Raw genomic sequence first — 115,343 nt, forward strand, 5'->3', positions numbered from 1 at the left:
AATTCATAAAAATTTCCTAAAAAAAATAAAATATCAAAAATAAAAATTCATAAAAATTTCCTAAAAAAAATAAAATATCAAAAATAAAAGTGCTTTTTTATATGACATGTGTAATTTAAGTTCAATATAAATATGAAATATATTTTTATAATTGAAAGATTCATTGCGATTTTCTAAAAAAAACAATCGATTACACAGAAACTAATTACAATATTATTAAGTGTTTTTTCTACATTTATACAATGGTAAAAAAGAGTTTTTCATGCTTTTGAATTTCCTTATTTTGATAATGTAATGGCTTGAGAAGCTCAATTCGATACAGATCTACACTAATATTCCTACTAATAAAAAATCATGATGTAGTCATAAAGACCTTAAATAGAGAGAAAGATAAAATTTGGACATAAAAAAACCCTTAAACAAGTTTGTTTAAGGGTTAACTGCTATTTTAAAGTATTTCTATGTTTTATGCACGTTGCAATTGTAAATTGCTTTTATGTTTTTGCATTAAAATAAAAGTAATAATCATACCAATCACCGCCATTACAACACCTATAAGATTTGGCGAAGCATAACTATATCCTGCAACCAGAGGCAAACCTCCCAAAAATGCGCCTAAGGCATTCCCGATATTAAAACTTCCCTGAAGTGCTGCCGATGCTATCATCTCAGCATCTTTAGCAGTTCTGATCATTAACATTTGAATTGGGGCAATAACGGAAAAAGAAATAGCTCCCGTTAAAAAAGTCAGGAATAATGAAATGTATTGATTAGAAGAGAATAAATAAACGAAGATTAAATCAATAGACATTACAAATAATAATGCTAATACTGTAGGTGCCGGAGAATATTTATCAGCCAGTTTTCCGCCTAAAAAGTTTCCAACCACCATTCCTAATCCTGCAAGAATCAATATATAAGAAACATCTTCTGCAGAAAATTTAGATACATTTATCAATAAAGGTGCGATATAGCTAATCCAGGCAAACAATCCTCCAAACCCAATTGCCGTAATCCCAATTATTAACCAGGCTTCTGTTTTCTTAAAAAACTGTAATTGTGTTTTCATATTCACATTTCCGCTTTTCTCCAGATTTGGCATCCATAAAGAAATAAACAAAAAGGTAAGCAGTCCAACAACCGCAATTAATACAAAGGTATAACGCCATATAAAATTATGACCTATATAAGTACCAATTGGAACACCAATTAAATTAGCCAGCGTTAAACCAGAAAACATAATGGCAATCGCCTGAGCTTCTTTGCCTTTGTCTGCCAAACGGCTTGCAACTACAGCTCCAACTCCAAAGAAGGCTCCGTGTGGTAATCCCGAAAGAAATCTGGATGCGAATAAAAAGTTATACGTTGGTGCAATTATTGAAAGTGCATTAAAAACCGTTAACATTAAAGCTAATATTAAAAGCATTTTCTTTGGCGGAAAGTTTCTTCCTAAGATTACTAATAAAGGAGCTCCAATAACAACACCCAAAGCATAGGCAGAAATTAAATATCCCGCAACCGGAATCGAAACTTTCATATCTGAGGCAATATCTGGCAACAAACCCATCATAACAAACTCGGTAATACCAATTGTTAATCCTCCTAATGAGAGTGCAATAAGACTTTTTTTCATTTGTTTTACAAGAAAGGAATAGACTTTCTATGGTGCAAATTTAACACTGTTAACCTTAAATTAAGTTGTATATTTGCGATATAAACTTGTAATTTTATGTCATGCCTATTTTAAATCAATTCAAAACTCTGGTTATTGATGAATTTGAAGATGAGAAATTTCACCTTCCGCCGCACACGCATACTTATTATGAAATTATTTATATCAAAAAAGGAAGCGGAGTTCATCACTTGAATAACAACTTATTACCTTATAAAACGGGAGATCTGTTTGTGATTTCACCAGAAGACGAGCATTATTTTGATATTAAAAAAAGTACTCGTTTCTTTTATATTAAGTTTACGGACAATTATTTTAATTCGAAACAGAATCTTACTTGCGACGAATTCTTAATACATACTCCGGAAAGTTTCATGCGTGATAAAACGCTAAAAGAAACTGTTCTTAAACTCGACGATCCCTGCAAGACAATATTAAAGAATACAATCGAAAATATTGCCGCCTATAATTGTAAAACCGATGTGTCGACTTCGCCAATTGTATTTTATCAGATTCTTTCGATTTTCGGATTAATTAAAGAAACCATGCGTGGTCAAAACCTTGTTGTTAAAGGAAATTCTATCGATAACGAACAAATCACTTCTTATATTCATCAGAATATTTATCAGCCAAAATTAGTTCAGATTAAAGTAATCGCGAGTCATTTTAATATTGCCGAAACTTATTTTAGTGCCTATTTCAAACGAACTTTCTCGATTAGTTATCGCGATTATATTCATAATTTAAGAACAACTCTAATCGAAAAACGAATTCATAACAACCAATTACCGATTAAGCAAATTGCTTATGAATTTGGTTTTACCGATGAAAGTCACTTATCAAACTATTTTAAAAAGCGAAAAAACATGAAGCCAACAGATTTTAAGAAAACTTAAAATTGGAAATCTTAAATAAATAGCAACGCTTAAAAAAAATATCTAAATTTGTACTTCTAAAATAATTTCATTGGCAAAAAAGCTCCACATATTATTTCTTTTCATAACTCTTGGCTTCCTTTTGATGTCCAATTCTGGTTATGCTTGTGGAAAAGCTTCTGAAAAAATGTCTTGCGAGAAAAAGACAATTTCTAAAAAAGAAACTACCGATTCTTGCAAAAAAGATTGTTGCAAAGACAATCATAATTCTAAAAAAGAGCAAAATGGCTGCAACAGAAAATGTGATCATTCCGGTTGTACTACTTCTGGATTATCGTTTAGTTTAATAACAACAAACGAATTTGAATTTGATAATAATCTATTCAATTTCTCTACTGAAAAAACAACTCCTTATTATAAAAACATCAGTATTTCTGATGGTTTTACTTCTATTTGGCTTCCGCCAAAAATATAATATTTCTATTTCTGACAGCCATAATTGGGTTTAACCACAAAGGCTCTAAGATACTAAGGTTCTAAGCAAAAAAACAAACTCTTCATCCGATAGCTATCGGAATTGCGAGATTAAAACATCCTATAAAAAAATAAATTATTTAACTTAGAGGATAAATTCATTCTCTATTAAAATCTTATAAAATGAAAAATACAATATCAACTATAGCAGCAGTAATAATCGTATTATTTTCTGCAAATACAATTCAGGCAACTACAATCAAAACAGAAATAACTACAATTGAAGATGTAGATTCAAGTCAGTTACAAGCCGTTTATGATGCTTATTTTACTGTAAAAGATGCCTTGATTAAAAGTGATGCTAAATTAACTTCGGCGAAAGCCACAGATTTATTGACAGCAATTACCGCAGTAAAAATGGATAAACTTAAAAGCAACGAACATACTGTTTGGATGAAAGTCGTTAAGAAATTAACTGCTGATGCTAAAAGTATTTCGACAAGCTCAGATATTAAAAAACAACGTGAAACTTTTAAATCCTTAACTAAAAGCACTTACGACTTAGTGAAAGTTTCAAAATCTGGTGAAGTTGTCTACAAACAATATTGTCCAATGGCAGACGCTGATTGGTTAAGCAAAGAAAAAGCAGTTAAGAATCCGTATTACGGTTCTTCGATGCTGACTTGCGGAAACGTGGTAGAAACCATCAAATAAATATGACGCTTTACATCAAAAACATGGTGTGTGGTCGCTGTAAAATGGTTGTGAAGTCTGAGTTTGAAAAACTTGGACTTCATACTATTTCTGTTGAATTAGGCGAAATCGAACTGCAAGATGACATCACCGATTCTCAGAAAGAAATTCTGCTAACAAATCTTCAGGCTTTAGGTTTTGATTTTATTGATGACAAAAAAAGTAAAACGATCGAGAAAATAAAAAACCTCATCGTTGATTTAGTTCATCATAAAAACAATGATCTCAAAATCAATTTATCTGATTATTTAGTCGAAAACCTAAATCAGGATTACAGCACTTTGAGTAATCTTTTCTCAGAAATTGAAAATACTACTATCGAAAAATATTTTATCAGTCAGAAAATCGAGAAAGTAAAAGAACTCCTTATATATAATGAACATTCGTTAAGCGAAATTGCCGATATGCTAAATTATAGTAATGTCGCCCATTTGAGCAATCAGTTCAAGAAAATCACGGGCTTCACTCCTACTTATTTCAAACAATTGAAGGATAAAAAAAGAATTCAGATTGAGAATTTGTAATACTATTTAACCGCTAAGAGCGCTCTTATTTTTGTCATTTCGAGGAACGAGAAATCTTCACAAGAAACTCTGCAACGAAAATCCAAGCTTTGTAGAGCCACTTGCGAAGATTTCTCGTTCCTCGAAATGACAAACTAGATGGTGAATCACTCTCTTTTAACTAAAAATCTTTGCGCACTTTGCGGTTAAATCTCTTTTTCATAAATATTACAAATCATTCTCAAAATTATACAAACCGAAGTAAACGTTACTTCAGAAATTTGCATTGTAATACTTAAAAAGATAAAACAATGACGCATCAATATATAATTTCAGGAATGTCGTGCGATGGATGTCGTAAAAAAGTCGAGAAAACTTTGAATACGATTGAAGGAATTCAGGCCGAAGTAACTTTAAATCCTCCATTGGCAACTATAACAATGGAAAAACATGTTGCAACTGAAAAATTTCAGGAAGCTTTAACCGAAGCCGGAAAGTATACTATTGAGATGACTTCGTCTAAAAATACCTCAGAAGCTCCCATTAAATCGTGTTGTTCCAGTAATAAGAAAGAAAATCACGAAGGACATCATCACAAAAAAGAAACCACTTTAATTCACAATCATAATACAACCGGAGTTTTTTATTGTCCGATGCATTGCGAAGGTGATAAAACCTATAACAAACCCGGAGATTGTCCCGTTTGCGGGATGGATTTAGTTCCAGAAGTTGCTATAAACACAACTCAATTTACTTGTCCGATGCATCCGGAAGTTGTTTCGAATGAACCAGGCGATTGTCCAATTTGCGGAATGGATTTAGTGCCAATGCAAGTTTCTGAATCTGAGGAAAATAAAACTTATACTGACTTATTAAAGAAAATGAAGATTGCGATTTTGTTTACGCTCCCGATCTTTATTATATCAATGTCAGAAATGATTCCTGACAATCCTCTTTATAAAATAATGTCTATTGAAAGTTGGAATTGGGTTCAATTCTTATTTTCAATTCCCGTGCTTTTTTATGCGGGCTGGATGTTTTTTGTTCGCGCTTACAAATCGGTTATTACCTCGAATCTGAATATGTTTACGCTTATTGGGATTGGAACTGGCGTTGCTTTCTTGTTTAGTATTGCCGGAATGTTTTTTCCTGATATTTTTCCAGCTGAATTTAAATCACATCACGGAACTATTCATCTTTATTTTGAAGCCGCAACAGTTATTATAACTTTAGTTTTATTAGGACAATTATTAGAAGCCAAAGCTCACGGACAAACAAATGGAGCCATAAAAGCTTTATTGAAATTAGCTCCAACCGAAGCAACTTTAGTAGAAAACGGAAATGATAAAGTAATATCGATTCATACTATTAAAAAAGGAGATTTATTACGTGTAAAACCTGGAGAGAAAATTCCGGTTGACGGAAAAATTACCATCGGCGAAAGCAATATTGATGAAGCCATGATTACCGGAGAACCAATTCCGGTTGATAAAAAAGTGGGCGATACTGTAATTGCGGGAACAATAAACGGAACAAAATCGTTTGTTATGATTGCAGAAAAAGTAGGCTCAGAAACTTTGCTTTCTCAAATTATACAAATGGTAAATGATGCAAGTCGTTCGAGAGCGCCAATCCAGAAATTAGCCGACAGAGTTGCCAAATATTTTGTTCCAACCGTTGTTATTATTTCGATTATAACATTTTTCGTTTGGGCAAAATTTGGTCCTGAACCGGCTTACATCTACGGATTAATTAATGCAATTGCTGTTTTAATTATTGCTTGTCCTTGTGCTTTAGGATTAGCAACTCCAATGTCTGTAATGGTTGGAGTTGGCAAAGGGGCGCAATTCGGGATTCTGATAAAGAACGCCGAAGCTCTGGAAAACATGAGCAAAATCGATGTTTTGATCACGGATAAAACCGGAACTATTACGGAGGGAAAACCTTCTGTAGAAAAAATATACGCTGTTAATAATAATGAAGATGTTTTACTTCAAAATATTGCTTCACTAAACCAACATAGCGAGCATCCTTTGGCGCAAGCCGTAGTAAATTTTGCTAAAGCTAAAAACCAAACAATTCTTGACGTTCCGGATTTTGAAGCCGTTGCCGGAAAAGGAGTTATAGGAACTGTGAATAACTCAAAAGTAGCTTTAGGAAATAAAAAACTAATGCTTCAGGTTGGCGCTTCGATTTCTGAAGACATCGAAAACAAGATTATTACCGAACAAAATCTGGGCAAAACCGTTTCTTATATCGCCGTTGATAAAGTTGTTTTGGGTTATGTAACGATTACAGACGCCATTAAAGAAAATAGTGTAAAAGCGATAAAAGATTTAATCGATCAAGGTGTTGAAGTGATTATGATGACGGGAGATAATGGCAATACTGCCAAAGCGGTTGCAAATCAATTGCACTTAAGTTCGTTTAAAGCTGATTGTCTTCCTGAAGATAAACTCAAAGAAATTCAGCGTTTGCAAACCGAAGGTAAAATTGTTGCCATGGCGGGTGACGGAATCAACGATGCTCCGGCTTTGGCTCAAGCCAATATTGGAATCGCAATGGGAACCGGAACTGATGTTGCCATCGAAAGTGCCAAAATTACGCTTGTAAAAGGTGACTTAAACGGAATTGTAAAAGCTAAAAAACTAAGTTATTCGGTGATGAAAAATATCAAACAAAATTTATTCTTCGCCTTTATCTATAATATTTTGGGCGTTCCTATCGCCGCGGGAATTTTATATCCGGTATTCGGGATTTTGCTTTCGCCGATGTTGGCTGCACTTGCAATGAGTTTGAGTTCCGTTTCGGTAATTGTAAACGCATTAAGATTGCGAAATCTAAAACTTTAATAAATCAATATGAAACTACATACTATTCTAATTGTCTTTTTAATTGCTTTTAGCGCAAATGCTCAAAAAGTAGTTCGTTACGATTTATACGTTCGCGATACGATTGTCAATTTTTCGGGAAAAGAAAAACGCGCACTTACCGTGAATGGACAAATCCCAATGCCAACTTTGACTTTTACTGAAGGTGATATTGCGGAGATTTATGTTCATAACGAATTAAAAAACGAAGATACAGCGTTGCATTGGCATGGATTATTTCTTCCGAATAAAGAAGATGGAGTTCCGTATTTAACGCAAATGCCAATTAAACCCGGAACGACACATAAATATAGTTTCCCAATTATTCAAAACGGAACGTATTGGTATCACAGCCATTCTGGATTGCAGGAACAAATTGGTTTGTATGGTCTTTTCATTATCAATAAAAAGAAAGACGATGCAACTTTTAGAAAAGGGATTGATGATTTACCAACAATTCCTTTTATCCTAAGTGAATGGACGGATCTAAAACCTGAGAATGTTCAACGAATGCTGCATAATGCCAACGATTGGTTTGCTATAAAAAAAGGAACGACTCAAAGTTATGCCGAAGCCATCAAGAATGGGCAATTCTCGACAAAAATCACCAACGAATGGAAACGCATGAATGCCATGGATGTGAGTGATGTATATTATGAGAAGTTTTTAATTAACGGAAAAAATGAAGATCAGCTTTCGCAATTTAAAGCGGGTGATAAAGTCAGATTGCGAATTGCAAACGGAGGCGCTTCGAGTTATTTCTGGCTGACTTATGGCGGCGGAAAAATAACGGTTGTGGCCAGCGACGGAAACGATGTTGAACCTGTAGAAGTTGACCGATTGATTATTGCGGTTTCTGAAACTTATGATATTGTCGTGACAATTCCTGAAGATCATAAATCCTTTGCTTTTTTGGCTACAGCCGAAGACAGAACAGGATCTGCTTCTTTGTTTTTAGGCGAAGGAACGAAACAGCCTGTCAAACATCTTCCGAAATTGAAATATTTTGAAGGCATGAAAATGATGAATGACATGATGAAGATGAACGGCGAAATGAACGATATGGGTATGAAAATGTCTCTGAACAAAATGGACATGAATGCTGTAATGTATCCTGAAATTTCGGGCGAAGATGAATCAACAAAAACCGAAGATCATTCTATGCATAATATGCAAAACATGAAAATGGACGATATGAAAATGTCAAGCGATTCTACTGAAACTGCCGAAATTACGACTTTGAATTACGGAATGCTGAAATCTCCAACCGTTACAACTTTACCCAAAGACGCTCCGGTAAAAGAATTGCGTTTCGAATTATCCGGAAATATGAACCGTTATGTTTGGAGTTTGGACAACAAAGTGATTTCTGAAACGGATAAAATCTTAATTAAGAAAGGAGAAACCGTTCGTATTACCTTATATAATGGTTCGATGATGCGTCACCCAATGCATTTACACGGACATGATTTCAGGATTATTAACGAACATGGCGAATATTCTCCGCTTAAAAACGTGATCGATATTATGCCAATGGAAACTGATACAATCGAGTTTCAGGCAAATGCTGATGGCGATTGGTTTTTTCACTGTCATATATTATATCATATGATGGCGGGAATGGGACGTATTTTTACTTATGAAAATTCGGCTCCAAATCCGTTGATTCATCATCCTGAAATGGCATACAAAATGCTAAAAATGGATGATCGAATGTTTCATTTTATGGCGGAAAATGATTTTGCGTCAAACGGAAATGACGGTGAAGCAATGTTCAGTAACACGCGTTGGAGCATTGGCACGGAATGGAGATTGGGTTATAACAATGAACATGGTTATGAAACCGAAACGCATATTGGTCGATATATTGGAAAAATGCAATGGTTTATGCCTTTTATAGGTTTCGATTGGCGCTATAGAAAAATGGGAATGGATGAGCAGGAACAAAATATGTTCGGACAAAAGAATACCAAAGACAACCGTTCGGTTTTTAGTGCCGGTATGGAATATACTTTGCCAATGCTTGTAAAAGCTCAGGTTGAGGTTTACACCGATGGAAATGTAAGGGTTCAATTTGAGCGAAAAGATATTCCGCTTGCAAGACGTTTGCGAATGAACTTAATGTGGAATACGGATAAGGAATATATGGCGGGTTTAAAATATATCGTTGCCAGAAACTTTGGGATCACAACTCATTATGACAGTGATATGGGAGTTGGCTTTGGATTAAATCTTAATTATTAATTATCATATTCTCATCTAAGTTAAAAACGACTTTTATTATATTTGAAATTGATATTTAAGTAAAAACTATACTAAGTAAACCATCAAACTATGAATTTAGAAGATTTCAAAAAGAATTTTAACGGTCAGATCACGAACGAGCTAACTTTATTTTATGAGATAAACGAAGAACTGGGATACGAAAATTATTCTCAGGGTTTTGGATTATATAAAGATGATAAATCTGGAATTGCATCCTGGTCTGAAGATCCTGATTTTTTAGACAAATTAATGCCTTTTGCACAGGCAAACGGTTCGGGTTCTATGTACGTTTTATGGAATAACGACCAAAATAAATCCCTAAACGAATTGCCTGTAGTCGTTTTTGGTGATGAAGGAGGTTATCATATTGTCGCAAAAAACATCTTCGAATTTATGCAATTACTGACTTTTGATACTGAAATCTCTGTAGATCACGAACAAGCTTACTTTTATAAAGATGAAGATGATTATGAAGAAAGTGAAGGTTTGCCGGAATATAAAGAATGGCTTAAAGAAAATTTTAATCTGGATTCGATAGATGAAACTGAATCTATTTTAGAAAATGCGCAGGAAACATACAAGACTGATTTTGACAAATGGGTCTCTAAATTTTATAATGAAGATTAAATCTAAAGAAAAGTACTAACAATTAAATTATACAAAAAATGAAAAAATTATTTGCCGTATTAGCGATCGCTTTATTTACAATTGGTGCACAAGCACAAGACACAAAACCAGCAACAAAAAAAGAAACTAAAAAAGAATCTTGTTGCAAAAAGACAGATGACAAAAAGGACAAGAAATGTTGCGCTAAAAAATAATCGTAACGCTGTTAAAAGTAAAATGCCTCAAATATTTGAGGCATTTTTTTATGTTATTTTTTTGCCACGAATTCCACGAATTAGCACGAATTACTTTTCTACAAAATGCATTAAGCATTTTGAATTAGTGTCAATTCGTGGAATTCGTGGCAAAAAAACTATTTAATTCTTACGCTCCATTCAAAATCCATTTCAGAAACCTGAACGCCTTCTTCGTTTGTTCCTATAGATTTCATCCAGAAAGTTTGTCCCTCGCCTGTTTCGATTGTTCTTTTTATTGCATCTGCGATTAAGTGTCCGTCGTTACAAACAAAATTTATTCTTCCGGTTGCTTTTTTGGTAAAGTTCCCTTTATTATTGGCTACCAGCATTGAGATTTTTTTTCCGCTTTGCTGAATTTGTGAGATTACCAATGCTCCTGTTGTTAACTCTGCTGCCATTGCCTGAACCGCAAAATACATAGAATTAAAAGGATTCTGATTAATCCATCTGTGTTTTACACTTACCACACATCTATCTTCATCGATTGCCTTTACACGCACACCACAAAAGTAAGCAGATGGTAATTTGAATAACACAAATTTGTTGAGTTTAGAAACTGATATTGCCATGTGATTTATTTTTTTATGTAAAAATACAAAAAAACTATGCACGCACAATAAATTGCTTTTACTTTCATAAAGGGCTAATAAAATCAAGGCTTCCCGATGATTTTCAATGCATTATAAGGCAATTTTAAATTTTAACTTTGTTAAAATAATGTTAATATTTGGTACTATGTAAAACAAGATACTGTCTTTTAGACATATATTTGCATAAGAAAATACTATATACTTTTAATCATGCAAATAACAACACCACTCATCATGGAAACAACATCAGAAAAAAACATTGCAACGTTCACGCACTTAAGTACTTTAAGTCAATACATCATTCCGTTTGGGAATTATATTTTCCCGATATTAATCTGGACGAGTTACAAAGACAAATCAGAATTTGTAAATTATAGCGGAAAACAAACGTTAAATTTTCAATTAAGTCTTTTGCTTTACACCTTAATTCTGGCATTAATTGCAATTCCAATCTTTGCCTTTGTACTTCTAAAAAACCTGCCAATCAACACGGTTTTTAACGATGAAGATTTAATCATCAGAAATCTTAATATCGATGGAAATATTGGAATTTTAAGTATTGGAGCAACAGCAGTTTTACTTTTTGGATTATTAAAATTTGTAGAATTCTTTTTAGTGATTTACGCTTCAATAAAAACTTCAAACGGTGAATTCTATAAATATCCGTTAGCGATTCCTTTTATAAAGTAATCCAAATTATAAAGCACTTCGACTTCGCTCAGTGTAACATTAAAAATTAAAAGTATAGTCGAAACTTTACAAGCAATCAACAAGGATCGTTTCGGGATCAATCATCAATCAAAATCAATCATCAATCATCATCAATCAAAAAACGAATTGTTCAATCAAAAAAAAACAAAATGAAATTATGAACATTGAAAACACAAAAGCACAGATGCGCAAAGGTGTTCTTGAGTTTTGCATCTTATCCGTATTAAAAGAAAAAGACGCATACACATCAGAAATATTAGACACTTTAAAAAACGCAAAATTACTAGTTGTTGAGGGAACAGTTTATCCACTTTTGACTAGGCTGAAAAACGACGGTTTGCTTAATTATCGTTGGGAAGAATCGACTTCAGGACCACCTCGAAAATATTATGGATTAACCGAAATAGGACAAACATTTTTAAACGAACTTAGCGGTACCTGGACAGAATTGTCTGACGCCGTAAATCTAATCACCAATCAAAATCAATAAGTCATGAACAAAACAGTAAATATTAACTTAGGCGGTATGGTTTTTCACATAGATGAAGATGCATATTTAAAATTGACACGCTATTTTGACGCAATAAAACGATCACTAAATAACTCATCCGGTCAGGACGAAATCATTAAGGATATCGAAATGCGTGTATCTGAATTATTAATTGAGAAACAAAAAAGCGACAAGCATGTTGTAGGACTGAAAGATGTTGATGAAGTGATTGTGGTAATGGGACAACCGGAAGACTACATTCTGGAAGACGAAGAAAGATCTAATCAGTCTTTTAACGAATACGGATCAAGAAAGCATAAAAAATTATACCGTGATAAAGAAAAAGGTATGATTGGTGGTGTTGCAACCGGTTTAGGTCATTATTTTGGAATCGACGCTGTATGGATAAAAATTCTATTCTTAGTATTTGTATTTGCAGGTTTTGGAACTGGTATTTTAGCTTATTTCGTTCTTTGGATTGTAACTCCGGAAGCGGTTACAACATCAGAAAAACTTGAAATGACTGGTGAACCGGTAACTATTTCGAACATTGAGAAAAAAGTTCGTGAAGAAATTGAATCTCTATCTAACAAATTCAAAAATGCAGATTATGATGCAATGGGAAACCAGGTAAAGTCAGGAGCTGAGAGAATAAGTAGTTCATTTGGAGATTTTGTTATGACGGTTTTTAAAATCTTTGCTAAGTTTTTAGGCGTAATCTTAATCATGTCAGGAATTAGTGTTTTGATCATGTTATTGATTGGGGTATTTACTTTAGGAACGAATGTATTTGTTGATTTTCCTTGGCAAAATTTTGTAGAAGCAGGAAACTTTACTGATTATCCTATCTGGTCATTTGGTTTATTAATGTTCTTTGCCGTTGGGATTCCGTTTTTCTTTTTGACACTTTTAGGTTTCAAATTGTTATCTCCAAACTTAAAATCTATTGGTAATATTGTAAAATATACTTTATTGGCAATCTGGATTATTGCAGTTGCAATTGCCATTAGTATTGGAATTAAACAAGCTACAGAAATATCATACGACAATAAAACAGTAGAGAAAAAAGCGCTTAACATCACGACGAAAGATACATTATTTGTAAAATTCAGATACAATGATTATTACGCAAAAGACCTGAATCATTACAGAGAATTCGAATTCGTACAAGATTCAGCTAACAATCAATTATTATATTCAAACGATGTTCGTTTGCATGTTTTGCGCACTGATGAAACTTCTCCTTATATACAAATAGAAAAAAGCGCAAGAGGAAATTCGTTTATATCTGCAAAACAAAGAGCAGAAAAAATTAATTATAAGTTTGAGATTAAAGGAAATCATTTAATTTTGGATAATTATTTTCTTACAGACGTAAAAAACAAATTTAGAGGTCAGGAAGTCGACGTTTATTTATACCTACCTGAAGGACAATTGTTCAAACCGGATGCATCTGTTCAGGATTATGATGACTCAGAAAATGATTTTTTCAACTTACACTTTAGTGGTAATTACAACTATAAAGTTGAAGGTTCGAAAATTAAATGTCTGAATTGCCCATCTGAAGAAAATGATTATGAAGATGTAAACGAAGAAGAAACCCATATTGAAAATGATACTGTAAACGAAGTTTCGATTAAAATAAATGGAAAAGAAGTTTTAAACGGAAAAAAAACCAACGGAAGACTAACCACTGACAAAAACGGAGTTATAATCAAAATTAACTAAGCCATGATAAAAATAATCATTCATATTACAAAATTCATTATTGCGACTGTTACCGCATTATTGTTTGCCTCTTGTAATTTTAACGTGAACTCAATTGAAGGAAGCGGAAATGTTACTAAAGAAAAAAGAATCGTACAGGGAGATTTTCAAAAAATTTCTGTAAGCAATGCAATTGATCTGGTAATTATTCAATCTGATGCAACCGAAATTGTTGTTGAAGCTGATGATAATGTACAAAAAGAGATCTCTACAAAAGTTGAAAACGGAACACTAATTATTAAATGCAAACGCGGTTCTTTTAGAGATGTTACAAAAAAAGTGACGGTAAAAATGCCCAATATTGACAAACTTGAAGCATCAAGTGCTGCTAACGTAATGAGTCAGGGACTTTTGCAAGGCGAGCACATTGATATTGAAACTTCAAGCGCTGCAACACTGGATATTAATATAGAATATGACAACGTTTCTGCTGATTCTGGCAGCGGAAGTACAATTATCTTAAAAGGAAAAGCATTAACAGTTAAAACTTCAGCATCAAGCGGATCAAGTATAAATGCAAACAAATTACTGGCAAACGAAGTTGATGCAGATGTTTCAAGCGGAGCAAGTACAAATGTTCATGCAATCGTACGTTTAAAAGCAGAGGCCAGCAGCGGAGGAAGCATCAATTATGATGTTGCACCAAAAACAATCGAGAAAACTTCGAATTCAGGAGGAAGTATCAGCCAGGGGTAAACGATATTTATCTGTTAAATATAAAAAAATCATTCATCGAAAGTGGATGATTTTTTTATATTTGTGAAAATCAAATCTAGAATTAATGAAAAAAAATACAGCCATACTCCTATTATTATTGGTGACGACGTTAAGTTTTGGTCAGAGAAGAGAAAAAATTAAAGGATCTAAAATTGTAACCACTTCAATAAAAGAAGTAGGAGAATTTGACGGAATCGAAGCCGATGATAATTTAGAAGTATACCTTGAAAGAGGAGAAAAAAATGAAATAAAAATTGAAGCCGATGATAACTTACATGATATTATCGGGATGGATTTAAGAGAAAAAGTACTTCGTTTATATACCTCAAAAGAAAGTACTATTTTCAAAAAACTAGTCGTTCGCGTTACGTATACAAAATCATTAAAAACTGTAATTGCAAAAAATGAATCTGTAGTATATGCTATTCAGGAACTTCAGTTAGATGATATTACTTTTAATACTTTTGATTATGCTAAATTATTCCTGAATGTAAACTCAAAAAAATTCAGCTTATTTGCAGATGATAAATCAAGAATCGAACTGAATTTAAAATCAGAAGATGCAAACCTGCAATTGAGCAAAAACTCTGCTATAAAAACATTAGTATCTGCTATAAAATTCAGATGCGATTTGTACCAAAAAGCTGTTGCAGCAATTGAAGGTATTGCTGAAAAAGCAACAATTCGTCTGGATAACAATTCCGTTTTTACAGGAACAAAATTCACCTTAAAAGAAGCCAATCTTACTACAGAAGGTTCTGCAGCGGCAACTGTATTAGCCGAAAATTCGATCTCAATCGCAGCCGGAGACAAATCTGAAGTTTCTTTATTTGGAAACGCAAAAATTGACATTACTCGTTTTACCGAAGAAGCAAAACTTATTAAGAAACCAGGCGCAATCAAACTAAAAGAAAAAGCACCTTTATTAGAATAAATTTCCTCTAGATAATCTTAAACACTTTATATAAAAAAGTCCCATTCTTATCGAATGGGACTTTTTTATTATCTATTTTCATTTCAACATCCAAAACAAAATCTGAGATTAACTGAAAACTGAGACTGAGACTGAAAACTGAGACTAAGAATACTTACTCCTGCGCTGCCAAATATCTTTCAGCATCTAATGCAGCCATACATCCTGTTCCTGCAGCAGTAATTGCCTGACGGTAAACATGATCTGCAGCATCTCCGGCTACAAAAACACCTGGTACATTTGTATTAGATGTTCCCGGAGTATTTATGATATAACCAGTTTCATCAAGATTAATGTAATTTGCAAAAATATCAGTATTTGGTTTGTGACCAATTGCTACGAAAAATCCTGTTGCAGGAATTTCGATAACTTCACCAGTAGTTTTGTTAAGCGCTTTAATAGCGTGAACAACTTGGTTATCACCCAAAACTTCAACTGTATCATGGTTCATTAAAATTTCGATATTCTCGGTTTTACGAACACGTTCTTCCATAATTTTAGAAGCTCTGAATTTTTCGCTTCTTACCAGCATCGTTACTTTTTTGCAAAGTTTAGACAAGTAATGTGCTTCTTCGCAAGCAGAATCTCCTGCTCCAACAATTACAACTTCCTGATTACGGTAGAAAAATCCGTCGCAAACAGCACAAGCCGAAACTCCGCCACCCATTTGCAAATAATGCTGTTCTGATGGTAATCCTAAATATTTAGCAGATGCTCCTGTAGAAATAATAACAGTTTCACAGTGCAGCTCAATAGCATCGTTAATCCAAACTTTATGAATATCTCCTGAAAAATCAACTTTTGTAGCCCATCCGTCACGAATATCAGCTCCAAAACGTTTTGCTTGATCCTGTAACTGAACCATCATTTCTGGTCCTGTAACTCCATCAACATAACCCGGAAAATTTTCTACTTCGTTTGTTGTAGTCAATTGTCCGCCTGGTTGCATTCCCTGATATAAAACTGGATTCATATTAGCTCTGGCTGCATAAATAGCCGCAGTATAACCTGCCGGACCAGAACCTATAATTAGGCATTTAATTTTTTCGATTGTATCTGACATAATATCTATAGTTTTAAGTGATGCAAATGTAAACTTTATTATAAAAATTTACCATGAAATCAAATCCTAAATAACTATCTCAAAATAAGTTTTATTTATTTTGAGATTTTTCTTTTCTAAAACAAATTTATTACTATATTTGCATCCGCTTACGGGCAGTACAACAAATACATCTTCGGGGTGTAGCGTAGCCCGGTTATCGCGCCTGCTTTGGGAGCAGGAGGCCGCAGGTTCGAATCCTGCCACCCCGACAAAAAAGTCTTTTCAGAAATGAAAAGACTTTTTTTTTGCTTTATAATTAATCTTCAGCAGATTAAAATCTGCCGCTACAAAATAAATCATTCCTCCGTAATTTTATAAAGAGTGTCGCTTTTTTAAACAGAAAACTCACAAATCAAAATCAACAACATTATCAATTACTTTCAACATTAAAAGTGTATGAAAAATTGTATTTTTGTTTTATACACATGATTAAAGCAGTTTATTATTGCATTCCTTTTATTGGTATCGTAAAGTAATGAGTATGTATTTTACCATTTCCTTAATTTATTATTTCTAATTATTATCTTTGAGCTATGAGCACATTAACAAAACCAAGTCATATAGGACGCAAGATTAGCCGTATTCGTGAACTTAAAGACATGAAACAAGAAGCTTTGGCGCAAGCTCTCGGGATAAGCCAGCAAACAATATCTGCCATTGAAAACAGCGAAACAATAGATGACGAAAAACTCGCAGATGTTGCTAAAGCACTTGGTGTGACTGTAGAAGCTATAAAAAATTTCTCAGAAGAAAACATGATTAACTATTTTAATACTTTTACTGATAATGATTTCAGTAATAGTCAGGGCGCTAATTTTGGAAATCTTAATGCATGTACCTTTAATCCGTTTGATAAATTGGTAGAAGCTCACGAAGAAATCAAAACGCTTTACGAACGTTTATTGCAAGCCGAAAAAGATAAAAACGAATATCTGGAAAATTTATTAAAGACGAAATAATCTTTATAAAACATATAATTAAGACAAAGAGGTTCATAAGAGCCTCTTTTTTTTGGTTAAATGTTTAAAAATTATTCGATGATTTTAGAACTTGAATAAAATAAAAAATGTCTTTTTATACAATAAATATAACTTTTATGATCTGTCAATTTTCTTGTGATTAGCTCTCTTTGTGCAAAATTCAGAAAATTACAGAAATGAAAATCTTATTATTACACCTTTTTTTTGCTATCTCATTGACAACTATTGCACAAGAAAATTTATCCTTAAATCAAAACACTGAAACAGAGAAGTTAACATTGTATAAAGAAAAAGCGCACGCCTCTTATTATCACGATAAGTTTAACGGAAGAAAAACAGCAAGCGGCGCAAGGTTCGACAACTCAAAACTAACTGCTGCCCATAAAAAACTCCCTTTTGGCACACAGCTAAAAATTACAAACGAAGCAAACCAAAAATTTATAATTGTAAAAATCACAGACAGAGGTCCTTTTATAAACGGACGAGAAATCGATTTGTCTAAAAAAGCTTTTATGGATATTACTTCAAATAAAAAAAGCGGAGGAATTATTGTAAAAATTGAGATTATAGAAAAATAAAATCATTCTATTTAATTAATCATGAATACCGTTAATTCTTTTTACGTAAAAAAACTCACCATGTTAAAATGTTGTTATATTTACAAATCATAATATTACACTTATCTCTATGGAAAGTTTTCTTATAGTTGCATTATTTTGTTTCCTTATATATATTCTTAATACCATAAAAGGTCGTTTTGATCACCTTGAAAACGATATCCAGAAACTCAGCAAAAAACTAGATCTCCTTAAAACAGCCGAAAAAGTTGTCGAAAATAGTTCTGCTGTTCCAATTCCTGTCCTTAAAAAAGAAGAATTCAAGATCGAGCCTGAACAAGCTAATCAAAACACGTTTGAAGTTGTTAAGCCAGAAGTTACAGAACAAAAAATTACTGACGAGCAATTAGAAAAAATCGCATTATCTGCCAATATTGACAATTCGCCTAAACCTCTTGAACCTAACGTTCCTGAATCCAAACCAATCCCGAAACCAATAATTCCTGCTGAACCAGAAAAATCATTCTGGGAAAATTTCAAAGAGAAAAATCCGGATCTGGAAAAATTCATTGGCGAAAACCTTATCAATAAAATTGGTGTACTAATTCTGGTTTTAGGAATTAGTTATTTTGTAAAATATGCCATAGACAAAGACTGGATCAACGAACCTGCGCGTGTTGGAATTGGCGTTTTATGTGGCGTTCTGGTTATGGCAATTGCGCACAAATTACGTAAAAACTATGCCGCTTTCAGTTCTGTAATTGTAGCCGGAGCGATTGCCATTTTCTATTTCACGATTGGGATTGCATTTCATGATTATCACTTATTCAATCAAACCGTAGCTTTTAGTATAATGGTTATTATTACGGCATTTAGTGCTTTAATATCTTTATCATACGATCGCGTCGAGTTAGCGGTTCTCTCTTTAATTGGCGGATTTGCAGTGCCTTTTATGGTTAGCACCGGCGAAGGAAATTATGTGGTTCTTTTTACCTATATTATTATTTTGAACATTGGGATTTTAGCGATCGCCTATTACAAAAAATGGAATCTGGTTAACATTCTATCCTACATATTTACCATATTATTATACGCCGCTTGGTTATCCAGAGACTTAAGATCAGACCAACCTCATTATCTTGGAGCCTTGATCTTTGGTTTTATTTTCTATTTCATTTTTATATTAATGAATATTGTAAATAACATAAGATCTAAAGGAGATTTCTCTAAAACGCAGCTCACTATTTTAGCCAGCAATACGTTTTTATTCTATGGCGCCGGAATGGCAATTTTAACCCATTATCATCCGGAACTAAAAGGTTTATTTACTACGATTCTTGCCTTTTTAAATTTAATTTATGCTTGGTTTTTATATAAAAAATTCGACATAGACCAGAAAGCGGCTTATTTACTTATTGGGTTAACGCTGACTTTTATAACATTAGCAATTCCTATTCAGTTTGAGGGCAACTATATTACCTTGTTTTGGGCAGCCGAAGCCGTTTTATTATTATGGCTTTCTCAAAAATCCAAGATTAGCAGTTATAGAGTTGGCTCTGTAATCGTTCATATTTTAATGCTCTTTAGCTTGATGATGGACTGGAATAAATACTATAATGGCAATGAACCTTTGAATATTATCATTAATCCTATATTTATAACAGGAGTTTTTGCCGTAAGTTCTTTGTTTGCAATTTGGTATTTACTAAAAGACCAAATCGAAGATTCTACAGTTGTCGATTTTATTATTAACCCGGAAAAACACAAACGAATCGCTTTAGAAATTGGCGTCGTCCTAACCTATTTAACCGGCTTATTCGAGGTTATTTATCAGTCCAATCATTATATCGAAAATCTATACAGTTCTATAACGTTACCTATTTTATATCATTTATTATTCTCGGCTTTGTTTTCTTCGTATTTAATAAAACGAAAAACAGAAGCCGGATATCAGGGTGCTTTATTACTGGCGATTGCAAATATTGTATTGTTTGCATTCTGGTTCTCTAATTATCCTTTCCTGGAACACAAAGACATTATAAGTTCCGGAACCGGCAAATCAATTGCTTTTTACCTTCATTATATCTCCTTGATTATTACAATTTATTTTGGATATCAATTGTTTCAGATCTATAAAAAAGTTGATTTCTCTTTTTTCAAAAGCAAATATTTTATGTGGGTTGCAGCATTTTTTGTAATCTATATTGCCAGTTCAGAAGTTTTGCTTCATGGACTTGTGGCAATGAATTCTACAGTAACACTTCATGACGTGCAAACAAATGCGTTGTATGAAAGTTATAAATCTGATTTACCCTTTTTATATAAAAACACAGCAAGCGAAAGTATTAGTCTGGCAACAACCAAAATCATCAAAACCGGATTGCCAATTCTATGGGGAATTTTAGCTTTTGTGTTTTTGATAATCGGAATAAAAAAACAACTCAAATCATTACGAATAATTGCTTTATCCTTGCTTGGTTTAACGATTTTGAAATTATTTTTATACGACATCAGCAACATTTCTGAAACCGGAAAAATCATATCTTTTATCCTTTTAGGAATCTTAATTTTGATTATCTCTTTTGTATATCAAAAAATCAAAGTACTAGTTATTGACGAAAACAAGCCTGAAGAACCAAATGAAACTAAATAAATTTATAGCCTTACTTTTTATTACAAACCTTTCGTTTAGTCAATATCAAACGACCGGAAAAATAAAACCAGTTTCGCAAAACGGATTGCATGAAATTGTTTTATCGCCAGAAATCAGGTCTTACTCCAAACAAGATCTAAGCGATATTAGAATATTTGATGCTAAAGGAAATGAGATCCCGTATTTTATTCAAAGCAACAACACCGTTACTTCAGATACTTTTGAAGAATATACTATTGTTTCAAAAACGGTTTCTCCTAAAAAAAGTACCTCGGTTATTATTGCAATTCCGCCTAATAAACAAAATAATCAGCTTTCGCTTTTTATTGCAAATTCTGATGTAGAAAAAAAATATTCTGTTTCAGGAAGTGACGACCAGAAAGAATGGTTTGGCATATCAGATTCGCAAACCCTTTATAATCTAAATAGTGTATCAGAAACAAGTGTTGTAAAAACGATTTCTTATCCGTTAAGTACTTATCATTATCTAAAAATTGATTTTGATGATCGAAAAACACTTTCAGTTAATATCCTAAAAGTGGGAAATTTTAGTACCCAATCGCAAAAAAGCATTTTACAGGAAATTACGCCAAAGAAAACGGATATAAAAGAAAACGCATCACAAAAAGAAACTCAGATTCATGTTCTTTTTGATGCGCCGCAAGTTATTAATCAAATAACATTCGAAATTTCTAAACCTACTTATTATAAACGTACCGCAATTCTCTACAAGAAAATAACACGCGAAACAAGAAGAAAATCTCAGATTGTCGATGAAGAAATTTTTTCTTTTGAATTAAGTTCTGCTGCAAAAAACACCTTTACTTTTCCTGAAATATTCGAAAAGGAATTCTTTATAAAAATTGAAAATCACGACAATCAGCCTTTACAAATTTCGAAAATAAAATACGCGCAAAAACCAGTTTCTATCGTTGCTGATCTTAATACCGATGAAAACTATATTATAAAAACAGGAAATAAAAATTTGGCAGAACCAGAATACGACCTTTCGAATTTTAGAAGTAACATTGCTGCTAATTTGCCGCAAACATCTTTATACGATATTCAGCAAAAAACTACGGTAAAAAGTCAAACCGCAAGTAAATCTTTCTGGCAGCAATCCTGGTTTATGTGGATTTGTATCGCATTGGGCGGAATTACTATTTTATTTTTTACCACCAGTTTAGTAAAAGATTTAAAAAGAAAGAATTAAAATAAAAACCAGATTTAGGGTTTAAATACTTTTTTAAGATTCAAACTGCAGATTTGTTGTTTTTGCACTAAAAAGAAGAATAAATTAGAGGGAATTTTCGTCACTATTTTTGATTCCGGCAGAAATTAAATTCCTCAAAACACGCACCATACAACGATTAATCGAAGTTTCTTAAATGTTAACAAAATAGATTTTCAGAAACCATAAATAATTGTATTTTTACGGTTCAAAATTCAGAAAATAAATGGGCAAAATCATTGCGATTGCTAATCAAAAAGGAGGCGTTGGAAAGACTACTACATCTGTAAATCTTGCGGCCTCATTGGGTGTTTTAGAAAAAAAAGTATTATTGATTGATGCTGATCCTCAAGCAAATGCCACATCTGGCCTTGGGATCGATGTAGAATCTGTTGAGATTGGTACCTACCAAATACTTGAACACAGCCACACCCCTAAAGAAACCATTATTAAATGTTCAGCTGTAAATGTTGATGTGATTCCTGCGCACATTGATCTTGTTGCCATCGAAATCGAATTGGTTGATAAAGAAAACAGAGAATACATGCTTAAAAAAGCATTAGAAAGTGTAAAAGACGAGTATGATTATATCATTATCGACTGTGCACCTTCATTAGGTTTACTAACTCTGAATGCTTTAACAGCAGCTGATTCAGTAGTTATTCCTATTCAATGTGAATATTTTGCACTTGAAGGATTAGGAAAATTATTGAATACCATAAAAAGTATTCAAAAAATACACAACCCGGATCTTGATATCGAAGGATTGTTACTAACCATGTACGATTCGAGATTACGTTTATCAAATCAGGTTGTCGAAGAGGTTCAAAAACACTTTAACGATATGGTTTTTGATACCGTTATTCAGCGAAATGTAAAATTAAGCGAAGCTCCAAGTTTTGGTGAAAGCATCATTAATTATGACGCAACAAGCAAAGGAGCAGTTAATTACATTCATTTAGCTCAAGAAATTATAAAGAAAAACAGCAAATAGTTTTTATGACAAAAGCAATTAAAAAACAAGCCTTAGGAAGAGGATTATCAGCATTATTAAAAGATCCGGAAAACGACATTACATCAGTAGAAGACAAAAATGCTGACAAGGTTGTTGGAAACATTATTGAGCTTGAAATAAGTGCTATAGAAATAAATCCGTTTCAGCCTAGAAGCAATTTTAATGAAGAATCGTTACGCGAATTAGCCACTTCTATTAAAGAACTTGGTGTGATTCAACCTATTACTGTTCGAAAATTAGACTTCAATAAATACCAGTTAATTTCTGGAGAGCGTCGTTTACGTGCTTCCACTTTAGTTGGTCTTACACATGTTCCTGCATACATTCGTATTGCCAATGACAACGAATCATTGGTTATGGCTTTGGTAGAGAACATTCAGCGTCATGACTTAGACCCAATTGAGATCGCACTTTCGTACCAACGTTTAATTGATGAAATTCAATTGACTCAGGAACAAATGAGCGAGCGCGTTGGTAAAAAACGTTCTACGATTGCCAATTATTTACGTCTTTTAAAACTGGATCCAATTATTCAAACTGGTATTCGTGATGGTTTTATCAGCATGGGACATGGTAGAGCAATTATCAATATCGAAGATCTGGACATCCAGACTGATATTTATCAAAAAATTGTTAGCCAGAATTTATCTGTTCGTGAAACAGAAACTTTGGTTAAAAATTATCACGAAAGTTTAAAACCAAAAGTAGAAGGAAAACCAAAAACGGATTCCGGATTTGTAATTAGAGAAACACAAAAAAATACTTTCAATGATTACTTTGGTGCAAAAGTTGATGTAAAAGTCGCTGGCAACGGAAAAGGAAAAATCACAATTCCTTTTAATTCTGAAGCAGACTTTAATCGAATTATAAAATTAATAAACGATAGTGAATAAGATTGTCCCCATAACTCTATTGTTCTTTCTTACAGGAACCGTTTCTATTTTTGCCCAGGTAAAAAAAGACACGGTTTTGATTGTTAAAGACACTAGCCAGTTACAAGAAATAGACCCGCTTACTCCGGCAAAAGCAGCTTTTTACTCGGCAATTTTACCCGGTTTAGGTCAGGCATACAATAAAAAATACTGGAAAATACCTTTGGTTTACGGAGCAATTGGTACAAGTTTATATTTCTATATTGACAATAATAACAAATACCGCGATTATCGTAATGCCTACAAACGAAGACTTGAAGGCTACAATGACGATGATTATCAGTTTCTTGACGAAAGCAGACTTGTTGCCGGACAGAAATTTTACCAGCGAAACAGAGATTTATCAGCATTATTTGTTGTCGGTTTTTATGTTTTAAACATTATCGATGCCAATATTGATGCCGCTTTAATTCAGTTTAACGTAAGCGAAAGATTATCAATGCGTCCGGAAATTTATCCCAACGATGTAACTTTTAGACCAAACGTTGGACTAACTTTTAATTACCAATTTTAAATAGCTTAGGTTATTTGAATACAAAAAATAAATACAAAATGAAAATTGCGCTTTTAGGATACGGAAAAATGGGTAAAGTAATTGAACGAATTGCTTTAGAAAGAGGTCATGAAATTGTTTTAAAGAAAGACGAATTCAGTACATACGACGGACTTTCAACTGCTGATGTCGCGATTGATTTTAGCGTTCCGACTGCAGCAGTAAGTAACATTTCGAATTGTTTTAACAATAATGTACCAGTAGTTTCAGGAACAACAGGATGGCTAGAACATTTTGATGAAATGGTAGCACTTTGCAACGAAAAACAAGGTGGTTTTATATCAAGTTCAAACTTTAGTCTTGGTGTTAATATTTTCTTTGAATTAAATGAATACCTGGCAAAAATCATGTCACAATTTGATTCTTATAAAGTTACAATGGAAGAAATTCATCATACTCAAAAGTTAGATGCTCCAAGCGGAACTGCTATTTCTTTGGCAAAAGGTGTAATCGAAAATAGCAATTATGCAAATTGGACTTTAGAAGAAGCAAAAAATAATACTGAAATTCATATCGAAGCAAAAAGAATTGGTGATGTTCCAGGAACTCATACCGTAACTTACGATTCACTTGTAGACAGTATAGAATTAAAACATACTGCTCACAACCGCGAAGGTTTTGCTCTTGGAGCTGTAATTGCTGCTGAATGGCTTGCTGGTAAAACAGGAATTTACAGCATGAAAGATGTATTAAACTTAAAATAATCTAATTTAAAGTCTAAGGTTTTAACCGATTAACCTGAAACTTGAAACATAAAACAAAAAACTATGACACTATATCTTTGGTTCGTATTTTTCTTAGCAGTACAAGTAATTCACTTTCTGGGAACCTGGAAATTATATCAGGCTGCCGGAAGAAAAACCTGGGAAGCTGCAATTCCAGTTTACAATTCGATAGTTTTAATGAAAATTATTAGTCGACCAACATGGTGGACAATATTACTTTTTATCCCAATTATCAACTTGATTATGTTTCCGGTTGTATGGGTAGAAACTTTAAGAACGTTTGGTAAAAAATCTACTTTAGACACTTTACTAGGAATTTTTACTTTTGGTTTTTATATCTATTATGTAAACTATACTCAGAAATTAGAATATAATGCTACCAGAGAATTAAGACCGCAAAATAAAACTGCTGATACTATAAGTTCATTGCTTTTTGCAATTATCGTTGCAACTTTAGTACACACTTATGTGGTACAACCGTATACAATCCCAACTTCATCTTTAGAAAAATCATTATTAATTGGTGACTTTTTATTCGTGAGTAAAGTAAATTATGGTCCACGTGTACCTATGACAACGGTTGCATTACCAATGGTTCACGACACAATACCATTCTTAAAAAGAAAATCATACTTAAGCTGGCCACAATTGCCTTATTTTAGATTGCCTGCTTTAGAAAAAATACAAAGAGCAGACATTGTCGTTTTTAACTGGCCTGTAGATACGGTTCACTATTTTTATGAGCCAAAAGGAAGACCGGGAGTTATAAAACCAATCGATAAAAAATCGAATTACGTAAAAAGATGCGTTGGTATTCCTGGTGACAGTTTGTCTATTAGAGATGGATTTGTTTTCATCAACGGGAAAAAATTAGTTATGCCAGAAAGAGCTAAACCACAATATTCTTATTCAGTGGCTTTAGACGGAAAAACTTCTATTGATTTCGAATCTTTAATGAAAGAACTTGATATTACTGATGGTGCTTATATTAAAGATCAACAAAAAAGAGATACTATTTATTTCAGAGCTTTGACAGAAGCAAGTGCAGAACGTTTAAAAAATACTCCCGGAATTACTGCTGTAAAAAGAGAAATTGACAGAGGAAACGACAATGCTATCTTCCCTCATATCAAAAAATGGAGCCAGGATAATTTTGGACCAATTTACATTCCGGAAGCAGGAAAAACAGTTGCATTAACGAATGAGTCATTGCCATTTTACAAAGAAATTATTACCAAATACGAAGGCAATACGCTACAATTAGACGGTTCGCATTTCTTAATAAACGGAAAACAAGCTACTACATATACCTTTAAACAAAACTATTACTGGATGATGGGAGACAACCGTCATAACTCTGAAGATAGTCGTTATTGGGGTTATGTTCCTGCAGATCATATCGTAGGAAAACCTGTTTTTATCTGGATGAGCTGGGATACCAACGGAAAAGGAATCAACAAGATTCGCTGGAACAGGGTTTTCACGACTGTTAACGGAGAAGGACAACCACAATCTTACTTTAAGTATTTCTTAATTATTCTTGCAGCTTATTTTGTTGGAGAGTATTTCTGGAAAAAAAGAAAAGAAAATAAAGCATAAAAAAAAATAGTTATTTTTGTTTGCTCCGCCTGTTCGAGCAAGCTCTTGAGTCAGGTTTCAAGTTTCAAGTTCATAAAGAACCTGAGACTTGAAACCTGAAACTTTTAACGTAAAATCAGAAAAAATGAATTCCTTATTACTTCCTACCTATTTTCCGTCGATTAGTCACTTTGCAGTTATGGCTCAATCTGAAAATATTACTTTTGAAATGGAAGATAATTTTCAAAAACAAACCAATAGAAACCGTACTTATATTTATAGCCCAAACGGAATTCAGCTATTGAATATCCCGGTTAAACATTCAAAAACATTACATCAAAAAACCAAAGATGTTTTAATCGAAAATGAATTCGACTGGCAAAAACAGCATTTTAAATCACTGGAAGCCGGATACAGAAGTTCTCCTTTCTTTGAGTTTTTTGAAGACGACATTCGCCCGGTTTTCGAAAAGCAACATACTTTCCTGATGGATTTAAACATGGAAGTTTTAGATATTATAACCAAATGTCTAAGAATGAAGCTAGAGTTTACAAAAACTACTGAATACTTCACAGAAACAGAAAATATTACTGATTACAGAATTTTGGCAAACGGAAAAAAAGATCCTAATACATTCGAAAAATATACTCAGGTTTTTGATGACAAACACGGGTTCATCAATAATTTAAGTGTTTTGGATTTACTTTTTAATGAAGGAAAATTTGCAATGGATTATTTAAAAACCCAAAAACTACTTTAATCTTTTTGTGTTTAAAATTCTAAGTTTCAACAAAACAACCTAAAACTTCAAACTTTTTATTCGATTGAAAGTCTCGCCATTATTGGATAATGATCTGAATTTTCGAAATCAGAAAAGCTTTCAAATTGTTTCACTTTCATTTTACTGTCGGTAAAAATATAGTCAATTCTGGCTGGATAATAACGGAACTTATAAGTAGCTCCAAAACCTTCTCCTGCTTCTTCAAAAGCATCTTTTTGTTTTCCTTTTATACTTCGATATACATATGAAAACGGACTATTATTCATGTCTCCACAAATAATAAACGGGGTTGTACATTTTTTAATATTTTCCTTAAATATTTCGGCCTGTTCTTGCTGTTGCCTGAATCCCTTACTGATTCTGGTATAAATAAGCTGTGATTTTTCCTGATTTACATTATCGATATTATTCGAAATATCTGTTACATCCGGCGAAATCTTAATCGATTGCAAGTGCATATTATAAACCCTGATTACATCTTTACCACGCTTTATATCGGCATAAATTACGTTGTTATCAGAATTTGGAAAAATAATATTTCCTTCGAATATAATTGGAAACTTAGAAAAAATAGCTTGTCCTGTTTTAATCTGATTTCCATCAATAAAAATATAACGATGAGGATACACTTTTAAGTCGATATGAGCTGAATTGGAGTATTCCTGAATACAAAGAATATCAGGATCTTTTTCATCAATAAAAGTTTTTATATTAGACGGAATGTCTTCTCTGTCCAACCACTTAAAAACATTAAAGAGGCGCACGTTATAACTCATTATAGAGAAATCTTTTTCGTCTTTGACATATTCTTTAGCAGAGAACTTATAAAACTTGCTGATAAAGGTGATTCCGGTCAATAAAACCAAACCAGACAAAATAAGGCGCTTTTTAAACTGAATTGCCCAATAAACGAAGAACAATCCATTAAGCACAAAAAAGGCCGGCATAAACAAAGTAAGCACCGATAAAAGCGGAAAACTTTTAGGTGCTAAAAATGGTAAAATATAAATACTAAAAGTTACTACAGTCAGCACTATATTCAAAAAGAACATTATCTTATTAAACCACGAAAGGTTTTTCATATTTTTATGCTAAAAGGATTATTTTCCAGCTTTAAATAAAAACTCTTTTTCTTCTTTTGTCAGACAATCATAACCAGACTGGCTAATCTTGTCTAAAATTTCATCAATTTGTTGTTGCGTTTTATCTTTCGTAACAATTCTTGATGTAACTCTTTCAGTAGGTTTTTTGTAATTTTTATGAACTTTTGTGAATGGGGTCGTAGGGGATTTTTTGAACAGATTTGTAAAAAAATCTAATGTTCTGGAAATGATTTTACTTAAATCTACACCATTTTGAAGCAGTTTAATAAAAATAAATCCAAAAAGAGCTCCGGCTAAATGCGAAATGTGTCCACCGGTATTATCCAGGCGAAACTGCATTAAATCCAGAACTAAAATTACGGCTGTAATATGCCAGAGCTTTACATTGCCAATAAGCAACAAACGTACACTCATTAAAGGCTGATAGGTTGTTACAGCAACCAAAATTGCCATTATCGCAGCAGATGCTCCAACAATAGATCCTGCAATGTTTGAAAAGTAAAAACTCAAAGCAAAAGTAATACCGGAGAAAATTGCACCCAAAATATACAATCCTAAATATTGTTTTTGAGTAAAGAAAGTCAGGAATAAATTGCTTGCAAAATTCAAAACCATCATATTAAACAACAAATGCAGGAATGAGGCATGAAAAAATGCATAAGTCAAAAATGTCCAGGGCTTAAACAAAAACACACTTGGATCTGATGATAAAGCCAGCCAGTTTGGGTACGCAAAACCACCTCCTGAATATTGATAGAAGAATACTAAAGAGATTAGAAAACATGCGATATTCCAATAAATAACACGCATTGCGATACCGCCCAATCTATATTGTAGTTTTAAATCGTCAAGAATATTCATAAAAGCTTTTTTTGGTTTTTATTTGCGATATTAAAATTAAAAATTAATTCCAACGATTACTATTAAACTGATTCTTTTTCCAGTACCACATAATCAAAAATCCAAATAAAGCACCACCAATGTGTGCATAATGCGCTATTCCAGATTCAATTCCCATAAAAGAACTTCCAAAAATACCGAAGAAACCATCAAATAAAAGCATATAAACCGGAACAAAATACTTCGCTTTTATAGGAATTGGTATAAACATGATACCAAGTTCAGCATTTGGAAACATAAAGGTAAAGGCAACAAGCAATCCATAAACAGCGCCGGAAGCTCCAATTACAGTTCCCAAATAAGCTTCGGTAAAATGTTTAAATTCAGAAACAGTCAATATTTGCTGCCATCTTGTATCAATTTTTCCTTCATTTAAAAGCGCAAGAACATCACCTTTATTAAATCCATTTGCCAGTAAAATATTTAAACCATCCTGATAAAAATAATAATTAACAGCAAAATTAACCAAGGCCGCACCTAAGCCACATGAGATATAGAAAAATAGAAATTTCTTTCCTCCCCAAAAATGCTCTAATGTAGATCCAAACGAATAAAGCGCAAACATATTAAACGCAATATGAGCAAATCCTCCATGCATAAACATATGAGAAATAGGCTGCCAGAATTTAAAACCCGGATTTTCAGGAAAAAAAAGCGCCAGATATTCATACGAAACCGGTACTAATTGAGAACCGATAAAGAAAATAATATTAATTATCAATAATTGTTTTACTACGGGAGTTATTTTCATCATAAGGCAAACTTTTTATCTATATCTTCAACACGCATCGTGATGAAAGTAGGTTTTTGAAAAGGTGAAATATTAGGATCTTTGCAAGCAAACAAACCGTTTACTAAATTATCTTGCTCTTTTTCGGTTAAATAAGATCCTGTTTTAACCGCTAAACTTTTCGCCATCGACTTGGCAATTGTATCATTCTGACTGTAACTGCTTGCCGGGATTCCGTCTTGCAAATCACTTAATAATTGCTCTATAACCATCGAAACCTCACTTTCGGTAATATTTACCGGAATTCCAGAAATTACAATATGATCTGTTTGAGCTTCTTCAAAAACAAAACCTGTTGTTTCTAATGAAGGCTTTAATTCTTCGATTAATGTCATTTCATCAGAAGAATAAAACAAATTCAAAGGGAATAACAATTGCTGACTTGAAGCTTGATTTACGGTCATATTCAGCAAAAATTGCTCGTATAAAATACGTTGATGAGCGCGTTGCTGGTCAACAATAACCATTCCGGATTTTATTGGCGAAACAATGTATTTTTTATGAATTTGGTAAGTTCCCTGACTCGCTTGTTCGACCTCGTTATCATTAAACAATGATGAAGTTACTTCTTCATTTTCGAATGTAAAAGGAGAACTTTCTATAGTATCGGTTTCTAAACCTACGTATAAACTTTCCCAGGTTGCCGTGGGTTCTACTCTTTTATTATATCCGGAATATGAATTTGAACCAGATCCTGATCCGGAACTAAAACCGGAACCCGAGCCAGATCCTGAACTCGCTTTAGAATAATGCTGATTGGTTTTATCATCTGTAAACGGATTAAAAGTTCCATCAACCTGAATAGTAGGCGTTTCAGCCTCTAAATCTTTATAATGATATGGCGTATCTAAATTAGCATCGCGATCAAAATCAAGAACAGGCGCAACATTAAATTGCCCTAAACTATGTTTGATCGAAGCTCTTAAAATAGCGTATAGTGCTTGTTCATCGTCAAACTTAATTTCAGTTTTGGTTGGATGAATGTTGATATCAATTGTATTTGGCGGAACCTGCAGGTATAAAAAATAACTTGGTTGCGAACCATCTTTCAAAAGTCCGTCATAAGCCGCCATTACCGCATGATGCAGATAACCGCTTTTTATGAAACGATCGTTTACAAAAAAGAACTGTTCTCCCCTGTTTTTCTTCGCGAACTCAGGTTTACAAACAAATCCCTGAACATTGATAATCTCTGTATCTTCGTTAACGGGAACCAGTTTTTCATTTGTTTTACCGGACATAATCCCAACAATACGTTGGCGATATCCTGCGGCAGGCAAATTATACATTTCGCTGCCATTATGATAAAACGTAAAATGAATATTTGGATGTGCCAAAGCTACACGCTGAAACTCATCCATAACATGGCGAAATTCGACCGTATCAGATTTTAAGAAATTACGGCGTGCGGGAATATTAAAAAATAAATTTTTAACGGCAAATGAAGTTCCTTTAGGTAAAACGGCCACTTCCTGCGAAACAAATTTACTTCCTTCGATTATAATATGTGTTCCCAGTTCGTCCTGATCCTGCTTTGTTTTCATTTCCATATGAGCAATCGCCGCAATAGAAGCCAGTGCTTCACCGCGAAAACCTTTTGTACATAATGAAAATAAATCTTCTGCCTGACGGATCTTAGAAGTTGCGTGACGTTCAAAACACAAACGTGCATCTGTCACACTCATTCCTGCACCATTATCAATAACCTGAACCAATGATTTTCCGGCATCTTTAATAATCAACTTAATGTCAGTTGCTTTAGCATCAACAGCATTTTCTAACAGTTCTTTTACAACTGAAGCAGGTCTTTGAACTACCTCTCCAGCGGCAATTTGGTTAGCAACATGATCAGGAAGTAATTGAATTATACTCGACATTAAGAAAAAATAATTAAAAGGTTAAGGTTTAAATTTTAAAACCAAGAGGTACAAATTTAATGAATTTCTCTTGGCTTTTAGAATAAGTAGCGTCATAAAAAAAACAAAAAAACCTGTACTATCTTACACAGTACAGGTTTTAATATTTTTAAAACAAATGTGTTTTACTCTTTATCAATTTTTTTTGGAGTTTCTTCTATTTGGATTGCTCCAGAAGACAATAAAGGCTGATTAAATGGGTGCGACATCGAAGCTTGTTGGCGGATATATGCCATTTTGATTGCTGCAATTGCCGCTTCAGTTCCTTTGTTTCCGTGAATTCCTCCACTTCTGTCAATTGACTGTTGAATGTTATTATCTGTTAATACACAAAAAATAACCGGAACATCAGTTTGAACATTTAAATCTTTAATTCCCTGAGTTACGCCTTCGCATACAAAATCAAAATGCTTGGTTTGTCCCTGGATTACACATCCAATTACAATTACTGCATCTACATTTTGTGTTTGCAACATTTTCTTTGCACCATAAATCAACTCAAAACTCCCCGGAACATTCCAGCGAATAATTTGTTGAGCCGGAACATCACAATCTGTAAGCGCATCAAAAGCGCCATTGTAAAGTCCTTCAGTTATAGTTTCATTCCACTCAGAAACAACAATCCCAAATCGAAAATCTTTCGCATTTGGGATCGTGTTTTTATCGTATTCTGATAAGTTTTTATTTTCGGTAGCCATCTGTATATTTTAAATTTTTAAATTCTCAAATACAAATCTACAATCTTAAATCTAAAATCTAAAATTATTATTGCGCTAATCCAATCAATGCATCAACAGAAGCTGCTTCAGGAGTTGCATCGTAGTTTTCTTTAATATCTGTTAAATACTTCAAAGCGTCTTCTTTTTGACCTAAAGCCAAGGCAGCTTTACCAGCTTTTAATAAGAAACGAGGAGTTGTAAAATCATTTTTATTAGATTCTGCAGCTTTTACATAATAGTCTAAAGCTTCTTTTTGTTGGTTTTTTTGAGAATAAGCATCTCCAATACCACCAATTGCCAAAGCATTAACGATAGCTTCTTTAGATTTAAAGTTACCTAAGTATTTTATAGCTTCATCAAATTTACCTGTATTTAAATATGCCATACCAGCATAATAATTCGCTAAATTTCCTGCATCAGTTCCAGAATATTCATCAGCAATTTTTACGAATCCAAATTTACCTTCAGAACCGTTCAATGCTAATTTATATAATGAATCGCTAGCTACACCGTTAGTCGCTTTATCAAAATTTTGTTGAGCAACAAACATTTCACTTGCAGCTTCGTCTTGTTTAGGAGCTTCGATAAATTTTTGGTAAGCCAAATATCCAATAGTAGCAACCGCAATACCAGCAACTAAACCAATAATGATTTTTTGATTTTTAGCAACCCAATCCTCAGTTTTTGAAGCAGTTTCATCTAATTTAGAAAAAACGTCAGCTGTAGTACTGTTTTTTCCATCAAGAATTACTTGTTGTTCTTCATTGACAACTTCTTCTTTAACTTCCTTTTCCTTTGGTGCTTTATATCCTCTTTTATTGTAAGTAGCCATTTAAAATTAATTTAGTGAACGGCAAAAATAAAATTTTTATTGAAACTAAAGCAAAAAAAAGTAAATTTATATCCATTTTAAAAAAATAATTCACTAAACAGCATCTTCTTTACATTTAAAAGCGAAATAAATTGCCCTGAAATCCGCTAAAAGCCTAATTATTTGGATATTTTTGGTAATTTTGCATCCTCAAATTTTTGCTATCAAAAACATCCTTTTTCTTCTGCTTTTATTATAATTTTAGTCCTGGATTTTACAAATTATCACAGATTTTATAGCAATACGATTGCAACTATGTGATAAATGCTTTAAATCTTTTAATCTCTGACAGAAAAACTTAATAAATAAAAGAAACATTTATTTTCTAAAGCATTAAATTTGCCCTTACAGTCCCTTAAAAAATGTATTTAAACAAAATTTCCTTATTCAATTATAAAAATTTCTCAGAAGTCAGTTTTGACTTTGACCGCAAGATCAATTGTTTTGTTGGTAAAAACGGAATTGGAAAAACCAATGTACTTGATGCAATTTATCATTTAGCTTACGGAAAAAGTTATTTTAATCCGTTGGCGGTGCAAAACATCAAACACGGAGAAGAGTTTTTTGTAATTGATGCTGAACTGGAAAAAAACGACAGAACTGAACAAATCGTCTGCAGCTTAAAAAAAGGACAAAAGAAAATATTAAAAAGAAACGGAAAAGCTTATGACAAGTTCTCCGATCATATTGGGTTTATTCCGCTGGTTATTATTTCGCCTGCTGATCGTGATTTAATTGTTGAAGGAAGCGAAACACGCCGTAAATTTATAGATAGTGTAATTTCGCAATTAGACTCGACTTATTTGCATCAGCTTATTCAATATCAAAAAGTTATTGTACAGCGAAATGCATTGTTGAAGTATTTTGCTTTAAATCATACTTTCGACAATGATACCTTATCTATATATAATGAACAGTTGAATAGTTTTGGGAAATCGATTTTTGAAAAACGAAAAGATTTCCTCGAACAATTTATACCTATATTTAATGTACATCATCAAGCGATAACCGGATCTGAAGAAACGGTGCAACTCGTTTATGAAAGTCATTTGTATGATAAAGATTTACTTACCCTTTTACAGGAAAACATCAATAAGGATCGTGCACTGCATTATACAAGTGTTGGAATCCATAAAGATGATTTGTCTTTTGAAATTGATTCACATCCAATAAAAAAATTCGGGTCACAAGGTCAGCAAAAATCATTTTTGATTGCTTTGAAATTGGCTCAGTTTGAATTTCTAAAGAAACAAAGCGGTGTAAAACCCCTTTTATTATTTGATGATATTTTTGACAAACTTGACGAAACGCGGGTTGGTAAAATTATCGAAATGGTCAATACCGAAACTTTCGGGCAGCTTTTTATTTCAGATACACATCCGGAACGTACCGAAGCAATTGTAAAATCCACACATCAGAGTTATAAGATATTTAATTTGTGATTTTTTTTGCAATGTTTTTTTTGCCACGAATTTCACGAATTAGCACGAATTATTTTCTTGTTATGCGCTAAAAACTTGTGATTTCTCCCTTCGGTCGAAATGACAAAAAAGATGAATATGGTAATTAAAACCATTTAAAAATTTGCGCTAATTCGTGAAATTCGTGGCAAATCTTTTTTTATTTCACTTTCTATTAAGAGTTCAAAATTGAAAAATCATTACTTTAGCAATACCATTTCTAAAATTTAATCCCATGAAATTCCACAAAATTTTATTCCTGATTATTTCAACTGTATGTATTTCCTGTAATGAAAAAAAAGCCAGTTCTGTTGAATCTATTTCTCCAAAAGAATTTGCAGAAAAAATTAAAACAAGCGATCATCCACAAATTTTAGATGTTCGAACTCCGGATGAATTTGAATCTGATCATATAGAAAATGCCAAAAATGTAAACTGGAATAGTGCAGATTTTGAAACAAAAGCAGCAGCTCTTGACAAATCTAAACCTGTTTTTGTGTATTGCCTTAGCGGAGGAAGAAGTAAAAAAACAGCAGCAAAACTAAGCGAATTAGGTTTTACGAATGTTTACGAATTAGATGGTGGTTTCCTGAACTGGAACGAAGAAGGATTTGGAATTCCTGCAGAAGCAGAAGCCGGAATGTCTATGAATGATTTTAATGATTTATTAAATTCAGACAAAAAAGTTCTCGTAGATTTTTATGCTGTTTGGTGTGGACCATGCAAGCAAATGGAACCCTTTCTTTTAACCATGCAAAAAGACCTGGCAGACAAAGTAACTATTATTAGAATTGATGTTGATAAAAATAAAACATTGGCAACTCAGCTAAAAATTGACCAATTACCAACAATTGTATTATACGAAAACAAAGCCGTACAATGGAAAACAACCGGCTTTATCAGTGAAAAAGACTTAAAAAAACAACTGCAATAAAACACAGAATATGCTAACGAAAGAATCATTGCAATTTTTAGACGATTTAAAAAAGAACAACAATAGAGATTGGTTTCAGGACAATAAAAAGCGATACGAGATCTTCAAAAAAGATTATCACCAATTGGTAAGTGATTTTCTGGATGCAATGAAACCGCTTGATCCGTCATTAGAATTATTAGAAGTTAAAAACTGCACGTTTAGAATCAATCGTGATATTCGGTTTTCTAAAGACAAATCTCCTTATAAAGCGCATTTGGGTGTTTGGCTTTCATCTGGAGCAAAAGGACAAAATCGTTCCGGATATTATGTCCATATTGAAAAAGGCGCCAGTTTTATTGCCGGAGGATTTTATTCTCCAGATCCGGATCAATTAAAAAAAGTCCGCAAGGAAATTGCTTTTTTCCATGAAGATTTAGAAGCAATTTTAAAGAACAAAGACTTCAAAAAAGAATTTGGAAGTTTAGATTTCGATGAAAACAATTCACTTAAAAATCCGCCAAGAGGTTATGAAAAAGACCATCCGGCAATTGATTTTTTAAAATTGAAAAGTTTCACGGCAACTCAAAAATATGACATCTCAGAAGTTACTCAAAAAGACTTTGTAGCCAAAATGAGCAAAAAACTAATCGCTTTAAAATCACTAAACGAGTTTATTAATCGCGCATTAGAAACAGAAGACGAGTTCTAAAAATATCGCCACGAACTTCACGAATAAACACGAATTAATTAGTGGGAATTTGTGAAATTCGTGGCAAAAATTAAAACGAATCCGTTAATGCTTAGTTAGCCACAGATTAATAATTCTTTAAAATCTTTTAATCTGTGGCAAAAAAAATTAAGTTTGCCGAATGAAAAGAAGAAAAATACTTTTTCTGGGAGAATCCTATCGTGCAGACGCGATTACGTGGATGAAAGGTTTGAAAGAATTTGGCGATTTTGAAATTTGCACATGGGAACTTCAAACACCAAACAACTCAAAAATCAACAGGTTCAAGCGTATTTTAGAATACCTGTTCTCTCCTATTTCTATTCGCAAAACAATAAAACGAGAAAAACCGGATATGGTTATTGCCGAAAGAACCACCAGTTATGGTTTTCTAGCTGCAATTTCAGGAATGCATCCTATTGCAATTGCGCAACAAGGCAGAACTGATTTATGGCCGGAAGGTTCTGTTTTATTACCCTTTAAAAAAATTATTCAGAAACATGCTTTCAAAAAAGCTGATTTAATTCATGCCTGGGGACCTGTTATGACGATTTCGATGAAAGCAATTGGCGTTGATATGAACAAAGTTTTGGTAATCCCAAAAGGAATCGATTTATCGCTTTTTTCTTCTTCAATCAATAATTCGAACAAAATCGAAGCTATTGTTACGCGATCTTTACAACCGGAATATCGTCATGATTCTATCTTAAAAGCGGTTGCCATTTTACACCAAAAAGGAATCGATTTTTCGTTGACAATTGTTGGCGACGGAACAAGATTGCAATCTTTAAAAGATTTAGCAGCAACATTACAAATAAAAAATAAAGTAATTTTTACAGGAAGAATCCCAAATACAGATCTTCCAAAATTACTCCAGCAATCAAACCTATATATTAGTATGCCAATTACCGAAGGAGTTTCGGCTTCTTTATTCGAAGCAATGGCTTGCAGTTGTTATCCTGTAGTTTCAGACATTCCGGGAAATCAAAGTTGGATCAATCATCGCGAAAACGGACAATTAATAGAAATTGACAATATCGAAATGCTCGCTAACGAATTGATTTGGAGTTTTGAAAATGCTGAATCAAGAAATAATGCCATTATTAGAAATAGGAAGTTTGTCGAGGAAAATGCGAATTATGATATTAATATGAAGATTATTTCAGATAAATATCATGAGTTGCTGGATTCTCGAAAGTAATTTAACCGCAAAGGGCGCTAAGCTTTTATCTCTCCAAACTTAAAAAAACCAAAGTTCGCAAAGCTTTATCAATACAAAGCTTTGCGAACTTTGTGTTTTTAATCAAATCACGTACTATAAACTTTGTGCACTTTGCGGCAAAAAACTCATCTGCTAGTAACTTTCCTTCAATTCTAACGACTTACTATTAAATCGTTTAATTTAATCCAAAAAAGATATGAATAATAGAAGAAACTGGTTAAAAAAGGTAAGTTTAGGCGCAGTAGGATTAAGTATAATCCCATTTGAAACATTTGCAAATTCTCCGGCAGAAGATTACATTTCTTCTACTTTAGACAAATCTCCTATTTTATTACGATCAAACGAAAATCCTTATGGTCCGTCTCCGTTGGCGCGAATTGCTATGACCAAAAGTGTAAATAATAGCAATCGTTATGGCTGGAATTTTTATCCTGAATTAATTGCTGCTATTGCTAAAAAAAACAATGTTTCCGATAATAATATTTTGCTTGGCGCCGGTTCAACAGAAATTTTAGATCTGGTTCTTCAATATTCAGCTTTAAGCAAAGGCAATTTTATAATGGCTGAAACTACTTATAATTATTGGACAGATCCTTCTGAAAAATTAGGATTAAAAAAAATCACCGTTCCCTTAACCAAAGACAAAAAACATGATTTAACAGCAATGTTGAAGGCAATTGACTCAGACACAAAAATGATTTATATCTGTAATCCCAACAATCCAACAGGCACAATATGCGAGAGAGAGGAATTGGTGTCTTTTATAAAAGAAGCAACAAAAAAAGCAATTGTTTTTGTTGATGAAGCTTATATCGATTTTACAAAAGAACAATCATTAAGCGATCTTGTGCTTGAAAATAAAAACTTGATTATTACTAAAACTTTTTCAAAAATGTACGGTTTAGCGGGCGCACGCGTAGGTTATGCTGTTGCGAACTCTGCAACAATCAATGAAATTAGTATTTTAAAATCATCGCCAAACCTGACCATTACCGTTGTTTCTACAGCTGCTGCAATCGCATCATTAGGCGATCAAAAATTTATTCAACAGGTTTATACTGCAAACGAAGAGGTTAAAAAATATACGATTGATCAACTTAAGCAACTCAACTTAAGTTGCATTCCGTCTTATTCGAACTTTGTTTATTTTTCATTAGATAATTATAAAAAAGATTACTTTAAACAATTAGAAGACCATAATATAATGGGAACAAAGATTTATGAAGAAAGCGGAAAATGGACCAGAATCACGATTGGCACCATGAAAGAAATGCAGCAATTTATTGAAGCTATAAAATAAAAGTCCCTAAAACGATTTATTTCTTTTTTCACATATTTCTATTATTTTATTATTTGTTATTTTATTATTTGTTATTTTATAGAAAATCTATTCAAATAAATTATAATCCTTACTTTTGAGCTCAGAAATATCCCGAAATATCGGGACTTAAAAAGCCTTTTATTTATGGAAATCCAATCCAATTTTTCTTTAAAAAACTACAATACTTTTGGCATCGAAGCTAAAGCGAAACAATTTGTCGCTGTTCATTCTGTAGATGAATTAAAAACAATTTTGACAGCAAACAAAAACGAGAAAAAATTTATTTTAGGCGGAGGAAGTAATATGCTTTTAACTAAAGATATAGACGCTTTGGTGATTCATATTGATTTAAAGGGTAAAAAGATCATTAAAGAAGATGATGATTTTGTCTGGGTAGAAAGTCAGGCTGGAGAAACCTGGCATGATTTTGTTCTTTATACGATTGATAACAATTTTGGCGGTTTAGAAAACATGTCATTGATTCCCGGAAATGTAGGTACAACTCCCGTTCAGAACATTGGAGCTTATGGAACCGAAATTAAAGACACTTTTGTTTCCTGCGAAGCCATAAATATCGAAACTCAGGAAATAAAAACATTTATAAATACGGAATGTAATTTTGGATATCGCGAAAGCATCTTTAAAAATGAAGTTAAAGATCAGTATATCATTACATCTGTAGTTTATAAACTAACGAAACGCAATCATAAAATAAATACTTCATACGGAGATATTACAGCTGAATTAGCCAAAAATAATATTACAACACCAACTTTAAAAGATGTGAGTAATGCCGTAATTGCGATTAGACAAAGCAAATTACCGGATCCGAAGGAACTGGGAAATAGCGGAAGCTTTTTTAAAAATCCGATTTTATTAAAATCCGATTTCGAAAAAATCCATCAAAATTTTCCTGAAATGAAATTTTATGAAGTTTCTGAAACCGAAGTAAAAGTTCCTGCTGGTTGGTTAATTGAACAAGCTGGTTTTAAAGGAAAACGTTTTGGCGATGCCGGAGTTCATAAAAATCAGGCATTGGTTTTGGTAAATTACGGAAACGCAACCGGACAGGAAATTTTAGCCGTTTCGAGAGACGTTCAAAAAACTGTTTTCGAAAAATTTGGAATTCATATCGAAGCCGAAGTGAATGTGATTTAAAAAATGTTTAGTGCCAAATTGCACAAAGTATCACCAATAAATTAGTGCCTACAAAACATCAATCGTCTTTTCTCAAATGAAAGAATCTGTTTCCATACAAATCACAAATCCTGATAACGAAAAAGCTTTGGCGATCACAGAAGAATTGTCAGAAAATCTTTATCTTCGTTTTGGAAGTGACGGAAAGAATTCTTTTCAGGATTGGGAAAATGAAAATTCAAAATTTGTATTTGTAGTAGCTGAAATAAATAATGAAACGGTAGGTTGCGGAGCAATCAGACCAATAGATAAAAATACTGGAGAAGTAAAACGAATGTATTCTAAAGTTGCCGGAAAGAAAATTGGACAAACGATTTTAGCATTTTTAGAAGACAAAGCAAGATCTCTTGGATATTTGAATTTAGTACTGGAAACACGTGTTAAAAATGAAAGTGCCGTTCAGTTTTATCAAAAACAAGGTTATAAAGTAATTTCGAATTACGGAAAATATACAGATCGACCGGAAGCAATTTGCCTGGGGAAATCTTTAAATCAAAATTTATAAAAATGTATACTCCTAAAATATACAAAGACGAAGATCCGGAATCGATCAGAACTTTTTTGAAAGAAAATAGTTTTGGTATTCTGATCAATCAAACTCACGGAAAATTATGTGCAACACATATCCCGATAGAACTTGAAATTAATGCTGAAGGAAAAGAGATTTTGCAAGGGCATATTTCCAAACTTAATCCGCAAGCTGAAGGTTTTGCAGAAAACGATCAGGTTCTGGCTGTATTTTCTGGTCCGCACAGTTATATTTCATCTTCGTGGTACGATCATGAAAATGTACCAACCTGGAATTACATAGCCGTACATGTTTATGGCCGAATTAAAATTGTTGATTTGGACACCTCAATAGAACAGCTTAAAAAACTGGTCGATAAATATGAAGCCGGCTCAGAAAATCCGGTTCGTGTTGAAGATTTATCAACTAAAACAATTCGCGAGGCAAGAGGAATTTTTGGTTTTGAAATTGAAATCGATGAAATTCAGGCAACTAAAAAACTATCTCAAAATCGCGATGATCACAATTATAAAAACATAATCTCTGAATTAGAAAAAACCGAAAACCCTCAGGCTATTGCTGTTGCGAAAGAAATGTCGAAATGCCGAAAGTAAATTGGCTTTAGCCATTGAAATCTAGGAATTCATAAGTACATTTGCACGCGCAAGATTCAGAAATTAAAAGACATTAAAACAGATGCTTATAACTTTATTTTACTTCTTTATTGCTATTGTTTTTATCCAGGTTTTCTATTATTTAGGAATTTTTGGAAAATTTGCTTTTGGTAAACCACAAGAGATTACATCAAAAAAACTTCCTGTTTCAGTAATTGTGTGCGCTAAAAATGAAGAAGAAAACGTTAAAAAGTTTATTCCGCTTTTAGCAGAACAAGATTATCCTGACTTCGAAATTGTTTTAATTGACGATGCTTCAAGCGATGAAACCTTAGAAGTTTTTGAGCAATTTGAGCAACAATATCCTAATATTCGTTTGGTAAAAGTACAAAACAATGAAGCTTTTTGGGGTAATAAAAAATATGCTTTAACATTAGGAATCAAAGCTGCTAAAAAAGATTATTTACTTTTTACGGATGCTGATTGTTATCCAACTTCAAAAGAATGGATTACGGCAATGACTTCGCAATTAACCATGAATAAAACAATTGTTTTGGGATATGGCGGATATGAAAAAATCGAGCGTTCTTTATTAAATAAAATTATTCGTTTTGAAACTGTTTTAACAGCTGTACAATATTTTTCATGGGCAAAATTAGGACTTCCGTATATGGGAGTTGGACGAAATTTAGCGTATAAAAAAGAAGAGTTTTTTAATGTAAATGGTTTTATAGAACACATTCAGATTCGTTCAGGCGATGATGATTTGTTTATCAATCAGGCTGCAAACAAAAGCAATACAACAATATCTTATACACCTGAAAGTTTTACGTATTCTAAACCGAAGGAGACTTTTGGTGAATGGTTTACTCAAAAAAGAAGACATATTTCTACTGCTGAACATTATAAGTTTTTTGATAAAATGCAGTTGGGACTTTTTTTCGTTTCACAATTATTTTTCTTTATCTTAGTTATAGTATTGTTAGCTTTCCAGTTTCAATGGATTGCGGTACTGGCTATTTTAGCAACACGATATACTGTGGCATGGACTGTAATTGGATTTTCGGCTGGAAAATTAAAGGAAAATGACCTTAAAGTATGGTTTCCTATTGTAGAAATCGCGCTTATATTCACGCAAATTAATATCTTTATAACTAATATCTTTTCAAAACCAGTATATTGGAAATAAATTCTAAAATAGAAAAAGCAAAAAAGGGCGATCAAATCGCCTTTACTTTTTTATTAGATTATTTCTGGAATGAAGTGTACGGCTTTATGCTTAAGCGTACTGAAAATGAAACTACTGCCGAAGATATCACTATTGAAACCTTCTCGAAAGCTTTTGACAAAATAGCTTCTTATAATCCTGAATTTCAATTCAACACCTGGTTAATTGCCATTGCAAAAAACGTATACATTGATTTATTGCGTAAAAAGAAAACCAATCTTTTTATAGAAATCACTGATAACGAAGACCAACAGGCTTATAATATTGCCGACCCTACTCCATCAGCTGAAGATGCTTTGATTAAAGAGCAAAATCTTTCACGCTTACTACAATGTATTAAAGAACTCAAACCACATTATCAGGAAGTAATTCACCTGCGTTATTTCCAGGAAATGACTTATCAGGAAATTTCTGTTAAAATTAATGAGCCTTTGAGCAATGTAAAAGTAAAATTACTTCGAGCTAAAAAATTATTAGCAGAAATCATCGAACGTAATAGATAATTTATTATCTTTAGATAAAGAATAACATTTTATTCACTTTATTCTTAAAAAAGTAAATTATTCACACATTAAAACTGCAATGTTTCTTTTTGCAGCTAAACCCAAAAAAACCTTATTGCTTATGATTTAACGTTACTTAACCTTAAAATCCATAAAACATGTCTAAATCAAGTATCTACGAAGCAAGCTGGACCAATCTTGTTTTCGAAAACAAAAACAAAGAGTACGGCGCGTATCAATTACGCCAGGAAAATTCAAAAACCACTATTACGGCTCTATTTATGGGTTTGCTATTGTTAGCAGCTTTGGGAAGTGTATCAGTATTAATTAACAAATTTAGGGTACAGGAACCTGTAGAAGAACCACAAGTCTTTACTGATCCGTTTACTCCTGTAGACATGACTCCAATTCCTGTCGAACCGGTAGCTCCAGAGCCAATTGCGCCTCCACAACAAAGCGCGCCTGCAGCAGCTGCAGTTGGTACTCAGTTATCTAATCCGGTTGTAGCACACGTAGATCAGGCTATTCCTGAAATTGCTACTAACGCGAACAACACAACTGGCGTAGAAAATCCTACAGGAACAGGTACTGCTGTAAATGCAATGCCAACTACTGGCGGAGGAGATGGCGAAATTGTAAATGTTGCACCAATAAGTAACGATCCTGTAATTCCAGCACTTTTAGACAAGTTGCCAGAATTTCCGGGAGGAATGGCTAAGTTCTACACTTTTGTAGGTAACAATTTCAACAGACCAGAACTTGATGCTGAGAGAACCTTAAAAGTTTATGTTTCGTTCGTAGTAGAAAGAGACGGTTCACTTACTGACATAATGGTAAAAAACGATCCGGGTTACGGAATTGGAAAAGAAGCTGTAAGGGTTCTAAAATCACTAAAAACAAAATGGATTCCCGGAGTTTTAAACGGGAAAGCAGTTCGAACTGCCTATAACCTTCCAATTACTATAAAAACGGAAGTAGAATAATAAAAATAGAAAAGCAGAATCTCGGTTCTGCTTTTTTTATGCTTTTAACTGAACCATCAAGCGATCAGGAAATAAGAAGTTTTAGTTTAATTTTTCTCAATCTCTTAAGGTTAGAAAATCAATATTATTTTTAATTTTAATTACTTTTACAACACCGAAGAGGTAAATTCAGATCTATTAAAATTAAAAACTAAAAAATGGGAATATTTTCAGCTATTCTTGGCAACGCCGGTTCAGTAAGTCAGGAAGATTTAATTAAAAAATACGGACAACTTTTGACTGATAACGAGGAAATTGAAATGGGTTTTAAACTAATTCGTGATACTTTTATCTTTACCAACAAAAGATTAATTCTTGTTGATGTACAAGGAATAACAGGAAGCAAAACCGAATATAAATCTATCGCCTATAAAAGCATTACTCGTTTTAGCGTAGAAACGGCAGGAACTTTTGATCTTGATGCCGAATTGAAAATTTGGGTTTCCAGCGAATTACAACCTAGTATTGTAAAACAGTTTAATAAATCTGTAAATGTTTACGATGTACAAAAAGTACTGGCTTTTCATGTTTTAGGTTAATCTGTAAAATAAAAAACCCGACAAATTTCTCAAAACTTGTCGGGTTGTCTTTTATATCAAAAACTACTATTTCTTTTTAGTTGTTGTTTTTTTCGTAGTGGTTGTTTTCTTGGTTGTAGTTTTAGTTGCTACGGGAGCAGTATTTACAATTTTCTGTTGCACATAAGCTTTATACAAACCATCTTTTTCTGCTCTTTTCTTAGCATCTTCGGCTCTTTGTTTTGAATCCGGATGCGAACTCATCATCTGATCGATAAATGAAGCTTCTGCTCCTTCGCTCATTTTAGCCAAAATTCTAAAAGCAGATTCTTCGGCGTTTACATTGTAACCATTCTTTTTCAGAAAATCATACGAAAACAAATCAGCTTCGGATTCTTGTTTACGGCTAAATTTACTATCGATTATTGCACTTCCTATTTTACCTAATTGACTATCTGTAACACTGGCAATTGTAGCAGATTGTGAAGCTGCTCCTTCTAACAAAGCTTCTTTTCTATAAGCTGCTTTAATTGCATCTCTTGAATCATTATTAGCAACGTGACCAATTTCGTGACCAATTACTGCAAGTAATTCATTATCATCCATGATATCCATTAATCCAGAATATACACGAACACTTCCGTCTGCAGTTGCAAAAGCATTCACTTCTTTTAATTTATAAACTTTATAGTTTAATGTATATCCGTCTCCGGCAGTATATTTTCCAAATACTCTGTTAAGTCTCAAAGTATAAGGATCTGTTGCAGCTGCAACTTCATGCTCAGCATCCATTTTATCTACTGCAGCTTTAGATAATGCCGCAGCATCAGCATTACTAAAAGTAAAACCAGACACACCTTTCTGAACAGCTCCAATGGCTTTTTCGCCAAAATTAATCTGCGCATTCATTTTAGTAAAACCAAAAGTGGCAAACAAAACTCCCAGTACAATAAATTTCTTTTTCATGTTTTATATTATTACAATTTAATAGCAAATGTATTACAATGTTTACGTATTTCTATTTCAATTAAATTCATTTTCTAACAAATAAAGATATAAATTTTAAACGAGTAAAAATCAGGCTTCTGCTATAATTATCTCTCTTAATCAAAATAACAAACAAAAACGATTAAATTTTGCCTTCATACTAATTTAAAACCAATAATTTAACACGACAATAAAGTTATCTTTAAAATAGGTTTTTATAAACTATCACAGATCAATACCAAATTAAATCTTAAACGAATCTACAAATAAACTACATTCCTTATCTTTGTACTTTGAATATTGATATATGGAAACAGTCGTTGAAAATGTCCCACTAGGAAAACCTAAATGGTTAAAAGTCAAACTTCCAATTGGGCAAAAATATACTGAACTTCGTGGTTTAGTCGATAAATATAGCTTAAACACCATTTGTACCTCAGGAAGCTGCCCAAATATGGGTGAATGTTGGGGCGAAGGAACAGCAACTTTCATGATTTTAGGAAACGTTTGTACACGTTCATGCGGATTTTGCGGTGTAAAAACCGGAAGACCTGAAACGGTAGATTGGGACGAACCTGAAAAAGTAGCCCGTTCTATAAAAATCATGAACATTAAACACGCTGTAATTACAAGTGTTGACAGAGATGATTTAAAAGACGGTGGTTCTATTATCTGGATTGAAACTGTAAAAGCAATTCGTAGAATGAACCCAAACACAACTCTTGAAACGTTAATTCCTGATTTTCAGGGTATCGAAAGAAACCTGGATCGTATTGTAGAAGCAAATCCTGAAGTGGTTTCGCACAATGTTGAAACGGTTCGCCGATTGACTCGTGAAGTACGTATTCAGGCAAAATATGATCGTAGTTTAGAGGTTTTACGTTACCTGAAAGAAAAAGGAATTAACAGAACTAAGTCCGGAATTATGTTAGGTCTTGGAGAAACTGAAGAAGAAGTTTTTCAGACTATGACAGATTTACGCAATGCAAATGTTGATGTTGTTACAATTGGTCAATACTTGCAGCCAAGTAAAAAACATTTACCCGTAAAAGAATTTATCACCCCGGATCAATTTGCACGATACGAGAAATTTGGTCTTGAATTAGGTTTCCGTCATGTCGAAAGCGGGCCTTTGGTTCGTTCTTCCTACAAAGCACAAAAACATATTTTATAAAAAGGTTATTTGTTGAACTGTTTAATCGTTTAATCGCACCGGCAATTAAACGATTAAACAGCTGAACGATTAAACAAATAAACAAAAAGATTGAAAACAAGAATTGCTATTAATGGTTTCGGAAGAATTGGCAGAAATTTATTCCGTTTACTTTTAAACCATCCTGAAATTGAAGTCGTTGCCATAAACGATATTGCCGATAACAAAACCATGGCACATTTGATAAAATACGACAGTATTCATGGGGTTTTACCTTTTATCGTGAGTCATGACGAAGAAAGTATAATTGTTAATGAAAAACATTATTTATTTTTTCACGAAAAAAAGATTTCAAATCTGGACTGGAAAAGTCATAATATCGATTTTGTAGTAGAATCTACGGGAAAGTACAAAACGCACGAAGAATTAAATGCACATATTGAAGCCGGAGCAAAAAAAGTAATTCTTTCTGCCCCATCAGAAGTTGATACGATTAAAACAGTCGTTCTGGGAGTTAATGAAAATATTCTTGACGGAAGTGAAAACATAATTTCCAACGCAAGTTGTACAACAAATAATGCCGCTCCGATGATAAAAATCATCGATGAATTGTGCGGAATCGAACAAGCTTATATAACAACGATACATTCATACACAACAGACCAAAGCCTTCACGACCAGCCACATAAGGATCTACGCCGTGCGAGAGGTGCAAGTCAGTCAATTGTTCCAACAACTACAGGTGCAGCTAAGGCATTAACGAAAATTTTTCCTAAATTGCATGAGAAAATCGGTGGTTGCGGAATTCGAGTTCCTGTTCCCGATGGTTCATTGACAGATATTACGTTTAATGTAAAACGTGCTGTTACAATTGAAGAAATAAATAAAGCATTCCAAAAAGCCTCAAAAACAAATTTAAAAGGAATATTAGATTACACAGAAGATCCAATTGTTTCTGTTGATGTAATTGGCAATACACATTCGTGTCTGTTTGACGCGCAACTAACTTCCGTTATTGATAAAATGGTAAAAGTTGTGGGTTGGTATGACAACGAAATTGGCTATTCATCAAGATTAATCGATTTGATTTTGCTTGCAGGAAAAACATAGGATTCATTGTAAAAGCATTGTAATACATGAAACAACTCTTTTTTATTGTTTTTTGTTTTTTTAATTCATTTTTGTATTCTCAAACCAAAAAGAATACAGATAGCGTTTCCTATTACAACAAGTTGGTAAACACTAATCTGGGCAACAAAAAATATAAAGAAGCTGTTTTTTTTACTAAAAAATCCATTGATTTTTGCGAAACAAATCACAAACAGGAGAGTTTGGCAAATCAAACTTTCAAGCTTGGAAAAATTTACTACAAACAACATAAATATGATGAAGCCCTAAAAAGCTTTCATAAAAGTGTTGCCTCATTTGATAGTGTAAAACCAACTTGTACCAAAGTCTTGGCATTACATTATATAGGTGTTGCAAATACTGCAAAAGGCAATTATGAAACTGCTGAACTGTATTATAAAAAAGCAGATGATCTTTTAAACCAGTTAAAAATTGCCGATCATGCTCAAATTTTAAGCTATCAGAAAGCGATGGCTTTAAAAGCAAATAAAAATTTACCGCTTGCTGCAAAAGTTCTTCAGGAAATCACCAAAAAACCTGATAATTCACAAATTCTTAAAACAAAAGCAGATTCTTATTATCAGCTTGGTTTAATCGAAACCCAACTTAAAAGAAATGATTCGGCTATAATTTATCTGGACAATGCTTTAGATTACAACTCAAGAGGCAATGATTTGGCTAAAAAGTCAAAAATTATTTTAGCGATCAGCCAATATTACAAGCAGAATAAAAATTTTGATCTCGCCTACTCTTATTTAGATGAACATTATCAGTTAGAAAATTACATCCTAAAATTAAAAAATGCCAAATTTGATCTTAATGAATTTGAAAAATTCAAAAAAAATCAATCCTTAAACAATACTATTAAACGTGAAAGTGATGAAAAAATCCAGCTAAAAACCTACCGGTATTCTAAGTTGGTCAGTATTTTAGCCATCGCACTTATTTCTATTTTATCGCTTTTGAGTTTAGCGCTGTATAAAAACAACATTATTAGAAATCAGAATAATTTACTTTTAAGAGAGAAAAACAAAGAACTTATCCTTGCTAAAAACAAAGCTGAAAAAGCATCTAAAGCCAGATCAGAATTTTTATCAACCGTAAGTCATGAACTACGAACTCCGCTAAACGCTATTAACGGAATTACCCATTTACTTCTTGAAGATCATCCCAAAAAAACACAATTAAAATATTTAGAATCTTTAAAGTTTTCGGGAAATTATCTCACAACATTCATCAATGAAATCCTTGAAATAAATAAAATCGATTCGACTAAGGTTGAAATAGAAAATATTTGCTTCAATCTAAAAGAGCTGCTATTTAATATTCAGACTTCCTTAAAAGAATTAGCAACCGCCAACAAGAATTATTTTAATCTAGAAATAGACGATGCAATTCCGGATAATTTAATTGGCGATCCTACCAAAATTTCTCAAATCATTTTAAACCTGATTAATAATGCATTAAAATTTACTCAAAACGGAAATGTAAATGTAATTGCAAAATTATATGCTGAAGAAGATGATAATGCAACCGTTTATTTTGAAATTGTAGATACCGGAATTGGTATTCCTGAAGATAAACTACAAACTGTTTTTGAGAGTTTTTCGCAAGGATCTATAGAAGTCAATAGAAAATATGGCGGAACCGGTCTAGGACTTACAATCGTTAAAAAACTGATTGAACTTTTAGGTGGCGAAATAAAATTAAAAAGTGAAGTAGGCAAAGGTTCAACTTTTACCTTTAAATTAAAATTTAAGATTAACAACGAGCCTTTGGAAGTTGTAGAAGAAGCAAAACCTTACAACGATAAGCAATTAAAACATAAATCTATTTTGTTGATTGAAGACAATAAAATCAATCAAATGATTACGCGTAAGATGCTTGAAAACAAAGCGATTACATGCGAAATTATCGATAATGGAGAAGATGCTGTTGAACTTTTAAAAGTAAAGCGTTTTGATATGATTCTAATGGATGTTCACTTACCGGGAATCAACGGAACAACAGCTACAAAGTTAATCAGGGACTTTGACAAAACAACTCCAATTATAGCTTTAACAGCTATTTCGCTGGACGAAAACAGAGATATGCTTCTCTCTTTTGGAATGAATGATGTAATCACAAAACCATTTGTTCCAGATGAATTCTATAGTATAATTGCTAAGTTTTTTGATTAGCTTTCTTTAATACTCTATCCCGAAGCTTCGGTAGTGAGTTGCTAAAATTCTAAGTTGTTTTTGACATACTCCAAAATCGTTGCATCAAAATTTTGATGATGATTAATAAACGTACTTTTTATGGGCAAATAGTACAATTGCGAAGTTAGTTCAGAATCTTTTAACCGAACATAATCTTTTTCTGTCGTGATGATTCTTTTATTTTGAGCTTTATTTTGAATGGACTCTAAATCTGTATCAGAGAAATTATGATGATCCGGAAAAGTCAGACATTCATCACTTTCATTCTTTAAATAATCAAAAAACGGAGTTGGTTTTGCAATTCCTGCCAGAAGCAGTTTCGATTCGGCTTTGATTTGATTAACCCCTATTTTTTCATTTTCTCCATAAATAAAATCATCATAATCTATAAAAGTAAAATAGATTTGTTGGGAACAAGTAAGTTTTAACTTCAGCCGAATTTGAGCTTGTGTTTCATCAGATAAATCTTTTGGACATTTTGTTACAATTATAATATTAGCCCTGTTAGCTCCGGTCCTGCTTTCGCGAAGATTTCCGGTTGGTAACATAAAATCATCTGCATACAAGTCATCATACGAACTTAATAAAATATAAAATCCTGCTTTTACTTTACGGTGTTGATAGGCATCATCTAATAAAATAACTTGCGGTTTTTCATTCTGCGAAAGCAATTGTATGATTCCGTTTGTTCTGTTTGCATCGACAGCAACCTGAATATTTGGAAATTTTTGATAAAACTGAAAAGGTTCATCGCCTAAAATTTCGGCATTCGAAGTTTCGCTTGCCAAAACAAATCCTTCAGATTTTCGTTTATAACCGCGACTTAAAGTAGCAACTGAATATCGATCAGATAATAACCGAATAAGATATTCGATTTGAGGAGTTTTCCCGGTTCCGCCAACGCTTAAATTTCCAACAGCAATTACCGGAATATCAAATGAAGTTGATTTCAGAATTCCTTTATCAAAAAGAAAATTCCTTACTGAAGTAATGAATCCGTATAAAATGGCAAACGGAAAAAGTATTTTTCGAAGTAAGTTCATAAAGTTATTTATCTGAATAATGTCCCATTGCAGAGATTACAAAAACGGTAACAATATTTTCTTCAATCCTATAAACTAATCGATCTTTTTGATTGATTCGCCTTGACCAAAGACCTGAATATTCATGTTTTAATTGTTCAGGATTTCCAAAACCCTGATCCGGATTTTCTGTGAGTTCAATCAAAATTTTAGCAATATTCTTTATCGAAATTTTATTTCCTGATTTTTTATGTTTTTCTATTTCCTGATTTGCGATTTTAGTTACTTCAACCCTAAACTTCCCCATATATCTTTTGGATCTAGCGTTGTAGTTTCGCCGTTTTTAATATTCTCTTCTGCTTTTTTAACCTTTTCAATAAATTCTGAACTATATATGCTTTGCTCCTCGTTAACTTGTCCATAATTGTCTGTTTCAACAATTTCAATTTCCTCAAAACCTTTAAAACTATCAAACATTGCGATAAAAGCTTTCCCTATCTTAGTGTGTTCGTTTATTTTTACGGTTAGCGTTTTCATGATTCTTGATTTAAACACAAAGATACAAAATTGATACATTAGTAATATAATCTATTACCACTAGTAACAATAAGTATTACCAGATATAATATTTTTCGTTAATTTGCTATAAGTTACTTTATAGAACTTGAAACTTAAAACCTGAAACAAAATTTAATGAAAATCAAAAATATAATAGCAGTTCTGGAAGAAATGGCACCTTTGGCTTACGCCGAAGATTTTGACAATGTTGGACTTTTAGTGGGCGATGCTGAAACAGAAAGTACAGGAGTTATAGTTTGCCACGATGCTTTAGAAAATGTAATCGAAGAAGCTATTGCCAAAAACTGTAATCTGGTAGTTTGTTTTCATCCTATTTTATTCTCTGGAATTAAAAAAATCACAGGTAAAAACTATGTTGAGCGTGCGATCCTCAAAGCCATTAAAAATGACATTGCTATTTATGCCGTTCACACCGCTTTAGACAATCATTCTGCCGGCGTTAACAAAATATTTTGCGATGCTTTGGGATTAACAAATACCAAAGTTTTGATTCCGAAGCAAAGTTTTATTAAAAAACTGGTTACTTATACAACTCCTGACAATTCAGAGAAAGTTAGAAATGCACTTTTTGAAGCTGGTGCCGGAACTATAGGCAATTATGATAATTGTAGTTTTAATACCGAAGGCTTTTTTACCTTTAAAGGAAACGAAGACAGCAATCCTGTTATTGGAGAAAAAGGAAAACTACATACCGGAACTGAAATAAAAATTGAAGTCGTTTTCGAAAAACATTTACAGTCTAAAATCCTGAAAGCACTTTTTGCAAATCATATTTATGAAGAAGTCGCTTATGAAGTTTATGATTTGCAAAACTCGCATCAAAATATTGGCTTAGGAATGATTGGTGAATTTGAAACTGAAATGGACGAAAAAGAGTTTTTGTTTTTTGTAAAAGATAAAATGATTGCTGACGGAATTCGTCATTCTGCCTTTAGAGGAAAAAAAATAAAGAAAGTTGCCGTTTTGGGAGGTTCAGGAAGTTTTGCCATAAAAAATGCAATCATGGCTGGAGCCGATGCTTTTTTGACTGCAGATTTAAAATACCATCAATTTTATGAAGCCGAAAATCGACTACTTTTAGCCGATATTGGTCATTTTGAGAGCGAACGCTATACAAAAAACTATATTGTTGATTATCTTCGAAAAAAAATCCTTAATTTTGCCATCATTTTATCAGAAGAAAATACAAATCCAGTTAAGTACTTATAGAATATGGCGAATACGAAAGAATTAAGTGTTGAGGACAAGTTAAGAGCAATATACGATTTACAGCTTATTGACTCTAGAATTGACGAAATCAGAAACGTGAGAGGTGAACTTCCTTTAGAAGTGGAAGATTTAGAAGATGAAGTTGCAGGTTTAAGCACGCGTTCAGAGAAACTGAAAAGTGAACTTGAGGTTATTGAAGATCTTATCAAATCGAAGAAAAATGCGATTGATGAGCACAAAGAGGTTATCAAAAAATACACAAAACAACAAGAATCAGTTCGTAATAACAGAGAATTTAATTCGTTGACTAAAGAGGTTGAATTTCAGGAATTAGAAATTCAATTAGCTGAAAAGCAAATCAAAGAAATGAAAGCTTCTATCGAACATAAAAAAGAAGTTATTTCTAATTTAAAAGAAAAACTTGACGCTAAAAGTTCGCACTTAAAACATAAAAAATCTGAATTAGACGCTATTATGGCTGAAACTCAAAAAGAAGAAATCTTCTTATCTGAGAAATCAGCTGAGTTTTCAGGACAAATCGAAGAAAGATTATTAGCTGCTTACACTAGAATCAGAACTAGTGTTCGTAACGGTTTAGCTGTTGTATCTATCGAAAGAGGAGCATCTGCAGGATCTTTCTTTACTATCCCGCCACAAACTCAGGTAGAAATTGCTTCCAGAAAGAAAATCATTACTGATGAGCACTCTGGAAGAATCTTAGTCGACAGCGCATTAGCTGAAGAAGAAAAAGAAAAAATGGAACAATTGTTCTCTAAATTCTAATACGAGTCCCGATTTTATCGGGACTTTTTTTTGCCTAAAATTGTCCGCTAATTTAGCTGTCATTTTTTACGCCACGAATTTCACCAATTTCACTAATTATATTTTGTTTCTATAATAAGAATAAAAATTCGTGCTAAATTTGTGAAATTCGTGGCGAATCTTTTTTTTAGATCTGGTTTCGAAAAATTATTGTTTTATCATTATACTTATTGTTTTGGGAATTAAAAAAGGAATCCGTTTCATTACATTAAAATCGGTTGGATCATATATTAACTTTTTAAGTTATGTTCGTCCGCAAAAAGCTGTTGAACTTTCTTATGCACTTTTTAGTCAGCCCAGAATTGGACGATTACAAAAAGAAGATTTACCCAAAATATTAAAAAATACAGAAACAGAAACGTTTCTTCATAACGAACATCATTTTCAGACTTACATCTGGAAAGGAAACGAAACCAAAATTCTTCTAGTTCACGGTTGGGAAAGCAATGCTTCGCGCTGGAAAAAAACTTTACCACATCTTCAAAAATCAGGAAGCACCATTATTGCGATTGATGCTCCGGCTCATGGACAAAGCAGCGGGAAAGAATTTAACATTCCGCTTTATGCTGAATTCATCAATAAAGCGGTAGAAAAATACCAGCCTACAATTATCATTGGTCACTCTATTGGTGGCGCGGCTTGCGTTTATCATCAATACTTATTCCCCAATACTAGTATCAATAAAATGGTAATTCTTGGAGCACCATCAGATTTAAAAACATTGATCGATAATTATATTGCAATCCTGAGTTTAAATACCAGGATGTTTTCACTTCTTGAAGGTAAATTTGCTACTCGTTTCAATTTCAAAATAGACGAATTCTCCGGACAAAAATTTGCTTCTCAATTTAATGTTGCCGGTTTTATTGCACATGACACTTCAGATAAAATTGTTGCTTTTGAAGAAGGTAAAAAAATTGCCAGTAACTGGAAAAATAGTCAGTTTATAGAAACTAAAGGTTTAGGTCACGGAATGCATGATGATGAATTGTATCAAAAGGTAATTGAGTTTTTGTTTTCTGAAGGTTCTGAGCCACTAAGTCGCTAAGGTATTACGTTTTTTTCCTTAAAAACGGTAGTATTGTCATTTCGACGAAGGAGAAATCTTCGCAAGAAATTCCGTAACGAAAACCCAATCTTTGTCGAGCTTCTCACGAAGATTTCTCCTTCGTCGAAATGACAAGATTGCGTGAAATCTATTAATCTGAAGTCTAAAATCTGTAATCTAAAATTACCTAAACAACAATCTTAAAATTCTTCAACATTTCTTTTTCACCTTTTCCCGTTATCATTATTGCTCTTGAATCTTTCGTTCTTCTGATCCAGTCTTGTTCCAGCATTTTATTCAGTAATAAAGTTCCTATTGAGCCTGCAATATGATTTCGTCTTTCGCTCCAATCCAGGCACGGTTTTAAGAATATTCGCTTTTGCTTTTGGGCTTCTTCTAAATTAATTCCAAAATCTGAGAACCATTTTTCTCCTTCGGGGCTAATTTCGAAAGCATTATTCTTTTCGATTATTATTTTTTGTTCTAATAAACTATCGGCTAAAGCTACTCCTATTTTACCTGCTAAATGATCGTAACATGTTCGGCAATATTTTATTGGAGGATAATTTTCCGTTTTCTTTTTTGATGAAATCTCCGGCTTCGGAATTAAGTTTGCCATTGCTTCAACGACGTAAGCAACTTCTTTGCTGGAAAATCTGTAATATTTATGTCGGCCTTGTTTTTCAACACAAAGTAAATCAGCTTCAAGAAGTTTTCCCAAGTGCATACTCATATTTTGCGGCGATGTATTTACAGCAACAGAAAGTTCTGTGGCTGTAAAAGCCCTTCCGTCCAACAATGTCCACATAATGGCTGCACGCGTGGCATCGCCAATTAATCCTGCTGCTTTTATAAATTGATCTTCCATTTAGGTTTTCATAGTTAATTACAGACTGAAGTATTGATTTGTAAAGTTAGATAACTTTGCTAAAAAGATACTACTATGACTTCTACTTTATTCCTTCAGTCTAATGTGCAAGATCCTTATTCAATCTATCAATCGATATTGAATAAAAACCCGATATATTGGGACCAAGACAATAAAATCTGGGCGATTTACTCGTATAAATATTGTGTTGAAATCCTGAAAAATCCTGAAGCTTTAATTCCGGTTATCAATCTGAACAACGAACAGAAACTAAACAAAAATGCATTAGACATTCTGACTAACTTAACAAGATTATCAAATGGAATTCAGCATGAAATAAATCGCGAAATTGCCAATTTGCTGTTTCAGAATATGAAGTCTGTCGAGATCAATACAATCCTTTCACAATTAATAAAAGATGATTTAATCGAAAATAAAATCGATTGGGTAAATTCGGTTTGTAAAAAATTACCGCTTTTGGTTGTTCTAAAAAGTTTTAGTTTTAAGGAAAATGATTGCGCTTTTATATTGGATAAAATCGAAGTTTTGGTTAAAATAATGCTTCCAATTAAAAGTGAAGAACAAGTGAAATTGATCAATGAAGTTTCTGAAACGATCTTTTGTATCGTAGAACAACAACTTTTATCATTAGATTTTTATGAACTATTATTAAATAAAACATCAAAATCAGGAGCTTTTTCGCTTGACGAAATTAAAACAATCGCTATTAGTAATTTAATTGGCTTGTTTATTCAAAGTTACGATGCGGGAAGAGGTATTTTGAGTAATTCGTTGTTGCAAATTCTTGCGAATAAAAGTTTTTCAGATAAAAGCGAAATACAAAAATCTATTATAGAGACTTTGCGATTTGATCCGCCAATTCATAATACGAGAAGAGTTGCAAATTCTGATATTATTTTAGAAGAAACGATTATTAAAGAAGGGGAGAAAATACTATTAGTTCTTGCTTCGGCAAATCGGGATTCTGAAAAATTCGAAACCGAATCAAATTTCGATATAGAACGTGTGAATAATAATGAGAATCTAACTTTTGGGATTGGCGGACATATGTGTCTGGCGAAACATTTTTCGATTAATTTGGCTACTGAAGTTTTGTGGTTTTTATTTAAAGAACACAATACAATTAAGCTTTTAGAAAATAGCATAGAATACGAACCTATTATTAATGCCCGATTACCTAAAAAAATTTGGATTACAATACAATAATAAAAAAACAAAATATGATAGCTGTAATTTTTGAAGTAGTTCCCAATGAAGGAAAAAAAGAAGAATATCTGGATATCGCTGCAAGTCTGCGACCAGAATTAGACCACATAGAAGGTTTTATTTCGATAGAACGTTTTCAGAGTTTTAGTAACCCTGAGAAAGTTTTGTCTTTGTCTTTCTGGAAAGATGAAGAAAGTATTCAGCAATGGCGAAATCTTGAAATGCATCGTCACGCTCAGGAAAAAGGACGAAATGAGGTTTTTAAAGATTATCATTTAAGGATTGCAACTGTTGTTCGCGATTATGGAATGTTTGAACGAAAAGAAACGCCGGAAGATAGTTCGTCTTATCACGGATAAAGGTTTTCTTTTTAGGTGCTAAGGTTCTGAGTCGCTAAGTTGCTAAGTTTTTATTTAAGAACCTAACAATCTAAAATCAGAAATCTAAACTCTAAAATCGAATTTTTGCCTACTTTTGCAGTATGGAAGAGAATTTAAAACGTCTGAATAAATTTATTGGTGAAACAGGATATTGTTCTCGCCGTGAAGCTGATAAACTTATTGAAGAAGGACGCGTAACAATAAATGGTGTTGTGCCTGAAATGGGAACTAAAGTTTCTCAAAATGACGAAGTGCGTATTGATGGAAAACTGATTGTTGAGAAACACGAAAAATTGGTTTACCTGGCTTTTAATAAACCTGTTGGAATTGAGTGTACAACGAATCTTGAGGTTCGTAATAATATTGTAGATTATATTAATTACCCAAAACGTATTTTCCCAATTGGAAGACTGGATAAAGCGAGTGAAGGATTAATTTTTATGACAAATGACGGTGATATAGTAAACAAGATTTTACGCGCCAGAAACAACCACGAAAAAGAATATACGGTTACGGTTAACAAACCTATTACAGAGCGTTTTATACAACGTATGGGAAATGGTATTCCGATTCTGGATACTGTGACTAAAAAATGTAAAGTGGAGCAAATTAGCCAATTTACTTTTAAAATTATTTTAACGCAGGGTTTAAACCGTCAAATTCGTAGAATGACTGAGTATTTGGGTTATGACGTAACGGCGCTTAAACGTATCCGTATTATCAATATTTCACTTGATGTTCCGGTTGGTCGTTATCGTGATTTGACTGATGATGAAATCAAAGAATTAAATCATTTAATCGAGCCTTCAAGTAAAACCGAAGAGGCAAGTTTACCAAAACCTGAACCTCAAAGTCCAAGACGAAGAACTGACTTTTTATCAAAAGATGATGTTCCTAAACGAAGAACAGATTTTATATCAAAGGATGATCCTAGATTTAAGAAAAAAGGAGATTACTAAATTGATCTTTAAAAAAAAGACCCTTTCGCGGAAACGAAAGGGTCTTTTTTTATATAATGCTTTTAAGAATGATTTTCTCAGAACCATCTTCTTCTTTTAAATAGAAAAACACCAAAAATTGATAAGATTACAGATACTAAAAGAAGTATCCAGATTCCGTATTTACTTTCTTCTAAACCGTTTGGCACGTTCATTCCGTATAAACTGGCAATTAAAGTTGGAATCATTAGAATAATAGAAATTGAAGTCATTTGCTTCATGATATTATTCATATTATTAGAAATTACTGAGGCGTAAGCATCCATCATTCCGGTTAAGATATTGCTGTAAATATTCGCAGTATCCTGGGCCTGACTAATTTCGATATCAACATCTTCTAATAAATCCTGATCAAAATGTTCTCTTTGGGCTTTTAAATTTTTAATTCTGTGAAACAAAACATCGTTTCCTTTTAAGGAAGTAATAAAAAATACCAGACATTTTTCTATTTGCAAAAGCGCCTGTAATTCTTCGTTCTTGATTGATTTCTCTAAATTATCTTCGGCAAGTTTTATCTTTTGATTGATTTGTTTCAGATATTTTAAATACCAGACACTTGAGGATAATAACAATCTTAAAACAAGATCAAAATTATCTTTTATATGTATATTTTTTCGGTTGGTATATTGTACAAAATCAGAAATAATTTCGGTTTCGTAAAAACTGATGGTAACGCAAACATCTTCTTTAAAAATTAATCCCAGCGGAATCGTTTGAAAAGGCAGTTTAACATCATTACTTTTTACTGGTATACGCATGATAAACAAAGTCCATCCATCTTCAGCTTCCATACGAGGTCTTTCGTCGATATCTTCAATATCATTATAAAAGGCTTCGGGAACTTGAAGTTCTTCGAGTAAATATTTTTTTTCTGTTTCTGAAGGAGACTCAATGTTGATCCAGCAGTTTGGAGTCCATTCTGGTGTCTCGATTAATCCGTTGTTGTTTTTGTAAAAGGCTTTCATTTCAAAATTGCAGGGTTTATCATAGCATTTTGAAAAGATTCAAAAGCTATTTTAATTTAATACTAACGAATAATAATCGTCCATTGGAGAAGTTTTTTTTAAGTGGTGCAAAAGTATCCTTTATTTTTATGAACCAAAAATTTAAAATTATAATTAAATACTAAAAAAACCATCTTCAGTATTTTTACTAAAGATGGTTTCTGAGAAAATTACTTTTTATTATTCAAAAACTCATAATAAAGTGCCTTTGATAAAAATGTTTTGTTCTGATATTCATCAATTTGTTCTTCTTTTTTAATTTCAATTAATTGTCCGTCTAAATGAAGTTTTGAAAAATAGGCTCTTCTGGCATCATCATTAAAATTCAACCCGCTCAAAAATCTTGGTTCAACTCCTTTATTTACTGAGATATTATAGTTTGTAATTAGATTTCCCCAATTTACAAAACTGCACAAAAGTATTGTTCCGTAGAAATACCAAACCATTTGATTGACTAAATAGGCATTTGTTTTTTGTCTTCTAATTTTTAAAAATGTAAATATTAATCCAATTATTGCTAAAATCAGAAAAGCATAAACTCCCAATCGTTTGTAAGTTAATCCGAAGAAAGAAACATATTCTGAATTTTTAACGATTGTGCTTACAATTAAAAGTCCGTTTAATACAATCCAGATTTTAGCTAACTTTTTAAGTGTAGTTGCTTTTTTATCAAAATTGAATCCGCCTTTAAAGTAGAATAGTATTACACCAACTGCCAAGATTATTGAAAAAATCACTGAATTGACTCTTTCGTGCGTATCTGCACTTAAATTTGATTTTTCTATGACTTCAAAAAACTGTTCGTAGTTATAGGTTACAATAAAAACCAAAAGCATAAAATTTAGCAATAGTAATGTAATCTCACCACTTTTTCTTTCGAAGTCAAGATCAAGAAATGAAAATGTGTTTTGGTTTTTGATTTCTGCAATATTATCAAAATCATTATCCAAGATTGCGTTTTTCTCATAACAGACTTCCGGTACCCAATAATTCCAGAAACTGAATGAAATATAAAAACCCAGAATTCCGATTAGAATGACTTCTACGATATCAATATCTAAAGTATAGTCTGTAAGCAAAGAAGAAAAATGAGTACTTCCAAAAGAATAAGCAGCAAAAAATACTGTTAGAAAAATCGCCGGAATAATAAAATAAGCAACCAGTTTTTTAGCAAAATTATTATGGATTTTTCTTTCCGGAAGCCATTGGCTAAACATGAAAATACGACCTAGAGAAGCAAATGCATTCAGGAATACCAATGGAAATATCTGTATAATTTTAAGTTTAGATTCCTGGGTTTTAAACTGTAAAAAGAGAATTGACATTGCCAAAGCCAAAAAAGAAACAAAATCTCCGTACCAGGCAAAAGCGAGACATGATAAAACCGAAGTTACGACTAAGATTAAATGTGATCTGTCTGTAAATCGATCCTGAAAGTAATAACAGATTGAACCTGTTAGCAATAGCCCAAAAATAGCGAGGTTTACTCCTATTGACTCGTTGTAAAAAAGCAGTGTAAATATTAAACTGCAAGCTAGAATAATTTGGTGTTTTTTCATGGTTTTAATTTTAAAAGTACTTTGTATTTCAAAGTAATTAGGTAAAAAAATAGAGTTATTACGATTTCATTAATTTTTCAAGATAAGATAAGTGCTCTTTAAAGGCCGCACGTCCTCTGGGAGTAACCTGATAAGAGGTTTTGGGTTTTTTACCCACAAACTCTTTTTTGACTTCTATATATTCTGATTTTTCGAGCGCTGAAGAATGACTGGCTAAATTACCATCTGTGATATTAAGAAGATTTTTCATCTCTGTAAAATCAACCCATTCATTGACCATCAGAACGGACATAATACCCAATCTGACACGGCTTTCAAAATCTTTATTTAGTTTATCAATAATTCCCATTGCGTGGATTATTTATATTTTTTGAACATTATTAATCCGTACAAGATATGCAAAATACCAAATCCTATGATCCAAAAAACTAAACCATATCCAATATAAAAAAGGGAAATAAATCCTAAAATTAATTCACAAAAACCCAGATATTTAATATCTGAAAAAGTATATTTTTCAGCATTTATAAGTGATAAACCATAAAAAATTAAAGTCGCCGGAGCAATTAAACCATAAATTTCGTGATGCAAAAGTGCCAGACAAAATATACCTCCTGCTAACAAAGGAACTGCTAAATTGAATAACATCTTTTTTGTAGCTGATGTCCAGATTGGCAAATCGTATTTTCTGCTTTTTCTTATGGTAAAAAATATACCAAAAGCAAAAGCACTAACTAAAATTGCAACACCAATCCAGAATAATTCTGAAACTAAGTTACTAGTCAACAATATATGTTGGTCAGTAAAATATTCGATCCCGTTTACTTTGAATAATTGATAAACGTACAATCCGCCAATTAAAGCCGATAAGCCTGCGAAAACTCCTGAGAGTCCGCTTAAGGATATAAATCTTGAAGAGCGCTCCATCATGGAACGAATATGTGCTAAATCTTCTTGGTGCTTCTGATTCATAAATAAAGTACTTTGTGTTGCAAAGTTATATTTTATTTTGAATTGACAAGTATTAAAGTTGATTTTTTTTGTTGTGATTTTTTTCGATGCGTTTAAATCGATCTGTATTATTTAAAAATGTGTAATCCCTACGGGATATTTTGTGGGTTTCGAATGTTTTTTTTCAACCAACCATTGGCTACCCACCTGTAACTCCTAGCGGAGTTAAATCTCGTCCCGTTGAGCAATTATTAAGTTAAGTTAAAAAGAAAAACGCAATATTGTCAGGCTGAGCGGAGTCGAAGCCCCGTACGTAACTCAACGCATAAAATTTTACCGCAAAGTTCGCAAAGGATTACGCAAAGTTCTCAAAGTTTTGTGAATTGCGCTTTGCTTTGAGATCGCAAGAGGGATTGTGTTTAAAGCTTAACTTAATGACATTGCCCGCTGGGACTGCTGCATCACGCAAAGTTGCGTGAGGGATAGAAGCTAGCTACCGAAGTAGCGCGGATAGCCCGACCTTATCCCGACAAGAGGGCGAATAACCGTAAAGTAAGTTTGCCCTCTTGTCGGGATAAGGTCACGCCCAAAGCATATAAAACAACAAAGCCTACTCGGTTAAATAGGCTTTGTTCATATTTATTTGAAGGGAATTATTTTTTCGCGCTTCTCATTTTTCTTGCTAAAAGGGTATTTTTAAGCAACATTGCAATTGTCATTGGTCCTACTCCACCAGGAACTGGCGTGATAAATGATGATTTCTTGCTTACACCGTCAAAATCTACGTCACCTTTGATAACGTATCCTTTTGGGTTTGATGCATCTTCTACACGAGTAATTCCAACATCTACGATTACAACTCCGTCTTTAACCATATCTGCTTTTAAGAATTCAGGAACTCCTAAAGCTGTGATAATAATATCAGCGTTTTTAGTAAACTCGGCTAAATTTTTAGTTCTACTGTGAGTTAAAGTTACTGTAGAATCTCCAGGATTTCCTTTACGGCTCATTAAGATACTCATTGGGCGACCTACGATGTGGCTTCTACCAATAACAACGGTATGTTTTCCGGCAGTTTCTACGTTGTAACGCTCTAATAACTGCATGATTCCGAATGGTGTTGCAGGAATGAAACTTTCCATTTCCAGAGCCATTCTACCAAAGTTTGTTGGGTGAAAACCATCAACATCTTTATCCGGATCGATTGCCAATAAGATTTTTTGTTCGTCGATATGTTTTGGTAATGGTAACTGAACGATAAATCCGTCAAGATCGTCATCTTCGTTTAGTTCTTTGATTTTTGCCAGTAAAGCTTCTTCGGTGATATCTTCCGGTAAACTTACCAAAGTTGAATCAAAGCCAATTTGCTGGCAAGATTTTACTTTACTTCCTACGTAAGTTAAACTTGCTCCGTTTGTTCCTACGATTACGGCTGCCAAATGAGGTACTTTTCCCCCGGCATCTTTTATCGATTGAACTTCGGCTGCGATTTCGTTTTTAATGTCTTCAGCTGTTTTTTTACCGTCTAGTAGTTGCATTGTTTTTTTGTTGTTTTGTTTCAGGTTTAAAGTTTCAAGTTTAACGCTAAAAGCGAAACTTATTGCATTTAGTATAATGAAAAAAGTTTCAAATTTCAGTCTCACAACTTGAAACCTGAAACTTGAAACTTTTTACTTTTTTTATTATCTCGGCATTCCGCCTGGCATTCCTTTCATGCCTCCCATCATTTTCATCAGGTTTTTTCCGCCCGGACCTTGCATCATCTTCATCATTTTGCTCATTTGGTCGAATTGCTTCATTAACTGATTTACTTGCTCGACTTTGGTTCCGGAACCTTTAGCGATTCTGGCTTTCCTTTTTACGTCGATTATGGCAGGTTTACTTCTTTCGATTGGCGTCATCGAGTGAATGATTGCTTCTATATGTTTAAAAGCATCATCTTCTATTTCTACATCTTTCATGGCTTTTGAAGCTCCCGGTATCATTCCAACCAGGTCTTTCATATTACCCATTTTCTTTACTTGCTGAATTTGAGTTAAGAAATCATCAAAACCAAATTCGTTTTTAGCGATTTTCTTTTGAAGTTTTCTTGCTTCTTCTTCGTCAAATTGTTCTTGCGCTCTTTCTACAAGAGACACAACGTCTCCCATACCTAAGATACGCTCTGCCATACGGTCTGGATAGAAAACATCAATTGCTTCCATCTTCTCGCCTGTACCTACAAATTTGATTGGTTTGTTTACAACCGTTTTAATCGAAATTGCAGCTCCACCACGTGTATCTCCATCTAATTTGGTTAAGATAACTCCGTCGAAGTTTAAGATATCGTTGAACGCTTTTGCTGTATTTACAGCATCTTGTCCTGTCATTGCATCTACAACAAACAAAGTTTCCTGTGGCTGAATTGCTTTATGAACACGAGCAATTTCATCCATCATTTCTTTGTCTACTGCCAAACGTCCAGCTGTATCGACAATAACAACGTTAAAACCGTTTGCTTTTGCATGTTTGATTGCGTTTTGAGCAATCTCTACAGGATTTTTATTATCTGGCTCTGAGTAAACCTCAACACCTATTTGATCTCCTACAACATGTAACTGGTTGATCGCCGCAGGACGGTAGATATCACACGCTACAAGAAGTGGCTTTTTGTTTTTCTTAGTTTTTAAAAAGTTGGCAAGTTTACCAGAGAATGTTGTTTTACCAGAACCCTGAAGTCCTGACATCAAAATAACACTAGGAGTTCCGGAAAGATTAATTCCAGCAACATCGCCACCCATTAATTCTGTTAGTTCGTCTTTTACTAACTTCACCAATAATTGTCCTGGCTGAAGTGTTGTTAAAACGTCCTGACCTATTGCTTTTTCTTTTACTTTGGTGGTAAAATCTTTAGCAATTTTAAAGTTAACATCGGCATCAAGCAAGGCACGACGAACTTCTTTTAAGGTATCGGCAACGTTTACTTCTGTAATTTTACCGTGTCCTTTTAATATATGGAAGGCTTTATCTAACTTATCACTTAAATTATCAAACATAATTTTTTCTTTATTTGAAGTGCAAAGATAATCTAATTAGGTATTTCAGGCAATTTTTATTTAGCTACAAAGTGCGTTTTGATTTTACCGCAAAGTGCGCTATGTTTTTTTGCTCGCAAAGTCGCTAAGACGCAAAGTTTTTTTTGTTTCACGCAGATTTAGGCAGATTTTAAAAATCTTTTTAATCCTTTAATCTGTGGCATTAATTAAAAAAAGGCGCAAAGAATAAATCTTTGCGCCTTTGTAACTTTGTCCCTTTGAACCTTTTTTTTTAAAATTGAAAGTAAATAAAAGGTTGTGAACCGGCAACTGCTGTTGCATAAACGATCCAATATACAAATCCCAGGATAATTGCTTTTCCTATTAAAGGGGTTTTATCGAAAATAAATTTCATTTTTGATGTGATAACTTCCGGTAAAAAGTGCCAAACGTATCCAAACAACATCAATAAAAACACATTTTTATATCCTAAAATAATTGCCTGCCAATGTTCTGGTTCGAATGTTAACTGACCAATATTATTGATGACTTGCAAAGCTGTTTCGAAATCTCTGGCGCGGAAAAAGATCCAGCAGAATACGACGAAATGAAATGTGATTATGATTGAAAAAAGTGTCCATAAAAAGTTTGAACCTTCACCTTCTTTTTTGGATGGAAAAAACTCCATGAACATTTTATGAACTGCTAATGCTAATCCGTGTAAGGCTCCCCAAACAATAAATTGTGCTCCTGCTCCGTGCCATAATCCGCCTAAAAGCATTGTGGTAAACAAATTGAAGTTGGTTACTAATGTTTGATTTTTTTTAGAAAGTAAAAAAGTCAGACAAAATGCTATAATTGATCCAATTGCTATAGAAAACGGAATATAACTTTCTTTTATATTTGACATTCCCCAAAGTAATAATCCAAAGAAAAACAAACTTGGGAATAGAAATCCTGCGAATGTTCCTTTACGATTTCCTCCAATAGAGATGTACAAGAAATCTTTTAACCAGGTTGATAACGAAATATGCCATCTTCTCCAGAAATCAGTGATCGAAGTTGATTTATATGGCGTTCTAAAATTGGCTGGTAATTTGAATCCTAATAACAATGCGATTCCAATTGCCATATCTGAATATCCTGAAAAGTCACAATAAATTTGGATCGCATATCCGTAAGATGCCATTAAATTCTCGAACGATGTATAATTCATTGGTGTATCAAAAACACGGTCAACGAAGTTTATCGAGATATAATTTGAGATTACGGTTTTCTTGATTAATCCACCAATAATCAAAAACAAGGCGTTGTTTACATCTTGCTTTGTTAGATTTAGTTTTTGATAAATCTGCGGTAGGAAATCTTTTGCTCTAACAATTGGTCCGGCAACTAATTGCGGGAAAAACGAAACGAAAAATAAATATTCGATGTAGTTTTTTGTTGGCTTAATTTCTTCACGATAAATCTCGATAATATAACTCATCGATTGAAAGGTATAGAACGAAATACCAACTGGCAGAAAAACATCATGAAGTTCAAAATTACCCTTAAACATATCGTTGTATGTAACGATCATGAAGTTCATGTATTTAAAATACCCTAATAAACCCAAATTAAGGATTACACTTATTACAAGGTAAATTTTCTTTCGGCTGTCTTTTGCCTCTTTATAGATAATTTGGCTTAAGCCGTAATCTACGACCGAGGAAAGTAATAGCAGCAAAAAGTAAATTCCGCTTGACTTATAATAAAAGAAAAGCGAAAAGAGAATAACGTATGTTAACCTCAAATAAAATGTTTTACGCAAAAATGCGTACACAAAATAAAACACAAGAAACAATCCTAGGAATAAGCCTGTATTAAATAGTAGTTTTTCTTCGGGATTGTATATAAACCAACTTTTAGCCTGTTCCAGAGTAATTGTACCAAAATTATGAACAAACCAATTATTTATGCTATCTGTTGTAATCAACTTAATTTTTTAATTTAAAATTATCGTATGCTTTTAAAAACGCCTCTGTAAACAAATTTCCCTGTTTCTCGTATCCTTTTTTTGAATAATGAACCCAATCCGGCCCAATTAATCCTGCGGATTTTAAATTTTGGATTCCGTCCATTCCTCCAAATTCATCGTATAAATCCCAAACTGCAAATCCATCTGTTTTTGCAATTTCAATAATACTTTTTGCATAATCCCGAATATAAGTATTAGGTCTTCTTGCTTTAAGTAAAGAAGGTGGCGGAGTCATAACAAGTATGGAGACATTGCTATTTTGATCTTTTATGTTTTTTATAAACTCCCTTAATTCCTTTATATAGGCAGAAGCTTCCATATGATCATAACTTTCATTTGTTCCCAGTGAAAAAATCAATAAATCCGGATGCACTGCTTTTAACTGCTGAAAAAATAATGGGTATTTATTATAATCTGAAAATTTCGCTCCGTTTACCCCTATTCCGCTATACATTACTCCGGGAGAATCTTTTTCTAAAACAAGTCCGTTAAGCTCATATTTATCTGCATTTTTATTGGGAATCAAATAAATTTTATCTAATGCTTTATCAGAATGGTACGAATGAGTAAACGAATCTGATTCAAGATCTAAAGAAACAAACGCTGAACTTGTGATGTTTTTTGGTTTTGTTTCGTTAGTTAAAATTTTCAAGGTTCTTCCTGCACGAATATTATTTGATTTAAGGTGATTTTCTCTTTTAATTTCGGCTATTGAAATATTATATTTATCCGCAATTGTCGAAATGGCTTCGCCTTTTTTTATTTTATGTGTTATTATTTTTCGCTCTGTAGATTGAATTGTTTTAGTTTGGGATGATGTAGCCAAATCAAACATATCCTGGTTTTGTGGGGTAATAATATGAATGGTATTAAACTTATAAGCTGCATCTTTTATATTTAATTCGACTGCAAAACCTTCACTATCTCTCCAAAGTGCAATTCCGCTCAAACCAACCGGAAGGCTTTTGAAGGAATGAATATTTCGATAACTTTCCCAGGCTCTGTTCGAATAAAAGCGTTCATTGTAAGAACCATTTGTTTTTGCCAGCTGATACGGAAAAACAAATCCTCTGCCGGCATTTCCAAATTTTTGCTGCAGATTTTTTCTAATATCATTCGTCATTAAATCACCCTGAATATGAGAATCGCCAATATGCACAATACTTATCCTTTGATTATTGTTACTTTCAGCCTCCTTTAATTTCTTAAAAATAGTTTCTAAGACTTCTGCATTATAGATTCTTTCCTGAGAGAAAGAATCAACCGCTGCTGTATCGACTTTATGAATCATATTTTTTTTTATTGAAGGTGAATCTGTCTTTTGTGTCTTGTCATTTGCGGAGAAAAAAAGACAACAAAAGAAAATAATAAGTCTATTCATTTACACTATCTTTTTTTACAGAAACGGAATCTGTATTTGTTTTCCTGACTGTTTTCCGTTTATTAACACCAGTCTCTCTACTTTCTCGTAATACTTTGTATTGCTCGTAACCTTTATTTAATTGATCGTATAATAATTTACCAATCGCTTTAGCACCGCGTTGGTTAAAGTGCGTATAATCTTTATTGGCTTTTGCAGGAGATTCATCTACCCATTTTACCATAGATCCGTCGCCACCCATTAAAGTGTATAAATTTACAAATCCGGATTCCGTATCCAGCGCATATCTTTTTTGTGCTTTCATCAAAGGAACTACGGCTGAATCTGTTTTCATTTCCAGATCATATTTTGTTGATTTATCTGCTGTTGAAATAATCAAAACAGAAACTCCCGGAAATGATTCCTTGATTTTATTTACCGCTTTTGTCATTCCTTTTTGATACCAGGAATAATTCTTGGTACCATAGTTTAAAACGTTGGTTCCGTAATGCAGAATTACTAAGTCATATTTTAAACTGTTATTGAATCCCTGCATTACATTTGCATTGAATATAGAGATTGGCAATCCTGAATTTCCTCGTTGAGAGAAATTATCAACATGAACCCCAATTCCGTTATCAAAATTAAAGCCATAAATAGGAATCGAATCTGCGTGTATAAAATTTGCCTTGAATGCTTTTATACTTCCTGAGGTTACTTTTAAGGTATTGATTAAATTATTTGGGACAAGACTTTTTCGTAAAGTATCTTTTCCAATAATAAAATTGACGTTTCCTTTTTTAGATGCTTTTCCGTAAAACAAAGTTGGATTATCCAGAGTTGTCGAATATTTATTTAATCCTGCTTCATATTGAACCCAGGTCGTATTTACTTTATCATTTGCAAAAAATACGTGACCATTTACCCCAAAAGGACTTGTGGGTCTTTTTACGTTTAAGTATGATTGTGTTTTCCAGTTTTTAGAATACGTAGATTTTACGGAACCTCTTGATGCTGCAGACTCTGATGTTATTGAAACAAAACCAACACCATTACCTCCAAAACGTTCCTGATAATTAGATCGAACATCTTGTACGATCAAATCGCCATCTGTCATGGAATCTCCGTAGTAAGCAATCCTTACTTTGGCTTGTGGATTTTTTTCCAGCTGATATAATTTTTCATAAAAAGAAATCAAATATTGGTATCCTTTATAGTTATCGAAAGTTTCAGATGGAAACTCAATTCCTTCTGAGGCATCAAAAACTATTTTTTCCTTAGCTTCCTTTTTCTCATCTTCTGAAAGGCTATCACCTGTCTGAGCCAGAGAATCGTTTGCTACAGATTCTAAAAGCAAACTGTCTATTAGTACGTTTTTAGAATCTACTTTACTGTCCGGAAAAATTTTATCCGGTAAGATTTGTTTAAATCCAATGAAAGCTATGAATGCTAATGCTACAATTGCAAAAGACTGAAAAAAATAAGATTTTGTATTCACTAGTAATTATAAGTTTGAAGAAAGGATTCGTTAAAATTTCTATCAAAAATTCCTGTTAATCCTTATAAAAAAGTATGCGCAAAGATAGAATTAAACATTAATTTATGAATTGTTTTTAACATTAAAATAAAACAAAAAAAAGAGGTTAGACGAATCTAACCTCTTTATCAAAAAAAATAAAAAAAACAAAGCTAATGATTAACTAAATTTTAATGCTTTCGCATTTATAAATTAGAATAAAATAATCTTATCCTTAGGTTTTTAGTGAATTAATTATTTTAAGATCGCATATTCTAAAGTTACATTTCCTCTTTCGCCTGCTTCATTCAACATTGTAAGGAATTTTAACTTATAATAATTTCCTGCAGCATCTTTAATCACATAAAATCGATCTGTTCTAATACTTGGCAAACTAGTTGGTCCTCCGCCATTTCTCCAGTTAGCTCCAATTATTCTTTGATCTGTAGCAGAAACTTTAAAATTATCTTCAACAACTTTTGCTTTTGTAAAATCAGTATAAGATCCTCCAGCAGCAACTAAAACCTGATAAACTTGCGCTCCTGCTCTTGAATTCGTACTAATAAAATCGGCATAACCGTAACTAACTTCACCAGCACCCATATTTAAATAATTGGTAAAAACGGTAAAGTTTAAATCCCATTTTGCTTTTTCAGGCTCAACAGAAACAGTATTTCCAGAAGCTAAACTAAAAAATGTAAAATTATAAGCAGCATCTTTAGTAATTACTTTCTCTGTGAAAGTTGCAGAAGTTAAATCTGCATATTGAATTTTATATCCAGTACCGCTTCTTAAAATCCTAACTTTTTTCCATCCTCTGGATTCACCGTCAACGATAACACTTCCTTTTTCAGGTACAGCAGTTCCAACCAAAGATCCCATATTAACTAAATAAACTTTGTTTTCAGAATCTGTAGCTGAAATCTCTGCAATTGCAGTTCCAATTCCTGCTCCGGCACCTGCTAAAACACCAGTTGGGTTATCCACATATCCGTTTGAAGCAGCAGTTGTTCCAGCACCAACTGTTACATCTGCATCAATCACTTGAGATAAAGTAATATCAGATGTTTCTAATTTTTTTACGGCCATTTTAACAGATCCGTTTATTATAACTCTAAAGTCAGTTCCTGAAGAAAAACCAAAATCCCAAGCTGCTCTGTTTACTGATTTAGAAGTACCAGAACTTAAATCAAGATAAAGTTGATTTGGCTGATTTGGACCTCCAACAGTAGCTGCTAAAACATTTCCTAATGAAGCTGTTTGATTAAAATTAACCTGAATTGATTTGTTCAGTCCAGTTACAACATTGATAGAAGAACTATTAATCGTAAAAACAACATTTTTTACTTCTCCTTCAATAGCTTCTTTTAACTTATTAACAGTAAAGCTTACTGATGAAACATTTTTTTCAAAAGGAACAATAACAGTCTTAGCCGTTGCAGCTGGCAAAGTTGTAAAATCAGTTCCACTAACAACTGCAGTTTCAGTAAAAGAGATTGTAAGAGTTCCTGCAGCAGCCGTAGGTGTAGCAAATTTTAATTCTATAGGAGTTGCTGCTGCAGTTAAATTTAATGAAGCCTCTGCAAAAGTGACTGCATTAGCCTCAACTGTATTATTATCATCACTTGAACACGAAACAAGCGATAATAAAGCGATTGATAAAAATAAAAGTTTTTTCATTGAGTTATTAATTTATATTAAAGATTAAGGTTATATGCTAATTTTAAAAAGTATGAGCGCCCGTAAGCCAGCATCACTTCTCCCGGCGCAGCATGTCCAGCCGTTTGACTTGTATTTGTTTGATTTACATTTGTTATATCAAAAACATTTCTTGCTCCAATTGTAACTTCAAATTGGTCATTAAAGAAGTTTTTTCGAATTGAAATGTCAAGCCAGTTGCTTGGATCAATATCAGATATGATAAAAGAAGAAGAGCCTTCTATAAAACGTTGTGTCTTTCCATTGTATTTATAATATCCTGAAAATGTGGTTTTCCACTTTGGAATTAAATAAGAAAAACTTGCATTTAAATTAAAAGAGTAAAGAAATTTATCATCAGAGGCAAATACTTTGTTCTCTATCTTTTGTGAAATTCCAATTATTGCAGCTCCAAAATTAAAAGTCAAATTATCTTTTTGAAATTGATTCATTGTTGAAAAATTCCAAACCTTATATTTACTTATATTAATGTATTGATATTCTGGATTGCCTGTGTCAGGATTAAATCCAGTTAATGCCATATCTATTCTATCATCTACGTCTAAATAACTACCCGCCACAGTATTTGACATTTGTAATCCAGAAGAAAATACTGTTGTTTTTTTAAGACTGGTTTCGTAAGATGTACTGGTTTCAGGGATAAGATTTTCATTACCAATAAAGAAATGTCCATCAAAAATTAGCTTAGAATATAGTTCCTCAAAAGTTGGTGTACGAAATCCATTTCCATATGATGCACGAGCTTCTACTCCTTTGTCGAATAAATATCTTAGACCTATTGAAGAAGCATATTGGTTTTCAAATTTTGATTGAGCTGAAAATCTTAATCCCGGTCTAATCGAAAATCTTTGAGTTGCCATAATCTCCGAAGAAGCAAAAAAGTCATAATTTTCAATGGTTTTGCGTATGGGCACAAAAATATTACTGGCTTCCTGAACAAGTGAGAATCCTTGGTTGTTTACAAATTCATATCCTATCTGTAAGTCAACTGTTTTATCTGCAAAAAAATTACTTAATGTTCCTGTAGAATAAAGAACTTCCATCGATTGGTCTTTTACCTTAACATTGTTTGCCTCTGTCTTATTTGCAAAAAGATATCTGAAATCTTCTACGTCACGCTGTTGTTTTTGATGAGAAACGGACACATTGTAATTTAGCTGAGAAAATATTTTACCTGTTGCATTTAAATTATGGAAATATCTATTCGTTAAATATCTTTTATCATCAGCGTATCTGTAAGATCCTGTTACAGGATTAAAACCAGACTGTACTGTACTATTATAATAATCTACATTTTCATCTAAATATTCAAACTTATAGAAAAAACGAAAATTATCTTTACTGTAAGCTATTAATGCAGTTCCGTTTAGCTGATCTTTCGGCAACCATCGATAACCTCTTGAACCGTCATTTTCGTCATAATCGACTCCATTTTTATCATTTAAATATCCTTGAAAGTCGTTACGATTTACACCTAGTGAAACATACCAGTTTTTATCAAAATTATGAGAAACTTTTAAGGATTGAATATGTCGTCCTTCTTTAAAAAGAGAGTATTCATCGCTGATAGTTTCTTCCTGAACCGCAGCATTTATACCCCATTTATATTTTGAAGATTTTTTTGTAATAATATTTAAGACACCACTAACGGCATTCCCACCATATGTAACTCCCATTGAGCCTTCAACGATTTCGATATGATCAACATCATTAAGGTTTATCTGAGATAAATCAGTATTATTTCCTAAACCAGCTTCATTAACCAAAGGAACATTATCTACCAAAATTTTAAAATACTGGGCATCTAAACCAAATAAAGAAACTGTTGATCTACCACTAGTACTACTTGGTCTTACAGTTATATTTAAGTATTGATTTAAAACATCTGCTAAATTATTGGCTGCCAGATTTTGTATGTCCTTACTCGAAATAACCCGAACATTAAAAACCGATTTTTTAATTGACTGTGGTTCAAACTGTCCGGTAACAACCACTTCAGAAAGTTTATTTACAGCCGTAGTATCTTTTTCTTGTGCAAACGAAATTTGACAAAAAACAAAAGCTGTAAAAAGGGTAAATTTTATTTTCATTATTTTTATTCAGTCTTAATAATGACGCAAATATATAACTATTTTTAATTGTTCTAAATAAAATTTATATATTTGCAAAAAATTTAAAAACAAAAAATAAGTTATGATTTCAAAAAGCCTCTATTTTTCAGCCGTTATGGCTTTGACTTGTAGTCTTGGTTTCAGTCAGGACAAAAAACAGCAAGACATTAAATCAATTAAATCAATGTGTGGTTGTTATGAAGTGAAATTTAATTTTACTGAAACTTTTCAATATCCTAAAGATTCAGCTACTTATAAACCTTCTGAAACTAAACATGAATCTGCTTTAGAATGGGTAGAGTTATTAGAAGACACTCCTAACAAAATCGTAATGCAGCACTTATTAATAGTAAGTGATGATATGATTATTAAACACTGGAGACAAGATTGGCTATACGAAAACACAGACTTATATTCATTTGATAAAGGGACTTCCTGGAAATATAAAAAACTAGATAAAAAAGCCGTTAAAGGTCAATGGACTCAAAAAGTATATCAGGTAGATGACAGTCCAAGATATGAAGGATCTTCAACTTGGGTGCATGTAGACGGAAAAGATTACTGGGCGAATGTTGCTGATGCGCCTTTACCAAGAAGAGAGCAAACAAAACGTAATGATTACAATGTTTTAAAAAGAAGAAACATTCATGAAATCACTGCTACAGGATGGAATCACGAGCAAGACAACGATAAATTAATCAGAGACGATAGTGGAAAAGATGTTTTGTTAGCGCAAGAAAAAGGATTTGATGTTTATACTAAAGTTCCGGATATTAAATGTATTGCCGGACAAAAATGGTGGGTAGCAAATAATGTTCTTTGGAAGAATGTTCGTGACAAATGGCAAACTCTTTTTGACAGACATCAGGACTTAAACTTAGAAGCGAAAGTGGACAGAAAAGCACTTTATTCTCTTTTGTTTGATTTAAAACCAACTGCAACAAAAGCTGAAACAGATGCCATCATCAACAAATTCGTAAAATAAATATTTGTGTTAGTTACAGAAAAAGCCGGTAGTTTCACGACTATCGGCTTTTCTATTAATTAAAAAACCGCCTAAATTAATTTTAGGCGGTTTTATAGTTTTACAGGTCTTTAAGAATAAAAATATATTAGTTTTTATCCCAAAATATTTTTGTCGTTAATTTATCTCCTCCAATTGATGCTGCAGCAGCATTATAATTCATGGTGTTTAAGGTTTGTTCCCTAATTGGGTAATTCATTCTTGACGGAATCTGACCTTCTGCAGAAGCATCAGCATTTGAAGGCGGGGAAAGTAACGGAAAATTTAATCTTCTTGTAGACGTCCATCCTTCAAATCCTCTATTATATAAAGCATACCATGCTTGTTCTCCTATTTTTTGCTGCCAGGTTCCGGTTGCACTAGCATAAGCAACAGTCGGTTGGGTCAAATACGTTTCTATAGCTGCTTGTGCAATTCCCCAATCTTTCATTGATGCTGTAATTGCATTAGTATAATGTGTTGCTGCGTCGCCACTAATTGCAACACCTCTTTCTACAGCTTCTGCTAATAAAAATTCAACTTCTGCATAGTCTAAATAAGTTCCTTTAAAGTCCAGTAATTGAATCAAGGCACCTATCTGAGTAAATTTTCCAAAACTATTTTTTAATCCTACCACTCCTCCTTTATAAGGTAAAGCTTCTCCATTGGTATCTTTTAAGTTTTGAGCAAAATAAACGGTAGTTCTGGGATCATTTTTTGCCACTAATGCGTCTACAAATGGTTGGGCAGGCACGAAATCATGCCTTCCAGAAAACACCAAATCTACATAAACAGGATTTGTATTGGGTACATTAGTTTGATATGCGATTTTTGCATTATCATCATTTGAAGTAAAAGTACCTTTTGATGCTGAGATTATCGCAGCATCTGCAAGAGCTTCTTCTAATCCTGATGCTTTAAGATTAATCCCTAATTTTAATTTTATACTATTTGCAAATTTTATCCATAAAGATAATTGATCTCTATAAATAATATCAGCATTTCCAAAACCTTCATATGCAGGATTTATATTTGCAATGTCACTATCAATACGCACAATTAAATCTTTATAAATATCTAATGCCTTATCATATTTTGCCAGATAATTGCCTGAACCTTTATGAGCTTCAGAGTACGGAATGTCTCCAAAGGTATCGACAAGAATTTGATAGGAGTAAACACTTAAAATATCTATCATTGCCAATTGATTCTTTTGTATAGATGTTTTGGCAGCAAATTGAGGATCCGTTGCTAAAATCACTTCACTTTCGATATAGTATTTTGCTTGTTCCAGATCTCCTAAGGAACCATCATTTGTAGTCGTTCCGGCATAAAAAGCTCCCCAATGGTTATCAGAAATCTTTCTTGTTGTCCATTGATAAACAGATTCGTCTGTATAGGTAGTCTCTGTCCATTGCTGGTTAACTAACCTAAAGATATTTTTATTGACACTTGTATTAACGACTTGTTCTGCAATACCTTTTTGTGCACTTGTAAATAAAGAATATGCAGGTACTGTTGATGGATTTTTCTCGTCGTTGTTCATATCCGTCAAATCACTGCAAGAGCTTACGAGTAATAAGATACTTAAAAAATAAATTATGTTTTTCATGATATTTTTTATTAAAATTTAAATGTTAAGTTGAATCCTATGTCTCTTGTTGTAGGCAATGATCCAACAGAATAACCTCTGGATTTATTTCCTGATGACAATCCACTTTCAGGATCTGCATAAGGCAAATTTTTACTAATGATCCATAAATTGGAACCTAATAAACTTAATGTTGCACTATTTACAAACGTACCTTCAAACACTTTTTTAGGAAAATTATATGAAATAGATACTTCTCTCAATTTTACGTATGAAGCATCATAAATAAACCCTTTATTTGGTGCTGCCTGATATCCGTAATTACTGGAATATACACCAGGTCCGGTTTTATCAGGAGTATCATTATTATTTACAGTCGAAACCAGATTTCGAGAACCATCAGGAGCAACTCCGGCATTTACTACACCATTTTCTCTTACATTTCCTGCTGCTGTTTCAGGATATAATCCATTGGCAAGACCATAATACATATCTAATGAGAATATATCACCACCTTTTTGTGTATCGATTAAGAAACTCATCGAAACATTTTTATAGTTAAGCTTGTTTCTAACTCCTCCTATCCAGTCCGGAGTTACATTACCAATCGTATTATCTGATGTTCCAGATATTAAATATTTACCCGTTTTTTGATCTACTGTTGGCTGACCATTTGTATAGATATAATCTGTTCCTTTTATAGATCCGTATGCTTCTCCGCTAGTTGCATTAATAGTAACTCCACCCTGAAAAGAAGCGATTTGCAGATTCCCTACTCCTTCCGGCAAAGAGATAACCTTGCTTTTATTATTCGACCAGTTTACAGTAATATCCCAACTAAAGTTTTCTGTTTTTACAGGAGTTCCCATAAGTTGAATTTCCAGACCACTATTTTCGATATTTCCTCCATTAACCCATGCATTGGTAAATCCTGATGAAGAGGAAACTGCAGCTGATACAATTTGATCTACAGTATTAGTCTTGTAATACGTAACATCAAGACCTAAACGTCTTTTGAAAGCACTTGTCTCTAAACCAATTTCAAAAGATTTTGTTCTTTCAGGTTTAAGATTAGGATTTTTATTGGTGTTTGGCAAAGTATACATTGGCTCTCCTGTAAAATTTGAGCTTCTTTTATAGGTATTTATTAAACTTAGCGGCTCTGCATCATTACCAACTTCTGCGTAGTTTAATCTAAACTTTCCTAAATTTAACCATTCAGCTTTTACTAAATTAGAAAACAATAATGCTCCGGAAATTGCGGGATAAGTATAGGCATTATTATTACTTGGTAATGTCGACGAAACATCTCTTCGTACAGAGGCATCAATAAAATAAGTATCCTTGTATCCTATCGAACCTTGTGCATAAATACCATCTACGCCCCAATCTGCTTTATTTTCAGTAGGAAAAGGCAGTTCATATCTTGAATTGGACAACGCATATATTCCAGGAGTAACTAAACCTCCAATGGTTGAGGAAAGAACATTATTTCTTTTGTTTCTTCTGGTGTTTGAACCCAAAACTCCGGTTAGGCTAATATCGTCTCCAAATTTTTTATTGAAGTTTAGCATAAAATCATAATTGATTTCCTGAAAGTTGACATCGTATCTTTGATACCCGGATTTTTCATCAATTGGAGACAGTCCAAAACCAGTTGCAGTAGAACCTACAGCTCTTCTTTCTTCCTGAAGCTGATTATAAGTATCTAAAGAAACTCGTCCTAAAGCACTTAACCAACTTGTTATTTCGTAATTAAGGGATGCATAACTAAATAAACGTGTCTTATTATCTGAAGAATAATTTTGATAACGTGTAAAATATGGATTATCCCAATAAGCCGGTTTTAACTCATTTGCGTTGGGATCTGCCCAGTTCCAGGTAATATTTTGTCCACCTGATGCATTGTAAACATTTTGCAATTCTTTTACATCAACATTTGTTTGCCACCATTGTCTAAAACTTCCAATAATATTATCACTATAACCTGTAGAATTTCTACCTACAGTATTTTGTAATGTTACAGCTGCATAAGCGTTTGCAGTCAATTTATCAGTTATTTTTTGACTAAATCTTGCGCTTATCTGATTTTTTTTCAATTCACTATTTGGTAATATTCCTGTTTGAATTGTATTAACATACGACATCGAAAGACTTGACTTATCTGTAGATTTTTCCAGAGATAAACTATTTGTATTTGTTAGTGCCGATTTAAAAAAAGTAATTGGTCCGTTTTGAGCTGCACTCCATGCAGTAGATTTATCGTAATTCTTAGAATATGGCGTAAAAGAATCCCATTGGTAAACAGAATTACCCGTATAAGCATCACCATATGAAGCATCGTTTGATGTATCTACAGTTGGTATAGCATTACTATCCAGAAAAGAACTTCCAAAACCGTAACCGGCTCCATATTTATTTTGATATTTAGGAAAAGTAGATTTATCAACTGTTCCTACAGTCATACTGCTCGAAAAAGTAAAACCAACCTTATCATCGCCTTTTTTCCCTTTTTTTGTAGTTACCATTACTACTCCGTTGGCGGCTCTTGATCCGTATAAAGCGGTAGCGGCAGCACCTTTAAGAATATTAATACTTTCAATATCTTCCTGATTAATATCTGCTGCACTATTGCCATAATCATAACCTCCTCGGCCTGAATTTTGTTCTGCTGTATTGGAGTTTGAATTATCAACAGGAACTCCGTCTACAACCCACAAAGCCTGATTATTTCCTGTAAGCGATTTATTCCCTCGAATTACAACGTTTGTAGAACCTCCAAAATTTGTATTTCTTGAAACTTCGACACCTGCAGCTTTACCTGATAAAAGGTTTGCTACGTTTGTATTTCCTGCTCCGCTATTTACTAGATCTTTTCCTGAAATTTGCTGAGAAGCATAACCCAGAGATTTCTTTTCTCTTTTTACTCCCAAAGCTGTAGTTACTACAACGCCTTCAAGTTCTACGGAGTCATCTTTTAATTTTACATTTATGATTGAAGAACCAGCAGCTATTTCCTGAGTTTTCATTCCGATATAACTAAATACTAAAACTTGATTTGATTCTGCCTTAATAGCATATTTTCCATCAAAATCAGTTTGCACACCTGATTGTGTACCTTTTATTAAAACAGTAACGCCGGGTAAAGGTATTCCGCTGTTATCTGAAACTATTCCTGTAATTTTTTTTTCCTGCGCAGCTGTAAATTGCAACACAAGTACAAAAAACAGTATCATAAATCCTTTTAGTTTTTGTTTCATTATTTGGTTTTTTTGAATTATCAGTGCAACTTATATAATTAATATAAATTTAACAAGGTTTTTATTTATTTTAACACAAATAATTGTAATCCAATTATTACTTTTTAAACCAAAACAAGCAGTAAACTATTGATCTTTAGAGGAATCCTAAGAAATGTAAGAATAATTCTAAAAATATTTTTTTTGCAAGGCGATCGCGTAAAATCAAATTATCATCTTAGTACGAAGTGTAGGCAATACATACTTGTCTGATTTTATCCATAAAAAAAGCCGGCTAAATTTCTTTAGCCGGCTCAACCCTTTATTTTTCTAAAAGTGTACTAATTCAAAATAGATAAATATATCAGAGTGTTTTTATTTGTTTTTCTTATATAATTCATAAATGACATAAGAGTAGAATCTTCTTACTTTAAAACAGTGGAAAATTACTACATAAAATTAAAACAACACTATATTGTACGAAAATTAACACTAAAATAACTTTTTTAGATAATCAAACTAAAAACAAAAAGCCGACAATTGATGATCAATTATCGGCTTTTTAGATGTTTTAGTTATGTTTTACATTCTCTCAGGAACCTCAATTCCTAACAAAGTAAAAGCAGATTTTATAACTTCGGCTACTTTTTGGGAAAGCTGCACTCTAAATATCTTTTTAGTCAAATCTACTTCTCCTAAGATATGAACAGATTGATAAAAAGAGTTGTATTCTTTTACCAAATCATAGGTATAATTTGCAATTAATGCAGGACTGTGGTTTTGCGCTGCATTTTGAATTACTTCCGGGAAAAGCTCGATTTGTTTTACCAATTCTTTTTCTTTCTCGTGTAATTCTTCGGTATTTGTTTTAGCGGAGAAATCAAAATCTGCTTTACGGATAATAGATTGAATTCTTGCATATGTATATTGAATAAACGGACCTGTATTTCCTGCAAAATCAACTGATTCTTCCGGATTAAACAAAATACGTTTTTTAGGATCTACTTTTAATATGTAATATTTTAAAGCTCCAAGTCCAATTGTTTTGTACAATTTCGCTTTCTCTTCAGGAGAATAACTGTCTAACTTTCCAAGATCTTCAGAAATTTGTTTTGCTGTATCTGTCATATCCTGCATCAAATCATCTGCATCTACAACAGTTCCTTCACGGCTTTTCATTTTTCCAGATGGTAAATCAACCATTCCGTATGATAAATGATATAAGCTTGAAGCCCAGTCAAAACCTAATTTTTTCAGGATCAGGAACAATACTTTAAAGTGATAATCTTGCTCGTTACCAACTGTATAAACCATTCCGCCAACATCCGGCATATCTTTTACACGCTGAATTGCAGTTCCTATATCTTGTGTCATATAAACAGCAGTTCCGTCAGAACGCAAAACAATTTTACGATCCAGACCTTCATCTGTTAGATCAATCCAAACAGAACCATCAGGATCTTTTTCGAAAACACCACTATCAAGACCTATCTGAACAACATCTTTACCTAATAAATACGTATTACTTTCATAATAATATTTATCAAAATTAACCCCAAGATTAGTATAAGTCGTAGCAAAACCTTCATAAACCCATTCGTTCATTTTTTTCCAAAGCGAAATTACTGCTTCATCACCAGCTTCCCATTTTTTAAGCATTTCTTGTGCCTCAACAATAATCGGAGCTTGTTTTTTTGCTTCTTCTTCAGTTTTACCGGTTTCCATTAATTGAGAAATCTCAGCTTTATAAGCTTTATCAAACTCAACATAATATTTACCAACTAATTTATCTCCTTTTAAACCTGAACTTTGCGGAGTTTCTCCATCTCCAAATCTTTCCCAAGCGAGCATCGATTTACAAATATGAATTCCACGGTCGTTGATGATTTGTGTTTTGTACACTTTTTTACCAGAAGCTTTGATAATTTCGGCTACAGAATATCCCAACAAATTGTTACGAACGTGACCTAAGTGTAATGGTTTATTGGTATTAGGCGAAGAATATTCGACCATAATTGCTTTATCATCCGCATTTGGCGTTACATATCCAAATTTGTGATTGTCTCTTATCTCATTAAAGAAATTCAAATAATAACTATCTGCAATTACAATATTCAAAAAGCCCGAAACAACATTAAAACGTGCTACTTCCGGAAGATTTTCGACTAAATAATTTCCTATTTTATTTCCTAATTCTACAGGATTGCTTTTAATCACTTTTAATAAAGGAAAAATGACCATTGTAATATCGCCTTCAAACTCTTTTCTGGTAGTTTGAAATTCGATTTTATCAACAGTAACATCAAATAATGCTTGTATTGCTTTTTGTATAGAAGGTGTAAGAATTTGTGATAATGACATGTAAACTTATTTTTAAAGTGAGCAAAGATACTGCTTATTCATCAATTACAGAAAATGAAAAACATATAAAATAGAACAAATCAATTAGAATTTATCAAAAAGGATTTTAAAATGATTGTTAAAATTATCAAAAAATTAATATGCTAATCTATTAAAAAACAGCCTTTCTTAAAAAAAACTAAAAAATTTTCATGATTTCCTGTAACATATCGACCACAGAAGAGTCTTAATAAGAAATTAGAATTCATTTTCAAGAAAAAAAAATTAACAAAAAACAAAAACACAATCATCATCAATCAAATCAAAATAATCAATTAGTACTTATGAAATTAAAATTCTTTCTGTTCGCGTTACTAGGTGTAATTGCAACAGCACAAGCCCAGAACACAGGAACAGTTTCTGGAAAGATTACAGAGAAGTCGAATAACGCGGCTATTTCTTACGCGACAGTTTCAATAAAAGATAACGGTAAAGTAGTTACAGGAGTTAACACGGATGACAATGGAGATTTCTCTATTAAAAATCTGGCTTTAAAAAGTTACACTATCGAAATTCAATACATTGGATTTAAAAAATATACAGGTTCACTTATTTTAAGTGACAATAAAAAAACAGCTACAGTAAATGTTTCTCTTGAAGAAGAAGCTACTCAGCTTAAAGGTGTAAATATCGTAAGTGACCGCTCGACAATAGAACAGAAAATTGACCGAAAAGTAATCACAGTCGGAAAAGATTTAACTACTGCCGGAGCTTCGGCATCAGATATTATGAATAATATTCCATCTGTAAATGTAGATCAGGACGGAAAACTTTCGCTTCGCGGAAATGACAATGTTCGTGTATTAATTGACGGAAGACCCTCAAATATTGATCCTGCACAATTATTAAAACAAATTCCATCGACTTCGATCAAAAAAATCGAATTGATTACAAATCCTAGTGCAAAATACAATCCGGAAGGAATGTCAGGAATCATCAATATCGTTTTACACAAAAATGCAAATACTGGTTTTAACGGAAGTTACAGTGGCGGAATCACTTTTGGAGAAACGGCTAAATACAACCAATCTTTAAACTTGAATTACAAAACCGGAAAAGTAAATTTCTTTGGAAATGTGGGACAAAACTTTGGAACGTATTACAATGATGGTTTCATTAAAAGATTTGATCCAAGTGTAGTTCAGAAAATTGATGTTATAAACGACAACGATTCTTATTTGTATAAAATTGGGATGGATTATTTAATAAATGATCATAACACATTATCTTTTTATACGAATCAAAACAAATCAAATGGTAAAGGTTATGTAGATACTGCCATTGACTATAATAATGTAACAGGTTCTGATGTTGCAAGTATTTTTCAGAAATCTAAATATTCAGGACCGGATAATGTTGGAACTTACAATTTAGCATACAAACACATCTTTAAAAAAGAAGGTCATACTTTAGATTTTGAAGGGAACTATAGTGATAATAAAGAAACTAATTATGCTTCTTTTGATACTCAGTCTATAAATAACGACAATACTCAAAACAATGTTATTTATGATGATTACATAAAAGGAACACGTAAATTGACTACTCTGAATGTAGATTATGTAAATCCTTTAAATGACAAAACAACGCTTGAAGCAGGTGCCGAAGCCAGACTTACTAAAACAGATAATTATTATAGTACAGGGAATCCGCTTGCAGCACTTCCGGTTTCTGTTTATACTTATGATACTGATATTTATTCGGCTTATCTAACATTTGGTCAGAAATTTAAAAAATTCAGCTATCAGGTTGGTGGTCGTTTTGAAAGTTATAAAGTTGTCGCTAATTTAAATCAGGGTCTTGAAAAATTCAATGATGATTATATTACTTTATATCCTTCGGCTTATTTTACGTATAACCTGAACGAAAAAAACACTTTGCAATTTAGCTACAGCCGTCGTGTAGACCGCCCTAGTTTAGAGCAGACAAAACCTATTCGTGAGTTTTCTACTCCGTTAGTTACCTCATTAGGAAATCCTGAATTAAGACCTCAGTTTACAAATTCTGTCGAAGTAAATTATACTAAAACTCTTGAAAAAGGAAGTTTTACAACAGGTGTTTTTTACAGAAGTATCAATGATCAAATTAGTAGAATTTTATACCCGGACGATACAGATCCAACTGGTAACAAACAAATTTTGACTTATACAAACTATGATCATAATACATCTTATGGTTTTGAGGTTTCGTTTAATTACAAAATTACAAAATGGTGGGATATCCAGCCTTCTATTGATTTCTCAAGCATTAATCAACAAGGAGTTGTGTTTAAATACGATCCTGTAACACAAACAAGTAATCCTTTTGAAAGAAAAGTTACAGTTGCAGCATTCAATGGTCGTATGAACTCAAACTTTAAAGTAAACAAGCGTTTAAGCTTTTTATTATTTGGTTTTTACAGAGGTGGAGTTGACGGTCTTCAAAATAATAGCAATGAAATGTACAAAATGGACATAGGTTCGCGTTATACATTGTTAGACAGTAAGATGAACATCAGTTTACGTTTTAATGATGTCTTTAATACAATGAAATATTCATTTGATGCTATGTATCCTTATGCACATGAAGGACAATTTAAATGGGAAAGTCAAACTGTTTATTTAGGTTTAACGTATAATTTTGGTGGTGCAAAAATCAAAAATTTAGAGCGTAAACAAAGAGAAGATAACACTAGTAAAGGTGGCGGCGGAATGTTTTAATCCCACTTTTAATAGTAGATTTTAATAGTTCTTGTAGAAAGGAAAAGCCTGGAGTTTGCCAACTTCAGGCTTTTCTTATTTTAGGGAATGACTATAGAAAATTTCGCAATTCTTTTACTTCTTCCGGATTTGCTGTTTCTGTATTGCCTGTAATAGCAGATGAATGATAAAAAGTTGGTTCTAATTTTTCCTGTAAAAATTTAATATTCGAAGATCGTAAACCTCCGCCAGGCATAATTTCGATTCGGTCATTGGCAAGTTTCTGAATCATTTCAAGATCATCAATTCCTTCTTCGACATTTTTTCCTCTTCCGGAAGTCAGGATAGTTTGAAAACCACAATCAATGACGTCCTCAAGTGCTTGTTCTATAGAATTAACAACATCAAAAGCACGATGAAAGGTACAAGAAAGCGGACTCGCCAAATTGACTAATTCCTGATTTTGTTTTTTATTGATACTTCCGTCAGGATTTAAAATTCCGAAAACAAAACCATCAACGCCCAATTTTTTTAAGTGTTTTAAATCTTGCTTCATTTCTACAAATTCTTCATCTGTATATACAAAATCACCGCCACGAGGTCTTATAATAACATGCATTTTAATCGAAAGAATTTCACGAACCCTAACCGCCAGAACCGCATTTGGTGTTGTTCCTCCAAGTTGCATATTTTCGCATAACTCGATTCTGTCTGCACCATTGTCTTGCGCAATTATTGCCGATTCATACGTAAAACAGGCAATTTCAAGTTGATTTTTTTTCATTTTCATTTAATTTTTCATACAAATTTTGTCATTCTTCACCAACTAGTTTGTCATTTCGACGCAAGGAGAAATCACATTAGAAAATCCATAATCATTGTCGAGTCACAAGTGCGATTTCTCCTTGCGTCGAAATAACAAAAACTACATAATTCAATACGAAAGTATAAAAAAACCTGCTCTAAAAAAGAGCAGGTTTTAAAAATATAATGCAAGATGAATTAATTTACCATTTAATAATTGCGCTTGCCCAGGTAAAACCACTACCAAAAGCTGCTAAAACAACTGTATCTCCGGATTTTATCTTTCCTTGTTCCCAAGCTTCTGTCAAAGCGATTGGAATTGAGGCTGCGGTTGTATTACCATATTTCTGGATATTATTGTGAACCTGATCATCCGTCAGTTTAAATTTGTTTTGAATGAATTGTGAAATTCTCAAATTTGCCTGATGCGGAATCAACATATCAATATCTGAAACCTGTAAACCGTTTGCTTCTAATCCTTCGTTGATTACTTCTGCAAAACGAACTACTGCATTTTTAAATACAAATTGTCCGTTCATGTATGGATAATAACTTTCGTCATTCGGGTCATTATCTGCTAAAATATCGGTTACCCAACGCGCTCCCATTCCCGGTGCCTGCAAAGCTAATTCCTCTGCGTGTTGTCCTTCTGAATGCAAGTGAGTAGATAGAATTCCTTTTGTTAAATCTTCTTCACGGCTCAAAACTGCTGCTCCTGCCCCATCTCCAAAAATTACAGATACTCCACGACCACGTGTTGTCATATCTAATCCTGTAGAATGAACTTCAGAACCAATCACCAAAATGTTTTTATACATTCCGGTTTTAATGTATTGATCTGCAACAGATATTGCATAAACAAATCCGGAACACTGGTTTCTTACATCTAATGCGCCAACTGTTCTTAATCCTAAATCACGTTGTACTAAAACTCCAGGTCCTGGAAAATAGTAATCAGGACTTAATGTAGCGAAAACTACAAAATCAATATCTTCTTTGGCCACGCCAGAACGTTCTATAGCAATTTTAGCTGCTTTTACCCCCATTGTAGTTGTGGTATCTTCTCCACGAATAATATGTCTGCGTTCCTGAATTCCTGTTCGCTCCTGAATCCATTCATCATTGGTATCAATAATTTTAGACAAATCGTCGTTGGTCACAACATTGGAAGGAACATAATATCCTAAGCCCGCTATTTTTGAATGATACATATTCTTTTGTTATTTGTTAAAAATTTGGAATGCAAATTTAAGTATACTTTAAATCATTAGCGTACAAATTAGTGTTTTTTTCGTAATTGACAATTTAATATACTTTAATTATATATCGAATTAAGACTATTTACATTTTGAAAAATCAGTTTTTACATCTAAATGATGAAAACTATGAAAAATAACCCATAAAATGTAACAAGATTCAATTACTTTAGTCAAACATAACGAATACCATTTTTAAACTCCTAAAATTCAAATTATGAAATTAAAGGTTACACTCCTATTATTTCTTAACATTGGCTTTTTTGCCTTTGCTCAGGAAAATTTAACCTACCAAAAACCATCAAAATCTATATTAGATTTAGCGGACTACCAAAAAGCTCCACTCGTGTCTATGGATACCAAAAAAGAGAATATGTTGCTCCTTTATAGAAACACCTATAAAACATTGGACGATCTTAATCAGGATGAACTTCGCTTAGGTGGTTTGAGAATTAATCCGGTAACAAATATTTCGAGTACAGCAACGTATACAATCAATCTTAAGTTAAGAAAAATTAGTGCAAAAGACGAAATTCAGGTTACAGGTTTACCGGAAAATCCAAAAATAACCAATGTTCTCTGGTCACCAAACGACAAGAAAATTTTGTTCTCGCATACAACAAGTACAGGCGTAGAACTTTGGGTTGTAGATGTAGCCACTGCAAAAGCAACAAAACTTACAGATGCGACTGTAAATGCAAACCTTGGTAATCCGTTTAGCTGGTTTTTAGACAATGAAACTATCTTGGTAAAAATGCTTCCAAAAGACAGAAAACCATTATTAGACTCTAAAAAAGACTTACCAACCGGGCCAATTATCTCGAACACATCCGGAGCAAAATCTCAAAACAGAACTTATCCTGATATGTTGAAAAATCAGAATGATGAAATTAATTTTGAGAATATCATGACTTCTGAACTGTATAAAGTAAACCTTAACGGAACTGCTACTTTGTTTAAGGAAGCAGCAATGTACGCCGGAGAAAAAATTTCGCCGGATGGTAATTATATTATGTTAACTACAATACAAAAACCGTTTTCATATGTTGTTCCTTTAAACAGATTTCCATCTAAAACAATTGTTTACGATGCAAGAGGAAAAGAGGTTAAAACGGTAAACGAAGTTCCTTTAAACGAAGTAATTCCAAAAGGTTTTATGGCAGTTCGTAAAGGAAAAAGAGAAATGACCTGGAGAAATGATAAACCAGCGACTTTATCTTATGTTGTAGCTTTAGACGAAGGAAATCCAGCTAATAAAGTTGAATTTAGAGACGAAGTTTTTCTATGGGATGCGCCTTTCGCAAACAATCCAACAACATTGGTAAAAGTACCTCAACGCTACAATGATATTATTTGGGGAAATGACAATATTGCTTTTCTTACTGACGAATGGTACGATACCCGTAATACAAAAACGTATTTAATTAATCCGTCAAATCCTGCCCAACAGGCAAAAGTAATTACAGACAGAAACCAACAAGATGTGTATTCAGATCCGGGAGTTTTTGAAACTAAGAAAAATGAATACAATAAATATGTCTTAGCGATCGAAAAAGACAATGCTTATCGCATTGGTGAAGGATATACAAAAGAAGGTCAGTTTCCTTTTATTGCTGAATTTAATCTAAAAACATTGCAGTCTAAACGCCTTTATACGTCGACTTATAAAGATAAAAAAGAGGATTTATTAGGTATTGAAGATTTTAAAACCGGCAAAGTTTTAGTTCAGATTCAGTCTAAGAGTGAATATCCTAATTATTATTTTAGAAACATTAAAAAACAAAACAGCTTAACGCCAATTACTTATTTCCCAAATCCGTTTGAAAGCATTAAAGATGTTAGCAAAGAAGTAATCAAGTACAAGCGTAAAGATGGTGTTGAACTTTCCGGAACCTTATATTTGCCTGCAGGTTACGACAAAGCAAAGAAAGAAAAATTACCTTTATTAATCTGGGCGTATCCAGCTGAATATAAAGACAAAAACAGCGCCGGACAATCGACACAAAACTCAAACGAATTTACAACTCCTTATTACGGATCGTTTGTATATTGGGTAACCAAAGGATATGCGGTTTTAGATGATGCTGCTTTCCCAATTATTGGCGAAGGAACTACAGAACCTAACGACAATTTTATATCTCAATTAGTAGATAATGCAGCAGCAGCAATTGATGCTGTTGACGCTTTAGGATATATTAACCGCAAAAAAGTAGCCGTGGGAGGACATTCTTACGGAGCTTTTATGACGGCAAATTTATTGACACATTCTAATTTATTTGCGTGCGGAATTGCAAGAAGCGGAGCTTACAACAGAACTTTAACTCCGTTTGGTTTCCAGACTGAGCAACGTAATTATTGGGAAGTTCCTGAAGTTTATACTGCAATGTCTCCTTTTATGAATGCAGATAAAATGAAAACACCACTTTTATTAGTTCATGGTGAAGCAGATAATAATCCCGGAACTTTTACTTTGCAGACAGAACGTTATTATCAAGCCTTAAAAGGTTTAGGGGCAACAACAAGAATGGTAATTTTACCTAAAGAAGCACATAGTTATGTTACCAAAGAAAATATTTTACACCTGCTTTGGGAGCAAGATCAATTCTTAGAAAAATACTTAAAAAACTAGATTATAAAATTGATTATAAAAAGAAACCCGACAGTGATTAAGCTGTCGGGTTTTTATTTTACAGATAAAAATTATCTAATTTTCTAATTGACAAATTATCTAATTAAAGATAATTTAAACCTAAAAATATTTCCTGTTCCAGAGGAAGATCAATCTCACTTTCAAAAAAAACGAGTTGTCTTTTATAAACAGTTTCAATTAAAAAATGATTTCCTCTAAAATAAGTTCTTCTGATTTTTACCGGCAAATCTGATTCTGCTACCATTTTAAACTGATGCGGATATACCAATGTTTTATGTGACTGATCTTCATATGGCAATAGCAAATGAGTAGGAATTTCATTTACTTCACCAAAAAGCGAAGCCACATATTTAGTTTCCGGATCTTCATATATCTTCGTCGGGTTATCTTTTACGATAACTTCACCATTTCGCATAACAATAGCTTCATCAGCAAATGATAAGGCATCGGTACTATCGTGAGTTGCGATAATACAAGTAATTCCTTTTTGCTTTAAATATCTAAATAAATTTCGGCGTAAAGCATTTTTACGAAAAGCATCGATTTGGCTAAAAGGTTCATCAAGCAAAATTACTTCTGGCTCTAAAGCCAAAACTCTCACCAAAGCCACTCTTTGTTGCTGTCCTCCACTTAAAAACTTCGCTTTTACATTAGAGAATTGCTCCATTTCTACCATTTCCAATAATTCCTGAACGCGTAGTTTTTTCATATTGGCAAAACCATTCGAAAGAAACTTCCCAACATTTTCAGCTACCGTTTCAAAAGGAGACAAATCAAAATCCTGTGCCAGATATTTCATAAAAGGCATTCCCGGGATCAAATTGTATTTAGGACCTAAAATGGGCTTGTCGTTATAAAAGATCTTACCTTCATCTAAGTCATATAAACCGTACATTAATTTTAAAAGTGTACTTTTTCCGCAGCCGCTTTCACCAATAATAGCAATATTCTCGCCTTTATTTATGGTAAAAGAAACGTTTTTTATAACAGGGCTTTCGGTATACGAAAAAGAAATATTCTGAATGTCGAGCATGGGTTGTATTTGAAAGTTCAAATTTACAATGTTTAATTTCTAAAGTCAAAAAAAAGCTGCTTCAATTATGAAACAGCTTTTAAGAAATTTTATTGCGTTTGAAACTATTTACCAGCTTCAGTTTTTGCGTCGTTTACCATTTTGTCATTTGCAGTAATAGAAAACTCTACACGACGGTTTTGAGCTCTTCCTTCAGGAGTATCATTTGTAGCAATAGGTTCAGCGATTCCTAAACCAGAAGTTTTGAAACGGCTTGATTTTAATCCTTTTGCAACTAAATAAGCTTGCACAGATGCTGCTCTTTGTCCTGAAAGTGTTAAGTTATATTCTGGTTTTCCTGTATTATCAGTATAACCAAAAATTTGAATATCAGTATCTCCGTACTCATTAAATACAGAAACCAATTTATCTAAATTTGTTTTTGCTTGTGGAGTTAATGTTGATTTGTTAGTATCAAAACGAACAGAATTTTCATTTAAAGTCAAGTGAATTCCTTCTCCAACTCTTTCTACAGAAGCACCTGGTAAAGCCTGATCAATTTGACGGGCTTGTTTATCCATTTTGTTTCCAATAAGAGCACCAGTTCCACCACCTACAGCAGCTCCAATTGCAGCTCCTAAAGCAGTGTTTCCGCCTTTTCCTAAATTATTTCCAAGAATACCACCAATAAGACCACCGGCAACTACTCCAATTCCAGCTCCTTTTTGTGTATTGTTAGCGTTTTTTACTGAATCGCAACTTGCAAAGAAACTTACTAATACAAGTAAACTACTCAAACCTAAAACTGTTATCTTTTTCATATTATATATTTTTATTTTTTAATTAGCTCTTTGAAATTGGTAAGTAACATCCTTAGTTTGTCCACCAACATTAATATTATCGATTAACTGAAATGATGTATCAGTTAAACCAGCAACTTTTAATAAGTAACCATCTCTAACATTTTTTGATTTCGTTCCGGGATTAACAATCTTAAGAACAAAAAGTCCCTGATTATTGATACTCCATACGATTGGCGAAGTAAAAGCTGTACAACTTGCAGAAGTTAAAGTCATAGTTCCTTTATTGTTGTTTGAAATAAAATTCCAGGTACTTCCAATAAAACATTTAGAATCAGCAAGATCAAAAGAAGTTACTTTAATATAGTCAGAACCCGCATAAGATACATTGGTTAAAACCCAATTTCCTTTAATAGCTACTTGAGTAGGTCTGTCAAGTTTAGTAGATAGTGTAGTGGCTTCTGTTGAAGCGGTAGACGAAGCTGATTTACACGCGAATAACATCGTGGCGATCATGCAAATGAAAATGATTTTCTTCATTTTGTACATTTTTTTAAGTTAATACTTACTTATTTAACAATTATTATATGACAAAGATACAATTCATAAGAATATCTTTTGTTTTAGAATCTAATTATTTTCTTTCAAAATTAACACTTCCGACATTTTGTCACCCAAAAAACAATTGGTATTCTATTTGAATAAATGAAAATCATCACTTTAAACTAAAAAAATAATAAAAATATGACAACAGGTAAAATTAATGTTTCGGTAGAAAACATCTTTCCCTTAATCAAAAAATTCTTGTATAGCGATCACGAAATCTTTTTACGTGAGTTAATTTCAAACGGAACCGACGCGACTTTAAAGCTAAAACACTTAATTAGTATAGGAGAAGCTAAAGTAGAATTCGGAAATCCTGTTATCGAAATTAAAATTGATAAAGAAGGTAAAAAAATCCACATTATCGACCAGGGATTAGGTATGACAGCTGATGAAGTTGAAAAATACATTAACCAGGTTGCTTTTTCTGGAGCCGAAGAATTCCTTGATAAATACAAAGATTCTGCTAAAGATTCTGGAATTATTGGTCACTTTGGTCTTGGGTTTTACTCTGCTTTTATGGTTGCTGAAAAAGTAGAAATCATAACTAAATCATACAAAGATGAACCAGCTGCACACTGGACTTGCGATGGTAGCCCTGAGTTTACTTTAGAGCCTGCTGACAAAACTTCACGTGGTACTGAAATCATCCTGCATATTGCTGAAGACTCTCTTGAATTTTTAGAAGATTCTAAAATCAGCGGCTTATTAAATAAATATAATAAGTTTATGCCTATTCCAATTAAATTTGGAACTAGAACAGAAACACTTCCAAAACCGGAAGATGCTCCTGAAGATTACATAAACGAAACTTTTGAAGTTGATAATATCATCAATAATCCAAATCCGGCCTGGACAAAACAACCAACGGAATTATCTGATGAAGATTACAAAAAATTCTACAGAGAATTGTATCCAATGCAATTTGAAGATCCGTTGTTTAATATTCACTTAAATGTAGATTATCCTTTTAACCTTACCGGAATTTTATATTTCCCTAAATTAGGTTCGGATATGCAAATCCAGAAAGATAAAATTCAATTGTACCAAAACCAGGTTTACGTTACTGATAACGTAGAAGGAATTGTACCTGAATTTTTAACAATGCTAAAAGGTGTTATCGATTCACCGGATATCCCCTTAAACGTTTCTCGTTCCGGTTTACAGGCTGATGGTGCAGTTAAGAAAATCTCGAACTACATTACCCGTAAAGTTGCTGATAAACTAAAAGCATTATTCAACGAAAATCGTGCTGACTTTGAAGCTAAATGGAACGACATCAAAATCGTTTTAGAATACGGAATGCTTTCTGAAGATAAATTCTACGAAAAAGCAGGTGCGTTTGTTTTATATCCAACAGTTGATGATAAATACTTTACTCTTGAAGAATTAAAAGAGAATTTAAAAGAAAACCAAACTGATAAAGACGGGAAATTAGTTTTTCTTTATGCCGGAAACAAAGATGCTCAACACTCTTATATTCAAACAGCAAAAGATAAAGGATACGAAGTATTACTTTTAGACTCTCCTATTATCTCACATTTGATTCAAAAAATCGAAGGTGATAACAAAGACGTAACTTTTGTTCGTGTAGATTCTGATCATGTTGATAATCTAATCAAAAAAGACGAAAACACGATTTCTAAGCTATCAGATGAAGAAAAAGAAACTTTAAAAACTTCATTAGAAGCTTATATTCCTAAAGCGTATAGCGTTCAACTTGAAGCTATGGATAGTCAGGCTGCTCCTTTTATTATCACGCAACCAGAATTTATGCGTAGAATGAAAGAAATGAGCCAATCAGGCGGTGGCGGAATGTTTGGAATGGGAAATATGCCAGAAATGTATAATCTTGTTGTAAACACAAACTCAGATTTAGCTACAAATATCTTAAATACCGAAGATAAAACACATCAGGAACACTTGGTAAAACAAGCTTTAGACTTAGCTAAATTATCGCAAAACCTTTTAAAAGGAGAAGCGTTAACAGCTTTTGTAAAAAGAAGTTTTGAGATGATCAAATAAGAAATAACTTATAAAGTTATTTTTATACTAAGCCCCGTAAGTTTAACTTACGGGGCTTTTTTTGTTCTAAAAAATCTAACAGACAAAAGGGAATATTTGTATATAAAATCCTTTAAAAAAATCCTGCAAACTCATCCTTACAGGATCTTTTAATCACCATAACATTAACCCTATTCTATTGTTCTTATGACTTATTGACCCTGTTTGTTTGTTACTTCACTTCTTATTTTTATAAAAAATAGTACTATTCTAAATCTCAAATATAATGATACTGGAAACATACAAATTAAGGGGAGACGAAAAACTATTAGAAATTGCAGCCAAATTTAGCGTGACTGCTGAGGAAATCAAGGAATTGAATCCAAATCTGCGGATATTTAAATCACTATTTGGAACCGAATATGTAGAACATTTACAAAGTGTAATAATTCCCGTAAAAGATACTGAGAGAGAAATTATTCCCGAAAATTTACAATATAAAAGAATCACAGATGACCTGATCTTTGAAAAACAAGCAAGATACAGATGCGAACAAACTGTAATTACTAAAATTAATGGTATTGTACAAAACCATGCTGTTACCAAAACAGAATTTATAATAGGGAAACATAATGCAGAAAACAGGCTTTTTGTAAAAATGCAAATGACCGAAAATATTTTGCACATGCAACCGGAGCAAATGGAGAAAATCATAGTTCTTTTAAACGATATCGAAAACGTAAAAAATGATGCTATACTATTGGTAAATGCAAATACAGGAAAGATTAGCAGAATAATGAATCATGCTAAAATCATCGAAAAATGGCTCCAACTCAAAGAAGACATAAGAGCTAAATATGATTTTATACGATTAGAAAAAAACAAGGGAGATTTTGATCAATTTATAACCTTAGCAGGAAATCAGATTCTTGCCCAAGATAAATTAATAACAGATCTGGAGAGTAAACTTTTTTATCAATTGTTTTTTGATAAATATCTGGTTGTCAAAAAGGATTTATTTGAGCCCTACAAACGACCTTTCTATTCACAATTATTTTCAGGAATAGCATTAGAACTTGACTTTAGGCAGGACATCCTCTCAGAATCCGAAGATGAAATTGCAATACGAAAAGTAGGTAATTTATCACGTAAAAATTACAACGCAGCCCAACTGGAACAAATGTATAACGATACGTACAAACCATTAATAAAATATAAATTTTCTGAGTTTAGTTTTAGCTATCGCGAGCGCAGCATTATAAATACCAAAGACCAATGGATAGAAAGTGCTGAAGTAACAATGATCGAACAAGTAAAAAATAATATACAAATAGTGGTAGAATATAAACTAAAAAAAATAGATCTATAATGGCTGAATCATTTGTACCACAGGAAACAACGGTAATATGTACCATGATGACCAACGGAACTCCACAAAAATTAGGCATTACCAGAACGCCCCATACTTTTCACCTTGCAAAAGGACAACCCCTGCTTAATATTTATGATAAAAAACTCTCAGGACCATTTGGCTGTAAAAATCCGGCAAAATTTTGGGGAGGACTACAAGCATTATGCCTTGGTATTGCACTGGCAGCTGCAGTAGTACTAACCGGCGGAGCAACGCTAGTAGTTATAGTTGCTGCCTGTGCAATAGGTGTAGTATCAGGCGCAGTAGGAATGTACAAAATGGCGCACGATTGTGATATTATTGGAACAGCTGAATGGAAGAATGCTCATAATATGGTTAGGATCGACCAAGGGAATGCATTGTTAAACGGATCTTACATAAATTGTAGCAAGGGCGGATTAATAAACATTATAATGGATCCCGTTATAGCGCTGGATGCTGCAGAGCAAATAAGCGACAATAATACTAAAGAAGTCCTAGCCCAAATGGGTTCAATGTTTCTTATAGGTGGTATTAGTGTAGCTACAGCAGCGGTAGCAGGAACAGCATCTGCGGTAATATCTGCTACTGTTGCAATGGGAATGTATGCCCCTGGAGAATGGATGGGAGAACAAGCATCTAATCCTGTAGTAGGAAATCTGGAAGCAAATGCAAGTGCAGATATTGCAACAACAGTTGCTACAAAAGGAAGTTCTGGCGTAATAAGGGATCTTGGCGTAGGTGTTACCGAAAATATTGCAAATAATAGTATCCAAAACATTACAAAAGGGGCTGCACAATATGGAGTAGGTGTAGCAACGGAATCTGTAGAAATGAGTTTGGAAGGTGCTGTAAGATATACTATAGGAAAAAACAGATTTAATTTTTCTATGGATAAAACCGGTGTCGGTGGTTTGATAGCCAATATTGTTATTGGTTCAGCCTCTGATTATTATGAAGCTACATTAGCCGAAAAAACTGAAAAGGATAGTGATAGATTTAACAAAGCTGATAGAAATAACGGAATAAATGTAATGGCAAAACTAAATTAATATGAAGAACGTTTTAAATTATTTCATAGGTCTAATATCAATATTAACAGTAATTGCTATTATCAATGGCGTTATAAATTATTTTTTTCTTTGGGAAAACAATGGAAATAATTATTATAAAAATTACATAAAAACATCTAGAGAAATTAAAGTAAAGGTAGAAGATAAAAATTTTGATGAGGAATTTGGTCATACTCACTATATAAAGTATACTATTGGCTATAAAGGAATAATGGGAGGAAGTAGGGATTATACGTTTGAGGACAGTTATACACAAAAATATTTTAAAATTATGCGTTTTGATTTGCCAGATCAATCTCTTACTGCAGGGCAAAACGCAGTAATTAGCGGTAAAGATATATGTATAATGGTAGATATTTACGAATATAATAATCCTGATTATGGCACTATTACAAATCCCATTCATGTTTTTAGCTACAAAGGAAGTCAAAAACCACTAGGTGTATCCGTAGGAGCAGAAGGATGGCAAATTATAGAACCCACTCAGCAAGAATATGAATACAATGTTATTAATTACCTCACTTATGTAATGCCGGCAAAGGAGTTTAAAGAGCGTTTTGAGAAGGGAAAATAAATATCGCATTTTAAAAATAAGTGTAATAGCAAAAAACGCATAAATATGATCAATTACAAAAATTACATTGGTTGGTTCATAGGCAGTTTTGTCTTATTTCCTGTGATGCTTCATTTTTATAGCACATTTTCGATAAATAGAAATGAAGGCAAAAAATATTATCAAAGCTATATTAATAATTCTGTTGAAATTAAAATTAAAATATCAGAATATGAAGAAAAAGGAAAGATCTATGGTATTACTTTTAAATCAGGCAGCTATTTAGCATCTTATAGTCGCTCAGGTTCTAATAACGGAGCAATGGACAAATTAATATGCTATAGTCAAGAAAATAAAAAATATTTTGCAGTAACAGTCTTTGATTTTTTATTTCAATATGGACAGTCAAAATTTGAAATAATTCGAAGAATATTAGACAACAAAGAAATTTTTATAACTGTAAATAAAGATGATTTAGCAAATCCAAAGTATGGCACAAAAGAAAATCCAATCCCTGTTTTCAATTATAAAGGAATTGAAAAAACTATTATGGTAAATGTTGGAAATGATGGTTATATAATATTAGAACCAACCCAAAAAGAGTATGAACATAACGTAATTACTTACTTGACCTACATAATGCCTAAAGAAGAATTTAAAGAGCGTTTTGAAAAAAGGAAAATAAATATCCGGTTTAAAAAAAAAGCAGAAAAGCAAATATTATAAAACAGTTAAAAAAACTATACGTTTGTAAAACATTATCACATAAAAATACGTTCTAAATCCTGTAGGCAGAGCCTACAGGATTTTTTTTATTTACGCTCACTTTTTTTATTAAATTTGAACACCTATTAATACTAACATAAAACCAAAACTACCATGAAAAAAACCATCATTTTACTACTAACCATTTGTGCAACAGGATTTACCTATATTTCTTGTTCTAACAATGAAGATAACAAAACGAATCAGGCAGATGTAAATTCTATTGGAGCCTCAATTGCAATTGATGCCACTACCGAGATGGATATCAAAACCGGATTATTAGTTTCATCAAAAACTTCATCTACATTAAAATCAGCCGAAAATATAAGCGGAATTTGCGGCACCGTAACCGTAACACAACAAAGTGCAGATTCTTACCCAAAAGTATTTACTGTAGATTATGGAACTGCTGGTTGTGCAGACAATCAAATAGTAAAAAAGGGCAAACTAAAAATTACATTTTCCGGACCAATTACTACTACAGGAAGCAAAATGACCATAGAAAGAATAGACTACTCTATTACCGGAATAAAACTGGAAGGAACAATTGAATATGTAAACACTACAACTATTGCAACTGTACCACAATTTAGCAGAAAAGTAACTAACGGAAAATTTACAGATCTTGCAGGAAGAGTTTATCTAAATTCAGGAATTGTTACTATAAAACAAACTGCTGGCGTATCAACCCCATTTGTTCTTGATGACAATATTTACGAAATGCCCGAAGGAACTCATACTGTTACTGCACAAAACGGAGAAACCCTAACATTGACCGTTCAGGAATCACTGATTAAAAAATATTCTTGTGAATTTATTTCTAAAGGCAGACTAAAAGTTCAGGGCGGAATACTAAACGGTGTTGTAGATTATGGTGATAATGATTGTGATAGCAAATACACGTATACAAACGAAAACGGAACTTCGTATAATTTAGTGATGTAATGAGATCATTTTAATAAAATTTATGAATCCCAATTTAGAAATAGATTGGGATTTATTTTTCGCAAAATTTAAACACGACATCATTACATTCAAACTATTTTCTTTATTTTGCAGCAAAATCTAAAAAACCAATGAAAAAATCACTTATTGCTTTTGTTACACTCGCAGTACTAGTATCTTGTAGCAAAAAAGAATCAACTGGCAGCTTGCACCTTACAGGAAATATAAAAGGATTAAAAAACGGAACTTTATATATTCAAAGAATCGTTGATACTTCTCTTGTTGCAATTGACACAATTAAAATAGACGGAAATTCTGCTTTTGAAAGCGACATAAAACTCGAATCTCCAGAAGTTCTTTACTTATATCTGGATCGTGGTGTAACCAACTCATTCGACAACAATATTTTATTTTTTGCTGAACCGGGAAATATAAATATAGACACCAACTTAGATAATTTTATCTATGGAGCAAAAATTACAGGATCTAAAAATCAGGAGTTATACGAAGAATACAAAAAAATAAATTCTCGTTTTAATGACGAAAGCCTTTCTATGGTCGAGTCAAAATTTAAAGCTATCAAAAGACAAGATCAAAAAGCAATTGACAGCATTAATGTAAAACAAGAGTCTAACATTAAAAGAAAATACTTGTACGCTACAAACTTTGCCCTTAACAATAAAGATCACGAAATAGCACCTTATATTGCTTTATCTGAGATTTATGACATCAATATTAAATTTCTGGATACTATTCAAAAATCTATGACTCCAAAAGTAGCAAAATCACTTTACGGAAAAAAACTAACGAAGTATGTTGGTGACATCAAAAAAGAGCAATCAAAATAAGATACATCTTTATATAAATAAAAAAGTCCTGAGAATCTCAGGACTTTTTTGTTTTATAGCAAATTCCAATAAAGGCCATAAAAAAGATTTTTACAGCGTTTGAAATCTATTCTCCTTACCTTCCTAATAATGCTCCAAAAATAGCAAGTACAAATATTAATCCGTATAGTACCAAAATGGCAAGCATAAAAATCCCGATAAATTTGTAATGCGATTTTAAATATCCCAAAGAACTTGTCAATGCTTCAGTATCATTATCCCTGAAAGCTTTTTTTGCATTAGATGCAAACTTAAATAAGTAATAAACCGGAAAAAAATAGATTGCCCCAATAATAAAATACACTATACCCATTACTACGCCAAAAGAACCTCCCATTGCGTTTGCTCCGGGAATAGCTGCTCCCATTGCTGCGAAAAACGTTCCTGCAAAAACGGCGATTAACATAATAAGCCCAATGCCCACAAACCCTAAAATTGATAAAAAATAGGTCCATTTTGCGGTTTCTTTTAAAAACTCTTTTGCAGATAGGTCGAGCTGCAACTCAAATTTTTCAAATACTGAATTTTCTTCCATTTGTATAATATATGTTTTGGTTAAGAAACAAACATAAGAAAAATACGGTTACAAAAATCTAAATTAAAAAATTCAGATTCTTATAACCGTATGTTATTTTTGACCTTCTGTCTTTTGCTTATGAAAAAATATAAAGCAAAAAAAAACCACCACTTAAAAAGTGATGGTTTTACGTTGAGCCGGCGGAGGGACTCGAACCCACGACCTGCTGATTACAAATCAGCTGCTCTAGCCAACTGAGCTACGCTGGCGACTCATTACGGATGCAAATATAAAGTGGATTTTTGTATTTTCCAAAATAAATTTACTGCTTATTTTAATAAAAAACCACCACTGTAAGTGATGGTTTTTGTTGAGCCGGCGGAGGGACTCGAACCCACGACCTGCTGATTACAAATCAGCTGCTCTAGCCAACTGAGCTACGCTGGCGACTCATTACGGGTGCAAATATAAAGCGGTTTTTCGTTTTACCAAAATAAATTTGCACTTTTTTATACTTTTTTTTGCTTACAATTCGTTGATTTTAGCAATCAATTGATTAGCAGTTTCTTCCAATTCAACATTGATTTGTTTGAAGTGCGCTTTTTTGTTTTCAACGTTCTTAGCATTCACTTTTGTGATCAAAGTATCAAAAGCAGCGATAGCCTGATCGATCAAAGCATTCGTTTCTGGAGTAGGATTTCCTGTTGTAGACATTTCGAATAAGTAAATTGCCTCAATAATATCTCCTAATACGAAGTTGATGTCTTTCTTTAAATTTTTAACGTTTGCCATTTTATTTTTATTTTAATTTGCGACTGCAAAAGTACACATAATCTTTTTATTAAGTGCTATGAAATGTAAATTTCTAAAATTGAAGCTTTTCCGTTCAAAACAAATGCATTTATCTCAGCCGGAGCTAAAACCGTATCTCCTTTTTTATACGATTGCTTGAATCCTTCAAATTCAATTTCAAAACTTCCTTCGATACACATATAAACTGTAAAAGTTTCTCCTGTTTTAGCAACCTCAACTTTATCTTCAAGCGGAATAAAATTTGTGGTAAAATAAGGACAATCAACAACTACATTAGAAACATTTGCTTTTGTCTCGTATTTTTTTTGTGTTTCTACCTTATTATAGTTTATAGCGTCGAGCGCTAAATCTACATGAAGTTCTCTAGTATTTCCTTGCGCATCCTTGCGATCAAAGTCATATAAACGATACGTAATATCTGATGTTTGCTGAATCTCTGCCACAACTAATCCTGCACCAATTGCGTGCACGGTTCCGGTTTCTAAAAAGAAAACATCTCCCGCTTTTGCTTTTACATCATCTAAAATCGAAACTAATGTTTTATCATTTAAATGTTTAAGGTATTCTTCTTTACTTGAATTCTCCTTAAAACCTACAATAATCCTCGAATCAGTATCAGCTTGCATTACATACCACATTTCAGTCTTACCAAAAGAGTTATGACGTTCTTTTGCCAACTTATCATTTGGATGTACTTGTATCGACAAGTCTTCGTGGGCATCTAAATATTTAAAAAGCAACGGAAATTGTTTTCCAAAGCGTTCATAAACTTTAGTTCCCAGAATTTCGTTTGGCATATCGTCGATAAGTCCCATCAATGATTTTCCTTTCAAAACTCCGTTAGAAACAATACTAACATCTCCTTCTACTGTTGACAACTCCCAGCTTTCTCCGGTAATTTTAGACGTAATTGGTTTATTAAGAATTGTTTTTAACTTTTCTCCTCCCCAGATTCTATCTTTCAATATGGGTTCAAATTGCAAAGGGTATGATTTTAAGCTCATCGTTTTAAGGCTAATATGTTTTATTAATTTATATCTATTTGATATTAGTATTCTAAAGTACTAATTCTTTGACAGTTTCGAGCGCCTTAGCAATGTGCTTTCCGGCATTCATACTATCAAATATCAATATTACAACACCATTTCTATCAATAACATAAGTTACCCTTCCTGGTAAAAGTCCAAATAAAGTATCACGAACCCCAAAAAGGTGTCGTAATTTTTTATCCTGATCAGATAACAAAATAAAAGGCAATTGATGTTTGTTGGCAAATTTATGATGTGACTTTACGCTGTCGCTGCTTATACCAATAACTTCTGCTCCAAGGTCTTTAAAATCTTCGTATTGATCTCTAAAACTACAGGCTTCAGTTGTACATCCGGGCGTATTATCTTTTGGGTAAAAATAAATCACTAGAGGTTTCCGCCCCAAAACACTTTGGCTTTCAAAAACTTCTCCATGACTATCTTTTGCAGTAAAATTGGGAACTATATCTCCTATTTTTAGTGACATTTATTATTCTCCTTTATAAGTTACAAAATTGCGGTCCGTTTCATTCAACACGATTTCTAAGTCAAAATCGGGATGAATTCTTTTTTTAATTTTATTCCATATCACAACAGCAATATTTTCTGCCGTTGGATTCAAATCATGAAATTCCGGAACATCCAGATTCAGATTCTTGTGATCAAACGGAATCTCCACTTCGTCGTGAATAATATCCGCTAATACTTTCACATCTAAAACAAAACCAGTTTCCGGGTCAATTTTTCCTGTAACACTTACTGTTAAACCATAATTATGACCATGAAAATTGGGATTATTACATTTTCCAAAAACAGCATCGTTTTTTTCAAATGTCCAATCTTTTCTGTGCAATCGATGTGCAGCATTAAAATGTGCTTTTCTTGATATGGTTACTCTCATTTGTGGTTGGTTAGTCTGGGGTTAAAGTTTTTAATCTTTTAAATCTTGTGATCTTCTAAATAATGATCAAATTCATCAAATATTATTTTAAACCAAACGGTATAAATTTCAGGTTGTTTTTCAATATCCGCTTTTACATCTTCAATTTTCATCCATTTCCAGTCTTCGACTTCTTCAAAATTTATGGCCGGATTATCGTTATAATACCCAATCATAACATGATCGAGTTCATGTTCTGTCAAGCCATTATCAAAAGGAGCTTTATAAATAAAATGAAAGAGTTCTTTCAATTCCGCTTTAAAACCCATTTCTTCAAACAATCTTCTGCTTCCGGCTTCAATATTTGTTTCTCCTTCGCGCTGATGACTGCAACATGTATTTGTCCAGAGTAAAGGTGAATGGTATTTTTGACGGGCACGTTGCTGCAGCATTATTTCATTTTTGTCATTTAAAATAAAAACCGAAAAAGCGCGATGCAGAACTGCTTTTTCATGTGCTTCTAATTTTGGCATTAAGCCAATTTGCTCATCGTTTTGGTTTACTAATATTACGTTTTCTTCTATCATAGGGCTTATTGATCAAACAAAAATACGAAAAAAGAAATGGCTTTAAAATCCTAACAGAGATTGTGAAAAGTTTAACGAGTCAACGATTTTTCAATCCTTTAATTTTCAATGAATTGAAAACCTTACATCATTTAAAAACCTTTAGAAAACAAGCATTAAAAACTAAAACCAGCTATTCTACGTAAATAAAGAAAAGTTAAAACATACTTAAAAAATTCTCAATTAAACAATTCACGTAATTTCAAGGCAAAATCTCGTTGTATCTTTGAAATCACAGAATAAAGCACTCAAAAACAATGAAAACAAAAAACCAAATCTTTAGCCTTTGCTTTTTAATCCCGCTTTTCATTTTGCAGGCATGCGGACAAAATGCAAAAAAACAAAACACCAAAACAATCGTTATGGAAAACAAAATCAGCAAACCCGGAAATCCTTATTACTCGAATACAGATACTACTAAGTTAAATGTAACGAATGCAGAGTGGAAAAAAGTACTACCGGAAGATGTTTATGACGTAATGCGAAATGCAGATACCGAAAGACCTTTTACAGGAAAATACTGGAATACAGACGAAAAAGGAACTTATTATTGCGCATCATGCGGGAACTTACTTTTTCGCTCCGGCGCAAAGTTTGCCAGCAGCTGCGGATGGCCAAGTTTTTTTGAACAAGACAATAAAAAAAGTGTTGTTTATAAAAACGATAATTCTCTGGGAATGGAAAGAATTGAAGCTTTATGCGGTCGCTGCGGCGGACATTTAGGACACCTTTTTGATGACGGACCTGAACCTACCGGAAAACGATATTGCATGAACTCGATCGCACTTGATTTTGTTCCTGACGCTAAATAAAACATACAAATGAAAAATATAGTTCTAATTTGCATTCTGGCATTATCCCTAAATGGATTTGCACAAAACGATAAATCAAAAAGCGGTTCAAACCTTGAAACTATTACACTTGGCGGAGGTTGTTATTGGTGCGTTGAAGCAGTTTATGAAAATCTAGACGGAGTAAAATCTGTAGTTTCGGGTTTTTCCGGCGGTAAGGTTGCCAACCCAACATATGAAGAAGTTTGTACAGGAACAACCGGTCACGCCGAAGTAGTTCAGATTACATATGATAAAACGAAAACAGATATCAATGAAATTTTTCAAGTCTTTTTTACCGTTCACGATCCAACAACATTAAACCGTCAAGGCGCAGATGTTGGTACACAATATCGTTCTGTGATTTTTTATAAAAATGCCGAACAAAAAAAAGCTGCTGAAAGTATTATTGCTGAATTAAACAAAGCAAAAGTATACAACAGTCCGATTGTGACAAAAGTTGAGCCTTTTAAAACATTTTATAAAGCCGAAGATTATCATCAGAATTATTATGCAAATAATAAAAATCAGCCTTATTGCAAAATGGTAATTCAGCCTAAAATCGAAAAATTCGAGAAAGTCTTTAAAGACAAATTAAAAAAGAAATAATAGTACTTTATCTGGTTAATAATAGTAGTAATAAGTTGCCGTCCATGAAAATGGACGGTTTTTTTATGTCTTTTATTTCTGAATTCATCAATTAGGATTGATTATATTTTTATGTATTGAACATAATATTCGCACAAAATTGTAAAATTTGTGGCTATTTTTTTATCTAATAGCAATTCATATTTTTTGTAATTTGCGACCACAATCAATCAAAAACCACAAAATGAAGCAATTATTCTTATTCTTTATTCTCATAATCACCGTAAATCAGGTTCATTCACAGCAAAACCTTCCAACAGATTACCTTTCGAAAGAATTTCATAAAGGCCGTCGCGAAGCTTTTAGAAACCTTATGCCGGCAAATTCTGTTGCAGTAATTTTTTCATATCCTGAAAGAGTTTTTTCTAAAGACGTAAATTATAATTATCATCAAAATCCTGACTTGTATTATCTTTCCGGTTATAAAGAGCCAGATGCCGTTTTAGTACTTTTTAAGGAATCACAAGGCTCAGAAAAATACAACGAAGTGCTTTTTGTGCGAGAAAGAAACGCCGGAAAAGAAACCTGGACAGGAAGACGTTTAGGAGCTGAAGCTGCAAAATCTAAATTAGGTTTCTCAACGGTTTATAACGGAAAAGATTTTAAGGACTTTGCTATTGATTTTAAAAAATTTGACACCATTATTTATGATAAAATCCCTACTGATATTGGCAACGACAAAAGTGGATTTGATCTCTATGGTTTATTAGAAAGTTTTAAGAACAAAGCCGGAATCACAAACGAAAATAAAACTTCTGTCGATGTATTTACAGACATCACCAATTCACTTCGAGAAATAAAAACCCCAGAAGAAATGGATTTGCTTCGTAAATCTGTAAAACTTTCCTGCATCGCGCACAACGAAGTAATGAAAGCTGTTGGTCCGGATATGAGCGAAAATGAAGCTGACGGAATTCACGCATATATACACAGACATTATGGTGCCGAAGGCGAAGGATATCCGCCAATTGTAGGCGCAGGTGCAAACGGATGCATCTTGCATTACGGAGAAAATAACAGCACAAAAATCGATAATCAGTTATTGTTGATGGATGTAGGTTCTGAATATCACGGTTATTCTGCTGACGTTACGAGAACAGTTCCGGCAAACGGAAAATTTACCGAAGAACAAAAAGCCATTTATCAATTGGTCTACGAAGCTCAGGAAGAAGTTTTTAAAATTTGCAAACCAGGAACCCCAATCCAGAATCTAAACCAAAAATCAAAAGAAGTCATCGCTGCCGGATTAATAAAATTGGGTATTATTACAGATCCTAAAGATGTTAGAATATATTATCCGCATGGCTGTTCGCATTTTCTTGGTCTTGATGTTCATGATAAAGGTAATTATATGGGAAATCTAAAAGAAAATATGGTTCTTACGGTTGAACCCGGAATCTATATCCCGGCAAATAGCAAATGCGATAAAAAGTGGTGGAATATTGGGGTTCGTATCGAAGATGATCTTGCCATTACAAAAGATTCATACGAAAATCTCTCTGCAGAATCTCCAAGAAAATGGCAGGATATTGAAAAACTAGCTTCGCAAAAAAGCACTTTCAACGAAATGAAATTTCCTAAAATCTAAACTATTTTTTGTCACATAAGTTCGCCACGAATTTCACTAATCTACACCAATTAATTCGTGCTAATTTGTGAAATTCGCAGCAAAAACCTTTTTAATCCTACTAATTGGCGGCTATAAAAAGTTTTAAACCGAAAACGAATTTTCACGTACTTTGTATTCCTTAATTAAATTAAAATGAAAGCACTTACCTTCTCTTCTTTCGGAAATTCTGATGTTTTAGAATATATCGAAATTCCAAATCCTGAATTAAAAAGCGATGAGATCCTGGTCGAAATGAAAGCCATTGGGTTAAATTTTGCCGATGTTTACAGACGAAAAGGAAATTATCACTTAAAAGGGAATCCACCTTTTATTGCAGGTTATGAAGGCGCAGGAATTGTTGTTGACCCAAACAATCATCCGGAATATAAAGTTGGGGATCGTGTGGCTTTCGCCGATGTTCCTTTTGCGAATGCAGAGCTAGTTGCCGTAAATATAAATCACGTTCTCCCGTTACCTGATGCTATTTCTTTTGAAACTGCAGCTTCAGTTTTATTACAAGGTTTAACCGCGCATTATTTAGCAACCGACAGTCATAAAACTACCAAAGGCGAAACAGTATTAATTCATGCCGTTGCGGGCGGAGTTGGTCAGATTCTAACTCAAATCATCAAATTGTTAGGTGCAAATGTCATCGGTTTAACCTCATCTTCAGACAAAGCAAAAGTTGCGATCGAACAAGGCGCTGATCATGTTTTTCTATATAATGAAGATTGGAAATCAGATATTTTTAAAACAATCCCAAAAGGTGTTGACGTTGTTTACGACAGCATTGGAAGCACTTTAACAGATAGTTTTGAAGTCACAAAAGAATGCGGGCAAGTCGTGTTTTTTGGAATGGCGGGCGGAGATCCTGAACCTGTAAATCCAAGAATGTTAATGGATACTTCAAAAACCTTAACCGGTGGAGATTTATGGAGTTATTTAAACTCAAAAGAAGAAAGAACAAAAAGAGCCAATAAATTATTCACTTGGATTATCGAAGGAAAAATCAAACTTTCAGAACCAACTTCTTTCAAATTATCCGAAGGAAAACTAGCGCACGATTATCTGGAAAGCCGAAAAAGTACCGGAAAAATAATCCTGATTCCGTAATAATATAAATCCTATATTTTTTTTTCGCCACGAATTCACGAATTATTTAAAATAAAATTCGTGAATTCGTGGCGATTGTTTTAAACAGTAAATTCTATAACTGATTAATTTCAATCTTTGTCAATTCAGATAATTCTAAAATTCTGGCAACATCACTTTTATTCGCTACAAAAAACAAATAATTATCTCCGTGCGTATCGTAACTCATTAGTTCAAAACCTCGTTTCTCTAAAGCCGACTGAATATAAGGAAACAAATCATGACTATAAGTTTCTTCCGGATATTCGAAATTAAGATCTTCGCCAATCATTTCAGAGATAAAATATTCAGCATCTTCCGGATCAAATTTCCAATCGCTGTTCCAGGCATCGATACTTTCAAAAAAATCCCATTGTCCCTGAACTATTTCGTGATATTCTTTTGCTTCTTTTTTAAAATTCTTTAAAAGTTTCTTTGATTGCTTTTGAACTAATTTCTCGTCGACATCTCCTCTCGAAACCAATTTTATAAACTCTTCAAAAGTTTCCCGAGTAACCTCAACATCTTCCGGCAACAGATTTTCTTGCGAAGGAAGTTCAATAGTTTCCGGTAGTTCTATTTGCAAATACTGACAAATACCCTGCAAAACTCTTTCAAATTCTTTGAATCCAATTTTCTGAGTATCATTTTTAGGATCTTTTATATCAATAGATTCTGTATCCAGTATTCCTTTTGTATAATCCAGAAAATAACTATTATTATAAAGCATTTTAAAGTCGTTTGTTTCCAGACTATTGGTACAACAAAAAAAGATTACAAAATTATGCAATACATGTTTCAGGTATTTTTTAGCTTCCGGAGTTGGCTCTGTATAAAACTGAAAATGAATATAATCAAATTCTAACCCCTCCTCTACCTGCGCTTCGGAAATTGCGCCAATATTAAGTTTTGCATACAACTCGTTTAAAACTTCGTAAGCATTTTTAAACCCTGCTTTTTTAATTTCATTTTGTGCTTCTTCATAATCAAATGAACCCGGAAATGAATATAAATTCACCAATATACTGTCGTGAACTCCTTTCATTTTAAATTCAATTTTATTTTCTTCATTATATAAATACGTATAAATAGCATCCATAATATCAAAAGAAACAATTGATTTTGGGTCATTGTTTCTACCAAAGAGATTAGAAAAGAAGTTTTTCATAATGATATATTATTTTAAAGTTTCGGCAATCATCAAAGCACATTTTTCGCCGTCTATGGCTGCAGATATAATTCCGCCAGCGTATCCTGCTCCTTCTCCGCAAGGATACAAACCTTTTATTTGCAAATGTTCGTAAGTTATTGGATCTCTCGGGATACGAACCGGAGATGATGTTCTACTTTCCGGTGCATGTAAAATCGCTTCATTGGTCAAATAACCACGCATTGATTTTCCAAATTCCTTAAATCCTTCACGTAATATCTGAGATAAAAATCCGGGAAAAACTTCTCCCATTTCTACCGAAGTTGTTCCGGGAACATAAGACGTTTTTGGTATATCAGCAGAAACTTTATTTTGAGTAAAATCGATCATTCGTTGTGCAGGGACTTTTTGGGTTTCTCCCGCCAAATGCCATGCTTTTTGTTCGATACTTTTTTGAAATTCCATTCCAGCCAAAGCACCAAATTTTGCAAAAGGTTTAAAATCTTCTAATTTTAATTCGATTACAATTCCTGAATTTGCCGTTACCTGATCACGTTTAGATGGCGACCAACCGTTTGTAACTACTTCGCCCGGACTTGTCGCGCAAGGAGCAATTACACCACCCGGACACATACAGAACGAATACATTCCGCGACCATTAACTTGTTTTACTATAGAATATGGCGCCGGTGGCAAATGTTCGCCACGATAATCGCAACTATATTGAATACTATCTATTAATTGCTGAGAATGTTCTGCACGAACTCCTAACGCAAAAGGCTTAGCTTCGATAAATATTTTCTTTTTGTCTAATAACTCAAAAATATCACGCGCCGAATGTCCGGTTGCAAGGATCAATTTATTCGCCAGAATCTTGTCTCCGTTTTGAGTAACGATTCCTTCAACTTCATTATTCTTTACCAAAATATCTGTTACAGGGGTATCAAACAAAACCTGACCACCAAACTCAATGATTTTATTTCGGATATCTTCAATAATTTTAGGCAGTTTATTGGTTCCGATATGCGGATGTGCTTCTACCAAAATATCTTCAGAAGCTCCAAAAGCTACCAGAAGTTCTAAGATTCTGGTTACATCTCCACGTTTTTTAGAACGCGTATATAATTTTCCATCAGAATAAGTTCCTGCTCCGCCTTCACCAAAACAATAATTAGAATCTTCGTTTACGATATGTTCTACATTTATTGCTTTTAAATCACGACGACGGCCACGAACATCTTTTCCCCGTTCTAACACAATTGGTTTTAAACCCAATTCTATTAATTGCAGTGCTGCAAAAAGTCCTGCCGGACCTGCTCCAACCACAATTACTTCCTGAGCCGAAGAAACATCCTTATATATAGGTAGCTCTATTTTAGTTTCCTGAAAAGGTTCTCCTTGTAAATAGATGATTACTTTCAGATTGATTTTTATCGCTTTTTGGCGCGCATCAATAGATCGTTTTAAAATAGATATATGTTGAATTTCCTTAGGAGAAACCTTTATTTGTTTAGACAAATAGTCTTTTAGCAACAATTCGTTTGCAGCTATTTCCGGAGTTACCTGAAGTAAAAGTTCTCTTGGCATTTTATTTTTTTTATTCAATTAGCTTTTCTTTTTATGAAAAGAACATGCAAAAATACTATTTTGAACTGACTTTATATAATTAACCGCAAAGTGCGCTAAGTTTTTTTTAAAGGCTGGGTTTTACAAACACACAAAGTTCGCAATCCCGATAGCTATCGAGATTGTGTTGATCTAGCTTTGCGAACTTTGTGTTTTCTATGCGTAAAGAAAAATTAAATCTTAGCGCACTTTGCGGTTAATATGTAGCAACTTTTCTCCTCAAAATCTTCAATATTTATTTTTAGCCACAGATTATTTCAATTAAAAAGATTTCTTTTAAGAACTTTTAGACGCACTGCAGTGCGTCTCTACAGAAAAAAAACTCAGAACCTTAGAACCTTTTTTTCAAAATAGACTTTGTACCTTTGTTACTCTGTTCCGAAGTTTCGGAATTAACCTAAAAAAAAATGTCTAGAAAAATAAAACTGATTTGGGATTTTCGTGGTCCGGCTTCGGCAAAAACAGCCGAGCATCATGAAATTCATTTAAAAGAATATATCGCAATAGAAAAATTGCCTTTGAATATTACAGGATTTAAAATCATAAACGATATGCATGCTACTGCTTTTATGGTAGTAACTGATGAAAATATGATCCAGGTAAGGGATGCTTTGAAACCGCATCGCGGGGAAGTATATGAGGAATGAAAAAATCACAGTTCTCAGTAGCAGTTTACAGTTATGTACTGAGAATAAATTTAAGTCGCAGTCTCAGTTTTCAGTCTCAGCAAAAAACTGTAAACTGTAAACTGTAAACTGAGACTGTAAACTTTTCTAATTCGCTACTTCACTAATAAATTTAATTCGCATTAAGCGTAATTCATCAATATCATAATCGCCATCGAATTCTTTAAGAGCTTCTTCGATTTTATCTGATTCTGATTCCATGAAATAGTCATGAATTTCTTCTTGCTGATCGTCGTCAAGCATATCATCTACCCAATATTTAATATTAAGTTTGGTTCCTGCATATACGATCATTTCCATTTCTTTGATCAAAGCATCCATCGAAAGTCCTTTTGCAGAAGCAATATCACTCAATGGTAATTTTCGATCTATATTCTGGATGATGTATAATTTATTTGCCGAGTTTACTCCGGTAGATTTCACTACTAAATCATCTGGACGAATAATATCGTTATCTTCTACATAACGACTAATTAAGGTCACGAAATCATTACCGTATTTTTTGGCTTTTCCTTCACCAACACCATGAATATTATACAGCTCTGTTAAAGTAATTGGATATTTTAAAGCCATATCTTCAAGAGAAGGATCCTGAAAAACAACAAACGGAGGAACTCCCAGTTTCTTGGCCACTTTTTTACGCAGTTCACGAAGCATTCCCATTAGAACTTCATCAGCAGTTCCTGATGATTTTGCAGCGGTTACGATTGCTTCATCTTCAGATTCATTGTATTCATGATCTTCTGACATCATAAATGAAACTGGATTTTTAATGAAGTTCAAACCTTCTTTTGTGATTTTTACAACGCCATAAGTTTCGATATCCTTAGATAAATATCCTGCCACTAAAACTTGTCGCAATAATGCCATCCAATATTTCTCGTCATGGTCTGAACCTGAACCAAAAAAGGATTGTGTATCTGTTTTATGTGCTTTAATTACAGCATTTATTCTACCTATTAATGTAAAGACAATTTCTTTTGACTTATATATATGTTTGGTGTCACGAACAATTTCAAGTAATTTAACTGCCTGATCCTTCGCTTCGACTTTAGTTTTAGGATTACGAACGTTGTCGTCCATATCTGCTCCTTCTCCGGTTTCGCTGTCGAACTCTTCTCCAAAGTAATGCAATAAGAATTTTCGTCGCGACATTGAGGTTTCGGCGTAAGCCACGACTTCTTGTAATAATGCAAAACCAATTTCTTGTTCTGCTACTGGTTTTCCGGACATGAATTTCTCCAGCTTTTCTACATCTTTATAGGAGTAGTAGGCTAAACAATGTCCTTCGCCTCCGTCACGTCCTGCACGGCCCGTTTCCTGATAATAACTTTCTAGTGATTTTGGAATATCGTGGTGAATTACAAAGCGAACGTCTGGTTTGTCAATTCCCATACCAAAGGCAATTGTTGCTACAACTACGTCTACATCTTCCATCAAAAACATATCCTGATGTTTGGCTCGTGTTTTAGCATCTAAACCTGCGTGATAAGGAACCGCGCTGATCCCGTTTACTTGTAAAACTTCGGCAATCGACTCGACTTTTTTACGGCTTAAGCAATAAATAATTCCGGACTTGCCTTTATGTTGTTTGATAAATCGAATAATATCCGATTCTATATTTTTAGTTTTTGTTCTAACCTCGTAGTATAAGTTTGGTCTGTTGAAAGATGCTTTGAAAGTATTTGCATCAGACATGTCGAGGTTTTTAAGAATATCTTCCTGAACTTTTGGTGTTGCAGTTGCGGTAAGTCCAATAATTGGCACCTGTCCCAATTGTTTGATAATATTTTTCAGATTTCGATACTCGGGTCTAAAATCATGACCCCATTCTGAAATACAATGTGCTTCATCAATAGCCACAAAAGAAATTGGTACACTTTGCAAAAAAGCCACATATTCTTCTTTTGTCAAAGATTCCGGCGCTACATACAAAAGTTTTGTCAAGCCAGAAGTAATGTCTTTTTTTACTTGTGCGATTTCTGTTTTTGTGAGAGAGGAATTTAACACGTGCGCAATTCCGTTTTCTGAAGAAAGGCTTCTGATTGCATCAACCTGGTTTTTCATCAAAGCAATCAAAGGAGAAACAACAATTGCTGTTCCGTCCTGAATTAAAGCGGGTAATTGATAACAAAGAGACTTTCCACCGCCAGTAGGCATAATTACGAATGTATTCTTTTTACCTAATATACTCGTAATGACTTGCTCCTGCAAACCCTTAAATTGGCTAAAGCCGAAATACTTCTTTAATTCCTTGTGTATTTCAATTTCGTTTGAATTCATTCTTTATATTAATGGTATTTTGTATAAATTTGCAACACATAAAGATACAACTTTCTTTTATACATACAAATTTTAAATATTCTGTTTTGATCACAAAAGAAAATATATTGGCGATCGCCAAAAAAACCATACTCTCTGAAAGTGAAGCAATTACAAAGCTAATTGATTTTCTCGATGAAAATTTCTACGAAGCAACCCAACGTATTTACGAAACAAAAGGCAGATTGATCGTTACGGGCATCGGAAAAAGCGCAATCATTGCTCAAAAAATGGTCGCTACTTTTAACTCGACCGGAACGCCATCTATGTTTCTCCACGCCTCAGAAGCTATTCATGGCGACTTGGGAATGATTCAGAAAGAAGACATCATTATCTGTATTTCTAAAAGCGGAAACAGTCCTGAAATAAAAGTTTTAGTACCGTTATTAAAACGTTTTGGAAATATTTTAATTGCCATTACAGGAAATATAACTTCATCACTTGCCAAAGGTTCAGACTACGTTTTGAACACAACTGTTGACATGGAAGCTTGCCCTATAAATCTGGCACCAACAAACAGCACAACAGCGCAACTTGTTATGGGTGACGCTCTTGCAGTTTGTTTGATGGAAATGCGTGATTTTAAACCTGAAGATTTTGCGGTTTATCATCCGGGCGGCGCTTTAGGAAAAAAACTATTACTTCGTGTAAAAGATATGATCGAGCATTCATTAAAACCTCAGGTTACTCCGGATACTTCAGTTAAAAAAGTTATTTTTGAGATCTCTGAAAAAAGATTAGGTGTAACAGCCGTAATCGAAAATGAAAAAATTATAGGAATTATTACTGACGGAGACATCCGAAGAATGCTAAATGACGTAGATACTATTGCTGACTTAACGGCAAAAGATATTATGTCAAAAAATCCTAAATCAGTATCTTCAGAAACCATGGCGGTTGACGCTTTGAATATTTTAGAAGATTTTTCTATTACGCAGCTTATTGTTTCAGATAACGGAGCGTACAAAGGAGTATTACACTTACATGACATTTTAAAAGAAGGAATCGTATAATGGCAAAAAAGAACCTTGGCGAGATGTCATTTTTAGACCATCTTGAAGAACTTAGATGGTTATTAGTTAGAAGTACAATTGCAATATGTATTATGGCATTTGTTACTTATTTTATCAGTGATTATTTATTTGATCAGATTATTTTAGGACCAATAAGACCTACTTTTTTTACTTATGTCTGGTTTTGTGACTTATCACATCAACTGGGTTTTGCAGAAAGTATTTGTATTACTGAACTAAACTTTATTATTCAGAATACAGAAATGGAAGGACAGGTTAACATATTTGTCTGGATGTGTCTTTTAGCTGGTTTTATCCTGAGTTTTCCTTATATTTTATGGGAACTCTGGAAATTTATTAGCCCGGCATTATATGAGAAAGAACGTAAAAATGCTAAATTATTTATTTTCACTTCTTCGTTGCTTTTCTTTTTAGGAGTATTGTTTGGATACTTTGTAGTAATCCCAATGTCAGTGAATTTCGTAGCCACGTTCTCTGTGAGTGATGTTGTAAAAAATCAATTTACATTAGATTCCTATATGGGAATGGTAAAAACGAGTATTCTTGCCAGCGGATTATTTTTTGAATTGCCAATTATCATTTATTTCCTTACTAAATTAGGATTAGTAACTCCTGATTTCCTGAGAAAATATTGGAAATATGCCGTTGTAATCATTTTAATCATAGCTGCAATTGTAACTCCTCCGGATGTTGTGAGTCAAACAATTGTTGCGATACCAATGTTGCTTATTTACGAAGTGAGTATCCTT

The 115,343-nt window shown here is 33.1% G+C and carries 103 protein-coding genes and 3 tRNA genes (1 of these 106 running past the window's edge); 62 read left to right on the top strand and 44 right to left on the bottom strand.

Annotated elements, in window-relative coordinates; translation table 11 throughout:
• Nucleotides 1-466: 466 nt before the first annotated feature.
• Entirely contained in the window at nt 467-1,633 is a 1,167-nt protein-coding gene (locus tag ASF10_RS23040) for an MFS transporter (RefSeq protein ID WP_056254879.1), read from the bottom strand.
• Between the two features lie 101 nt (nt 1,634-1,734).
• Here ASF10_RS23040 and ASF10_RS23045 point away from each other — a divergent pair, with 101 nt between their 5' ends.
• From ASF10_RS23045 to ASF10_RS24300, 8 genes are all read left to right on the top strand, one after another.
• The gene (locus tag ASF10_RS23045) at nt 1,735-2,568 is read left to right on the top strand and encodes an AraC family transcriptional regulator (protein ID WP_056254882.1); all 834 of its coding nucleotides are present in this window, start codon (nt 1,735-1,737) and stop codon (nt 2,566-2,568) included.
• 70 nt (nt 2,569-2,638) lie between these two features.
• Nucleotides 2,639-3,022, top strand: a complete 384-nt coding sequence (locus ASF10_RS23050; RefSeq protein ID WP_241775006.1) for a hypothetical protein — start codon at nt 2,639-2,641, stop codon at nt 3,020-3,022.
• A 182-nt stretch (nt 3,023-3,204) separates the two neighbouring features.
• Nucleotides 3,205-3,735, top strand: a complete 531-nt coding sequence (locus ASF10_RS23055) for a DUF3347 domain-containing protein (protein WP_056254885.1) — start codon at nt 3,205-3,207, stop codon at nt 3,733-3,735.
• Nucleotides 3,736-3,737: 2 nt separating this feature from the next.
• Nucleotides 3,738-4,298, top strand: coding sequence for a helix-turn-helix domain-containing protein (locus ASF10_RS23060; protein WP_056254889.1), 561 nt, complete (start codon nt 3,738-3,740; stop codon nt 4,296-4,298).
• A 290-nt stretch (nt 4,299-4,588) separates the two neighbouring features.
• Complete coding sequence (locus ASF10_RS23065; RefSeq protein ID WP_056254892.1) at nt 4,589-7,129, top strand: heavy metal translocating P-type ATPase; 2,541 nt, start codon at nt 4,589-4,591, stop codon at nt 7,127-7,129.
• Between the two features lie 9 nt (nt 7,130-7,138).
• On the top strand, nt 7,139-9,391 hold the full coding sequence (locus ASF10_RS23070) for a multicopper oxidase family protein (protein ID WP_056254895.1): 2,253 nt from the start codon (nt 7,139-7,141) through the stop codon (nt 9,389-9,391).
• Between the two features lie 90 nt (nt 9,392-9,481).
• Nucleotides 9,482-10,039: a hypothetical protein gene (locus ASF10_RS23075; protein ID WP_056254899.1), complete on the top strand. Its 558-nt coding sequence runs from the start codon at nt 9,482-9,484 to the stop codon at nt 10,037-10,039.
• A 38-nt stretch (nt 10,040-10,077) separates the two neighbouring features.
• On the top strand, nt 10,078-10,233 hold the full coding sequence (locus ASF10_RS24300; RefSeq protein WP_157849081.1) for a hypothetical protein: 156 nt from the start codon (nt 10,078-10,080) through the stop codon (nt 10,231-10,233).
• 158 nt (nt 10,234-10,391) lie between these two features.
• Here the strand turns inward: ASF10_RS24300 and ASF10_RS23085 are convergent, their stop codons facing one another.
• On the bottom strand, nt 10,392-10,844 hold the full coding sequence (locus ASF10_RS23085; protein ID WP_056254903.1) for a DUF4442 domain-containing protein: 453 nt from the start codon (nt 10,842-10,844) through the stop codon (nt 10,392-10,394).
• A gap of 255 nt (nt 10,845-11,099) precedes the next feature.
• Here ASF10_RS23085 and ASF10_RS23090 point away from each other — a divergent pair, with 255 nt between their 5' ends.
• From ASF10_RS23090 to ASF10_RS23110, 5 genes are all read left to right on the top strand, one after another.
• Entirely contained in the window at nt 11,100-11,555 is a 456-nt protein-coding gene (locus ASF10_RS23090; RefSeq protein ID WP_056255232.1) for a DUF4870 domain-containing protein, read from the top strand.
• Nucleotides 11,556-11,733: 178 nt separating this feature from the next.
• Nucleotides 11,734-12,066 carry a PadR family transcriptional regulator gene (locus ASF10_RS23095; RefSeq protein WP_008464689.1) on the top strand — a complete coding sequence of 111 codons (333 nt, stop codon included), beginning with the start codon at nt 11,734-11,736 and terminating at the stop codon, nt 12,064-12,066.
• A gap of 3 nt (nt 12,067-12,069) precedes the next feature.
• The gene (locus tag ASF10_RS23100) at nt 12,070-13,794 is read left to right on the top strand and encodes a PspC domain-containing protein (RefSeq protein WP_056254906.1); all 1,725 of its coding nucleotides are present in this window, start codon (nt 12,070-12,072) and stop codon (nt 13,792-13,794) included.
• A gap of 3 nt (nt 13,795-13,797) precedes the next feature.
• Nucleotides 13,798-14,529 carry a head GIN domain-containing protein gene (locus tag ASF10_RS23105; protein ID WP_056254909.1) on the top strand — a complete coding sequence of 244 codons (732 nt, stop codon included), beginning with the start codon at nt 13,798-13,800 and terminating at the stop codon, nt 14,527-14,529.
• Between the two features lie 85 nt (nt 14,530-14,614).
• Nucleotides 14,615-15,484, top strand: coding sequence for a GIN domain-containing protein (locus ASF10_RS23110; protein WP_056254912.1), 870 nt, complete (start codon nt 14,615-14,617; stop codon nt 15,482-15,484).
• A 154-nt stretch (nt 15,485-15,638) separates the two neighbouring features.
• On the opposite strand, the gene trxB is transcribed toward ASF10_RS23110, so the two are convergent.
• Nucleotides 15,639-16,586, bottom strand: a complete 948-nt coding sequence (trxB, locus tag ASF10_RS23115; RefSeq protein WP_056254915.1) for a thioredoxin-disulfide reductase — start codon at nt 16,584-16,586, stop codon at nt 15,639-15,641.
• Between the two features lie 176 nt (nt 16,587-16,762).
• Between trxB and ASF10_RS23120 the strand changes: the two genes are divergently transcribed.
• The 11 genes from ASF10_RS23120 (at nt 16,763) to ASF10_RS23170 (ending at nt 27,612) form a co-directional block, all read left to right on the top strand.
• Nucleotides 16,763-16,837: transfer RNA gene (locus ASF10_RS23120), tRNA-Pro, on the top strand.
• 324 nt (nt 16,838-17,161) lie between these two features.
• Nucleotides 17,162-17,587, top strand: a complete 426-nt coding sequence (locus tag ASF10_RS23125) for a helix-turn-helix domain-containing protein (protein WP_056254917.1) — start codon at nt 17,162-17,164, stop codon at nt 17,585-17,587.
• A 197-nt stretch (nt 17,588-17,784) separates the two neighbouring features.
• On the top strand, nt 17,785-18,186 hold the full coding sequence (locus ASF10_RS23130) for a septal ring lytic transglycosylase RlpA family protein (protein WP_056254919.1): 402 nt from the start codon (nt 17,785-17,787) through the stop codon (nt 18,184-18,186).
• 109 nt (nt 18,187-18,295) lie between these two features.
• Entirely contained in the window at nt 18,296-20,818 is a 2,523-nt protein-coding gene (locus ASF10_RS23135) for a DUF2339 domain-containing protein (RefSeq protein WP_056254922.1), read from the top strand.
• Nucleotides 20,805-22,031, top strand: a complete 1,227-nt coding sequence (locus ASF10_RS23140) for a hypothetical protein (protein ID WP_056254925.1) — start codon at nt 20,805-20,807, stop codon at nt 22,029-22,031. Before ASF10_RS23135 ends, ASF10_RS23140 begins: the two co-directional genes overlap by 14 nt.
• A 244-nt stretch (nt 22,032-22,275) precedes the next feature.
• Nucleotides 22,276-23,043, top strand: coding sequence for a ParA family protein (locus ASF10_RS23145; protein WP_055093355.1), 768 nt, complete (start codon nt 22,276-22,278; stop codon nt 23,041-23,043).
• Between the two features lie 5 nt (nt 23,044-23,048).
• A complete protein-coding gene (locus tag ASF10_RS23150; protein ID WP_056254928.1) occupies nt 23,049-23,957 on the top strand; it encodes a ParB/RepB/Spo0J family partition protein in 909 nt (302 codons plus the stop codon).
• The gene (locus ASF10_RS23155; RefSeq protein ID WP_056254929.1) at nt 23,950-24,510 is read left to right on the top strand and encodes a DUF5683 domain-containing protein; all 561 of its coding nucleotides are present in this window, start codon (nt 23,950-23,952) and stop codon (nt 24,508-24,510) included. Before ASF10_RS23150 ends, ASF10_RS23155 begins: the two co-directional genes overlap by 8 nt.
• Nucleotides 24,511-24,548: 38 nt before the next feature.
• Nucleotides 24,549-25,253, top strand: coding sequence for a 4-hydroxy-tetrahydrodipicolinate reductase (gene dapB / locus ASF10_RS23160; protein ID WP_056254931.1), 705 nt, complete (start codon nt 24,549-24,551; stop codon nt 25,251-25,253).
• Between the two features lie 63 nt (nt 25,254-25,316).
• Nucleotides 25,317-26,873 carry a signal peptidase I gene (gene lepB / locus ASF10_RS23165; RefSeq protein WP_056254933.1) on the top strand — a complete coding sequence of 519 codons (1,557 nt, stop codon included), beginning with the start codon at nt 25,317-25,319 and terminating at the stop codon, nt 26,871-26,873.
• 124 nt (nt 26,874-26,997) lie between these two features.
• Complete coding sequence (locus tag ASF10_RS23170) at nt 26,998-27,612, top strand: WbqC family protein (RefSeq protein WP_056254935.1); 615 nt, start codon at nt 26,998-27,000, stop codon at nt 27,610-27,612.
• Nucleotides 27,613-27,668: 56 nt separating this feature from the next.
• Here the strand turns inward: ASF10_RS23170 and ASF10_RS23175 are convergent, their stop codons facing one another.
• The 6 genes from ASF10_RS23175 to ASF10_RS23200 form a co-directional block, all read right to left on the bottom strand.
• Nucleotides 27,669-28,715, bottom strand: a complete 1,047-nt coding sequence (locus tag ASF10_RS23175; protein ID WP_056254937.1) for an endonuclease/exonuclease/phosphatase family protein — start codon at nt 28,713-28,715, stop codon at nt 27,669-27,671.
• An 18-nt stretch (nt 28,716-28,733) separates the two neighbouring features.
• Nucleotides 28,734-29,597, bottom strand: coding sequence for a rhomboid family intramembrane serine protease (locus tag ASF10_RS23180; RefSeq protein ID WP_056254940.1), 864 nt, complete (start codon nt 29,595-29,597; stop codon nt 28,734-28,736).
• Between the two features lie 43 nt (nt 29,598-29,640).
• Entirely contained in the window at nt 29,641-30,390 is a 750-nt protein-coding gene (locus ASF10_RS23185) for a rhomboid family intramembrane serine protease (protein ID WP_056254942.1), read from the bottom strand.
• Entirely contained in the window at nt 30,387-32,303 is a 1,917-nt protein-coding gene (gene mutL / locus ASF10_RS23190) for a DNA mismatch repair endonuclease MutL (protein ID WP_056254945.1), read from the bottom strand. The genes ASF10_RS23185 and mutL overlap by 4 nt, the downstream gene beginning before the upstream one ends.
• Before the next feature lie 164 nt (nt 32,304-32,467).
• Nucleotides 32,468-33,040: a 6,7-dimethyl-8-ribityllumazine synthase gene (ribH, locus tag ASF10_RS23195; RefSeq protein WP_056254947.1), complete on the bottom strand. Its 573-nt coding sequence runs from the start codon at nt 33,038-33,040 to the stop codon at nt 32,468-32,470.
• A gap of 67 nt (nt 33,041-33,107) precedes the next feature.
• Nucleotides 33,108-33,893, bottom strand: a complete 786-nt coding sequence (locus tag ASF10_RS23200; protein ID WP_056254950.1) for a tetratricopeptide repeat protein — start codon at nt 33,891-33,893, stop codon at nt 33,108-33,110.
• 401 nt (nt 33,894-34,294) lie between these two features.
• Between ASF10_RS23200 and recF the strand changes: the two genes are divergently transcribed.
• The 12 genes from recF (at nt 34,295) to ASF10_RS23260 (ending at nt 45,189) form a co-directional block, all read left to right on the top strand.
• On the top strand, nt 34,295-35,374 hold the full coding sequence (recF, locus tag ASF10_RS23205) for a DNA replication/repair protein RecF (RefSeq protein ID WP_056254953.1): 1,080 nt from the start codon (nt 34,295-34,297) through the stop codon (nt 35,372-35,374).
• A 253-nt stretch (nt 35,375-35,627) separates the two neighbouring features.
• The gene (locus tag ASF10_RS23210; RefSeq protein ID WP_056254955.1) at nt 35,628-36,326 is read left to right on the top strand and encodes a thioredoxin domain-containing protein; all 699 of its coding nucleotides are present in this window, start codon (nt 35,628-35,630) and stop codon (nt 36,324-36,326) included.
• A 10-nt stretch (nt 36,327-36,336) separates the two neighbouring features.
• The gene (locus ASF10_RS23215; protein ID WP_056254958.1) at nt 36,337-37,017 is read left to right on the top strand and encodes a DUF2461 domain-containing protein; all 681 of its coding nucleotides are present in this window, start codon (nt 36,337-36,339) and stop codon (nt 37,015-37,017) included.
• A 160-nt stretch (nt 37,018-37,177) separates the two neighbouring features.
• Entirely contained in the window at nt 37,178-38,236 is a 1,059-nt protein-coding gene (locus ASF10_RS23220) for a glycosyltransferase (protein ID WP_056254960.1), read from the top strand.
• A gap of 217 nt (nt 38,237-38,453) precedes the next feature.
• Nucleotides 38,454-39,557 (top strand): histidinol-phosphate transaminase, encoded by a 1,104-nt coding sequence (gene hisC, locus ASF10_RS23225; protein ID WP_056254963.1) that lies wholly within the window; start codon nt 38,454-38,456, stop codon nt 39,555-39,557.
• Nucleotides 39,558-39,722: 165 nt separating this feature from the next.
• A complete protein-coding gene (gene murB / locus ASF10_RS23230; protein ID WP_056254966.1) occupies nt 39,723-40,736 on the top strand; it encodes a UDP-N-acetylmuramate dehydrogenase in 1,014 nt (337 codons plus the stop codon).
• A 76-nt stretch (nt 40,737-40,812) separates the two neighbouring features.
• Complete coding sequence (locus ASF10_RS23235) at nt 40,813-41,280, top strand: GNAT family N-acetyltransferase (RefSeq protein ID WP_056254968.1); 468 nt, start codon at nt 40,813-40,815, stop codon at nt 41,278-41,280.
• A 2-nt stretch (nt 41,281-41,282) separates the two neighbouring features.
• A complete protein-coding gene (locus ASF10_RS23240) occupies nt 41,283-41,897 on the top strand; it encodes an FMN-binding negative transcriptional regulator (protein WP_056254971.1) in 615 nt (204 codons plus the stop codon).
• A gap of 82 nt (nt 41,898-41,979) precedes the next feature.
• Complete coding sequence (locus ASF10_RS23245; protein WP_056254974.1) at nt 41,980-43,086, top strand: glycosyltransferase; 1,107 nt, start codon at nt 41,980-41,982, stop codon at nt 43,084-43,086.
• Nucleotides 43,077-43,628 carry an RNA polymerase sigma factor gene (locus ASF10_RS23250; RefSeq protein WP_056254977.1) on the top strand — a complete coding sequence of 184 codons (552 nt, stop codon included), beginning with the start codon at nt 43,077-43,079 and terminating at the stop codon, nt 43,626-43,628. The genes ASF10_RS23245 and ASF10_RS23250 overlap by 10 nt, the downstream gene beginning before the upstream one ends.
• A gap of 158 nt (nt 43,629-43,786) precedes the next feature.
• Nucleotides 43,787-44,611 carry an energy transducer TonB gene (locus ASF10_RS23255; protein ID WP_056254979.1) on the top strand — a complete coding sequence of 275 codons (825 nt, stop codon included), beginning with the start codon at nt 43,787-43,789 and terminating at the stop codon, nt 44,609-44,611.
• 197 nt (nt 44,612-44,808) lie between these two features.
• A complete protein-coding gene (locus tag ASF10_RS23260; protein ID WP_055093313.1) occupies nt 44,809-45,189 on the top strand; it encodes a PH domain-containing protein in 381 nt (126 codons plus the stop codon).
• A gap of 66 nt (nt 45,190-45,255) precedes the next feature.
• Here the strand turns inward: ASF10_RS23260 and ASF10_RS23265 are convergent, their stop codons facing one another.
• Nucleotides 45,256-46,134, bottom strand: coding sequence for a M48 family metalloprotease (locus ASF10_RS23265; RefSeq protein WP_056254982.1), 879 nt, complete (start codon nt 46,132-46,134; stop codon nt 45,256-45,258).
• Nucleotides 46,135-46,462: 328 nt separating this feature from the next.
• On the opposite strand from ASF10_RS23265, the gene lipA reads away from it, so the two are divergent.
• The 3 genes from lipA to ASF10_RS23280 all read left to right on the top strand — a co-directional run bounded on the left by lipA (nt 46,463) and on the right by ASF10_RS23280 (nt 50,616).
• Entirely contained in the window at nt 46,463-47,329 is an 867-nt protein-coding gene (gene lipA, locus ASF10_RS23270; RefSeq protein WP_056254985.1) for a lipoyl synthase, read from the top strand.
• A 90-nt stretch (nt 47,330-47,419) separates the two neighbouring features.
• Nucleotides 47,420-48,418 carry a type I glyceraldehyde-3-phosphate dehydrogenase gene (gap, locus tag ASF10_RS23275; RefSeq protein ID WP_056254987.1) on the top strand — a complete coding sequence of 333 codons (999 nt, stop codon included), beginning with the start codon at nt 47,420-47,422 and terminating at the stop codon, nt 48,416-48,418.
• Nucleotides 48,419-48,444: 26 nt separating this feature from the next.
• A complete protein-coding gene (locus ASF10_RS23280; RefSeq protein ID WP_056254990.1) occupies nt 48,445-50,616 on the top strand; it encodes an ATP-binding protein in 2,172 nt (723 codons plus the stop codon).
• A 41-nt stretch (nt 50,617-50,657) separates the two neighbouring features.
• Here ASF10_RS23280 and lpxK read toward each other — a convergent pair whose 3' ends face one another.
• Genes lpxK through ASF10_RS23295 form a run of 3 tightly spaced genes read right to left on the bottom strand, consistent with a single transcriptional unit; the run spans nt 50,658 to nt 52,196 of the window.
• Nucleotides 50,658-51,680, bottom strand: a complete 1,023-nt coding sequence (lpxK, locus tag ASF10_RS23285; protein WP_056254991.1) for a tetraacyldisaccharide 4'-kinase — start codon at nt 51,678-51,680, stop codon at nt 50,658-50,660.
• Nucleotides 51,681-51,684: 4 nt separating this feature from the next.
• Nucleotides 51,685-51,966, bottom strand: coding sequence for a Txe/YoeB family addiction module toxin (locus tag ASF10_RS23290; RefSeq protein ID WP_056254994.1), 282 nt, complete (start codon nt 51,964-51,966; stop codon nt 51,685-51,687).
• Nucleotides 51,942-52,196, bottom strand: coding sequence for a DUF2683 family protein (locus ASF10_RS23295; RefSeq protein WP_056254997.1), 255 nt, complete (start codon nt 52,194-52,196; stop codon nt 51,942-51,944). The genes ASF10_RS23290 and ASF10_RS23295 overlap by 25 nt, the downstream gene beginning before the upstream one ends.
• Before the next feature lie 156 nt (nt 52,197-52,352).
• Between ASF10_RS23295 and ASF10_RS23300 the strand changes: the two genes are divergently transcribed.
• The 3 genes from ASF10_RS23300 (at nt 52,353) to ASF10_RS23310 (ending at nt 55,317) form a co-directional block, all read left to right on the top strand.
• Nucleotides 52,353-53,447, top strand: coding sequence for a Nif3-like dinuclear metal center hexameric protein (locus tag ASF10_RS23300; protein WP_056254999.1), 1,095 nt, complete (start codon nt 52,353-52,355; stop codon nt 53,445-53,447).
• Nucleotides 53,448-53,450: 3 nt separating this feature from the next.
• Nucleotides 53,451-54,230, top strand: a complete 780-nt coding sequence (locus tag ASF10_RS23305; RefSeq protein ID WP_055093298.1) for a zinc ribbon domain-containing protein — start codon at nt 53,451-53,453, stop codon at nt 54,228-54,230.
• Nucleotides 54,231-54,444: 214 nt separating this feature from the next.
• Nucleotides 54,445-55,317, top strand: coding sequence for an alpha/beta fold hydrolase (locus tag ASF10_RS23310; protein WP_056255002.1), 873 nt, complete (start codon nt 54,445-54,447; stop codon nt 55,315-55,317).
• A gap of 187 nt (nt 55,318-55,504) precedes the next feature.
• Here ASF10_RS23310 and ASF10_RS23315 read toward each other — a convergent pair whose 3' ends face one another.
• Nucleotides 55,505-56,185, bottom strand: a complete 681-nt coding sequence (locus ASF10_RS23315; RefSeq protein ID WP_056255005.1) for an ArsR/SmtB family transcription factor — start codon at nt 56,183-56,185, stop codon at nt 55,505-55,507.
• A 75-nt stretch (nt 56,186-56,260) separates the two neighbouring features.
• On the opposite strand from ASF10_RS23315, the gene ASF10_RS23320 reads away from it, so the two are divergent.
• The 3 genes from ASF10_RS23320 (at nt 56,261) to rluF (ending at nt 58,751) form a co-directional block, all read left to right on the top strand.
• Complete coding sequence (locus ASF10_RS23320) at nt 56,261-57,412, top strand: cytochrome P450 (RefSeq protein ID WP_056255008.1); 1,152 nt, start codon at nt 56,261-56,263, stop codon at nt 57,410-57,412.
• Nucleotides 57,413-57,426: 14 nt separating this feature from the next.
• On the top strand, nt 57,427-57,771 hold the full coding sequence (locus tag ASF10_RS23325; RefSeq protein ID WP_056255234.1) for an antibiotic biosynthesis monooxygenase family protein: 345 nt from the start codon (nt 57,427-57,429) through the stop codon (nt 57,769-57,771).
• A gap of 122 nt (nt 57,772-57,893) precedes the next feature.
• Nucleotides 57,894-58,751 (top strand): 23S rRNA pseudouridine(2604) synthase RluF, encoded by an 858-nt coding sequence (gene rluF / locus ASF10_RS23330; RefSeq protein ID WP_056255011.1) that lies wholly within the window; start codon nt 57,894-57,896, stop codon nt 58,749-58,751.
• Nucleotides 58,752-58,828: 77 nt separating this feature from the next.
• Here the strand turns inward: rluF and ASF10_RS23335 are convergent, their stop codons facing one another.
• The 11 genes from ASF10_RS23335 to ASF10_RS23385 form a co-directional block, all read right to left on the bottom strand.
• Nucleotides 58,829-59,755: a magnesium transporter CorA family protein gene (locus ASF10_RS23335; RefSeq protein ID WP_056255014.1), complete on the bottom strand. Its 927-nt coding sequence runs from the start codon at nt 59,753-59,755 to the stop codon at nt 58,829-58,831.
• Between the two features lie 209 nt (nt 59,756-59,964).
• On the bottom strand, nt 59,965-61,353 hold the full coding sequence (locus tag ASF10_RS23340; protein WP_056255016.1) for a DUF4173 domain-containing protein: 1,389 nt from the start codon (nt 61,351-61,353) through the stop codon (nt 59,965-59,967).
• Between the two features lie 58 nt (nt 61,354-61,411).
• On the bottom strand, nt 61,412-61,702 hold the full coding sequence (locus tag ASF10_RS23345; protein ID WP_055093284.1) for a winged helix-turn-helix domain-containing protein: 291 nt from the start codon (nt 61,700-61,702) through the stop codon (nt 61,412-61,414).
• Nucleotides 61,703-61,710: 8 nt separating this feature from the next.
• Entirely contained in the window at nt 61,711-62,325 is a 615-nt protein-coding gene (locus ASF10_RS23350) for a hypothetical protein (RefSeq protein WP_056255019.1), read from the bottom strand.
• A gap of 632 nt (nt 62,326-62,957) precedes the next feature.
• Entirely contained in the window at nt 62,958-63,842 is an 885-nt protein-coding gene (locus ASF10_RS23355; RefSeq protein WP_056255237.1) for a bifunctional 5,10-methylenetetrahydrofolate dehydrogenase/5,10-methenyltetrahydrofolate cyclohydrolase, read from the bottom strand.
• A 144-nt stretch (nt 63,843-63,986) separates the two neighbouring features.
• Entirely contained in the window at nt 63,987-65,339 is a 1,353-nt protein-coding gene (ffh, locus tag ASF10_RS23360; protein ID WP_056255022.1) for a signal recognition particle protein, read from the bottom strand.
• A gap of 271 nt (nt 65,340-65,610) precedes the next feature.
• On the bottom strand, nt 65,611-67,293 hold the full coding sequence (locus tag ASF10_RS23365; protein WP_056255024.1) for an MBOAT family O-acyltransferase: 1,683 nt from the start codon (nt 67,291-67,293) through the stop codon (nt 65,611-65,613).
• A gap of 1 nt (nt 67,294) precedes the next feature.
• Entirely contained in the window at nt 67,295-68,626 is a 1,332-nt protein-coding gene (locus ASF10_RS23370; protein WP_241775007.1) for a GDSL-type esterase/lipase family protein, read from the bottom strand.
• Nucleotides 68,627-68,708: 82 nt separating this feature from the next.
• On the bottom strand, nt 68,709-70,193 hold the full coding sequence (locus ASF10_RS23375) for an SGNH/GDSL hydrolase family protein (RefSeq protein WP_056255030.1): 1,485 nt from the start codon (nt 70,191-70,193) through the stop codon (nt 68,709-68,711).
• Nucleotides 70,194-70,466: 273 nt separating this feature from the next.
• On the bottom strand, nt 70,467-71,891 hold the full coding sequence (locus tag ASF10_RS23380) for an HmuY family protein (protein WP_082472498.1): 1,425 nt from the start codon (nt 71,889-71,891) through the stop codon (nt 70,467-70,469).
• Nucleotides 71,892-71,908: 17 nt separating this feature from the next.
• Nucleotides 71,909-74,020, bottom strand: coding sequence for a TonB-dependent receptor plug domain-containing protein (locus tag ASF10_RS23385; RefSeq protein WP_056255032.1), 2,112 nt, complete (start codon nt 74,018-74,020; stop codon nt 71,909-71,911).
• 103 nt (nt 74,021-74,123) lie between these two features.
• On the opposite strand from ASF10_RS23385, the gene ASF10_RS23390 reads away from it, so the two are divergent.
• The gene (locus ASF10_RS23390; protein ID WP_056255034.1) at nt 74,124-75,026 is read left to right on the top strand and encodes a DUF6607 family protein; all 903 of its coding nucleotides are present in this window, start codon (nt 74,124-74,126) and stop codon (nt 75,024-75,026) included.
• A 127-nt stretch (nt 75,027-75,153) separates the two neighbouring features.
• Here ASF10_RS23390 and ASF10_RS23395 read toward each other — a convergent pair whose 3' ends face one another.
• The 3 genes from ASF10_RS23395 to argS all read right to left on the bottom strand — a co-directional run bounded on the left by ASF10_RS23395 (nt 75,154) and on the right by argS (nt 82,235).
• Nucleotides 75,154-76,656 (bottom strand): SusD/RagB family nutrient-binding outer membrane lipoprotein, encoded by a 1,503-nt coding sequence (locus ASF10_RS23395; protein ID WP_082472499.1) that lies wholly within the window; start codon nt 76,654-76,656, stop codon nt 75,154-75,156.
• 11 nt (nt 76,657-76,667) lie between these two features.
• Nucleotides 76,668-79,895 carry a SusC/RagA family TonB-linked outer membrane protein gene (locus ASF10_RS23400; RefSeq protein WP_056255040.1) on the bottom strand — a complete coding sequence of 1,076 codons (3,228 nt, stop codon included), beginning with the start codon at nt 79,893-79,895 and terminating at the stop codon, nt 76,668-76,670.
• A gap of 561 nt (nt 79,896-80,456) precedes the next feature.
• Nucleotides 80,457-82,235, bottom strand: a complete 1,779-nt coding sequence (argS, locus tag ASF10_RS23405; RefSeq protein WP_056255044.1) for an arginine--tRNA ligase — start codon at nt 82,233-82,235, stop codon at nt 80,457-80,459.
• Between the two features lie 323 nt (nt 82,236-82,558).
• On the opposite strand from argS, the gene ASF10_RS23410 reads away from it, so the two are divergent.
• Complete coding sequence (locus tag ASF10_RS23410; protein ID WP_056255046.1) at nt 82,559-84,973, top strand: TonB-dependent receptor domain-containing protein; 2,415 nt, start codon at nt 82,559-82,561, stop codon at nt 84,971-84,973.
• Between the two features lie 91 nt (nt 84,974-85,064).
• On the opposite strand, the gene ASF10_RS23415 is transcribed toward ASF10_RS23410, so the two are convergent.
• Nucleotides 85,065-85,736, bottom strand: a complete 672-nt coding sequence (locus ASF10_RS23415) for a copper homeostasis protein CutC (protein WP_056255243.1) — start codon at nt 85,734-85,736, stop codon at nt 85,065-85,067.
• Nucleotides 85,737-85,959: 223 nt separating this feature from the next.
• A complete protein-coding gene (locus ASF10_RS23420; RefSeq protein ID WP_055093260.1) occupies nt 85,960-86,967 on the bottom strand; it encodes a 3-oxoacyl-ACP synthase III family protein in 1,008 nt (335 codons plus the stop codon).
• A 262-nt stretch (nt 86,968-87,229) separates the two neighbouring features.
• Here ASF10_RS23420 and ASF10_RS23425 point away from each other — a divergent pair, with 262 nt between their 5' ends.
• On the top strand, nt 87,230-89,641 hold the full coding sequence (locus ASF10_RS23425) for an alpha/beta hydrolase family protein (protein WP_056255049.1): 2,412 nt from the start codon (nt 87,230-87,232) through the stop codon (nt 89,639-89,641).
• Nucleotides 89,642-89,744: 103 nt separating this feature from the next.
• Here the strand turns inward: ASF10_RS23425 and ASF10_RS23430 are convergent, their stop codons facing one another.
• From ASF10_RS23430 to ASF10_RS23440, 3 genes are all read right to left on the bottom strand, one after another.
• A complete protein-coding gene (locus ASF10_RS23430; RefSeq protein ID WP_056255052.1) occupies nt 89,745-90,695 on the bottom strand; it encodes an ABC transporter ATP-binding protein in 951 nt (316 codons plus the stop codon).
• A 104-nt stretch (nt 90,696-90,799) separates the two neighbouring features.
• Complete coding sequence (locus ASF10_RS23435) at nt 90,800-91,495, bottom strand: OmpA family protein (RefSeq protein WP_056255055.1); 696 nt, start codon at nt 91,493-91,495, stop codon at nt 90,800-90,802.
• Between the two features lie 18 nt (nt 91,496-91,513).
• Complete coding sequence (locus ASF10_RS23440) at nt 91,514-92,014, bottom strand: lipocalin family protein (protein WP_056255245.1); 501 nt, start codon at nt 92,012-92,014, stop codon at nt 91,514-91,516.
• Nucleotides 92,015-92,218: 204 nt separating this feature from the next.
• Between ASF10_RS23440 and htpG the strand changes: the two genes are divergently transcribed.
• The 7 genes from htpG (at nt 92,219) to ASF10_RS23475 (ending at nt 99,655) form a co-directional block, all read left to right on the top strand.
• Nucleotides 92,219-94,102 carry a molecular chaperone HtpG gene (gene htpG / locus ASF10_RS23445; protein ID WP_056255058.1) on the top strand — a complete coding sequence of 628 codons (1,884 nt, stop codon included), beginning with the start codon at nt 92,219-92,221 and terminating at the stop codon, nt 94,100-94,102.
• Between the two features lie 265 nt (nt 94,103-94,367).
• Complete coding sequence (locus tag ASF10_RS23450; protein WP_056255062.1) at nt 94,368-95,450, top strand: hypothetical protein; 1,083 nt, start codon at nt 94,368-94,370, stop codon at nt 95,448-95,450.
• A complete protein-coding gene (locus ASF10_RS23455) occupies nt 95,450-96,523 on the top strand; it encodes a PAAR-like protein (protein WP_082472501.1) in 1,074 nt (357 codons plus the stop codon). The genes ASF10_RS23450 and ASF10_RS23455 overlap by 1 nt, the downstream gene beginning before the upstream one ends.
• A gap of 1 nt (nt 96,524) precedes the next feature.
• Complete coding sequence (locus ASF10_RS23460) at nt 96,525-97,118, top strand: hypothetical protein (protein WP_056255067.1); 594 nt, start codon at nt 96,525-96,527, stop codon at nt 97,116-97,118.
• 45 nt (nt 97,119-97,163) lie between these two features.
• Nucleotides 97,164-97,823, top strand: a complete 660-nt coding sequence (locus ASF10_RS23465) for a hypothetical protein (RefSeq protein WP_056255069.1) — start codon at nt 97,164-97,166, stop codon at nt 97,821-97,823.
• Nucleotides 97,824-97,976: 153 nt separating this feature from the next.
• On the top strand, nt 97,977-98,807 hold the full coding sequence (locus ASF10_RS23470; RefSeq protein ID WP_056255072.1) for a hypothetical protein: 831 nt from the start codon (nt 97,977-97,979) through the stop codon (nt 98,805-98,807).
• A 131-nt stretch (nt 98,808-98,938) separates the two neighbouring features.
• Nucleotides 98,939-99,655 carry a DUF4369 domain-containing protein gene (locus tag ASF10_RS23475; RefSeq protein WP_056255075.1) on the top strand — a complete coding sequence of 239 codons (717 nt, stop codon included), beginning with the start codon at nt 98,939-98,941 and terminating at the stop codon, nt 99,653-99,655.
• 115 nt (nt 99,656-99,770) lie between these two features.
• On the opposite strand, the gene ASF10_RS23480 is transcribed toward ASF10_RS23475, so the two are convergent.
• The 8 genes from ASF10_RS23480 to idi all read right to left on the bottom strand — a co-directional run bounded on the left by ASF10_RS23480 (nt 99,771) and on the right by idi (nt 103,519).
• Nucleotides 99,771-100,229: a DUF5362 family protein gene (locus ASF10_RS23480; RefSeq protein ID WP_056255079.1), complete on the bottom strand. Its 459-nt coding sequence runs from the start codon at nt 100,227-100,229 to the stop codon at nt 99,771-99,773.
• 177 nt (nt 100,230-100,406) lie between these two features.
• Nucleotides 100,407-100,480: transfer RNA gene (locus ASF10_RS23485), tRNA-Thr, on the bottom strand.
• A 104-nt stretch (nt 100,481-100,584) separates the two neighbouring features.
• Nucleotides 100,585-100,658: transfer RNA gene (locus tag ASF10_RS23490), tRNA-Thr, on the bottom strand.
• Nucleotides 100,659-100,736: 78 nt separating this feature from the next.
• Complete coding sequence (locus ASF10_RS23495; protein ID WP_026982865.1) at nt 100,737-101,003, bottom strand: hypothetical protein; 267 nt, start codon at nt 101,001-101,003, stop codon at nt 100,737-100,739.
• A gap of 56 nt (nt 101,004-101,059) precedes the next feature.
• Entirely contained in the window at nt 101,060-102,028 is a 969-nt protein-coding gene (locus ASF10_RS23500; protein ID WP_056255081.1) for a type I phosphomannose isomerase catalytic subunit, read from the bottom strand.
• A 52-nt stretch (nt 102,029-102,080) separates the two neighbouring features.
• On the bottom strand, nt 102,081-102,539 hold the full coding sequence (locus tag ASF10_RS23505) for a peroxiredoxin (RefSeq protein WP_056255084.1): 459 nt from the start codon (nt 102,537-102,539) through the stop codon (nt 102,081-102,083).
• Nucleotides 102,540-102,542: 3 nt separating this feature from the next.
• Nucleotides 102,543-102,953: a 6-carboxytetrahydropterin synthase gene (locus ASF10_RS23510; RefSeq protein WP_056255086.1), complete on the bottom strand. Its 411-nt coding sequence runs from the start codon at nt 102,951-102,953 to the stop codon at nt 102,543-102,545.
• A 38-nt stretch (nt 102,954-102,991) separates the two neighbouring features.
• Complete coding sequence (idi, locus tag ASF10_RS23515) at nt 102,992-103,519, bottom strand: isopentenyl-diphosphate Delta-isomerase (RefSeq protein WP_056255088.1); 528 nt, start codon at nt 103,517-103,519, stop codon at nt 102,992-102,994.
• Nucleotides 103,520-103,815: 296 nt separating this feature from the next.
• Here idi and msrB point away from each other — a divergent pair, with 296 nt between their 5' ends.
• The 4 genes from msrB (at nt 103,816) to ASF10_RS23535 (ending at nt 107,758) form a co-directional block, all read left to right on the top strand.
• On the top strand, nt 103,816-104,370 hold the full coding sequence (gene msrB, locus ASF10_RS23520) for a peptide-methionine (R)-S-oxide reductase MsrB (protein WP_056255091.1): 555 nt from the start codon (nt 103,816-103,818) through the stop codon (nt 104,368-104,370).
• Nucleotides 104,371-104,379: 9 nt separating this feature from the next.
• Nucleotides 104,380-104,997 (top strand): peptide-methionine (S)-S-oxide reductase MsrA, encoded by a 618-nt coding sequence (msrA, locus tag ASF10_RS23525; RefSeq protein ID WP_198529624.1) that lies wholly within the window; start codon nt 104,380-104,382, stop codon nt 104,995-104,997.
• A gap of 223 nt (nt 104,998-105,220) precedes the next feature.
• The gene (locus ASF10_RS23530) at nt 105,221-106,624 is read left to right on the top strand and encodes an aminopeptidase P N-terminal domain-containing protein (RefSeq protein ID WP_056255094.1); all 1,404 of its coding nucleotides are present in this window, start codon (nt 105,221-105,223) and stop codon (nt 106,622-106,624) included.
• A 174-nt stretch (nt 106,625-106,798) separates the two neighbouring features.
• The gene (locus tag ASF10_RS23535; protein WP_056255097.1) at nt 106,799-107,758 is read left to right on the top strand and encodes a quinone oxidoreductase family protein; all 960 of its coding nucleotides are present in this window, start codon (nt 106,799-106,801) and stop codon (nt 107,756-107,758) included.
• Nucleotides 107,759-107,852: 94 nt separating this feature from the next.
• Here the strand turns inward: ASF10_RS23535 and ASF10_RS23540 are convergent, their stop codons facing one another.
• The gene (locus tag ASF10_RS23540) at nt 107,853-108,944 is read right to left on the bottom strand and encodes a hypothetical protein (RefSeq protein WP_056255098.1); all 1,092 of its coding nucleotides are present in this window, start codon (nt 108,942-108,944) and stop codon (nt 107,853-107,855) included.
• A 9-nt stretch (nt 108,945-108,953) separates the two neighbouring features.
• Nucleotides 108,954-110,513 (bottom strand): NAD(P)/FAD-dependent oxidoreductase, encoded by a 1,560-nt coding sequence (locus tag ASF10_RS23545; RefSeq protein WP_056255253.1) that lies wholly within the window; start codon nt 110,511-110,513, stop codon nt 108,954-108,956.
• A 446-nt stretch (nt 110,514-110,959) separates the two neighbouring features.
• On the opposite strand from ASF10_RS23545, the gene ASF10_RS23550 reads away from it, so the two are divergent.
• A complete protein-coding gene (locus ASF10_RS23550; RefSeq protein WP_056255101.1) occupies nt 110,960-111,199 on the top strand; it encodes a hypothetical protein in 240 nt (79 codons plus the stop codon).
• A gap of 126 nt (nt 111,200-111,325) precedes the next feature.
• Here the strand turns inward: ASF10_RS23550 and recQ are convergent, their stop codons facing one another.
• A complete protein-coding gene (recQ, locus tag ASF10_RS23555; RefSeq protein ID WP_056255104.1) occupies nt 111,326-113,521 on the bottom strand; it encodes a DNA helicase RecQ in 2,196 nt (731 codons plus the stop codon).
• A gap of 86 nt (nt 113,522-113,607) precedes the next feature.
• Between recQ and ASF10_RS23560 the strand changes: the two genes are divergently transcribed.
• Together ASF10_RS23560 and tatC are read left to right on the top strand one after the other, a co-directional pair.
• Nucleotides 113,608-114,573: an SIS domain-containing protein gene (locus ASF10_RS23560; protein ID WP_056255257.1), complete on the top strand. Its 966-nt coding sequence runs from the start codon at nt 113,608-113,610 to the stop codon at nt 114,571-114,573.
• A protein-coding gene (gene tatC, locus ASF10_RS23565) for a twin-arginine translocase subunit TatC (protein WP_056255105.1) crosses the window boundary here: on the top strand, nt 114,573-115,343 show its 5' portion. Its footprint extends 45 nt past the window's final position; 771 of the gene's 816 nt are visible here — the first part of the coding sequence; its start codon is at nt 114,573-114,575; the stop codon falls past the right edge of the window. Before ASF10_RS23560 ends, tatC begins: the two co-directional genes overlap by 1 nt.

Origin of the sequence: Flavobacterium sp. Leaf82, from assembly GCF_001422725.1 — a bacterium.
Lineage (GTDB): Bacteria > Bacteroidota > Bacteroidia > Flavobacteriales > Flavobacteriaceae > Flavobacterium.

Excerpts from the sequence above, each read along its gene's own strand:
- ASF10_RS23240 (WP_056254971.1), top strand. The coding sequence starts at position 41,283 with ATGTATACTCCTAAAATATACAAAGACGAAGATCCGGAATCGATCAGA.
- ASF10_RS23045 (WP_056254882.1), top strand. The coding sequence starts at position 1,735 with ATGCCTATTTTAAATCAATTCAAAACTCTGGTTATTGATGAATTTGAA.
- ASF10_RS23495 (WP_026982865.1), bottom strand. The coding sequence starts at position 101,003 with ATGGCAAACGTTAAAAATTTAAAGAAAGACATCAACTTCGTATTAGGA.
- ASF10_RS23530 (WP_056255094.1), top strand. The coding sequence starts at position 105,221 with ATGAAGCAATTATTCTTATTCTTTATTCTCATAATCACCGTAAATCAG.
- ASF10_RS23260 (WP_055093313.1), top strand. The coding sequence starts at position 44,809 with ATGGGAATATTTTCAGCTATTCTTGGCAACGCCGGTTCAGTAAGTCAG.
- recQ (WP_056255104.1), bottom strand. The coding sequence starts at position 113,521 with ATGAATTCAAACGAAATTGAAATACACAAGGAATTAAAGAAGTATTTC.
- ASF10_RS23265 (WP_056254982.1), bottom strand. The coding sequence starts at position 46,134 with ATGAAAAAGAAATTTATTGTACTGGGAGTTTTGTTTGCCACTTTTGGT.
- ASF10_RS23475 (WP_056255075.1), top strand. The coding sequence starts at position 98,939 with ATGAAAAAATCACTTATTGCTTTTGTTACACTCGCAGTACTAGTATCT.
- ASF10_RS23460 (WP_056255067.1), top strand. The coding sequence starts at position 96,525 with ATGAAGAACGTTTTAAATTATTTCATAGGTCTAATATCAATATTAACA.
- ASF10_RS23170 (WP_056254935.1), top strand. The coding sequence starts at position 26,998 with ATGAATTCCTTATTACTTCCTACCTATTTTCCGTCGATTAGTCACTTT.
- ASF10_RS23450 (WP_056255062.1), top strand. The coding sequence starts at position 94,368 with ATGATACTGGAAACATACAAATTAAGGGGAGACGAAAAACTATTAGAA.
- lepB (WP_056254933.1), top strand. The coding sequence starts at position 25,317 with ATGACACTATATCTTTGGTTCGTATTTTTCTTAGCAGTACAAGTAATT.
- ASF10_RS23385 (WP_056255032.1), bottom strand. The coding sequence starts at position 74,020 with ATGAAAATAAAATTTACCCTTTTTACAGCTTTTGTTTTTTGTCAAATT.
- ASF10_RS23340 (WP_056255016.1), bottom strand. The coding sequence starts at position 61,353 with ATGAAAAAACACCAAATTATTCTAGCTTGCAGTTTAATATTTACACTG.
- ASF10_RS23295 (WP_056254997.1), bottom strand. The coding sequence starts at position 52,196 with ATGAAAACGCTAACCGTAAAAATAAACGAACACACTAAGATAGGGAAA.
- ASF10_RS23145 (WP_055093355.1), top strand. The coding sequence starts at position 22,276 with ATGGGCAAAATCATTGCGATTGCTAATCAAAAAGGAGGCGTTGGAAAG.
- ASF10_RS23355 (WP_056255237.1), bottom strand. The coding sequence starts at position 63,842 with ATGCAACTACTAGACGGTAAAAAAACAGCTGAAGACATTAAAAACGAA.
- ffh (WP_056255022.1), bottom strand. The coding sequence starts at position 65,339 with ATGTTTGATAATTTAAGTGATAAGTTAGATAAAGCCTTCCATATATTA.
- htpG (WP_056255058.1), top strand. The coding sequence starts at position 92,219 with ATGACAACAGGTAAAATTAATGTTTCGGTAGAAAACATCTTTCCCTTA.
- ASF10_RS23180 (WP_056254940.1), bottom strand. The coding sequence starts at position 29,597 with ATGAATATTCTTGACGATTTAAAACTACAATATAGATTGGGCGGTATC.
- ASF10_RS23465 (WP_056255069.1), top strand. The coding sequence starts at position 97,164 with ATGATCAATTACAAAAATTACATTGGTTGGTTCATAGGCAGTTTTGTC.
- idi (WP_056255088.1), bottom strand. The coding sequence starts at position 103,519 with ATGATAGAAGAAAACGTAATATTAGTAAACCAAAACGATGAGCAAATT.
- ASF10_RS23255 (WP_056254979.1), top strand. The coding sequence starts at position 43,787 with ATGTCTAAATCAAGTATCTACGAAGCAAGCTGGACCAATCTTGTTTTC.
- ASF10_RS23325 (WP_056255234.1), top strand. The coding sequence starts at position 57,427 with ATGATAGCTGTAATTTTTGAAGTAGTTCCCAATGAAGGAAAAAAAGAA.
- ASF10_RS23135 (WP_056254922.1), top strand. The coding sequence starts at position 18,296 with ATGGAAAGTTTTCTTATAGTTGCATTATTTTGTTTCCTTATATATATT.
- ASF10_RS23430 (WP_056255052.1), bottom strand. The coding sequence starts at position 90,695 with ATGCTCGACATTCAGAATATTTCTTTTTCGTATACCGAAAGCCCTGTT.
- ASF10_RS23215 (WP_056254958.1), top strand. The coding sequence starts at position 36,337 with ATGCTAACGAAAGAATCATTGCAATTTTTAGACGATTTAAAAAAGAAC.
- ASF10_RS23390 (WP_056255034.1), top strand. The coding sequence starts at position 74,124 with ATGATTTCAAAAAGCCTCTATTTTTCAGCCGTTATGGCTTTGACTTGT.
- ASF10_RS24300 (WP_157849081.1), top strand. The coding sequence starts at position 10,078 with ATGAAAAAATTATTTGCCGTATTAGCGATCGCTTTATTTACAATTGGT.
- dapB (WP_056254931.1), top strand. The coding sequence starts at position 24,549 with ATGAAAATTGCGCTTTTAGGATACGGAAAAATGGGTAAAGTAATTGAA.
- lipA (WP_056254985.1), top strand. The coding sequence starts at position 46,463 with ATGGAAACAGTCGTTGAAAATGTCCCACTAGGAAAACCTAAATGGTTA.
- ASF10_RS23540 (WP_056255098.1), bottom strand. The coding sequence starts at position 108,944 with ATGAAAAACTTCTTTTCTAATCTCTTTGGTAGAAACAATGACCCAAAA.
- ASF10_RS23455 (WP_082472501.1), top strand. The coding sequence starts at position 95,450 with ATGGCTGAATCATTTGTACCACAGGAAACAACGGTAATATGTACCATG.
- ASF10_RS23235 (WP_056254968.1), top strand. The coding sequence starts at position 40,813 with ATGAAAGAATCTGTTTCCATACAAATCACAAATCCTGATAACGAAAAA.
- ASF10_RS23500 (WP_056255081.1), bottom strand. The coding sequence starts at position 102,028 with ATGAGCTTAAAATCATACCCTTTGCAATTTGAACCCATATTGAAAGAT.
- ASF10_RS23100 (WP_056254906.1), top strand. The coding sequence starts at position 12,070 with ATGAACAAAACAGTAAATATTAACTTAGGCGGTATGGTTTTTCACATA.
- ASF10_RS23090 (WP_056255232.1), top strand. The coding sequence starts at position 11,100 with ATGGAAACAACATCAGAAAAAAACATTGCAACGTTCACGCACTTAAGT.
- ASF10_RS23380 (WP_082472498.1), bottom strand. The coding sequence starts at position 71,891 with ATGAAAAAACTTTTATTTTTATCAATCGCTTTATTATCGCTTGTTTCG.
- ASF10_RS23415 (WP_056255243.1), bottom strand. The coding sequence starts at position 85,736 with ATGAAAAAAAATCAACTTGAAATTGCCTGTTTTACGTATGAATCGGCA.
- ASF10_RS23200 (WP_056254950.1), bottom strand. The coding sequence starts at position 33,893 with ATGGCTACTTACAATAAAAGAGGATATAAAGCACCAAAGGAAAAGGAA.
- murB (WP_056254966.1), top strand. The coding sequence starts at position 39,723 with ATGGAAATCCAATCCAATTTTTCTTTAAAAAACTACAATACTTTTGGC.
- ASF10_RS23125 (WP_056254917.1), top strand. The coding sequence starts at position 17,162 with ATGAGCACATTAACAAAACCAAGTCATATAGGACGCAAGATTAGCCGT.
- ribH (WP_056254947.1), bottom strand. The coding sequence starts at position 33,040 with ATGGCTACCGAAAATAAAAACTTATCAGAATACGATAAAAACACGATC.
- ASF10_RS23220 (WP_056254960.1), top strand. The coding sequence starts at position 37,178 with ATGAAAAGAAGAAAAATACTTTTTCTGGGAGAATCCTATCGTGCAGAC.
- ASF10_RS23085 (WP_056254903.1), bottom strand. The coding sequence starts at position 10,844 with ATGGCAATATCAGTTTCTAAACTCAACAAATTTGTGTTATTCAAATTA.
- ASF10_RS23210 (WP_056254955.1), top strand. The coding sequence starts at position 35,628 with ATGAAATTCCACAAAATTTTATTCCTGATTATTTCAACTGTATGTATT.
- mutL (WP_056254945.1), bottom strand. The coding sequence starts at position 32,303 with ATGTCGAGTATAATTCAATTACTTCCTGATCATGTTGCTAACCAAATT.
- ASF10_RS23110 (WP_056254912.1), top strand. The coding sequence starts at position 14,615 with ATGAAAAAAAATACAGCCATACTCCTATTATTATTGGTGACGACGTTA.
- ASF10_RS23175 (WP_056254937.1), bottom strand. The coding sequence starts at position 28,715 with ATGAAAAACCTTTCGTGGTTTAATAAGATAATGTTCTTTTTGAATATA.
- ASF10_RS23395 (WP_082472499.1), bottom strand. The coding sequence starts at position 76,656 with ATGAAAAACATAATTTATTTTTTAAGTATCTTATTACTCGTAAGCTCT.
- ASF10_RS23095 (WP_008464689.1), top strand. The coding sequence starts at position 11,734 with ATGAACATTGAAAACACAAAAGCACAGATGCGCAAAGGTGTTCTTGAG.
- ASF10_RS23545 (WP_056255253.1), bottom strand. The coding sequence starts at position 110,513 with ATGCCAAGAGAACTTTTACTTCAGGTAACTCCGGAAATAGCTGCAAAC.
- ASF10_RS23510 (WP_056255086.1), bottom strand. The coding sequence starts at position 102,953 with ATGAGAGTAACCATATCAAGAAAAGCACATTTTAATGCTGCACATCGA.
- ASF10_RS23345 (WP_055093284.1), bottom strand. The coding sequence starts at position 61,702 with ATGGGAATTATTGATAAACTAAATAAAGATTTTGAAAGCCGTGTCAGA.
- ASF10_RS23140 (WP_056254925.1), top strand. The coding sequence starts at position 20,805 with ATGAAACTAAATAAATTTATAGCCTTACTTTTTATTACAAACCTTTCG.
- ASF10_RS23105 (WP_056254909.1), top strand. The coding sequence starts at position 13,798 with ATGATAAAAATAATCATTCATATTACAAAATTCATTATTGCGACTGTT.
- ASF10_RS23315 (WP_056255005.1), bottom strand. The coding sequence starts at position 56,185 with ATGGAAGATCAATTTATAAAAGCAGCAGGATTAATTGGCGATGCCACG.
- recF (WP_056254953.1), top strand. The coding sequence starts at position 34,295 with ATGTATTTAAACAAAATTTCCTTATTCAATTATAAAAATTTCTCAGAA.
- ASF10_RS23435 (WP_056255055.1), bottom strand. The coding sequence starts at position 91,495 with ATGAAAAAGATAACAGTTTTAGGTTTGAGTAGTTTACTTGTATTAGTA.
- hisC (WP_056254963.1), top strand. The coding sequence starts at position 38,454 with ATGAATAATAGAAGAAACTGGTTAAAAAAGGTAAGTTTAGGCGCAGTA.
- ASF10_RS23370 (WP_241775007.1), bottom strand. The coding sequence starts at position 68,626 with ATGATTCATAAAGTCGATACAGCAGCGGTTGATTCTTTCTCTCAGGAA.
- ASF10_RS23320 (WP_056255008.1), top strand. The coding sequence starts at position 56,261 with ATGACTTCTACTTTATTCCTTCAGTCTAATGTGCAAGATCCTTATTCA.
- msrA (WP_198529624.1), top strand. The coding sequence starts at position 104,380 with ATGAAAAATATAGTTCTAATTTGCATTCTGGCATTATCCCTAAATGGA.
- ASF10_RS23070 (WP_056254895.1), top strand. The coding sequence starts at position 7,139 with ATGAAACTACATACTATTCTAATTGTCTTTTTAATTGCTTTTAGCGCA.
- ASF10_RS23305 (WP_055093298.1), top strand. The coding sequence starts at position 53,451 with ATGGCGAATACGAAAGAATTAAGTGTTGAGGACAAGTTAAGAGCAATA.
- ASF10_RS23440 (WP_056255245.1), bottom strand. The coding sequence starts at position 92,014 with ATGAAGAAAATCATTTTCATTTGCATGATCGCCACGATGTTATTCGCG.
- ASF10_RS23410 (WP_056255046.1), top strand. The coding sequence starts at position 82,559 with ATGAAATTAAAATTCTTTCTGTTCGCGTTACTAGGTGTAATTGCAACA.
- ASF10_RS23425 (WP_056255049.1), top strand. The coding sequence starts at position 87,230 with ATGAAATTAAAGGTTACACTCCTATTATTTCTTAACATTGGCTTTTTT.
- ASF10_RS23130 (WP_056254919.1), top strand. The coding sequence starts at position 17,785 with ATGAAAATCTTATTATTACACCTTTTTTTTGCTATCTCATTGACAACT.
- ASF10_RS23040 (WP_056254879.1), bottom strand. The coding sequence starts at position 1,633 with ATGAAAAAAAGTCTTATTGCACTCTCATTAGGAGGATTAACAATTGGT.
- ASF10_RS23280 (WP_056254990.1), top strand. The coding sequence starts at position 48,445 with ATGAAACAACTCTTTTTTATTGTTTTTTGTTTTTTTAATTCATTTTTG.
- msrB (WP_056255091.1), top strand. The coding sequence starts at position 103,816 with ATGAAAACAAAAAACCAAATCTTTAGCCTTTGCTTTTTAATCCCGCTT.
- ASF10_RS23065 (WP_056254892.1), top strand. The coding sequence starts at position 4,589 with ATGACGCATCAATATATAATTTCAGGAATGTCGTGCGATGGATGTCGT.
- lpxK (WP_056254991.1), bottom strand. The coding sequence starts at position 51,680 with ATGAACTTACTTCGAAAAATACTTTTTCCGTTTGCCATTTTATACGGA.
- ASF10_RS23535 (WP_056255097.1), top strand. The coding sequence starts at position 106,799 with ATGAAAGCACTTACCTTCTCTTCTTTCGGAAATTCTGATGTTTTAGAA.
- ASF10_RS23060 (WP_056254889.1), top strand. The coding sequence starts at position 3,738 with ATGACGCTTTACATCAAAAACATGGTGTGTGGTCGCTGTAAAATGGTT.
- argS (WP_056255044.1), bottom strand. The coding sequence starts at position 82,235 with ATGTCATTATCACAAATTCTTACACCTTCTATACAAAAAGCAATACAA.
- ASF10_RS23470 (WP_056255072.1), top strand. The coding sequence starts at position 97,977 with ATGAAAAAAACCATCATTTTACTACTAACCATTTGTGCAACAGGATTT.
- ASF10_RS23185 (WP_056254942.1), bottom strand. The coding sequence starts at position 30,390 with ATGATGAAAATAACTCCCGTAGTAAAACAATTATTGATAATTAATATT.
- ASF10_RS23075 (WP_056254899.1), top strand. The coding sequence starts at position 9,482 with ATGAATTTAGAAGATTTCAAAAAGAATTTTAACGGTCAGATCACGAAC.
- ASF10_RS23245 (WP_056254974.1), top strand. The coding sequence starts at position 41,980 with ATGCTTATAACTTTATTTTACTTCTTTATTGCTATTGTTTTTATCCAG.
- ASF10_RS23420 (WP_055093260.1), bottom strand. The coding sequence starts at position 86,967 with ATGTATCATTCAAAAATAGCGGGCTTAGGATATTATGTTCCTTCCAAT.
- ASF10_RS23550 (WP_056255101.1), top strand. The coding sequence starts at position 110,960 with ATGTCTAGAAAAATAAAACTGATTTGGGATTTTCGTGGTCCGGCTTCG.
- ASF10_RS23350 (WP_056255019.1), bottom strand. The coding sequence starts at position 62,325 with ATGAATCAGAAGCACCAAGAAGATTTAGCACATATTCGTTCCATGATG.
- ASF10_RS23505 (WP_056255084.1), bottom strand. The coding sequence starts at position 102,539 with ATGTCACTAAAAATAGGAGATATAGTTCCCAATTTTACTGCAAAAGAT.
- ASF10_RS23150 (WP_056254928.1), top strand. The coding sequence starts at position 23,049 with ATGACAAAAGCAATTAAAAAACAAGCCTTAGGAAGAGGATTATCAGCA.
- trxB (WP_056254915.1), bottom strand. The coding sequence starts at position 16,586 with ATGTCAGATACAATCGAAAAAATTAAATGCCTAATTATAGGTTCTGGT.
- ASF10_RS23335 (WP_056255014.1), bottom strand. The coding sequence starts at position 59,755 with ATGAAAGCCTTTTACAAAAACAACAACGGATTAATCGAGACACCAGAA.
- ASF10_RS23480 (WP_056255079.1), bottom strand. The coding sequence starts at position 100,229 with ATGGAAGAAAATTCAGTATTTGAAAAATTTGAGTTGCAGCTCGACCTA.
- rluF (WP_056255011.1), top strand. The coding sequence starts at position 57,894 with ATGGAAGAGAATTTAAAACGTCTGAATAAATTTATTGGTGAAACAGGA.
- ASF10_RS23300 (WP_056254999.1), top strand. The coding sequence starts at position 52,353 with ATGAAAATCAAAAATATAATAGCAGTTCTGGAAGAAATGGCACCTTTG.
- ASF10_RS23290 (WP_056254994.1), bottom strand. The coding sequence starts at position 51,966 with ATGGGGAAGTTTAGGGTTGAAGTAACTAAAATCGCAAATCAGGAAATA.
- ASF10_RS23400 (WP_056255040.1), bottom strand. The coding sequence starts at position 79,895 with ATGAAACAAAAACTAAAAGGATTTATGATACTGTTTTTTGTACTTGTG.
- ASF10_RS23055 (WP_056254885.1), top strand. The coding sequence starts at position 3,205 with ATGAAAAATACAATATCAACTATAGCAGCAGTAATAATCGTATTATTT.